The organism is Steroidobacter gossypii (assembly GCF_016801985.1).
GTDB classification, from domain to species: domain Bacteria; phylum Pseudomonadota; class Gammaproteobacteria; order Steroidobacterales; family Steroidobacteraceae; genus Steroidobacter; species Steroidobacter gossypii.
Genome location: NZ_JAEVLS010000003.1, coordinates 1 through 115,343 on the forward strand (window position 1 = coordinate 1; position 115,343 = coordinate 115,343).

At 61.3% G+C, this 115,343-nt stretch carries 97 protein-coding genes, 7 tRNA genes and 4 pseudogenes (1 of these 108 running past the window's edge); 75 read left to right on the forward strand and 33 right to left on the reverse strand.

All coding sequences use genetic code 11. From position 1 onward, the window contains the following. Window positions 1-1,724 (forward strand): amino acid adenylation domain-containing protein (locus JM946_RS13970; protein ID WP_203167920.1); only part of this gene is annotated, 1,724 nt, incomplete at its 5' end. Continuing rightward, window positions 1,721-2,950, forward strand: a pseudogene (locus JM946_RS13975) (condensation domain-containing protein); the annotation flags it as partial. The gene JM946_RS13970 and the pseudogene JM946_RS13975, both read left to right, overlap by 4 nt. 189 nt (window positions 2,951-3,139) lie before the next feature. Here JM946_RS13975 and JM946_RS30390 read toward each other — a convergent pair. Continuing rightward, window positions 3,140-4,660 carry an MATE family efflux transporter gene (locus tag JM946_RS30390; protein ID WP_230979724.1) on the reverse strand — a complete coding sequence of 507 codons (1,521 nt, stop codon included), beginning with the start codon at window positions 4,658-4,660 and terminating at the stop codon, window positions 3,140-3,142. A gap of 220 nt (window positions 4,661-4,880) precedes the next feature. On the opposite strand from JM946_RS30390, the gene JM946_RS13980 reads away from it, so the two are divergent. From JM946_RS13980 to JM946_RS13995, 4 genes are all read left to right on the forward strand, one after another. Then, window positions 4,881-5,204 (forward strand): hypothetical protein, encoded by a 324-nt coding sequence (locus JM946_RS13980; protein ID WP_203167922.1) that lies wholly within the window; start codon window positions 4,881-4,883, stop codon window positions 5,202-5,204. Between the two features lie 625 nt (window positions 5,205-5,829). Next, window positions 5,830-7,701, forward strand: a complete 1,872-nt coding sequence (locus JM946_RS13985; protein WP_218042853.1) for an IPT/TIG domain-containing protein — start codon at window positions 5,830-5,832, stop codon at window positions 7,699-7,701. Window positions 7,702-7,730: 29 nt separating this feature from the next. After that, window positions 7,731-8,558: a hypothetical protein gene (locus JM946_RS13990; RefSeq protein WP_203167924.1), complete on the forward strand. Its 828-nt coding sequence runs from the start codon at window positions 7,731-7,733 to the stop codon at window positions 8,556-8,558. 209 nt (window positions 8,559-8,767) lie between these two features. Continuing rightward, a complete protein-coding gene (locus JM946_RS13995) occupies window positions 8,768-10,024 on the forward strand; it encodes a DEAD/DEAH box helicase (protein ID WP_230979725.1) in 1,257 nt (418 codons plus the stop codon). 2 nt (window positions 10,025-10,026) lie between these two features. Here JM946_RS13995 and JM946_RS14000 read toward each other — a convergent pair whose 3' ends face one another. After that, window positions 10,027-11,181 (reverse strand): DEAD/DEAH box helicase, encoded by a 1,155-nt coding sequence (locus JM946_RS14000; protein ID WP_203167926.1) that lies wholly within the window; start codon window positions 11,179-11,181, stop codon window positions 10,027-10,029. Between the two features lie 390 nt (window positions 11,182-11,571). Here JM946_RS14000 and JM946_RS14005 point away from each other — a divergent pair, with 390 nt between their 5' ends. The 7 genes from JM946_RS14005 (at window position 11,572) to JM946_RS14035 (ending at window position 22,665) form a co-directional block, all read left to right on the forward strand. Beyond that, window positions 11,572-12,096, forward strand: coding sequence for an RNA polymerase sigma factor (locus tag JM946_RS14005; protein ID WP_203167927.1), 525 nt, complete (start codon window positions 11,572-11,574; stop codon window positions 12,094-12,096). After that, complete coding sequence (locus JM946_RS14010) at window positions 12,093-13,232, forward strand: FecR family protein (RefSeq protein WP_203167928.1); 1,140 nt, start codon at window positions 12,093-12,095, stop codon at window positions 13,230-13,232. Before JM946_RS14005 ends, JM946_RS14010 begins: the two co-directional genes overlap by 4 nt. A gap of 105 nt (window positions 13,233-13,337) precedes the next feature. Further along, window positions 13,338-16,259: a TonB-dependent receptor gene (locus JM946_RS14015; RefSeq protein ID WP_203167929.1), complete on the forward strand. Its 2,922-nt coding sequence runs from the start codon at window positions 13,338-13,340 to the stop codon at window positions 16,257-16,259. Window positions 16,260-16,450: 191 nt separating this feature from the next. Then, window positions 16,451-16,975, forward strand: coding sequence for an RNA polymerase sigma factor (locus tag JM946_RS14020; RefSeq protein ID WP_269141008.1), 525 nt, complete (start codon window positions 16,451-16,453; stop codon window positions 16,973-16,975). Beyond that, on the forward strand, window positions 16,972-18,030 hold the full coding sequence (locus tag JM946_RS14025; protein WP_203167931.1) for a FecR family protein: 1,059 nt from the start codon (window positions 16,972-16,974) through the stop codon (window positions 18,028-18,030). Before JM946_RS14020 ends, JM946_RS14025 begins: the two co-directional genes overlap by 4 nt. 124 nt (window positions 18,031-18,154) lie before the next feature. Next, window positions 18,155-21,199, forward strand: a complete 3,045-nt coding sequence (locus tag JM946_RS14030; protein ID WP_203167932.1) for a TonB-dependent receptor — start codon at window positions 18,155-18,157, stop codon at window positions 21,197-21,199. Between the two features lie 71 nt (window positions 21,200-21,270). Beyond that, the gene (locus tag JM946_RS14035; protein WP_203167933.1) at window positions 21,271-22,665 is read left to right on the forward strand and encodes a CehA/McbA family metallohydrolase domain-containing protein; all 1,395 of its coding nucleotides are present in this window, start codon (window positions 21,271-21,273) and stop codon (window positions 22,663-22,665) included. Between the two features lie 60 nt (window positions 22,666-22,725). Here JM946_RS14035 and JM946_RS14040 read toward each other — a convergent pair whose 3' ends face one another. From JM946_RS14040 to JM946_RS14055, 4 genes are all read right to left on the reverse strand, one after another. Then, entirely contained in the window at window positions 22,726-25,683 is a 2,958-nt protein-coding gene (locus JM946_RS14040; RefSeq protein WP_203167934.1) for a TonB-dependent receptor, read from the reverse strand. An 87-nt stretch (window positions 25,684-25,770) separates the two neighbouring features. Further along, window positions 25,771-26,769 carry a FecR family protein gene (locus JM946_RS14045; RefSeq protein ID WP_203167935.1) on the reverse strand — a complete coding sequence of 333 codons (999 nt, stop codon included), beginning with the start codon at window positions 26,767-26,769 and terminating at the stop codon, window positions 25,771-25,773. Next, on the reverse strand, window positions 26,766-27,293 hold the full coding sequence (locus tag JM946_RS14050) for an RNA polymerase sigma factor (RefSeq protein WP_203167936.1): 528 nt from the start codon (window positions 27,291-27,293) through the stop codon (window positions 26,766-26,768). Before JM946_RS14050 ends, JM946_RS14045 begins: the two co-directional genes overlap by 4 nt. Before the next feature lie 169 nt (window positions 27,294-27,462). Beyond that, window positions 27,463-28,077 (reverse strand): glutathione S-transferase, encoded by a 615-nt coding sequence (locus JM946_RS14055; protein WP_203167937.1) that lies wholly within the window; start codon window positions 28,075-28,077, stop codon window positions 27,463-27,465. A 220-nt stretch (window positions 28,078-28,297) separates the two neighbouring features. On the opposite strand from JM946_RS14055, the gene JM946_RS14060 reads away from it, so the two are divergent. The 5 genes from JM946_RS14060 (at window position 28,298) to JM946_RS14075 (ending at window position 35,089) form a co-directional block, all read left to right on the forward strand. Then, window positions 28,298-30,712 (forward strand): TonB-dependent receptor, encoded by a 2,415-nt coding sequence (locus JM946_RS14060; RefSeq protein ID WP_203167938.1) that lies wholly within the window; start codon window positions 28,298-28,300, stop codon window positions 30,710-30,712. 34 nt (window positions 30,713-30,746) lie between these two features. Then, window positions 30,747-31,412, forward strand: coding sequence for a response regulator transcription factor (locus tag JM946_RS14065; RefSeq protein WP_203167939.1), 666 nt, complete (start codon window positions 30,747-30,749; stop codon window positions 31,410-31,412). Between the two features lie 10 nt (window positions 31,413-31,422). After that, the gene (locus tag JM946_RS14070; RefSeq protein ID WP_203167940.1) at window positions 31,423-32,778 is read left to right on the forward strand and encodes a sensor histidine kinase; all 1,356 of its coding nucleotides are present in this window, start codon (window positions 31,423-31,425) and stop codon (window positions 32,776-32,778) included. A 398-nt stretch (window positions 32,779-33,176) separates the two neighbouring features. After that, on the forward strand, window positions 33,177-33,329 hold the full coding sequence (locus JM946_RS30015; RefSeq protein WP_218042854.1) for a hypothetical protein: 153 nt from the start codon (window positions 33,177-33,179) through the stop codon (window positions 33,327-33,329). A gap of 323 nt (window positions 33,330-33,652) precedes the next feature. Then, window positions 33,653-35,089 (forward strand): family 43 glycosylhydrolase, encoded by a 1,437-nt coding sequence (locus tag JM946_RS14075; RefSeq protein WP_203167941.1) that lies wholly within the window; start codon window positions 33,653-33,655, stop codon window positions 35,087-35,089. A gap of 464 nt (window positions 35,090-35,553) precedes the next feature. On the opposite strand, the gene JM946_RS14080 is transcribed toward JM946_RS14075, so the two are convergent. From JM946_RS14080 to JM946_RS14115, 8 genes are all read right to left on the reverse strand, one after another. Continuing rightward, window positions 35,554-35,796: a hypothetical protein gene (locus JM946_RS14080; protein WP_203167942.1), complete on the reverse strand. Its 243-nt coding sequence runs from the start codon at window positions 35,794-35,796 to the stop codon at window positions 35,554-35,556. Window positions 35,797-35,880: 84 nt separating this feature from the next. Continuing rightward, complete coding sequence (locus tag JM946_RS14085) at window positions 35,881-36,243, reverse strand: retropepsin-like aspartic protease (protein ID WP_203167943.1); 363 nt, start codon at window positions 36,241-36,243, stop codon at window positions 35,881-35,883. Then, on the reverse strand, window positions 36,171-36,452 hold the full coding sequence (locus tag JM946_RS14090) for a hypothetical protein (protein WP_203167944.1): 282 nt from the start codon (window positions 36,450-36,452) through the stop codon (window positions 36,171-36,173). The genes JM946_RS14085 and JM946_RS14090 overlap by 73 nt, the downstream gene beginning before the upstream one ends. Window positions 36,453-36,730: 278 nt before the next feature. After that, window positions 36,731-36,806 (reverse strand) — tRNA-Lys (locus tag JM946_RS14095). A 58-nt stretch (window positions 36,807-36,864) separates the two neighbouring features. Then, window positions 36,865-36,940, reverse strand: a tRNA-His gene (locus JM946_RS14100). A gap of 130 nt (window positions 36,941-37,070) precedes the next feature. After that, window positions 37,071-37,147: transfer RNA gene (locus tag JM946_RS14105), tRNA-Arg, on the reverse strand. Window positions 37,148-37,216: 69 nt separating this feature from the next. Further along, window positions 37,217-37,293 (reverse strand) — tRNA-Pro (locus JM946_RS14110). A gap of 172 nt (window positions 37,294-37,465) precedes the next feature. Further along, entirely contained in the window at window positions 37,466-38,215 is a 750-nt protein-coding gene (locus JM946_RS14115; protein WP_203167945.1) for a sulfite exporter TauE/SafE family protein, read from the reverse strand. 521 nt (window positions 38,216-38,736) lie between these two features. Between JM946_RS14115 and JM946_RS14120 the strand changes: the two genes are divergently transcribed. The 12 genes from JM946_RS14120 to JM946_RS14175 all read left to right on the forward strand — a co-directional run bounded on the left by JM946_RS14120 (window position 38,737) and on the right by JM946_RS14175 (window position 49,230). After that, window positions 38,737-39,243, forward strand: a complete 507-nt coding sequence (locus JM946_RS14120; RefSeq protein ID WP_203167946.1) for a PadR family transcriptional regulator — start codon at window positions 38,737-38,739, stop codon at window positions 39,241-39,243. Further along, window positions 39,236-40,030, forward strand: a complete 795-nt coding sequence (locus tag JM946_RS14125; protein WP_203167947.1) for a siderophore-interacting protein — start codon at window positions 39,236-39,238, stop codon at window positions 40,028-40,030. Before JM946_RS14120 ends, JM946_RS14125 begins: the two co-directional genes overlap by 8 nt. Window positions 40,031-40,141: 111 nt before the next feature. Then, window positions 40,142-40,372, forward strand: a complete 231-nt coding sequence (locus tag JM946_RS14130) for a hypothetical protein (protein WP_203167948.1) — start codon at window positions 40,142-40,144, stop codon at window positions 40,370-40,372. Window positions 40,373-40,575: 203 nt separating this feature from the next. Beyond that, on the forward strand, window positions 40,576-41,466 hold the full coding sequence (locus JM946_RS14135; RefSeq protein WP_203167949.1) for a dienelactone hydrolase family protein: 891 nt from the start codon (window positions 40,576-40,578) through the stop codon (window positions 41,464-41,466). Between the two features lie 445 nt (window positions 41,467-41,911). Beyond that, a tRNA-Leu gene (locus JM946_RS14140) sits at window positions 41,912-41,996 on the forward strand. Between the two features lie 49 nt (window positions 41,997-42,045). Continuing rightward, a complete protein-coding gene (gene tig / locus JM946_RS14145) occupies window positions 42,046-43,338 on the forward strand; it encodes a trigger factor (RefSeq protein WP_203167950.1) in 1,293 nt (430 codons plus the stop codon). Between the two features lie 123 nt (window positions 43,339-43,461). Continuing rightward, complete coding sequence (gene clpP / locus JM946_RS14150) at window positions 43,462-44,088, forward strand: ATP-dependent Clp endopeptidase proteolytic subunit ClpP (protein ID WP_203167951.1); 627 nt, start codon at window positions 43,462-43,464, stop codon at window positions 44,086-44,088. A gap of 331 nt (window positions 44,089-44,419) precedes the next feature. Then, a complete protein-coding gene (gene clpX / locus JM946_RS14155) occupies window positions 44,420-45,736 on the forward strand; it encodes an ATP-dependent Clp protease ATP-binding subunit ClpX (RefSeq protein WP_116811091.1) in 1,317 nt (438 codons plus the stop codon). Window positions 45,737-46,013: 277 nt separating this feature from the next. Next, on the forward strand, window positions 46,014-48,461 hold the full coding sequence (gene lon, locus JM946_RS14160; RefSeq protein ID WP_407700548.1) for an endopeptidase La: 2,448 nt from the start codon (window positions 46,014-46,016) through the stop codon (window positions 48,459-48,461). Between the two features lie 192 nt (window positions 48,462-48,653). Beyond that, a complete protein-coding gene (locus tag JM946_RS14165) occupies window positions 48,654-48,926 on the forward strand; it encodes an HU family DNA-binding protein (RefSeq protein WP_203167952.1) in 273 nt (90 codons plus the stop codon). Between the two features lie 99 nt (window positions 48,927-49,025). Then, window positions 49,026-49,100: transfer RNA gene (locus tag JM946_RS14170), tRNA-Val, on the forward strand. A gap of 53 nt (window positions 49,101-49,153) precedes the next feature. Next, window positions 49,154-49,230: transfer RNA gene (locus JM946_RS14175), tRNA-Asp, on the forward strand. A gap of 245 nt (window positions 49,231-49,475) precedes the next feature. Here the strand turns inward: JM946_RS14175 and JM946_RS31660 are convergent. Next, window positions 49,476-49,985 (reverse strand): annotated as a pseudogene (locus JM946_RS31660) (tyrosine-type recombinase/integrase); the annotation flags it as partial. Between JM946_RS31660 and JM946_RS30400 the strand changes: the two are divergent. Further along, a complete protein-coding gene (locus JM946_RS30400) occupies window positions 49,911-50,297 on the forward strand; it encodes a hypothetical protein (protein WP_230979729.1) in 387 nt (128 codons plus the stop codon). The pseudogene JM946_RS31660 and the gene JM946_RS30400 sit on opposite strands and share 75 nt — an antisense overlap. Window positions 50,298-50,351: 54 nt before the next feature. Here JM946_RS30400 and JM946_RS31665 read toward each other — a convergent pair. From JM946_RS31665 to JM946_RS14205, 5 genes and pseudogenes are all read right to left on the reverse strand, one after another. Further along, a pseudogene (locus JM946_RS31665) lies at window positions 50,352-50,546 on the reverse strand (Arm DNA-binding domain-containing protein); the annotation flags it as partial. A gap of 73 nt (window positions 50,547-50,619) precedes the next feature. Further along, entirely contained in the window at window positions 50,620-50,844 is a 225-nt protein-coding gene (locus tag JM946_RS14190; protein WP_203168634.1) for a hypothetical protein, read from the reverse strand. A 243-nt stretch (window positions 50,845-51,087) separates the two neighbouring features. After that, window positions 51,088-51,510, reverse strand: coding sequence for an NYN domain-containing protein (locus JM946_RS14195; RefSeq protein WP_218042855.1), 423 nt, complete (start codon window positions 51,508-51,510; stop codon window positions 51,088-51,090). An 89-nt stretch (window positions 51,511-51,599) separates the two neighbouring features. Next, window positions 51,600-51,896: a hypothetical protein gene (locus tag JM946_RS14200; RefSeq protein ID WP_203167954.1), complete on the reverse strand. Its 297-nt coding sequence runs from the start codon at window positions 51,894-51,896 to the stop codon at window positions 51,600-51,602. Between the two features lie 56 nt (window positions 51,897-51,952). Beyond that, the gene (locus JM946_RS14205; protein WP_203167955.1) at window positions 51,953-52,318 is read right to left on the reverse strand and encodes a hypothetical protein; all 366 of its coding nucleotides are present in this window, start codon (window positions 52,316-52,318) and stop codon (window positions 51,953-51,955) included. 165 nt (window positions 52,319-52,483) lie between these two features. On the opposite strand from JM946_RS14205, the gene JM946_RS14210 reads away from it, so the two are divergent. Beyond that, window positions 52,484-52,837, forward strand: a complete 354-nt coding sequence (locus tag JM946_RS14210) for a MarR family transcriptional regulator (RefSeq protein ID WP_203167956.1) — start codon at window positions 52,484-52,486, stop codon at window positions 52,835-52,837. Between the two features lie 78 nt (window positions 52,838-52,915). Here the strand turns inward: JM946_RS14210 and JM946_RS14215 are convergent, their stop codons facing one another. Both JM946_RS14215 and JM946_RS14220 read right to left on the reverse strand, forming a co-directional pair. After that, window positions 52,916-53,914: a relaxase/mobilization nuclease domain-containing protein gene (locus tag JM946_RS14215; protein ID WP_203167957.1), complete on the reverse strand. Its 999-nt coding sequence runs from the start codon at window positions 53,912-53,914 to the stop codon at window positions 52,916-52,918. After that, a complete protein-coding gene (locus JM946_RS14220) occupies window positions 53,895-54,440 on the reverse strand; it encodes a plasmid mobilization protein (protein WP_203167958.1) in 546 nt (181 codons plus the stop codon). Before JM946_RS14220 ends, JM946_RS14215 begins: the two co-directional genes overlap by 20 nt. 453 nt (window positions 54,441-54,893) lie before the next feature. Between JM946_RS14220 and JM946_RS14225 the strand changes: the two genes are divergently transcribed. The 22 genes from JM946_RS14225 (at window position 54,894) to JM946_RS14330 (ending at window position 79,496) form a co-directional block, all read left to right on the forward strand. Next, window positions 54,894-55,298, forward strand: a complete 405-nt coding sequence (locus tag JM946_RS14225) for a hypothetical protein (RefSeq protein WP_203167959.1) — start codon at window positions 54,894-54,896, stop codon at window positions 55,296-55,298. 46 nt (window positions 55,299-55,344) lie between these two features. Continuing rightward, window positions 55,345-56,184, forward strand: coding sequence for a DNA adenine methylase (locus JM946_RS14230; protein ID WP_230979730.1), 840 nt, complete (start codon window positions 55,345-55,347; stop codon window positions 56,182-56,184). A gap of 2 nt (window positions 56,185-56,186) precedes the next feature. Continuing rightward, window positions 56,187-57,368, forward strand: a complete 1,182-nt coding sequence (locus JM946_RS14235) for a metallophosphoesterase family protein (RefSeq protein WP_203167961.1) — start codon at window positions 56,187-56,189, stop codon at window positions 57,366-57,368. Beyond that, window positions 57,365-59,224 (forward strand): ORC-CDC6 family AAA ATPase, encoded by a 1,860-nt coding sequence (locus JM946_RS14240; RefSeq protein WP_203167962.1) that lies wholly within the window; start codon window positions 57,365-57,367, stop codon window positions 59,222-59,224. The genes JM946_RS14235 and JM946_RS14240 overlap by 4 nt, the downstream gene beginning before the upstream one ends. A gap of 2 nt (window positions 59,225-59,226) precedes the next feature. Beyond that, window positions 59,227-60,177 carry a hypothetical protein gene (locus tag JM946_RS14245; protein ID WP_203167963.1) on the forward strand — a complete coding sequence of 317 codons (951 nt, stop codon included), beginning with the start codon at window positions 59,227-59,229 and terminating at the stop codon, window positions 60,175-60,177. Window positions 60,178-61,194: 1,017 nt separating this feature from the next. Further along, the gene (locus tag JM946_RS14250; RefSeq protein ID WP_203167964.1) at window positions 61,195-61,518 is read left to right on the forward strand and encodes an ArsR/SmtB family transcription factor; all 324 of its coding nucleotides are present in this window, start codon (window positions 61,195-61,197) and stop codon (window positions 61,516-61,518) included. 260 nt (window positions 61,519-61,778) lie between these two features. Then, window positions 61,779-62,507 (forward strand): arsenical resistance protein ArsH, encoded by a 729-nt coding sequence (arsH, locus tag JM946_RS14255; protein WP_407700549.1) that lies wholly within the window; start codon window positions 61,779-61,781, stop codon window positions 62,505-62,507. 107 nt (window positions 62,508-62,614) lie between these two features. After that, window positions 62,615-63,733, forward strand: a complete 1,119-nt coding sequence (gene soxC, locus JM946_RS14260; protein ID WP_230979750.1) for a sulfite dehydrogenase — start codon at window positions 62,615-62,617, stop codon at window positions 63,731-63,733. A gap of 34 nt (window positions 63,734-63,767) precedes the next feature. Continuing rightward, window positions 63,768-64,283 carry a c-type cytochrome gene (locus tag JM946_RS14265; protein ID WP_203167966.1) on the forward strand — a complete coding sequence of 172 codons (516 nt, stop codon included), beginning with the start codon at window positions 63,768-63,770 and terminating at the stop codon, window positions 64,281-64,283. A 144-nt stretch (window positions 64,284-64,427) separates the two neighbouring features. After that, window positions 64,428-64,772, forward strand: a complete 345-nt coding sequence (locus tag JM946_RS14270) for an ArsR/SmtB family transcription factor (RefSeq protein WP_203167967.1) — start codon at window positions 64,428-64,430, stop codon at window positions 64,770-64,772. Window positions 64,773-64,919: 147 nt separating this feature from the next. After that, window positions 64,920-65,423 (forward strand): arsenate reductase ArsC, encoded by a 504-nt coding sequence (locus JM946_RS14275; RefSeq protein WP_203167968.1) that lies wholly within the window; start codon window positions 64,920-64,922, stop codon window positions 65,421-65,423. A 68-nt stretch (window positions 65,424-65,491) separates the two neighbouring features. After that, window positions 65,492-66,607: an ACR3 family arsenite efflux transporter gene (gene arsB / locus JM946_RS14280; protein ID WP_203167969.1), complete on the forward strand. Its 1,116-nt coding sequence runs from the start codon at window positions 65,492-65,494 to the stop codon at window positions 66,605-66,607. A gap of 259 nt (window positions 66,608-66,866) precedes the next feature. Next, entirely contained in the window at window positions 66,867-67,196 is a 330-nt protein-coding gene (locus tag JM946_RS14285; RefSeq protein ID WP_203167970.1) for a DUF2607 family protein, read from the forward strand. A gap of 169 nt (window positions 67,197-67,365) precedes the next feature. Then, window positions 67,366-68,577, forward strand: a complete 1,212-nt coding sequence (gene zigA / locus JM946_RS14290; RefSeq protein WP_203168613.1) for a zinc metallochaperone GTPase ZigA — start codon at window positions 67,366-67,368, stop codon at window positions 68,575-68,577. A 63-nt stretch (window positions 68,578-68,640) separates the two neighbouring features. Further along, the gene (locus tag JM946_RS14295) at window positions 68,641-70,743 is read left to right on the forward strand and encodes a TonB-dependent siderophore receptor (protein ID WP_203167971.1); all 2,103 of its coding nucleotides are present in this window, start codon (window positions 68,641-68,643) and stop codon (window positions 70,741-70,743) included. Next, a complete protein-coding gene (locus JM946_RS14300; RefSeq protein WP_203167972.1) occupies window positions 70,740-71,711 on the forward strand; it encodes a DUF5829 family protein in 972 nt (323 codons plus the stop codon). Before JM946_RS14295 ends, JM946_RS14300 begins: the two co-directional genes overlap by 4 nt. An 8-nt stretch (window positions 71,712-71,719) precedes the next feature. Continuing rightward, window positions 71,720-73,909, forward strand: a complete 2,190-nt coding sequence (locus JM946_RS14305; RefSeq protein WP_203167973.1) for a TonB-dependent receptor — start codon at window positions 71,720-71,722, stop codon at window positions 73,907-73,909. A gap of 92 nt (window positions 73,910-74,001) precedes the next feature. Beyond that, the gene (locus JM946_RS14310; RefSeq protein ID WP_203167974.1) at window positions 74,002-74,706 is read left to right on the forward strand and encodes an ABC transporter ATP-binding protein; all 705 of its coding nucleotides are present in this window, start codon (window positions 74,002-74,004) and stop codon (window positions 74,704-74,706) included. Beyond that, a complete protein-coding gene (locus JM946_RS14315) occupies window positions 74,703-76,118 on the forward strand; it encodes an ABC transporter permease (protein WP_203167975.1) in 1,416 nt (471 codons plus the stop codon). Before JM946_RS14310 ends, JM946_RS14315 begins: the two co-directional genes overlap by 4 nt. Further along, complete coding sequence (locus JM946_RS14320) at window positions 76,115-77,479, forward strand: DUF3526 domain-containing protein (protein WP_203167976.1); 1,365 nt, start codon at window positions 76,115-76,117, stop codon at window positions 77,477-77,479. The genes JM946_RS14315 and JM946_RS14320 overlap by 4 nt, the downstream gene beginning before the upstream one ends. Before the next feature lie 203 nt (window positions 77,480-77,682). Beyond that, complete coding sequence (locus JM946_RS31265; protein ID WP_218042857.1) at window positions 77,683-78,924, forward strand: ATP-binding protein; 1,242 nt, start codon at window positions 77,683-77,685, stop codon at window positions 78,922-78,924. Continuing rightward, on the forward strand, window positions 78,921-79,496 hold the full coding sequence (locus JM946_RS14330; RefSeq protein WP_203167978.1) for a response regulator transcription factor: 576 nt from the start codon (window positions 78,921-78,923) through the stop codon (window positions 79,494-79,496). Before JM946_RS31265 ends, JM946_RS14330 begins: the two co-directional genes overlap by 4 nt. Before the next feature lie 69 nt (window positions 79,497-79,565). Here the strand turns inward: JM946_RS14330 and JM946_RS14335 are convergent, their stop codons facing one another. From JM946_RS14335 to JM946_RS14345, 3 genes are all read right to left on the reverse strand, one after another. After that, window positions 79,566-80,057: a copper chaperone PCu(A)C gene (locus JM946_RS14335; protein ID WP_203167979.1), complete on the reverse strand. Its 492-nt coding sequence runs from the start codon at window positions 80,055-80,057 to the stop codon at window positions 79,566-79,568. A gap of 102 nt (window positions 80,058-80,159) precedes the next feature. Further along, entirely contained in the window at window positions 80,160-81,545 is a 1,386-nt protein-coding gene (locus tag JM946_RS14340; protein ID WP_203167980.1) for a PepSY-associated TM helix domain-containing protein, read from the reverse strand. A gap of 39 nt (window positions 81,546-81,584) precedes the next feature. After that, window positions 81,585-83,729 (reverse strand): TonB-dependent receptor, encoded by a 2,145-nt coding sequence (locus JM946_RS14345; protein ID WP_203167981.1) that lies wholly within the window; start codon window positions 83,727-83,729, stop codon window positions 81,585-81,587. Between the two features lie 310 nt (window positions 83,730-84,039). Between JM946_RS14345 and JM946_RS14350 the strand changes: the two genes are divergently transcribed. Both JM946_RS14350 and JM946_RS14355 read left to right on the forward strand, forming a co-directional pair. Then, the gene (locus JM946_RS14350) at window positions 84,040-85,911 is read left to right on the forward strand and encodes a COG3904 family protein (RefSeq protein WP_203167982.1); all 1,872 of its coding nucleotides are present in this window, start codon (window positions 84,040-84,042) and stop codon (window positions 85,909-85,911) included. Further along, on the forward strand, window positions 85,835-86,944 hold the full coding sequence (locus JM946_RS14355; RefSeq protein ID WP_203167983.1) for a ribonuclease E inhibitor RraB: 1,110 nt from the start codon (window positions 85,835-85,837) through the stop codon (window positions 86,942-86,944). The genes JM946_RS14350 and JM946_RS14355 overlap by 77 nt, the downstream gene beginning before the upstream one ends. Here JM946_RS14355 and JM946_RS14360 read toward each other — a convergent pair. Next, window positions 86,913-87,644, reverse strand: coding sequence for a phosphatase PAP2 family protein (locus JM946_RS14360; RefSeq protein WP_203167984.1), 732 nt, complete (start codon window positions 87,642-87,644; stop codon window positions 86,913-86,915). The genes JM946_RS14355 and JM946_RS14360 overlap by 32 nt on opposite strands. A gap of 31 nt (window positions 87,645-87,675) precedes the next feature. On the opposite strand from JM946_RS14360, the gene JM946_RS30020 reads away from it, so the two are divergent. Next, window positions 87,676-87,846: a hypothetical protein gene (locus JM946_RS30020; protein WP_218042859.1), complete on the forward strand. Its 171-nt coding sequence runs from the start codon at window positions 87,676-87,678 to the stop codon at window positions 87,844-87,846. Window positions 87,847-88,094: 248 nt separating this feature from the next. Here the strand turns inward: JM946_RS30020 and JM946_RS14365 are convergent, their stop codons facing one another. The 3 genes from JM946_RS14365 to JM946_RS14375 are packed head-to-tail and all read right to left on the reverse strand — an operon-like array spanning window position 88,095 to window position 90,609. Continuing rightward, the gene (locus tag JM946_RS14365; RefSeq protein WP_203167985.1) at window positions 88,095-88,205 is read right to left on the reverse strand and encodes a DUF2474 family protein; all 111 of its coding nucleotides are present in this window, start codon (window positions 88,203-88,205) and stop codon (window positions 88,095-88,097) included. 2 nt (window positions 88,206-88,207) lie between these two features. Then, a complete protein-coding gene (cydB, locus tag JM946_RS14370; protein WP_407700555.1) occupies window positions 88,208-89,203 on the reverse strand; it encodes a cytochrome d ubiquinol oxidase subunit II in 996 nt (331 codons plus the stop codon). Next, entirely contained in the window at window positions 89,203-90,609 is a 1,407-nt protein-coding gene (locus JM946_RS14375) for a cytochrome ubiquinol oxidase subunit I (protein ID WP_203167987.1), read from the reverse strand. The genes cydB and JM946_RS14375 overlap by 1 nt, the downstream gene beginning before the upstream one ends. Window positions 90,610-90,850: 241 nt before the next feature. Between JM946_RS14375 and JM946_RS31670 the strand changes: the two are divergent. From JM946_RS31670 to JM946_RS14420, 9 genes and pseudogenes are all read left to right on the forward strand, one after another. Continuing rightward, a pseudogene (locus tag JM946_RS31670) lies at window positions 90,851-90,946 on the forward strand (ArsR family transcriptional regulator); the annotation flags it as partial. A gap of 50 nt (window positions 90,947-90,996) precedes the next feature. Further along, window positions 90,997-91,746: an MBL fold metallo-hydrolase gene (locus JM946_RS14385; protein WP_203167989.1), complete on the forward strand. Its 750-nt coding sequence runs from the start codon at window positions 90,997-90,999 to the stop codon at window positions 91,744-91,746. A 512-nt stretch (window positions 91,747-92,258) separates the two neighbouring features. After that, the gene (gene kdpF, locus JM946_RS14390; RefSeq protein WP_203167990.1) at window positions 92,259-92,351 is read left to right on the forward strand and encodes a K(+)-transporting ATPase subunit F; all 93 of its coding nucleotides are present in this window, start codon (window positions 92,259-92,261) and stop codon (window positions 92,349-92,351) included. Next, window positions 92,348-94,087 carry a potassium-transporting ATPase subunit KdpA gene (gene kdpA, locus JM946_RS14395; protein WP_203167991.1) on the forward strand — a complete coding sequence of 580 codons (1,740 nt, stop codon included), beginning with the start codon at window positions 92,348-92,350 and terminating at the stop codon, window positions 94,085-94,087. The genes kdpF and kdpA overlap by 4 nt, the downstream gene beginning before the upstream one ends. A 27-nt stretch (window positions 94,088-94,114) precedes the next feature. Further along, entirely contained in the window at window positions 94,115-96,175 is a 2,061-nt protein-coding gene (gene kdpB, locus JM946_RS14400; protein ID WP_203167992.1) for a potassium-transporting ATPase subunit KdpB, read from the forward strand. 27 nt (window positions 96,176-96,202) lie between these two features. Beyond that, a complete protein-coding gene (kdpC, locus tag JM946_RS14405; protein ID WP_203167993.1) occupies window positions 96,203-96,778 on the forward strand; it encodes a potassium-transporting ATPase subunit KdpC in 576 nt (191 codons plus the stop codon). Next, window positions 96,775-99,471: a sensor histidine kinase gene (locus JM946_RS14410; RefSeq protein ID WP_203167994.1), complete on the forward strand. Its 2,697-nt coding sequence runs from the start codon at window positions 96,775-96,777 to the stop codon at window positions 99,469-99,471. Before kdpC ends, JM946_RS14410 begins: the two co-directional genes overlap by 4 nt. Beyond that, entirely contained in the window at window positions 99,468-100,166 is a 699-nt protein-coding gene (locus JM946_RS14415; protein ID WP_322110937.1) for a response regulator, read from the forward strand. The genes JM946_RS14410 and JM946_RS14415 overlap by 4 nt, the downstream gene beginning before the upstream one ends. A gap of 167 nt (window positions 100,167-100,333) precedes the next feature. Further along, a complete protein-coding gene (locus JM946_RS14420; protein WP_203167995.1) occupies window positions 100,334-101,245 on the forward strand; it encodes a phosphotransferase in 912 nt (303 codons plus the stop codon). Here the strand turns inward: JM946_RS14420 and JM946_RS31675 are convergent. Beyond that, on the reverse strand, window positions 101,220-101,813 hold the full coding sequence (locus tag JM946_RS31675) for a histidine phosphatase family protein (RefSeq protein ID WP_407700550.1): 594 nt from the start codon (window positions 101,811-101,813) through the stop codon (window positions 101,220-101,222). The genes JM946_RS14420 and JM946_RS31675 overlap by 26 nt on opposite strands. Here JM946_RS31675 and JM946_RS30415 point away from each other — a divergent pair. From JM946_RS30415 to JM946_RS14450, 5 genes are all read left to right on the forward strand, one after another. Then, window positions 101,727-102,257, forward strand: coding sequence for a hypothetical protein (locus tag JM946_RS30415; protein WP_230979734.1), 531 nt, complete (start codon window positions 101,727-101,729; stop codon window positions 102,255-102,257). The genes JM946_RS31675 and JM946_RS30415 overlap by 87 nt on opposite strands. Window positions 102,258-102,370: 113 nt before the next feature. Continuing rightward, on the forward strand, window positions 102,371-104,833 hold the full coding sequence (locus tag JM946_RS14435) for a vitamin K epoxide reductase family protein (RefSeq protein ID WP_203167998.1): 2,463 nt from the start codon (window positions 102,371-102,373) through the stop codon (window positions 104,831-104,833). 30 nt (window positions 104,834-104,863) lie between these two features. Continuing rightward, window positions 104,864-105,892 carry a sodium:calcium antiporter gene (locus JM946_RS31270; protein WP_203167999.1) on the forward strand — a complete coding sequence of 343 codons (1,029 nt, stop codon included), beginning with the start codon at window positions 104,864-104,866 and terminating at the stop codon, window positions 105,890-105,892. Window positions 105,893-106,052: 160 nt separating this feature from the next. Then, window positions 106,053-106,391, forward strand: coding sequence for an ArsR/SmtB family transcription factor (locus tag JM946_RS14445; protein ID WP_203168000.1), 339 nt, complete (start codon window positions 106,053-106,055; stop codon window positions 106,389-106,391). Further along, a complete protein-coding gene (locus JM946_RS14450; protein ID WP_203168001.1) occupies window positions 106,388-106,876 on the forward strand; it encodes an SRPBCC family protein in 489 nt (162 codons plus the stop codon). Before JM946_RS14445 ends, JM946_RS14450 begins: the two co-directional genes overlap by 4 nt. Before the next feature lie 75 nt (window positions 106,877-106,951). On the opposite strand, the gene JM946_RS14455 is transcribed toward JM946_RS14450, so the two are convergent. Then, window positions 106,952-107,554 carry a DUF4136 domain-containing protein gene (locus JM946_RS14455; RefSeq protein ID WP_203168002.1) on the reverse strand — a complete coding sequence of 201 codons (603 nt, stop codon included), beginning with the start codon at window positions 107,552-107,554 and terminating at the stop codon, window positions 106,952-106,954. A 282-nt stretch (window positions 107,555-107,836) separates the two neighbouring features. Here JM946_RS14455 and JM946_RS14460 point away from each other — a divergent pair, with 282 nt between their 5' ends. After that, entirely contained in the window at window positions 107,837-110,617 is a 2,781-nt protein-coding gene (locus JM946_RS14460; protein ID WP_203168003.1) for a DUF11 domain-containing protein, read from the forward strand. A 441-nt stretch (window positions 110,618-111,058) separates the two neighbouring features. Here JM946_RS14460 and JM946_RS14465 read toward each other — a convergent pair whose 3' ends face one another. Next, on the reverse strand, window positions 111,059-111,367 hold the full coding sequence (locus tag JM946_RS14465; RefSeq protein ID WP_218042863.1) for a hypothetical protein: 309 nt from the start codon (window positions 111,365-111,367) through the stop codon (window positions 111,059-111,061). Between the two features lie 497 nt (window positions 111,368-111,864). Between JM946_RS14465 and JM946_RS14470 the strand changes: the two genes are divergently transcribed. From JM946_RS14470 to JM946_RS14480, 3 genes are all read left to right on the forward strand, one after another. After that, complete coding sequence (locus JM946_RS14470) at window positions 111,865-112,056, forward strand: hypothetical protein (protein WP_203168005.1); 192 nt, start codon at window positions 111,865-111,867, stop codon at window positions 112,054-112,056. A gap of 62 nt (window positions 112,057-112,118) precedes the next feature. Continuing rightward, window positions 112,119-114,107 (forward strand): S9 family peptidase, encoded by a 1,989-nt coding sequence (locus JM946_RS14475; protein ID WP_203168006.1) that lies wholly within the window; start codon window positions 112,119-112,121, stop codon window positions 114,105-114,107. Window positions 114,108-114,190: 83 nt separating this feature from the next. Continuing rightward, window positions 114,191-114,838 (forward strand): YciE/YciF ferroxidase family protein, encoded by a 648-nt coding sequence (locus JM946_RS14480; protein ID WP_203168007.1) that lies wholly within the window; start codon window positions 114,191-114,193, stop codon window positions 114,836-114,838. A gap of 107 nt (window positions 114,839-114,945) precedes the next feature. Here the strand turns inward: JM946_RS14480 and JM946_RS14485 are convergent, their stop codons facing one another. Next, window positions 114,946-115,343: the 3' portion of a DUF2231 domain-containing protein gene (locus JM946_RS14485; protein WP_203168008.1), read on the reverse strand. 235 nt of this gene lie beyond the right edge of the window; 398 of the gene's 633 nt are visible here — the last part of the coding sequence; its start codon lies beyond the right edge, outside the window; its stop codon occupies window positions 114,946-114,948.

Genomic DNA, 115,343 nt, shown 5'->3' on the forward strand with positions numbered 1-115,343 from the left:
TCGAGCGCAGCCTGGAGATGGTGATCGGATTGCTGGGGATACTGAAGGCCGGTGGCGCCTATGTGCCATTGGATCCGAACTATCCGGCCGAACGGCTGCAGCACATGCTGGAGGATGCGGCGCCGCGCGTGGTGCTGACGCAGGAGGGGTTGCGCGCCATGCTGCCGGCCACCTCAGCGGAAGTGGTTGATATCGGCCCGACTCTGCAACACATATCAAATTACAGTGCACGCAATCCCATGAGCTCGGAGCTCGGATCGTCTGCATCGAACCTGGTGTACGTGATCTACACCTCCGGCTCGACCGGGCGGCCCAAAGGTACGGCCATGGCGCATAGCTCGATGGTGAATCTCATCGAATGGCATCGCGCTTTCTTTGCGGACGAGCCACGTTGCAAAGTCCTGCAGTTCGCGGCCCTCAGTTTTGATGTCGCTTTCCAGGAAATTTTCACGACGCTCTGTACAGGCGACGCCTTGATACTAGTCAATGAGCAGATCCGCCGAAATGTACGGGCACTTACGGAGGTTCTATGTCAACAGCAGGTGCGTAAGCTATTCGTGCCGCCATTGATGCTTCAGGCCATCGCCGAGCTTTTCACTAGCACGGGAATGGCGGCGCAGAGCCTTACGGATGTGATCACCGCAGGCGAGCAGCTTCGAATCACTGCGGAGATCGCGCGCCTGTTCGAGCATCTAGGGCATTGCCGATTGCACAATCATTATGGACCGACGGAATCGCACGTCGTAACAGCGCTGACCTTGAGCGGCGCACCAGGCCAATGGCCGGCCTTGCCGAGTATTGGCCGGCCCATCTTCAATACTCAATTGCATATACTGAATCAGCAGCTACAGCCTGTCCCAATCGGTGTTGCTGGCGAGCTGTACATCGCCGGAGCCAATGTAGCTCGCGGCTATCTTCGCCGTTCGGAATTGACGCATTCGCGTTTCATTGCGGATCCGTTCGGCTCGAACCCGTTTGCGCGCATGTATAGAACTGGGGATATGGGAAAATGGAATGAAGACGGAACGATTGAATACCTGGGTCGAAATGACGATCAAGTCAAGATTCGTGGATTCCGGGTCGAGCTAGGAGAAGTCGAGATCCAGCTGTCGCGACACGAGCAGGTTGCGCAGGCCGCAGCGATCGTACAAGAAGACGCTTCAGGAGGTAAGCGACTCGTGGCATACATTGTCCCAAAACATGCCATGGATGGTGTGAAAGACGAAGACATGCGCGCCCATTCAAAGTCCCTGCTCCCGGAGCACATGGTGCCCAGTGCATTCGTCATCATGGACGCGCTTCCCATGACCCCGAGTGGCAAGCTGAATCGTAGAGCTCTGCCGACGGCAGCGTTGAGCAGCTGTGATGTCGATCGTCATGAGCAGCCCCGAGGGCCCACAGAAGAGTTCATTGCCCGCATATGGCAGGATGTGCTGAAAGTCGAGCGACCAGGTCGGCATGAGAACTTCTTCCAGCTCGGCGGACACTCGCTGCTGGGAATGAAATCGGTAATGATGATTGAGCAACAGTTCCGTCTGAAACTTCCCGTCATCGCTGCATTCGAGTATCCCACAATTGCAGAGATGGGACGGCTAGTGGACGCCTTGCGTGGTGTAACTGACGAACCGCCGGAGGGCGATGACCTGGAGTTCGAACAAGGAACGATCTTTCCGCAGATCATTGATTCCGGTGCGCTAGCCGCGACTGCTATGGACAAGTCATGAGTTTCAATGAGAGCCATGCAAAGGAAGGAATCCGCACCCTTGACTACATTCGGAGCAAGGGTGTCATCCTCTGGACCAAGAACGGCCGGCTGCATTTCCGTGCGCCAAAAGGGGTGCTTACGCCGGACGATGTGGAGAGATTGCGGGATGCCAGCGGACAGATCATCGCTACACTCGAGCGCCTTTCCAAAGCCGCCGATGCCGATACGGAAATCCACCCGCGCGTTCGATTCGAGCGCGCACCGGTCAGCTTCTCGCAGCTGGCCTACTGGAACGTGGCGCAACTAGCGCGCCGGCCGAGCGTGCGGCACCTCGCTGCGGCAACCCGCTTGCAAGGCCAGCTCGATCTGGGCTTGTTGCATCAGAGCCTGGGCAGGATGATCCAGAGGCATGAAGCACTACGCACACGCGTGGTGGTGGTTGATGACATGCCGGTTCAGCACATTGATCGTGAGATCGAGTGCCAGATACGGATCATCGACCTTAGCGCTGCGCCTCGGGCGGATCAGGATCATCTCATAAAGAGTCGGGTTCACCAGCTCATGCTCGAGCCGGTGGATGTAACAAAAGGTCCGCTGTTTATCGTGGGCCTGCTGAAGCTTGCACGCGACGAACACGTGCTCGTAGTTGCCATGGAGCACCTGATTTCAGACGCTAAGTCAGTGGGCATTCTCATGCGGGACCTACTGGCGGCGTACGTCTGCCTCGCGAACCGAGAGGAGCCGGGGTTGCCGTCACTGCCGGTGCAGTTCGCTGATTACGCGACGTGGCTCCAGGATATTTACCGCCCTTGCATCGAGCGACGAGCAGAGGAGTGGACTCGACATCTGCATGGATGCCCGACTTTGGAGTTTCCGGAAGCCGATGCTGTCGATCCAAGTGCCGGTGGGTGGGGGGCCACACCAGTAGAGATTCCATTGCATATGAAGGAGCGATTACTGCAGTGGTCCCGGTCCAAGGGAACGACCGTGGTCATGGCAGTGCTTGTGGTTTATGTCGCTACATTATTATGCTGGTGTCGAGCAGAGCAAACGGTCGTTCGGTATCAGACGGACGGTAGGTTCAACTCCAAGGTGCAACACGCCATTGGCTATTTCGCCACAGTACTGTACCTCCGAGTCTGCGTTACCGATTCCACCAGTTTCTCTGAGTTGCTGAGCCGCGTTACGCGTGAGTATTGTGCGGCGCATGAGCATGCGGATTTCTCATACATCGACGCGCAACTACCTCGGCTCGAAAGTGCCAGCGCGCCAACGTTCAACTGGGTGCCGCAGAGCGCGAGCACCTTCAATGCAACGAGCCCGCTGATCTGCTCGCCCATTGAGTTTCCTGCGCCGGCGCTCGACGGTCCAAAAGACGAAAGAGACCCCGCTCTGCTTCTCTACGAAGGTCCGAGTGACATCTCCGGAAGTCTGCTATTTCCCAGGCACAGGTTCTCCGAGGCGTCGATGAGACAGTTCGTGCGCACCTTCATGCTCCTTCTTGGTGGGCTGCTCCGTGATGAAGATCGGCCGATCAGAGGTTTTCCGCTGCAATGACTCGCAACCCGTGGAGGTCGTCGATGATGGTTCCAATTCAGGGCTCGGGCCAGAGGTCGAGTCAGCAAAGCTCAGTCGCTTGCGTAACTCCATCCTCAATAGCGAGCAACTGACCACCCCTTGAAGCAGGGTTGCAGCAATAACCACATACCACACGTGCTCGATTTCTGAGCGCGGCTGCTCCGATAGCCAGATAGCCGGACCCGCTAGTGCAACCAGCCGGGCAGCAGAGCTTGCCAGTGCGGGTTTGGTATTCCCCAATCCTTGGAATGTCACGGCGCAGGTGTAGACCAAGGCTTGTACTATGAATGTGGCTGACATCAATCGTAGGAACTGCGTTGCAACGGCGATTGCGTCAGCGTCCGCATCGAACCATATGAGCATCGCTTCAGGTTGCCAATGCACAAGAAGAGTCGCGGCAACCATCAATGCAGAACCGATGATCGCCGCTGTTCGAAATGCTTCCCTGACTCGCGCGCCGTTTCTGGCCCCGAAGTTTTGTCCTACGATCGGCCCTGCGGCGAAGGCTATGGCCATGGCAGGCAGTAAGATGACCTGAAGTACGCGAGCGGCGATCCCGAAGCCCGCCTGAGCGCTGATTCCAAAATCGCGGATGGCATAGTAGATGATGGTGGTCGATAAGAACGTGAGCACAAGCTCAGTGCCAGCCGGTACGCCGATTCGCAGTATTCGCAGCCATTCACCGATACATGGGGTTAGATTCAAGCTGATGGCTGGGCCCTTTTTCCAATGGTGAGCGAATACGGCAAAGACCAGAACGCCGAGGGCAACGGAGATTGTGCTGGCCAGGCCGGCGCCCGCGACGCCCAGAGCCAGGCCTGTGATTCGACCGGCAATGAGTACCGGCGCCAGCGCAGCGTTTGCGACTACGCTGCAGGTGTAGATCAGCACTGCCGCGCTAACTTCGCCGGCGCCGCGAAGCGTCGAGCTGAACACGGTCATCGGGAACATCAGGGCAATACCGGGCGACAACCAGAGGATGAAGCTTTGCCCAGCCTCGATTGTCGCTGTGTCTTCCGTGATGGACTGTAAATACGGAGTAATGAGCACGTACAGCAGTGCGGCGGTGAGTGCTCCGAATATCAGCGACAGCAGGAGCGACTGATTGAAAATCTTGCTTGCGGCCTGCAGATCCTTTCGCCCTAGGGCCTGTGATATCAAGGCAAGCGTGCCAACACCAAGTGCTTGCGTCAGCGCCAATACGAGGAACATAACGTTGTTGGCGGCGCCTACCGCCGCGGTGGCTGCTACGCCGATCTGCGTGACGAAATATAAGTCGATGAGTTGATATGCGATCTGGGCGAGCATGCCTACTGCCGCTGGTGCGGCCATTACTAGAATCAGGCGGGTGATGCGGTCGCGTGTGAGATCCTTCATGCGCGAGATTCCGTCCGAGCAATGCCAGTGTCGGACTATCCGAGTGTTCAGGGTTCTCGGGCAGCAATCTGGGCCCGCTTCAAGAGGGTCAGGCTTTGTGGCGCGGGGTCAGAGTTAGATAAGTGGATTCTCCAGCATCATCCCTCAATGCTGAACAAGGCGAGGCAGAGGCCAAGCGCGCGTGCCGATTAGCGACCCCACTCGTGGCGAGCGGGTGCAAATGGCTCAAGCAAGCAGCGTGATCGCCGCAGCCCTTCGCCCCGTCACCGCGAGGCCATCACCGGGGCTCGAGGAACTGACGCAAATTCTCATGCTTGCTGGCGGGGACACGGCATCCGGCTCGCTTCCTTCGCTGCCATTGCACGGTCCATCACATATTAAAGTGATGGTCGATCTCTACGACCAAGAAGTGGCGATGGTTGAGCCCGTCCGCCCGGCGAAGCCGAGGAGATTCATTGGGGACTTCGTGGAGGCGAAATCTTCCTACTCGCGGCCGAAAAGCCAATTCACGGATTTCAAACGAGAGGGGTGGTGGGTCGTATAAGGCCCGAACCTATAACCAAGCAATTAGGAGCAAAACGCAACGGGATCGAACCTTGGACACTACTGCGGCGATGCGCGTGCGCCAGTTTCTAGAGAGAACGTGTGGACAATGCCGAAGAATGCCGCTCGACGTGCAACTCCACATGATGCTGGCTGCACCAACGAGCCGGCTGGGCTGGTCAAACTGTTGAGGGAGTCTGGCTTGCGAAACCGGAGACCGGAATTCAGCCGCGATACCAGATGACATAGGCGTTCTTGCCCGAGCAACCCTCGCTCCCGCACGCCGCGTGCTATAAAGTCCGCTCTCGCCGAAACGACATACAAATGGACTCGCCGGTGGCGGCAGGTTCGCGGCGAAGGCATAACGGAATAGCTGAGCGGGAGCCTTGAAAATGCGGGGTCATGCGCGCTGGTCGTCTCTGGCTGTCGGCGTTCTTTACGTTCTGTTGAGTGCTTGTGGGGGAGGCGGCGGGGGAAGCGGAGCAGGCGGAGGAGGCGGAGGTGGAGTAACGCCGCCACCTTCCTCAGGGAACCCGAACACGCCACCGCCATCGGGCGATCCGAACACCCCTGGTCAATCCGCAGGTTCATTCAGCGTTTCGAGCGAGTCGCTGAACTTCGTGTCCATGGAGGACGACGAATGGGGGCCGCTGCCCAGTCAGACGATCGGGCTGAACGTGACGGGCAGGGAGCGGAACGATGTTTATTATCAGGTGTTCGTCGATGGTCGCGTCGTCGACGCCTATCTGACTGTGGACGGATCGGTGGAGGTGAGGCCGATCTCGCCGTACCAGCTGGACCCCGGTCTGCATTCGGCGACCGTCACGATCCGGGCATGCGCGCAATCCGCGTGTATTCAGGAGCTCCAAGGCAGCCCGAAGACCGTCAACGTCACATATCAGCGGCGTGGCTTGAAAGTGTCGGTGTCGCCGCTGGAATTCACCGTGCGTAACGGTGCCACCCCGGTCGAGCGCACGCGCTCGTTCATCGTGACCGGTTATCCGGAGCAGACCTGGTTCCTCGATACGGCTCAGTCCTGGTTGACGCTGTCCCGTGCCAGCGGCAGCACGGCGGATCCAACGCCTGTCGACGTGTTGATCGACGACTCAGGAGGCCTGCTGAAGAATGGGCTTTACCACCCCACGCTGAGACTGGTCGGCGCGACCCAGACCAAGTACATCGCGGTCAATGTCAACATCGACCGAACCCAGGTCCACACCGTGGCGCCGTACCTGGGTGTGCTGTTCGAAGAGCGGGAGGTCATTGTCCGCGGCGCCAATTTCAATGCGGCCGACATCACCGGCGTGCAGTTTGGCGGCGTCGATGCGACTTCCTTCAACATCGTCAGCACCACCGAGATCCGTGCCACCACGCCAGGCTCGCTCGGCACTGGAAGTCACGCGATCACGCTGACCGGTAACGCAGCGTCGGCCCTTTCGGATGCAAACTTCAAAGTGGTAGCGCCCGCGCCGTATGCCTCGACTCACCTGCCGTTACCATCGGACGCAGCTACGAATGCGCAACCTATCGCGATTGCTTACGACGCGGTCGGTCAGCGCATTTTCGTCGCAGTAGATCAGCCAGAGGGCACGCCGGATTTCGTGGCCCGTTACACGTATCAACCGATCGGGGCCGGCTCGTGGGCGCGAGCGAATGGCTATACGAGTTTCAACGAGCTCAAGGCGATGACGTTCGCCCTCGACGGCGAATCCCTGTTGCTGAGCGAAGCCGGCGTCACCTGGTCGGGCACCGCTGGCACCAACTCGGGGATGGCGTTGTCGAATTTGAAGCTGGCAGGCGGCCGCTACGCGACCCTACACAGCGGCTGGACGGACAACTTCATCAATTCCATCGCCACGGCCAACGACGGCCGCGCAGTGCTGGTGTCCGCGGCAATCAGTGGCGGGCGGCGCCCCGTCTACCGCTACTCGAGCCTATCACCGATCACGGACGCGGCAGGGCATTGGAACTCGCCGTCACTCGAACAGGTCGTTCTCGGCACAGGATCGGAAGACGGTTGGTTCGACAACGGCGTGGCGGGCGCGGCTGGCGACGGCTCGCGTGTGCTCATCGCCAGCTCGGCGGCGGCTGCCGAGATGTATGAATACGATTCGGCGACGAGCACGATGCGCCGGATCGATCGAGTCATGCGGGCTGCCGCCATTCAGCTCGATCGAACGGGCAGCCGTATTCTCCTGAACAATACGCACGTGTACGACCGCGACTTCCAGCTGCTGGGCCAGCTGCCCGCGAACACGATCGCCGCGGTGTTCTCGCCGAGTCTGCCCCGCATCTATGCGTACGATACGACCGGACAGCTGTCGAGCTACGATCTCACCGGCACGTCCGTCACGCCGATACGAGCGTGGTCTCCCCTTGCCAGCGCCGGCGATCCTTCGCGACGGGTCGTCATGACCATCACTGCTGAAGGTTGGACGCTGCTCATCGCGGGCACCAACGGCGTGCTGGTCGAATACATTCCGGACAACGCGCGCTGAGCTCTCCAGCGCGCAGGCGTGGCGGGTTCATGAGCGAGAAGCTGCGGCATCGAACTGCGGCAGTTCCTCTGCTGCTGCTCGTAGCGACGCTGGGCGCATGTACCCGAGATGAGCCAGAAGATCTTTCCGACCGTATCGCACGTCAGACGCAACGGGATGCGGAGCTCGGCCAGATCCATCTGGATCCTGCAAGCTGTCCCGGAGGTGGCGATGGAATGTTGTACGTCGCCTTGGGCGAGGAGGTCGTTCGCGTTCCCAACTTCAGCGCTCCGACCATGCGCTCTCCGGTCTACTCGGGCGCCGATAAGCTGCCGATTCCCCCGATGCCCGAGGCACCCGAGGGTTGCAAAGAGCACCCTGCGCGGGCACAGGCACTTCATCTCTCGTTCTTAGTGGCGCAAAGCCAGGATCATGTGGCAGCGCCTTTGCAGGCGATCAGCCTGTTCCGGTCCGACGGGCGCCCACACATGCAGGAAGTCAACGCGGCCTCCTTCGACCGATGGCGCGGGCGACCTGAATGCACGAACTCGCCGTCCGGACTAACAATCTGCGGCGTGCGAGAAGAGGGCTTACCCGTAGCTACCGGCGCACAAGTTGCCGGTGGCGATGTTTCTGGTGGGCCGCGGTGGGTGGCCGCATGCGGCTACGGCACGGGATCCATCCTCGTCGATGACTGCCGGGTCTACTACCTGCTTCGCAAGGGCCTGCTAGTGAGGTATCTGTTCAACCAGCAGCGAGTGTCGCTGGAGCGCATGTACGAGCTGGACCCATCGATCCGCGAGTGGCTCAAGTCCATCGTGGTGGAAGATTATGCGTGGCCACGACCTGATCGAGATCGGCCGGTGTTTCATCCTTAAATGAATACCCATCGACTCGCTCTGGGCTTCAGCTCGCCGTGCCCGAACAGCGCCTACATCTCATGGGGCGAATCTTGCTTCCAGCAACTCTGGTGCGAACTGGCCCAACGTAGTACAGGCGTGCCGCCAACGTGCGATCATTGGGGCATGATCGAACTGCAAACTGACAGTGATCGAGCCGCTCGCGGAAGCGGGCGATGGGCGCGCACATGACTTTTGCTTCACTCCCGCTATCTCCGCAGCTCGTTCGCGCCGTGGAGGAGAGAAATTACACTGCTCCAACTGCCATTCAGAGTGCGGTGATCCCGGGCGTGCTCAACGGCCGGGACGTCTGGGCGTGCGCTCACACTGGCTCGGGCAAGACGGCTGCGTTTGCTCTGCCATTGCTGCATCGGCATCTGGCAACCCAGCGCGAAACGCCGAGGCGAATTCGTTCGCTGATTCTCGTGCCCACGCGCGAGCTGGCCGCGCAGATCGGTGCATCGATCGAAAGCTACGCGCGTTATCTGCCCGATGCGGTCAAAGTGGCGGTGGTGTTCGGCGGCGTATCCATCAATCCGCAGATGATGGCGTTGCGAGGCGGTGCCGACATGGTCGTTGCGACACCGGGTCGGCTGCTGGATCTGGTGGAGCACAACGCGTTGAGCCTGCAATCCGTGACGACGTTGGTGCTCGACGAGGCCGATCGGTTGCTGGACCTGGGGTTCACGGTCGAGCTTGCGCAGGTGTTGAGCTTGCTGCCGGAGCGCCGTCAGAATCTGCTGTTCTCCGCGACGTTCCCGCCTGCAGTCAACGAGCTTGCAGAGAAGCTGCTGCACGACCCGCTGCGAGTCGATGTTGCGTCCACGGCCGAGTCGGTGCCGGATATTACTCAGCGCGTGATCCAGGTAGACCCACCTCGCCGCACTCAGTTATTACTTCGCTTGATTCGAGAACATGGCTGGGCTCGCGTGCTTGTCTTCGTGGCCACCAAGTACTCGACCGAGCACGTAGCTGAGAAGTTGCGCCGGGCTGGAATTAAAGCCGCGGCGCTTCATGGCGAGCTCAGTCAGGGCACGCGAGCTCAGGCGCTGGCGGATTTCAAAGCGCAACGATTGCAGGTTCTCGTCGCAACCGACCTCGCTGCTCGCGGTATTGACATCACGCACTTGCCAGCGGTTGTGAACTACGACTTGCCACGTTCCACGGACGACTATGTTCACCGCATCGGCCGCACCGGCCGTGCCGGCCAATCGGGTGTTGCGGTGAGCTTCGTGAGCGCGAGCACGGAGCCGCATTTCAGATTGATCGAAAAGCGGCACCGAATGACTCTGGTGCGCGAGATCGTCCAGGGATTCGAGCCGATGGAAGCAGCGGCGCCCATCGCATCTTCGCCTGGCGCAGCAACCGGCGGGATCAAGGGCAAACGCAAGAGCAAGAAAGACAAGCAGCGAGAGCGTGGCGGTTCGAGCCAGGGTTCTCCATAGCGCTAGCGCCCGTCAGTCGCTGTACGTTCGCGACGCTGCATCTTGCCTTCGCGCATGCGTACCCACTGCAATTCAATGCTCAGCTCTTCCTCGTAGCGGCGAACCAACCTCGCCTCGATCTCGGTCATCAGCGAGACCGCGATCCCCTTCGCGCCAGCACGGCCAGTGCGTCCCACTCGGTGCAGATACGCCTGGCTCGAGGTGGGCACGTCGAAGTTGAAAATGTGCGTGACGCCTTTGATGTCCAGTCCGCGTGCCGCGATGTCGGAGGCGATCAACACCTGAATCTCCGCCTTGCGAAAACCATCCATCGCGCGCTTGCGATCCTCCTTGTCGAGCGCTGCGTTCAGGTCGGCGGCATGGATTTTATGGTGGGCCAGTTTGAGCGCGATCTTCTCGGCTACGTCGTTGCGGTGGACGAAAACGATGGCGCGCTCCGGTGCGAGCGCGTGCAATAGTTTGCGCAGCTCGTCCGGTTTATCACGCTCCTCACACACCAAGTAGAGATGCTCGATATCTTCGTTCACCGCGGCCGCGCCCGCCTGAAGCATCAACAACTCCGGCGCCCACTCCCTGGCGATCGCCGTGCTCTGCTGCTCGAGCGTCGCTGATGCAAATATCAGCTGCCGCGTGCGCGGCGCGGCCTGGATGATGGCGCGAACGGCAAGCAGGCTTTCTTCGCTCAGCAGCCGATCCGCCTCATTGATGACGATGCTGCGAACATGCTGGCCCTTGAGCTTGCCCCTGGCGAGCAACTCGGCGATGCGTCCCGGTGAACCGACCACCAAATGCGGTTTCTTTTTCAATTTCTCGATCTGCCGCTCGGTCGAGGTGCCGCCGATCAGCAGTAGCGAACGCACCGGCCAGCCGGCGTTCTGCGCCAGCTCGCCGCATTGACGATGGATCTGAATGGCCAGCTCATGCGTCGGCGCGACGATCACCGATTGAGTGGCGAGCTGCTTGGTATCGAGGCTACCGAAAATCGGCAGCAGATAGGCGAGCGTCTTGCCGGTGCCAGTTTCGGCGTGCAGGTACGCATCGCGTCCGGCCGACAACACCGGCAGCGCTGCGCTTTGAATGGGGGTGGGGCGGTCGATCTGCTGCTTGTCCAGCGCGGCGATCAGTTCGGGTGCTAGCTGCAGCTCGGCGAATGTCATGGATGAGAAGAGCTCCGCTGCGTGCTCTGGTACGCCCAGCTGCGGCACAAATGACTCGTACGAGCCAGGCGAACAGGGCGAGGTCAAATGAAGGCCGCAATTCTTGCATGACTGACTCTATGCGTCACGGCCTTTAGCGCTGGCGAAGCTGCGTGCAGGGCCTTGGCCTTCGCTGCCCGCAAGTCGACGGAAGTCGCGCAGGAAAGCGTCCTCCCTGAGCCGTCCTTGATCGTTCTCGACACGATGCCGACCATCATCCCCTAGAAGCGCAATCCGCGCTGCAGGCGATATTGGAAACGTCGGCGCTCTTGAATTTGCCGTACCCGAGTTGGCCGGGACACACTCTTATATAGGGACGGGCGTGACAGGACGGGCCCGCGGCGAGGACGCATGTCGGACAGACGGAGCTACTGGAACCGCATCCTTGGTGAACATGGGCCGGGCGTGACTGCGTTCATCCGACGCAGAGTGCGGCGCGCGGCGGATGCCTCCGATCTCACGCAGGAGCTTTATTTGCGCTTGCTCCGAGCGGATCGTGCCGAGCTCATTCGCAATCCCGAAGCCTATCTGTACACGGTTGCGGTCAACCTTGTGCGCGAACAGGCAGTGCTCGATCGCCGCTGGAGGCACACTGTCGACGCCGTCGATCCGCCCGGCGATCCGGCGCTCGTCGACTTTCGCACTCCCGAGGAGCAGGTCGATCTGCAAGCCAGGCTGGCGCAGGCCGCCGAGTTGATCGACGAGTTGCCTGCGAAGTGCCAGGCAGTATTGATCCTGCAGTATCGCGACGGCCTGTCATACGAAGAGATCGCGTCGCGGCTCGGCGTCACGACTCATGCAGTCAAGAAGTATGTGGTGCAAGGGCTGGCGCAGTGTCGCGATCGCCTGCGCCGCTCTAAGGGTGGTGCGCGATGAGCCCTCGCCAGGATCCAGTGCGTGCTTGGATCGCGACACAAGCCCAGACGTGGTTCGTGCTTCACCGCGAAGGTCAACTGACGGCTGCGCAACGCCAGCAATTCGTAGATTGGCTTTGCGAGTCACCCGCGCACGCGCAGGAGTATGTGGCGCTGATCGGCTTCATGCAGGATGTACAGCATGTCGCTGCACAGAACACCACTGATGCTGACGTACTCATCGCACGCGCACGTGCCGAAGTCGACGTCGATAACGTGCAGCCCATGTTTGCAGCGGTGGGTAGTCATGCAGCGGACCGATCACCGCCGCGGCGGATAAGGACACCTGTATGGGTAGCTGTTGCAGCCACCGTGGCCTCGGTCATTGTGCTGCTTGCGGGAGGGTGGTGGTTTCATGAGCGCAATCACTATCAAACTGCGCACGCCGAGCAACGATCCTGGCGCATGCCGGATGGATCGACGGTCCACCTGAACTCCAGTTCGGAGATTCGCGTGCGCTACGATGACAAGCAGCGGCGCGTGGACCTGGTGCGTGGCCAGGCCCTGTTCCAGGTTGCGAAGGACGCCCAGCGACCGTTCTCGGTCTATGCGGGCGATGCGGTCGCCAGAGCCGTCGGCACGGAGTTCGATGTTTATCGGCGCGCCGACCGAACACTCATCTCCGTACTCGAAGGACGGGTGGCGGTGTGGCGTTTGCCTGATGTATTCGAGCAAGCACGCCATGCGATGGATGCCGATGCAGGCAACAGCTCGCGTCAACCGATCGCACACCTCGACGCCGATCAGCAGGCCATGATCAGCGGCCATTCCGCCGAGGTATCGCAGCGAGACGGCAAGGTGCGAAAAACGGTCGCGTGGCTGCAGCGTCAGGTCGTGTTCGATCACGACTCGCTGGGCTCCGCCATCGAGGAATTCAATCGCTATGCCGAACGGCGCATCCGGGTCGAAGGTGCGGAGCTACGCAGCCTGCAGATCAGCGGCATCTTCAGCGCTTACGATGCCGAAGCGTTCCTGCGTTTTCTGGAGCGTCAACCCGACATCGACGTGCAGCGTGGCACCGAGGAGATCGTCGTCAGCGCGGCACCCCCAGAGAACTTGGAGAAGCGCGTAGAAAAGTCGTACCCGAATATCTGGTGAACGCCCCGTATTGTTCATTGGCGATGTATTGCACGACAGGGAGGGAGAAGAATGTGCCGAGCAGTTCGCCGGGTAGTGGCGCATATACTTGCCGCAGCTACCGTGATGGCATGCAGTCACATCGTTCTGGCTGCTGATACGCTCGAGCAGGTCGGCTCGCTGGTTACCGAGCCGATTCCGGCACAATCCATCGACCGGGCGCTGACGGAGTTTTCGCGTCAGACCGGACTGCAGATCGTCTATGTGTCCGGAATCGCCGATCGCGTGAAGTCCGCGGCGGTGCCTGGCGGGTTGCGTTCGGACGAGGCGTTGCGTCGGCTGCTGGCTGATACCGGCCTCTATTTCGAGTTCCTCGACCATAGAACCATTACGATTCTGTCGAGCAATAAAACCACTTTGCGGCCGTCGCGTTCCGCTACACAGGGAGCGCTCGGGCGAAGGGACGTTGGATATATCAGGCTTGCGCAGGCTGATCCAACCCCCGAGGCTCGCACGCCCAGTCAGCGCAGCTTGCAGCAAACCGAAACTACAGAAGGCGGCGGTTCCCTCGAAGAAGTGTTCGTTACCGGTATTCGCGGCAGTCTTCGTGAGTCATTGCAAACGAAGCGCGAAGCCACAGCCGTGCTCGACGTCATCACCTCCGAGGACATCGGCAAGTTCCCGGACAAGAACGTCGCGGACTCGTTGCAGCGTATTCCCGGCATTTCCGTCGACCGCATCTGGGGCGAGGGGCGCGATATCTTCGTACGTGGCACCGACAGCACCATGAATCGCACGGTGATGAACGGGCAAAGCGTCGCGTCCGCGTACTGGTGGGCGAACGACAATCCGAGTCGCGGTTTCAACTATGACATCCTGGCCTCGGAATTGGTCGCAGGTTTGGAGGTGCACAAGAGTCCCGAAGCCGATCTGGATGAAGGCAGCATCGGCGGCCTCGTCAATGTTCGCACACGCCGCCCGATGGAGTTGGCGCCGTTCACCCTGCAACTCTCGGGTGAAGCGCAGTACAGCGAACTTCCCGACGAGATCGATCCGCAGTTCTCTGGCCTCGTGAGCTGGCGGAACGAGAGCGGCACGTTTGGAGCGCTGGCGTCCGTGAGCTATCAGGCACGCAATGTGAGACGAGACGGACTCGAAGCCTTCCCGGACAACACGCTGTTCGACATCACCGATCAGAACGGCGCCGTGACCGAGGACGTTTACGTGGTATGGGGCGGCGGATCGGCCATCTTTCAGCAGGACCGCGAGCGCCTCACAGCTAACGCGACGCTGCAGTTCCGGCCGACCGAGCGTTGGGACATCGCGCTCAACTTCGTCAACTCGGACATGGACATGGACAATCACAACCAGAACTATCTGTTCATGCCAGGCGGCTACAAGTTGCCGCAGGGGGCCACGGTGACCAATCCCCAGTTCGTGCCCACCAGCGATGGCAGGCACGCATTGATCGGCGGTACGTTGGAGGACAGCAGTACGCCGGGCGCGGCTATCGAGCCGATCTACCGCGAGGCATTCATCGAATCGCAAGTGATCGATCTGGACGCGACGTTCGCTGGAGAACGCTGGCGTGCCCACGGCCAGGTGGGCTACACGCAAGCTGAAGGCGGCAGCGATCGCGACCAGAACTACTGGTTCGAAGGCGATACGCGCGAGGTGATCAACCTGCGTCCGTCGGCCATCGAAGTATCCTATCCGGATCTGGACGCCACCGACGCGGCGGCATTGCACCTGGTCCCTGAAAACCTGCGCGACTGGGTGCGCAAGATGGAGGAGGAGGAGTTCTATGTGCAGGGCGATCTCAGCTTCGAGCTGGACGCAGGTTGGCTAAGAGCTCTGAAGACCGGAGTGAAGCTGCGTGACGACACCGTCGAGAACACTCGTCGCGTCGGGCGCGTGAGCTCCACCAATCCGAACCTCGCCCAGCTGTCTGCACTAACGATGGATGCGGTGTCGGGAGGCATTTCTCCCGAACTGCATGGTGAGGCCGGGACCGGCGGCTCGTTGCGTCGATATGCGTGGCTTGATGGTGCGGCGGCCATGCGCATCATCAACCCATTGCTCGATCTGCAGTACACCTTCGATCAGCTCGCGTACTACAAGATCAATGAGCAGATCGCGGCGGCCTATATCAAGGGCGATTTCGAAGCCGGCCGTTTGCGCGGCAATCTCGGCGTGCGAGCGGTTCGCACAGATCAGGACTCGACGGCATTCATCACCGGCACGCGCGGCACGGTGTCTCGTTCGTACACGGACTACTTGCCCAGCTTGAATGCGGTGTTCGAAGTCAACGATGATTTGTTGGTGCGAGGCGCTGTCTCTCGCGCCATGGCGCGCAATACTTTCCAAGATTTGAGCGCCAACATCACCATCGACGCGACCACCGGCAGCGCCAGTGCGGGCAATCCGCTGCTCGATCCCATCTACGCCGATCAACTCGAAGTCGGCGCAGAGTGGTACTTCGCCGATGCTTCGCTGATTTCTGCCACCTACTTCTGGAAGAGCCTCGATACGTTCATCTACAGGCGAACCGCAAGCGAGGTTATCGACGGCCGACCCTTGAATGTGACCCGGCCATTCAACAGCGACGACGGCGCCGATATTCAGGGCGTCGAGTTGCAATGGCAGCAGTCGTTCGGCGCCGGCTTCGGCATGCTGCTGAACTACACGTTCACCGACGCTAAGGTCGATCCGGTGCCCGGCCAGCCGAAGCTGAAGCTGCAGGGCAACTCCGAAGATCAGCTCAACGCGTCGGTGTACTTCGAGAACGACCGCTTCGGCGCCCGCCTGTCCTATAACTATCGCTCCGACGCGTACGGTGCACTGACCATGGGTTCGCAGATCGTTACCGATGCGTACAAGCAGCTCGACGCTACGGCGAATTGGAACCTCACTCGCGACGTCTCGGTGTTCGTCTCCGCCGTCAATCTCACCAACGAGGTGATCTTCCAGCGCACCGACGACGGTATTCCCATCGGCTTCTACGAGAACGGTCCGCGCTACAGTGTGGGGGCTCGGGTGAAGTTCTGACCGTACCGCCGAGGTCAATGCGAACAGTCGCCTCGAATGGATCGCGGCGCTCGATAAGCTCGAGGCGCTGTTTCAAGACTGCGTTGCTTGCGGCCGCGTGATGTTCAATTCGAAACCCAACCGCTTGCACCGTCACCATAGCGTCATAGATTGAGCTTACCCTGCCGCGCTCCTCACGGCGGGGCGGCATATTGGTCGAACGGACAAAACGAAGACTGCTTCGGGTGCTCGCGGAACACGGGACAGTGCTGCACGGTTTCTTCGTGCGTCGTGGAGCGAACCATGAGGCCGAGGATCTGGTGCAGGAAACCTACTTGCGCCTGCTACGCGCACACCAACGCCAGGCCGGCGCGATCGCCAATCCCGAGGCGTATCTCTTCACGGTCGCACTGAATCTCGCGCGCGAACAGGCAGTACGTCGGCGTCGGTCGCCGCTTCCAATCGAGGAGCTCGAGAACCTCACGGCGCTGCTCGCCACAGAGGAAAGCGTCGAGGACGTTGCGGAGCGCGCACAGCGGCGGCAACACTTGCAGGCGCTGCTGGGCAGTCTGCCGGAGCGCACCCGCGCGGTGCTGGTCATGCAGTACCGCGACGGGCTGAGTTACAAACAGATCGCTGAACGACTGAACATATCGCCGCACATGGTCAAGAAGCACGTCGTGCGTGGACTGTCCGTTTGCCGGCGAGCGCTGGTCGATGCCGCGGAGGGGGAATGAGCGAGGCCAAGCGAAAGTCAGCGTGCATCACGCAAGAAGCAGCGAATTGGCACGCCCTGCAGCGCCAAGAAGATTGGAGCCGGACACAGCAGGCGCGGTTCATGGATTGGCTGGTGGCTTCGCCGGAGCATCTGCGCGAATACCTAGCCATTAGCAGAATAGCGGGAGAACTGGGCGAGACCATGCGCGGGATGGCGATCGACCTTGACGCACTGATTGGCGGTGATTTGACACGCTCGGCACCTGACAACGTAGTCGCATTGCCCTTCGCGCGGTCTCTTGCCCGATCGAAAGAGCCGCCTCGCCACCGAACACGCCTCCTGCGAATCGCGGCCGCAGCGGCCATCCTTCTGAGCTTGAGTGTCGGGATGTATCTATCGTGGCCGCAGTCCGGTCACTATGTCGCCGAACACGGCGCGCCACGCACTTTCGAGTTACCAGACGGCACCGTCGTGCATCTGAATGCCGAGAGCGCGTTGTCCATGCGCTTTACTTTGCTCGGCCGCCGGATCGAATTGGCGCGTGGCCAAGCCAGTTTCATCGTGGCCCACGACCGTCGCCCCCTTGCGGTTCATGCGGCCGGCCTGCAGATACGAGACATCGGAACGACGTTCGATGTTTCTCTCCAACGCGAGCAGGCGCGAATCAGCGTGAGCGAAGGTCGCGTGCGGATCGTCAGTGACTCCGGCGAAGGTCGGCGCGTGGCCGACGTTCGCGCGGGGCAGAGTGCCCAAGTCGACTATCTCGATCATTCCATCAGTGTGAGCCATGACGATGTCGAGACGATGACGGCTTGGTGGCAGGGACGCATCGTGTTCCGCGACGAGCCGCTGCGCGACGTGGCCGACCGGTTCAACCGCATGAACGCCGTTCGCTTGTACGTGCAAGATGCGGCGGCGGGGGCACTGCGCCTGACGGGCAACCTGAGCGCGCACGATCTGGATTCGTTGCGCGCCTTCCTCGAGGCGCAACCCACGCTGGAGACGTTCGTGACGGAACATGCGATCCAGGTCAGGACCCGCACCGTTCAGCCCGCTAGCACGCGGCGCCAGTAAGCTGTCAAAAAAAATTCATCGAAACAGGGGTGCCCGATTTCCACTCGGCGCCGTCGTAGTCGAGTCGCGTGCGAACGAAACGTTCCGCAACGCCCATAACTGGCCAACTCAACTGGATCCTACGATGCGTCGACTTCTGTTTCTTTCGATAGCCCTTACCTTGCAGGCCGCCGCTGCTACTGCCACCGCGCAGGAGGCCAGCATCGCCACCGAGGCGATCCCTTCGCAGCCGCTCGACCGGGCGCTCAATTCGTTGTCGCGACAGACCGGACTGCAGTTCGTCTACACCACACAGGTCACTGGGAATCCGCAAACACAGGCCATTCCCGCGGGCCTGCCGCCCGAAGAAGGATTGAGGCAAATGCTCAGCGGCACCGGGCTGCGCTATCGCTATCTCAACAGCACCACCGTGACCATCGAGGCCGAGACGGCGTCGAGCGCTCCGGCCAAAGCGCCGGCGGCAAGCCAGGCACTGGCGCAAACCGCAGCAGCTTCCCCGCGCGCGGAAGTCACCTCCGAAGAGATCGAGACCATAGAGGTGGTCGGAACCTACAGCCGCAGCCTCGAACAGGCGGTGGACATCAAGCGAGCGAAGATTGAATTCTCCGACTCGATCGTCGCAACCGACGTGGCCGACTTTCCGGAACAGAACCTCGCCGAGGCGTTGCAACGCATGCCCGGCGTGGCCATCGAACGCAACAAGGGCCTGGGCAGCAAAGTCAACGTGCGTGGTCTGCCGTCCGAGTACACCTATGTCTCCATCAACGACCTGGCGACCGCCTCCGGCAGCAGCGGCCGCGAAGTTGAGTTCGACATCTTCGCGTCGGAGATCATTCAGCGTGTGACAGTGCAGAAGTCGCCGAGCGCGGCCGATGAGGAAGGCGGCATCGCTGGCTCGGTGCAGATTTCCACTGCCCGCCCGTTCGACTACGACCGCGGCAGGCTGGTTGTTTCCGCTGAAGGCGCATACAACTCCATCTCCGAGGAAACCGATCCCAAGTTCTCGTTCCTCGCCAGCGACACCTGGGGCGACTTCGGCGCGCTGGTCTCCTTCTCCAGGGCGGAGCGCACCAACCGAACCGACTCGACCTCCGGCATCAACTTCCGCCCGATGTCGCGCTTCCTCGGTGCGTCGGGGTCGAGGGGAACCCAGGCGGCCGATGTCCTGGCGCGCGATGCCGGTGTGATCATCCGTGACCGCACCGATACGGACGAGACCAACCTGATTGTGTTTCAGGATAAGGTCGGCGACCGCGTCTATCTCAACGACCAGGAAAAGTGGGGCGCCACCGCATCGCTGCAGTACAAGCCCGGCGACCGCTTCAGCCTGACGTTCGACGCCATGCTCGCGGGCTTCGATACCACCGAAGACGAGTACGATGCAGCCGCGTACTCCGCCTCGAGCCGCAGCACGCTGGAGACCATCCACGAGTACGACGCCACCACGCTGTCCGAATATGGCATGGTCGTGCTGCGTGATGTTTCCTATACCGCCACCCAGCACGAGTTCCTGAGCAAGGAGCGTATTAACGAGACCGACTACGGTCAGTACAGCATGGCGCTCGACTGGAGCGGAGACACCTGGGCCGCCCATGCAATGCTCGGTTACTCCGGCGCGGAGAAAACGCTGGATTATTCCAACCTGAAGCACGTGGCCTATGCGCCGTCGCGCACACGCTGGGCGGGCAATAGCGGCGAAACGGTGCCCAGCGCCAGCCCGAACACAATCGACATGTATAACGCACCGGAGCGGTACCTGTTCGAAGCTTATGAGACCACGCTGGAGCAGGTGACCGACGACAAGTACGCCGCGCAACTCGACTTCGAAAAAGCGCTCGACCTGGCGTTCATGCCCGCGCTGCGCACGGTGCAGGTCGGTGCGCGCTACACCGATAAGTCAAAGGAGCGCAATTACGGCGAGCTCAAGATCACTGGGCCGAGCGCCGGCGATACCTCGTGGGTAAACACCCGCACTCTGGCCGACAGCCCGCTACAGTGGATCAGTGACATTGCGCCCGGCGGCGACTACCGCATGAAGGATCTGAATTGGATGCAGGTCTCCAACGAGTACGCCCGGGGTGCGTTCCGCTATCCCGGCTTCGCCACGCCGTTCGAGGACGGCCAGTACTATCGCGTCGACGAGGAAGTGAGCAGCCTGTACGCAATGGCCGATATGGCCTTCGATCTCGGCAGCGTGCCGGTTACGGTGAATGCAGGTGCGCGCTACGTCGACACGGCCGTGCTGTCTTTTGGTTACCACCAGGTGCAGAACGCGGATGGCAGCACCGGGTATACCGATTCGCCGGTTTCCAGGAAAGGCCGCTACGATGACATCCTGCCAAGCATGAACTTGAGCGCCGAACTGCTCGATGGGCTACTGCTGCGCGCAGCCGCATCGGAGACGCTGATCCGCCCGGCGCTGACCGACATCGCGTACCGACGCACCGCGAGCTGGAATTCGTTTCGCTTCACCGACGGCAATCCCGACCTGCAGCCCACCTACGCCAAGCAATGGGAAATCGGCCTCGAGAAATATCTCGATCACGGCGGCTTGCTGGCGGTGTCGTATTTCCACAAGAAGATCGACGGCGTGGTGGTGAACTCCCTCACCGGGGTGGTCGAGAACGTGCCGGTGTATAACGCGAACGGTACGCTCAACGGCAACTACGACTTCGACGTCTACCAGCCGGTGAATGCCGACGGTTCCTATGAAGTCGACGGCATCGAATTGATTGCGCAGGTGCCGCTGGAGTTGTTGCACAGCTCGCTACAAGGCTTCGGCATCAATGCCAACTACACCATGCTCGACAGTTCGCTGGCCGGCGAATCGGATCTCGGCATCAGCACGCCCATGCCCGGCCTCGCCGAAAAGACTTACAACCTCACCGTGTACTACGACAATGACCGATTCGACGCGCGCGTGGCCTATAACCACAAGGACGAGTACGTCGAGTCGATCGGCTACAACATGTATCCGATCTGGCGTGAGGCCTATGGTCAGCTGGACGTCTCCATCGGCTACCGCGTGATCGAGAACGTCAAGGTCAGCCTGAGGGGCATCAACATGACGGACGAGGTCACCAGCGGCTACACCATGGACCCGTCGTTCCCGACGATGTACGAGCGCTCCGGTCGTCGCATCAGCCTGGACGTGCGCTCCACTTTCTGATCCCGTGCCTTGCTTTGGCGTGGCGGTCCCTCGACCGCCACGGCCACTGCGTTCGAAGACGAAGGAAGATCATGTTTCGTTTGCTGCTGCTCCTGCCTATCGTGGTTCTCTTGACATTGCCGGGCACGACTTGCGCCGCCGGCCGCGACGACGCTCGCCGCTGGCTCGCGGGCGACCATCATGTGCACAGCGAATGGAGCGTTGGCTGGGACAAGGGAACATCACCGCCCACGCCGATTCGTGGCGGCGACTCGCCCTACACACGTTCACACAATGCGCGGCAGGCATTGGCCAATGGCTTGAGCTGGATCGTGCACACTGACCACGGCGGCCCGGGTCATTCCTTGGTGACACGAGACCATGCCTGGCCCGCTTTGTTGCAGGCGAGGCGAGAGGTGCCGGACTTGATCCAGTTCAACGGCATGGAGTTCGACGTGCCCGGCGGTGAGCACGCCTCGCTGATCATCGCTCCGGGACCGCATGAGCGCGACGAGTTGGTCACGATCGAACGCGAGTACAACCGCCGCGAGCCGCTGGAACCGGACAGCCGCGAAGATGGGCAACTGATGCTCGCCGCCTTGGCGCACATGCGGGCGCTGCCAGCGCCGCCGGTGGTGTTCATCAATCATCCCTCCCGAACCGCCACAGGCGTCAACCGCTGGGGTGAGGTAGATCCGGCGGAACTGCGCGCTTGGCATGGAGCCGCGCCACGTGTGCTGGTGGGCATGGAAGGCGCTCCCGGGCACCAGGCCGCTGCAGACCATCGCGGACTTTATCGACACGTCGACGCACCCACGTTCGGCGGCTTCGATCAAATGACCGCCCGCGTCGGCGGCGTGTGGGACACGATGTTGGCGGAGGGCCGGCGGTTCTGGATCACGGCCACCTCGGACTCGCATATGAACCTCCGCCAAGGCGGGCGTGACTTCGATCCCGGACAGTACAGCAAGACCTACGTGTGGGCTCGGCACGAGGCCGAGGACATCCTCGATGGAATGCGCGAAGGAAGAATGTTTGCAGTGACGGGCGACCTGATCGATGCGCTGGAGCTCACGATACGTGCGACCGACGATGCGGAAAAAGCTGTCACCATGGGCGGTACGCTGGTGCTTCCGGCGAAAGCCAGGATGCGCGTGGAGCTGAGAGTTCGCCAGAGCGCGCAGCCAAACGCCAATGGCGAACGACCGGTGTTGGATCACATCGACCTGATCGTTGGCCAAACGCCTGGCGACGATCAAGGCGGACCGCAGATGGAAGTTAAGCGCTTCGGCCCGGACGAATGGAAAAGCGAGGGACAATGGCGAGTCGTGTCGTGGGAGCTCGCGATACCGCAGCATGGCGGGTTCGTGCGCGCTCGTGGTACGAACACATCGGAAACAGAGCCCTTGGCGGATGCACGCGGCGAGGATCCCTGGCGGGACCTGTGGTTCTACTCAAACCCGGTGTTCATCGAGGTGGCGCACTGAGTGAGCGCGATTCGCTGGCTGCACCGCTGCAGCCAGCGAAACATCGCCTGTCGAAGTCGCTCAGTACTTCGCGCGCATGCCGAGCATCAGCGTGCGGCCATAACGGGTGTACCCGGAGAACCAGTCGTCGCGAACGAACTGCAGCTGTGCTTCGTCGGTGACGTTGATGCCCTGGGCGAACACCGTGATCTGCTCGTTCAACCGATACGACAAGTCGACATCGAGAGAACCGAACGCTTTGTCGTTCGCGGAGCCGAGCCCGTTGGTGCCGACTTCCTGCAGCACATCGTCTTGCCAGCTGTAACTGAGCCGGGCGGCGAACGCTGCATGCTCGTAGAACGCAGTGATGTTGAAGCTGTTTTTTGCCACGTTCTCCAGGTCGTCCTTGATCACCCTGGCGCCGTCGTAGTAAGTCGCTTCGGTATCCGTGTGCGTGTAGTTGGCTAGCACGCCCAGGCCATCGAAAGGCGCGGGGAGGAACTTCAGCATCTGCTGATATGCGATCTCGACGCCGGTGACACTTGCATCTCCGCCATTGACGGGCGCGGTCAGCACGTACGTCGTGCCATCGATCACGAGGTTCGAGCGCTGACGCGTCATGAAAGTGGTGATGTCCTTGTAGAACACGCCGCCGAGCAGCGCGCTGCCGGGTGCGAAGTACCATTCCACGGTGGCGTCGTATTGCCAGGCCTCGAACGGCTTCAATTGCGGATTGCCGCCCACGGCTTCGAAGATGGTGCCGGACGAATTCAACGTCAGGCGCGGCGCCAGGTCGGCCAGCGAGGGGCGTGTGATGACCTTGGCCGCGGCGAAATGCGTCTGTACGTCATCGGACCAATCCCACGCCAGATTCAACGACGGCAGGATATCGGTGTACTCGCGATCGAAGCTCACCGGCAACGCACGAGTGCCATCGTCGGCATGGCCGGCCGATGTTTGCTCGGTGCGCGCCACACGGACACCGAAGTTGCCGCGCAGGGGCTTGCCGAGCAAATTCGATTCCAGGTTGCTCATCGCGTAAGCGGACGCGATGTCTTCGTCCACGCGATACGAATTGCGCAAATCGCCACGTGACAACGGCGCATTCAGCTCCGCCAGATTGATCTGAGTAGCGAAGGCGCTCGGATTGGGCATGACCCAGCTGCGGGGCAGCGAGCCGGCGGCATCGCGGAGAAAATTCCCCTCGGGGAACGGTTCGAAGAACGAGGCATCGAAGGACCTGCCCTGCACACCTCGGGTGAAGTTGTAGTCCCGGCGATCGTAGTCCCGGAAGCGCGTGCGGTACTTAGCCCCGAACTGCAGCTCGCTCAGCGCGGCGAAGTCGATCGGGCGCCGGGCGTCGAGCTGGAAGGCGAGTTCTTCGTCGGTGGACTCGACGTCGCGCCACTCGACACGACGCCCCGGCAGCAAACCCGGATTGTTCAGATCGGCGTCCAGAAAGCTCACGCTGGGAACGACATCGCCGCCCTGGTCGTCGAGCTGGGGAAAATCGAACGTGACTCGACCCACTGGCCCGAGCAGGCGCGTGCGCGTGATCGGGGTGGGGGTGTCGCTTTCAGCGTGTGCATAAACCGCGTCGGCGTCGAGTGTCCAATCTCCGAGCCGATATTCCGCGTTCAGGCCGACCATGATGTTGTCGTGTCTCAGGTCGGACACTTCGCGGCCGATCTGGCTGGTACCCTCTGCCGTGGCTGCGCGCAGCACGCCATCGGTGATCACGGCGGACCCCGGCACGATGGTGGACAGATCGAAACCCGCCGAATACGTCAGCTCGTCGTAGTGATCCTTGAGCTGGGTGTAGAACAGGTCGAGGTTCACGTCCAGGTCCTCGCTCGGTTGCCATTGGAGCGCGCCGTTCACGCCGATGCGCTCGCGATCCTCACGTTCCAGCGTCGGGCGCGTCGCGGTTGGTACGAGGACGGAACCCGTGTCGGCGGCGCCGTCGCCGTCCGTATCCACTCCGGCCGACTCATCGGTCCACGTCACGCCCGTGATGCGGTCCTGACGCAACGTGCGCTCGTCGTACACCGCGGACACGAGCAGGCCGAAGTTCGCATCGTCATTGATCCAGCTGGCGAGACCCGATACACGCGGGTCGATGGTATCGGCCAGTTCGGGAGAGCTTGCCACCGCCGAGCCTGCAACCGTGGAGCGTTCGAGGCTCAATGGACGGAATGTGCGCACGTTGACAATACCTCCGATCGCGCCTTCATCGAGCGCCGCGGTGGGACTCTTGGCCACCTCGACGCTCGCCACCAGCTCGGAGGGCAGCGTGTCGAAACGGAATTGACGGCCGCTTTGGCCGCTATCCCGGACGTTCTCGTTCACCGCGGCGCCCCGGCCGTTGACATTCACGATCTGGAAGCTGGGCCCGAGGCCCCGAACGCGCACGAACAAGCCTTCGCCGCGATCCCGAGTGATCGAGACACCCGGCACTCGCTGCAGAGCTTCGGCGAGATTCTGCGTGGGGAACTTGCCAATGTCCTCGGCCGAAATCACGTCGATGACGTTGCTGGCCTGACGCTTCTCATCGAGCGCGCGCGCGAGGCTGTCAGCGAAGCCGGCGCTGACGACGATTTCTTCGATCGGCTCCGATTGTTCAACGGCAGGTTGTCGATAGACCTGCACAGGCGCCGCGGCGCTGGTACGGATGTTGGGACGCGTGGCGGCGGGATTCTCGCGGGCTTGCTGCACCAAAGCCGTGTCGCCGGCCAACGTGAAGCTCAGGCCGGAGCCGTCCAGCAGCCGCGTCAGCGCTTCGTCAGCCGTGAAGGATCCGGACAAAGCCGCGGAGCGCTTGCCAGTGATCAACGCCGGATCCACCACGACCTGAATGTCCGTAGCGCGCGAGAACGCCGACAAGGCCGCGCCGAGATCGCTCGCCGGAATAGACAATCGCAGTTCGACGGTGGCGTGCGACGATTGCGCATGCGCCGGCGCTATGGCAACGGCCGCGGCGGCGATGGGAGCCAGTAAAGCCGTTTGAGTCGTCCCCAGGGAAATTCCAAATCGGGTCATTGCGAAGTCCACTCTCAGGCGCGTGCGCGCGTTGTGGGAAGCAAGACGGCGCAGCCGCTGCATTCCGGACAGGGACTTTTGTGAACTTTATGTTGCGGCGGGATGCCGGCTGACGTGCAGGCCGGCCTCCGAGCGCGTCACGCTGAATCCATGAATGATGGCAAGTTTGCGCAGGAGCGCTTCGGGATCGTTCAGGCGAAAACGACCGGCAATGCGCTTGTTGGTCAGTGCGGGCTCGACGCTCACCGTCACGTTGTGACGACGGCCGAGTCGTTCCGCCAGACCACCGAGTGTCACGCCGTCGGTTTGCAACCAACCGCTGCGCCAGTCACCTCCGTTCACATCGAAAGGTTTGACCGGGGACAGGACACTGTCGTTGAGATCGGCTTTCTCGCCGGCCACCAGATCGATCGCGCTCGCGAACCAGCCATTGGGACCGAAAGCGACGCGGCCATGATGAACCGCAATCTCCAGTCCATCGCGTGTCTGACTGAGATCGAACGCCGTGCCGCGAACCTGCACGCGCCCGTCCTCGGTTTCCACAATGAACGGTCGGTCGGCATCACGAGCCACGGTGAAGAACACTTCGCCCTGCTGCATGCGAACGGCGCGGCGAGCGGCACCCAGGCGCACCAGCAAAGACGTGCCACCACTCAGTTCGAGTCTCGATCCGTCGGCTAGCACGACTGTGCGTGTCTCTCCGGAACGCGTGACCACGAGGGTTTGCGGCGTCAAGGCCAGGTTGAGCCAAGGCCACGCCAGGCAGACGAGTAACGACAGCAGTCCGATGGCAGCAGCCAGGCCAGGTAGCCGCACGACGCTGGGTAGTCTGCGCGTGACTGATGTCTCTGCAGTCGGGTTGCTGGCGCTTTCCTGCAGGGCCGCCACGAGCGCCGGATCCATGATCATCCGGGACATCGCATCGAAAGCCGCCCGACGGCGTGGATCGTCGGCGAGCCAACCCTCAAGAGCCAGCTTCTCCTCGGCTGACACATTGTCGCTGTTCATGCGAGCGCACCAAGTCGCGGCTTCGGTGACGAGCTCGGGCGGCATGCCATTGGTATCGTGCTTGTAGGTGCCGCTCATTCGTGCGCGCTTCCCGTGGCGTGGGAGTTTGCAGACGGCTCGTGACCAGCATCATGCTTCGATATTTCTTGGTGCAGCCACTCCAGCGCACGCACCACATGCTTCTCCACGGCTGCATGGCTCAGTCCGAGGCTGGCCGCTATTTCGGAATAGCTTTCACCGCGCAGACGACGCCGAATGAAAACTTCACGGCGTAGCGGGGGCATGGCCGCCAGCGCCTGGCCGAAAGCATCGATGCGCTGGCGATGAATGCTGACTTGTTCCTGGGGAGGCCGATCGCACACTAGGTCCTCCGTCAACGGCTGAACGTCACTGCGATTCAATGAGCGAAAATGATCTCGCACCAGGTTAGTGGCGATACGGAACCCCAGCGCTTTGGTGTCCAGCACGGTCTGAACGCGCGCGTAGGCCAGCAATCGCGTGAGCGTCTCCTGCACGAGATCTTCACTGATCCACGGATCACGGACCCGCTTGAGGATGAAGTGATAGAGGCTGCTGCGGTGAACGGCTAGATCGGCCGGCATGACGAGGCGGTTTGTCTGGAGATCCGCAGCGTTCTCTATGATTGGTGTGACCGTTTGATGACAAAGCGCGAGATTCTGGTGACGGAGGAGCAGCTGATGGGCGTCCGGAAGAGTAGGGGCGACACCATGCGGCAGCAGGAGAGCATCTGACAGTTATTGCTCTCTCGATTCAGCCTGCCGGTCGCATGATCCGTACGAATCGAGGGGAGTTCACGATCATCGCCAGCCAGCGCGCTGTGTTGGGCAGCGGCAGATTGGCGAACCAGTCCAGATCGACTGCGGAGAACTGACGGACGAATGGGACGATCGCCATGTCCGCCAGTGCCGCTCGATTCCCGAACAGGTACCTTGAGGACTGAAGTCGCGACTCCAGCCGGTGCAGGCTGATCACGGCTTCGCGTCGGCTGAGCTCTCGATCCGCGTCAACGAATCGATTCGGATACTTGTATCGATCGAGATGGCCCTTGAAGTGTTCATCGAAATGGCGGATCAGCGAGCTCATAGCTGCGAAATCGTCCAGCTCCGGAGCCAACCATTGCTCGGGGTCGTTACGGCTCAGAGCCCAGAGCATGATGTCGAGGCTTTCGTCGATCACCGTTCCGTTGGTGTCGATCAGGACTGGCACAGTGCCTTTCGGCGACGCACGTAACATGGCGGCTGGCTTGTTGCGTAACGCGACTTCTACTACTTCAAAGGCTTGGGCACTTACGTCAAGTGCCAGCCGCGCCCGCATGGCATAGGGGCAGCGCCGAAATGAGTACAGGATGGGGAGCTGCGCCTGCATGGGGCGCGAGTATACCCGGCGGCTCGGTAGCTGATGCAGTGCCAACAAACGACATCAGGGGTTTAGCTAAGCCCGTTGAGCGAGTCTGTCTTCCCAGATGCCCTCAATCACCAGTCACTATCTTTGTTACCGGCAAGTTCCGCGCCGGCCGCAAGTTTCGCGACAGACTCGATTGCTAGCTTGGCTTCCGATGAACTTCAAGTGTCCGAGGAAACCCGCCATGCCGCAGAGATTCTTGCCGCTAGTCGCTCTTACTTTCTGTGCTTCAGTCTCGCTTGCGGCGCAGGCCCAACAGGCCGCGGCGGGCGGCGTTCGCGGACGCGTCGTGGATTCGGTGACTGGACGGGCGGTGCCCATGGCCACTGTACACCTCATGCGCAATCAGCGGGTTCAGGGCACGGTTGAAGCCGATAGCGCCGGAGAGTTTTCGTTCGATCAGGTGCCGGAAGGCGTGTACTCGGTCGAGGTGGAAGAGCAGGGCTACGTGAAAGCCGTGCAGGCGGACGTACGAGTCGTGCTTCGCAGAGTGGCTGCCGTCGAATTCGCGCTGGTGCGCGGGAGCGATGAGATGCTTGCCGAAGTGGTTGTCTCGGCGCGCGCGACAGCTGGGGATCCGCGGGCGACGCCGAACACCGTGCAGCTGGAGCGTGAAGAGATACGACGCAATCCCGGCAGCGCGGGCGACGTGTTCCGAGCGCTCGACGTTCTGCCGGGCGTCGTCTCTACGGGTGAGTTCTCGAGCTTCACCGTGCGCGGCAACGGGCCGCGGGACAACCTGATCCTGATCGATGGCATTCCTTTCGATAAGGTTGCGCATTTCGATGAGTCGTTCGGGGAGCAGGAAGCCGTGGATGGCGGCGGACGATATTCCATCTTCGCGCCGAACATCATCGGCAGCGCCAGGTTTTCTCCGGGCGGCTGGCGGGCGGCCGAGGGCGGCAGGAATGGTTCGTTGCTGGAGTTGCAGATCGCGGACGGCAATCCCGTGAGCTCCACGGCGGGCGCACGCGTCGACATTATTGGAGTGGAGGCGGACTACGACGGGCCGAGCTACGTGGCCGATAACACGAGCTTGCTGCTTTCGGCGCGTCAGTTCGATTTCAGCAACTTGTTCGAAGCGATAGATGAGAAGGACATCGGCACGCAGCGCCTGACCGATTTCATCGTTAAGTCCGTCACCGACCTGAACGACGATCATCGCCTCGAACTGCTGGCCATTCACGCAGGCGAGGATTCCAAGCGAACGGTCGAGAATGCGCTCGAGTCCGAAAACTTCGAGGACGTGGGGCTCGAGGACTCGAAGCAGGACAGCACATTGTTTGGCGTGACGTGGCGGTGGTCTCCCGGCGAGGTCGCACAGTTTCGCAATACGTTCTATTACCGCAACAGCGATACGACAGGCACGGAGGGCGAGGCATATCCGGATCTCGCGGGTCCCGACCCGACACCTGCGACGACGCCGGTGCGCGAGAATATTCTGCGCATCAAGGAGCGTGAAACAGAGATCGGCTGGCGCAGCGATTTCAGTACGTTGCTCGGCTCGGATGGACTCTTTTCGGCCGGCGCGCGGGTCGCTCGCGTGGATCTCGACTTCGACCGTCGTCTCTCCGGCGACTGGACACGGTATGTGTACGAACAGTCGGACTTTCGCCCCGACCCGGCACAACATTACATCGTGCTCACGCCCGAGGAATACGACTCGACGTTGAGCGCAGCGGAGACGCAGATCGCCGCGTATGCCGACTACGCCTGGACGCTCGGCGATTTCACATGGACGCCCGGAATGCGCTACGAGCGCGATGGGTTTTCCGGAAAGTCCGTCGTCGCCCCGCGCCTGCTGTTGAGCTGGCAACCCGATGCGGTCACCCGAGTGTGGACCGGAGGTGGCGTGTACTATCAAGCGCCGCGTTATCTTGATATCGCGGCCGATCCATCCAATCTCGATCTGAAGAGCGAGCGCTCCACGCAGTGGGTGCTGGGCTATTCCCGGCACCTGCGCGATGATCTGCGTTTTTCGGCCGAAGGGTACTATCAGAAGCTCGACGATCTGATCGTGTTCGACGATCGGACCACGAACGCCGCAGCCAACATCGGCGAGGGGTCCGCGACGGGTGTGGATCTGATGCTTGCCAAGCGCATGAGCCGAGGCTGGAGCGCTTCGGCGACCTATTCCTACTCGCGCGCCCGCCGCGATGACAAGCTCGGCGAAGGCGAATATGCGTCGGATTGGGATCGGCCGCATGCGTTCGGTATCGTCGGCGTCTGGCAGGCGAGCGATCGATGGACATTCTCGGCGAAATGGAAATATGCTTCGGGCCGGCCCACCGATGCGTTCGTCGTACACAGCGACGTCTTGGGTGGCGCAGGCCCCGTGCGGTACTCGAAGGAGCTGACGCGCACCAACGCCGAGCGTCTGCCTGCCTATCATTCGCTGAGTCTGCGCGCCGACTACCAGCGCCGCTTCGGCCCGCTGAGCCTGGTTGCTTACCTGGACATCCTGAACGTCTACGGTCGCGAGAACGCCAACGGTTATGAATGGGACGAACGTCGCGGCGTCAACATCATCGAAGGACTCGATGAGGCGCTGCCCACCATCGGACTCAGGTTCGAATACTCCTGGACGCCCGGCGAATGAGCCGAGCGCCGAGTCTGTCCATTGAGATCGGCCAGTGCGATTGCTCATCATCGAAGATAACCAACGTCTCTGTCAGGCCGTCGCGGAGAGCATGCGGGCGCAAGGATTCGCAGTTGATACAGCGGCCTCGGCGACCGAGGGACTGCGGATCTGGCGAGCGGCCGACTACGATGCCGCCGTGCTCGATCTCATGCTCCCGGACGGCACCGGCCTCGGCGCGCTGAAAGAGATGCGCGACCGAGGAAACATGACACCCGTGCTGATTCTCACCGCGTTAGGTTCGATCGAGGATCGCGTGCGCGGTCTGGATTGTGGCGCGGACGACTATCTCGTCAAACCCTTCGCGATGCAGGAGCTCATCGCTCGGCTGCGCGCGCTGTTGCGGCGTCCGGGCGCGGCATTGGGTCGCATGCTGACGCTCGGTAGCGTGAAGCTCGATACGTCCGCACGCATCGCCACTGTCGCCGAGACGCAGCTCGATCTAACACGCTCGGAGCTGATTGTGCTCGAAGCGCTGCTGCGCAATCAGGGACGCGTCATCTCGAAGGAGCGGCTTGCCGAATGCCTGTACGATTTCGAGCAGGAGCGCAGCGCGAATTCGGTGGAGACGCACGTGCACAGGTTGCGCAAGAAGCTCGCAGCCGCGGGCGCTGATGTGTCGCTCCGGACTTTGCGCGGTCTGGGCTATCTTGCCTCCTGATCGCGGCTCGATGCGTGCCCCGTCTCTACTTCGAGCACTCGTCGTTCGACTGACCATCGTGGTCGGGCTGGCGCTGGCCGGTAGCTATGTGTTGTTGTATTCCGAATTTCGCGACGGGCTGATGGGTCTGGAAGGCCAGAGCATTGCCATCCAGGTGCAGGACCTGCGAGCGTCGATCGTGTCGGGAACGTGCCCACCGCGTCTCGAGTTGCCACCGTCCCTGCAAGAGTTCTACGCACAACCGGATACATTAAACGGTTATCAATTGCTGAGCGCGGATGGCACGGTGCTGCAGTCGGGCGGTTTCTCTGCTCCTTTTTTGCCACTGCCAGCCGCTAAAAGCGCTGGGCAGGTCATCATGCAGCGGGAATCGGATGCGTCGTCGGGCAACAGCATCATGGCTGCCGCGCTCGAACTCGATGATCCTCACGGCCGATATTGGGTGCGTGTGGTGCGGAATCTCGAGGATGCGGAGAGCCTGGTCGCCCAGCTCATGCTCGGCGCGTTGGACGAGCTGTATTGGCCGATTGCCCTGCTGCTGATCGCCGTGGTCAGCGTTGTGGTCGTGACGGTGCTGTCATCGCTTCGCTCCTTGCGTGCCGTCTCGCATCAGGCCTCGATGTTGTCGCTACATCGTTTGGACGAGCGGTTGCATGCCAAAAACCTTCCTCGGGAGCTCGTTCCGCTGGTTCAGGCAGTCAACGCCTCGCTCGATCGGCTCGAAGCGGACTATCGCGTGCAGAGGGAATTTACCGCCAACGCGGCGCATGAGCTGCGTACCCCGCTTGCGACGTTGCGAGCACGGCTCGAATCCCGCTTTTCGGCGCAGCAGCTGGGCGATGTTGCGTTCGAGATCGACCAGCTCGCGCGGCTCGTCGAGCAGCTGCTCTGCCTTGCGCGCCTCGATTCGCAGGAACAGTTTCAGTTTGCCGCGTTCGACGCTCATGCCGTTGCGCTGGACGTGGCTCGGGAGCTGGCGCCTGTTGCTCTCGAATCGGAGCACTACGTGACCGCCACGACGCCCGACGCTTCCGTGCCCGCGCACGGGAATGCAACACTGACGCGCCTGGTCTTTCGCAATCTGATCGAGAACGCGATTCAGTACACCCCGGCCGGCACGTCGATCACGCTGTCCGCTGATTCTGGGGCTGTGATCATTGCCGATGATGGGCCCGGAATCGCTGCGCATGCCGCTGCGTCCCTGTTTGAGCGGTTCCGCCGCGGTCCCAATGCCTCAGGCCCCGGCGCGGGCTTGGGGCTCGCAATCGCGAAGTGCATCATGGAGCGGCAAGGCGGACGCCTGTCGCTCGACGCGAATGCGGCCCGCGGGGCGCGTTTCGTGATGGAGTTTCCCGAGCCTATGTAAGTCACGCGTTGCTCGGCGCGCACGGGTCAGTCGATCGATGCTCAGGCGGAGGTTGGATTGGTACACTTTCCCGGCGCAGAGGCCATTCGACGGAGCCTCGACGAATTACGGCTGCGTGGCGATCGAGCCGTCGCATACACAGGCATCATAAAAAGCAAAAGTCACAGATATCACGTACGAGCCGGATTCCGTACGACGATTCGATCGAGTAATCAAATGGTTGGCGAGTGATCTCTTTGTTCGCCCTTCACGAGCGCAGAGGTAGAGCATCTGATGCGTCGTTACTTGGTTGAATCCACAAATCTTCGGGTTGAGGAGCGTGATCCTCTTATGGGATTTATAGTGAGATCTATAAAGCGCCTGCATTTCGCATCAGCGCCGCGCGTAAGTCGCAACGAATGGCAGAAGAGAATCCTGTGTGGGGTCGGGAGCGGATTCCGAACGAGCTGCTACTGAAGATCGGTCATCGAGTGTCGCCGCGCACGGTGGCGAAGTACATGCCACGACCGGTGGCTCGGGCGAGGCCAGCGCTGGTCGACCTTCCTTCGTAACCACGCGCGGGGTGTTATCGCCTGCGATTTCCTTGTAGCGGTGACGAGCACGTTCCGAGTGCTGTACGTGCTCGTTGTCATCGAACACGCATGAACGCAATGTTCAATGAACGGCTGGACCTGATCGACCCCTAGTTGGCTCACGCAAGTGGCGACTGTGTCGGAACGCACGTACGTCCCATCGTCGCGTGCGTTTCAAGCCGACGCCGCCGTTCATCGGGATGATCTTTGTCGTCTCGCAATACTCAGACAAATATTTGACAACGGCGGCGCCAAGGTGGAGAGTCACTCCAGCTACGGAGCCTAAGGACGGGGATTCCGCTATGAAATGGCAAGCTCTCATCTGCAGCATGGTGCTCAGTGTGGGCACGTTCTTCGCCAACGCCGCTGCTGCCATCACGTTGACCGGCAACATCAATTCGCACGACCCGGCCGGCCTGATCAAGGAGGGCGGCACTTACTATCATTTCACCACGGGCGCCGGCATCTGGTACTCGTATTCGACAAACCTGACGCACTGGACAGCTGGCCCTGCCACCGTGTTCCCCAGCGGCCAATGGCCCAGTTGGATCAACTCCGCGGTCCCCGGTTTCGCCGGCCAGTTCTGGGCACCCGATGTGATCTATATGAACGGGTACTACTATTTGTACTACTCGGCCTCCACCTTCGGTTCTTCGCGCTCCGCCATCGGCGTGACCCGCACCGCTTCGCTGACGAGCCCAAATTGGCAGGATCAGGGTGTGGTGGTGCAGTCCAATGGCTCCAGCAACGCCATCAACGCCATCGATCCGGCGCTGTTCACCGATACGAATGGCAACGTGTACCTGTCGTATGGCTCTTGGTTTGGCGGCATCGCCGTCGTGCAGATCAACAAGTCCACCGGCAAAATCGTCAGTGGAGCCACGCCGACGAAGATTGCCGGCGGAAACGGCGCCGACTGGGAAGCGCCTTACATCGTCAAAGCAGGCAATTACTATTATCTGTTCGTGAACCGCGGCAGCTGCTGCCAAGGCATGAATAGCACCTATCGCATTGTCGTTGGCCGCGCGACCAGCATTACCGGCCCGTACCTCAACCAGAGCGGCGGCAATTTAAACAGCACCGACGGCACCACTGTGCTCGCCACTTCCGGCAAGTACATCGGTCCCGGCCACTTCGGCCTGCTGCGGGAAGGAAGCTGCAACTACGTCTCTACGCACTACTACGATGGCAGCAATAACGGCAACCCCAAGCTCGACATCCTCAGTCTCACTTTTTCCAACGGCTGGCCGACGCTGACCCGTAACTTCACGGTGGGCGCGTGCGCGACTGGCACGGGTCCGATCGCCGACGGTACCTACAGGTTGACCAACAAGAACTCGAACCTTTCCTGGGATTCCTGGGGCTGCAGCGGTAACGCGGGCGAGGCGGTAGCCCAGGGCGCCTACAACAGCTACAACTGCCAGAAGTGGCATCTCAGCAGTGACAGCAGCGGCACGTATCGGATCAAGAGCCACATCAATAATAACAGCGCGGAGACTACCGGCTGCGCCCAGTATGCGGGAGCGCTACTCCAGCTCGGGGCCTACTCGGGAGCGGCATGCGAGCGATTCATTCTCATGCCGACAGGAGACGGGGACGGTAGCTACTACATCGCGCTTGCTGGCGGTGGCAGGCGTGTCGGCGTACCGCAGTTCTCGGGCAGCGGGCAGCAGCTGCAGTTGCAGGATCCGGCCAGTGACCTCTGGCAGAAGTGGTTCATCGTCGCGGTCTCTCCCTGATGAGCGGGAATCAATTGCCGGGAACATGAGCTGGTTGTCGTTGGACCGGCTTCGCCCCGAGGGTCGTTTCGCTCGTTGAAGCACCGATTCGCTAGCAATCGAGCAGGTTATTCGGACCGTACGCGCACCTGCTGCGCGGATTGCGACGCAATCTTCGGCCGGTTTGGACGAGTCCACCCGCGGCTCCGGGTGTCGCGTTAACGCGCGTCGGACAGGGGCTGCAGTGCCGCGGCAATCTTCGATGTGGATGCGACGCCTCGCGTTCGAATTTTCCGCTCACGCCCGTGCGCCTGGGATGGAGGGATCGGATGCATGGATCTCGGCGCGCTCCGGCGCTTCGATCCGGACCGCTGGCGACCCTAGGCGCCGACCTGCATCGTGGTCGACTACGCCATCCAGGCGCCCGCAGGCCCGAGCCCGAGAACCCGCAAGCGATGGTGGGTTGAGCAACGTGTCCGTGAGATTTAGGCTGGTTGCGAGCTCTGCGAGCCGCGAGAGAGATACACCACGCGCTCAACGGCGGTGATGCGCTTGACCAAAAAGGAGTTCAGCTTGTAGCGCTGGTAGCCGGCCGTCAGCGCATCTTGATAGGAGTCGAAAGTTCCCCCGAGATCGTCGCCCTTGATGAGCACGAACTTCCCTTGTTGCGCGAGCAATTCCGGCAAGCGTCGGTTGTAAGTGGCGATCTCTTGTTCGAGGTCACACATGGCAGCGCTCCTATCCATGGTAGACCCCACGGCATGACCTCTGTGCCGACAATATTCGCAATTCAGGGTTGGGCCCTGAGCCTGTCAGTAGGCGAGACTGAACAGGTTGATCGGGCCGTTGTAAACGAAGATTGCCTTATCCAGCACGTCCCGACCGATGAGCCCGTGGATTCCCTGGCTGGTTAGATGCGATTCGAGAACCGGGATGGCAGGGATGATCCACGCCGGACTGTCCGCGGACGGGCCGGGGATGATCAACATCACGTCGTATTGTTTGCAATCCACCGGCGCTCCCGCTGTCGATGACGTGTGGCATGGCACCGTTCCGGTGGTCGCCAGGCCGAGTGGGGCAAGCAAGGTGGGATCGATGACAGTTACAGAGGCGCCGGTATCGACGAGAAAATTCCCAATGGCGGGCGGGGGTACTTCGGCGCCTTCATCTTGCAATGTTTGCTGACGCGGCCGACCGCGGTGATCTGCTTGACCAGAAAGGAGTTCAGTTTAAAGCGCTGGTAGCCAGCCGTCGGCGCATCTTGATACGATTCGAACGTTCCCGCGACCTCGTCTCCCTTGATGAGCACGAACTTTCCTTGCTGCCCGAGCAAATCCGGTAACTGTCGCTTGTAAGTTGCGATCTCTTGTTTGAGGTCGTTCATGGTGGCCCTCCTGGGTGTGACCATGCGAATTCGTGGTATCAGGTTACACCACGAAGTGGCGACAACGTAACGAGATCCACGTAAAACCGCGATCCATGGTCTCAGCGCCCACAGAATTCACGGTTCAGGGGGCGGGCCCCCGAGAGGGATTCAAGGCGAGGGTCGTCGATCAGGTCCGCAGCTGAAAATGTCGGACGCTTCAGTCGAGCGATAGGGATCGAAATAGTTAATTCGTAGTCGCCGCGAAGCTTATGTCGCGGAACTCGACAGGCGAGAAGTGGTGGGCCGTATAGGACTCGAACCTATAACCAACTGATTAAGAGTCAGCTGCTCTACCAATTGAGCTAACAGCCCACGATCTTTCAAATCGTGCGCGGCGTCCAAGGCCGTTGCGGCCAGCGCCGTCTGAATTTGGGGTGGACGATGGGACTCGAACCCACGACGGCCGGAATCACAATCCGGGGCTCTACCAACTGAGCTACGTCCACCATTGTCCACCACTCGACGTGGTTTTCCGCCTTGCCGAGCCCTGCGAGGGGCCCCGTGCTTGGCGGGGCGCAGAGTATATACGAACTCTCCGCGAACGCTAGAAGTTCGAGCACATCGAGCCGCGGAGATTGGCGCGCCCGGAGGGACTCGAACCCCCGACCACCGGCTTAGAAGGCCGATGCTCTATCCAGCTGAGCTACGGGCGCGTCGCGTCAGGCCGATTCCCACAGCCAGCTGGCCGGTGAGGCCGATCCGCGAAGCCAGCGGGAAGGTGATGGTCGGGGCAGCAGGATTCGAACCTGCGACCCTCTGCTCCCAAAGCAGATGCGCTACCAGACTGCGCCATGCCCCGACGGGACGCGCATGTTACCAGCTTGCTGTCCGGGTGCTACTGAAAACGCTGGCAACCGCCCTAAATGACTGAATGAGAACGAAAATAGATCGGTGCCGGGCGTGGCGTGATGGCCCGGTCGCAGGGCAAGGGGGCACATTTATAGGTGTTGGGGCACGAATGTCAGGCGGGTTCAGCTCGCAGCCTTGTAGAGCAACTGCACGCCGACGACGATCATGAGCACGTAGATGATCGTGATAAAGCGCTCCGCGTTGACGCGCCGAACGAGCCACACACCGAGCAAGGTGGATGCGATCGCAAGCGGTGTCAGTACCGCCGCAGCCAGCAGATTCTCGTGGGTGAATTGGCCGAGCGCGAGATACGCGGGGATCTTGAAGATGTTGATGGCGGCGAAAAAGATCGCAGTCGTGCCGACCAGCACTTGCGGCGACAGGTTCTTCGGCAGCACCCACATCTGAAACGGCGGCTGACCGGCGTGGGCGACCTGCGATGTGAATCCTGAAGCAATGCCGAGAGCGACGCCCAACGCGCGGGGCGCATCGCGAGACACCGGAACGCGGCCGCCGCGCGAGATCCAAAGTCGATAGCACGCAAACACAATCGAGATCGCGCCGAGCGTCGCGAGTACAGCGGTTGCAGAGACTTCGGCGGCGAGCAGGTACGCGGCGACGATGCCGATCACGGCGGAAGGAATCATCAGCGTCAGGATCTCGCGATCCCAATTCTTTCGAAACGCCCACACGCCTACGGCGTCCTGCACGACCAGCACGGGTAACAGGATGGCCGCGGCTTGCACGGGAGAAATCCGCAGCGCGAGCAAGGGCATGGCGATGGCGCCGACGCCAGCAAATCCGCCTTTAGCCAGGCCGAGCAGGATCACGGCGGGTATCGCGAGCAAATAAAACGTGGGGTCGGTCAGCATTCAGCAGTCGCGTGCGAGCGCGTGCGGCTCGGCGAGTGTTGGTTCAGTAGCAGGGAAGACAACGGTGCCCGATTCGGAGTGACCGGCAGCGCGATATTGCCACAAGCGGCCCGAAGCGCAGCGCCCCGACGGCGGCCGATGACGCGAGGACAGATAGCAATCCCGTCAGTCGCAGCCCGGATCCAACGACGCCCACGTCTCGCTCGCTCTCGACCAAGTGCCGCCCGGCAAACGCGAACAAAATGGGCTCATCGACGACGGGTGCGAGTCCATTCAGCGCCGGCGCCAGCGCCAGGGCCCAGCACCCAGGGCCCAGGGGCCGAGGGCCTACGCCCTGGTCGTGTGTTGAAAGATGTATCGAACCGATATATCGTTCGTAGCGCACTAAAGAGTACTCAAAGGCTAAGCACATGTTCCACAGGATGTTTCGGGGCCACTTGAGCCACGGGCTCGGGAGGCATCACCACTGCGGCGGACGCGGAGGCGGCCATTCGTTTCGGGGGATGTTCGGTGGCGGCCCCATGGGCCGCGGTGGTTTCGGTCGGGGCGGCGGGGGCGGCGGACGCAGGTTCGGGCCCGGCGATCTGCGGCTGATCTTGCTGTCGATGATAGAAGAGAAGCAGCGCCACGGTTACGAGCTGATCAAGGATCTGGAACAGAAGTTCGGCGGCGCTTATGCGCCCAGCCCGGGTTCGGTGTACCCGACGCTGACCCTGCTGGAAGAGCTCGGGCACATCCGTTCATCCACGAGCGAAGGCAACAAGCGCCTGTTCGAGATCACCGAGGAAGGTCGGCGCTATCTGCGCGAGAACGAAGCGATGCTGACCAGCGTGCGCAAGCGTATGGAAATGGCAGCACGCGCGGCGACCGGCGACATGCCGCCGGATGATGTGCTGCATGCGATGCACACGCTCAAAGCGTCGCTGCTGTTTCATCGCGGCGGTTGGAGCGATGAAGAGATCGAGCGCGTACGCAGGATCATCGAGACGGCCGCCGAAGAAATATCACAGGGTTCGAGCAATGACTGACGTTCCAAACATCACTCGCGTGCGCCACGAACTGCGCTTGAGGCGAGCCACCGTTGCGAAGGTCGAGACAATCGCGCCGCAGATAAAGCGCATCACGCTTCAGAGCGAGGAATTGCGCGGGTTCACGTCACTCGGGTTCGACGATCACGTGAAACTGTTCTTTCCCACGGCGGACGGCCGGTTGAATCTTTCCTTGCCGGGCACCGAGGGCGCAGGCGAAAAGATCATGCGCGATTTCACACCGCGCCGATTCGATGCCGAGAAGGGCGAGCTCGTGATCGACTTCTTCATTCATGAAGACGGGCCGGCGACGACTTGGGCGGTCAACGCCGGGCCGGGCAGTGTGCTCGGTGTGGGCGGGCCACGTGGTTCCTCGATCATCTCGACCGACGGAATCGGACTGCATCTGCTCATTGGTGACGAGACCGCATTGCCTGCGATCGCTCGTCGGTTGGAGGAATTGCCCGCAAACACTTGTGCGATGGTCGTCGCCGAAGTCGCGCCAGGGTTTGAGTTGCACATGTCGAGCCGCGCCAATCTGCAGATCGTGTGGGTGCCGCGAAATCAATCCGCTCAGGCGGGGGCAGGGGAGGGATTGATCGGAGCGCTCAACGATCTGCCCATCGTGAAGGAAGGCTGTTTTGCCTGGGCCGCCACCGAGACGCAGGCAGCGCGCGCGATTCGGCGCTACCTGATGGAGAAGCGTGGGTTCGACAAGCGCTGGGTGAAGGCCGCAGGCTACTGGCAACGGGGCGCGGTGGGATCCCACGTCGTTGTCGAGGACTGACCCCTGTCGGTGAATGCAAGGGCTGTGACCGGAATGAAACCGCCACGCGACTGATCGGATAACCTCGCGGCGGGTAAACTCCGAGGGACTTCTTCGCCGAAGGCCACCCGTATGCAGCTGCTTTCTCAAACGACTGCACCCCGCGAGTCTCGCAGCGTCGTACCCATGGACGGGTATGTACATAAATTCCGGCTGGAAGCCTGCGAGGAAGCCGCCGCCGAACGCCGTCCGCAATTGGAGGCGACACCCACCGTGAGCGTCGGCTCGCTGCTCGGCAAGTTGGCCCTCTCGGCGCTTGCCTTGCTGGGAATTGCGGCCGCAGGGGCGCGTGCGTTGATCTGATCGGGCAACCCGCCGGTCGTCGGGCAGTTCTGCCAATCGTCATCAGGAACTGATCATCTTTTCGCTCGGCGTCGTCGTTCGCTGCGAGAAAAATGCGCGGGCGGCAGCCCGAGCTGGAACTGTGCTATAGATCGTCGCCCGCGCCCCTCGCGGATGGAACGTCGGCGTTCTCGAGTTCGCATCACAGGCACCCAGAAGGCAATATGAGCAACAACGAAGCACAACGATTCCCTCCGGAAGTATTCAAGCTCTTCGACAAGTACGTGCATGGCGCGATCTCGCGTCGCGAATTCATCGATCGCGCTTCAGCGTATGCCGTTGTGGGCATGAGTGGCGCGGCCATTCTCGATGCGCTCAATCCCAAGTTCGCCGAAGCCCAGCAGGTTGCGCCAACGGATGCGCGAATCAAAGGCGAGTACGTGGAGATTCCTGCGCCGGGGTATGGAAAGTTGCGTGGCTATCTCGTGAAGCCTGCGACGGCGAAGGGCAAGTTGCCGACCGTTCTGGTGGTGCACGAGAACCGCGGACTGAATCCTCACATTGAGGACGTGGCTCGACGTGTGGCATTAGAGAACTTCATTGCCTTCGCGCCGGATGCGTTGTTTCCTCTCGGTGGCTATCCTGGCGATGAAGATAAGGCGCGCGAGCTGTTCCAGAAATTGGATCAGGCTAAGACGCGCGAAGATTTCATCGCGGCGGTTTCATATCTGAAGGAACTGCCCGAGGGCACTGGGAAGGTCGGCGTCGTGGGCTTCTGCTATGGCGGCGGCGTGGCCAACTTTCTCGCCGCTCGCGTGCCGGATCTCGCGGCAGCGGTACCCTTCTACGGGAGTCCACCGGCGGTGGAGGAGGCTGGCAAGATCAAGGCGCCGCTGCTTCTGCAGTTTGCCGAAACGGATGAGCGGATCAATGCAGCGTGGCCGGCGTCGGAAGCTGCGTTGAAGGAGGCGGGTGTGAAGTATCAAGCGTACATCTATCCCGGCACTCAGCACGGCTTCAACAACGACACGACGCCGAGATATAACAAAGAGGCGGCTGCGCTGGCGTGGAAGCGAACGATCGATTTCTTCAAGGAGAACTTGCGAGCGTCGTAGCTCATCTCATAACGCCTCCGTTGTTTGATGATGATCGCGACGCCTGCTAGGAGTGCGGGTATCGCGGCGATGGCCGACGCCTCGCCAGACAGCTACGATCGGCGACGACCGGGGCGGACTATGCCCTCCCGGCGAAGCGGATCAACATGGACGTTGACCCATAGCGCTACACGGACGTAGAAGCAGCCCGCGAGCGACGGCGACGCGCCGCGAGTGCAGCGGCGCCGGGGGACATAGTCCGCCCCGGGCGCCGCGAGCACCGACGCCAATGCCACATAGGCTCCAATCCCACCCGAAACCTCCCAAAAAGGTCACGGAACCGCCGTTTATCGTCGTTCTCGAATGCCCAGGGCTGCTCGGGTATACTCCGCGGCCCCGCGAGGGAGGCCGGCAATTCCAGTCCCTAAACTCATATATATGTGTGGGGGGCAGGGCTGGGGGACCCGCGAAAGTGGCGGAACTGGTAGACGCGCTGGATTTAGGTTCCAGTGGGTAACCCCGTGAGGGTTCGAGTCCCTCCTTTCGCACCATCGCGCAGGGCAGACATTACTCATTCGTGACTTGAGGCAGGTTTCGACCATGCAGGTTTCAGTTGAATCGACCGGGGCCCTGGAGCGCCGGATGGAAGTGCAGGTTCCGGCCGAGCGCGTCGAAAAGGCCGTCGACGAGCGGCTGCAGCGCATGAGCCGCACCGTGCGTCTGAAGGGCTTCCGCCCCGGCAAAGTGCCGGTCAAGGTGGTGCGCCAGCAGTTCGGCCAGCAGGTCCGCCAGGAAGTGCTGGGCGACGTCATGCAGAGCACGTTCAACGAAGCCGTCGTGCAGGAAAAACTGACACCAGCCGGCGGCCCGCGCATCGAGCCGATCAACCTGGAGCAGGGCTCGGACCTCAAATACCGCGCCATTTTCGAGGTGCTGCCGCAGATCGAGGTGAAGGGCGTGGAGAGCCTGAGCGTCGAGCGTCCTGCCGCCACCGTCAGTACCGGCGATGTGGACGCGATGATTCAGAACCTGCGCGAACAGCGGCCGACCTATCAGGTCGTGGAGCGCGAAGCGCGCGACACGGACCGAGTCACCATCGATTTCGAAGGCACCATCGACGGCACGCCGTTCGAAGGTGGTAAGGCGGAAAACTACGCGATCGATCTCGGCGCCGGGCGCATGCTGGCCGATTTCGAAGCCGGGCTGCGCGGCGCGAAGGCCGGCGACAAGAAGGACATCGAACTGACCTTCCCCGAGAACTACGCCGCCAACCTGGCCGGCAAACAGGCCAAATTCGCCATCACCGTGCACAAGGTCGAAGAGCGCCAGCTGCCCGAGCTGGATGACGAGTTCGCCAAGGTGTACGGCGTGGAAGAGGGCGGCATCGAGCGCCTGCGCAGCGAAGTGCAAGAAAACATGGAGCGCGAGCTGGGCGAGGCCATCAAGGCGCGCGTCAAGAAGCAGATCCTCGACGGCCTGCTGGCCGCCAATCCGATCGAGCTGCCCAAGTCCATGGTGGACGCCCAGGTGCGCGAACTGCAGCTCGACGCAGCCCGTCGTATGGGTGCTCGCGACGCCTCGCAGGTGCCGCCGCCGGAAGGGTTCCAGGACACCGCCCGCCGTCGAGTGGCGCTGTCGCTGTTGATCGGCGAGATCATTCGCACGGCTAACATCCAGGTCGATCAGGCCCAGGTGCAGACGCGCTTCGAAGAGCTGGCCGCGCAGTATCCGGACCAGGCTCAGGCCATGCAGCAGTTCCGCGCCAACCCGCAATTCCGTCGACAGATGGAAGCGGCGGTGCTGGAAGATCAAGTGATCGACTGGCTCACGCAGCGCGCCCAGGTCAGCGACAAGCCGTCGACTTTCAAGGAAATCATGAATTTCGGCGCCTGACACCGGTAATCGGGCGAGCGGGCGCGGGTGTCGGGGTTTGCTAGTGCGAGAGCACTTGCCTCTTCTAAACTAGCCCCCACACACATCGCCCACTCCTGAAATCTTCGAGATCAGCACTCACAGATGGCCACCATGAATCTAGTCCCGATGGTCGTCGAGCAGACCGCTCGCGGCGAACGCGCATACGACATCTACTCGCGGCTGCTGAAAGAACGCGTGATCTTCATCGTGGGCCCGATCGAGGACCACATGGCCAACCTGGTGGTGGCGCAGCTGCTGTTCCTGGAATCGGAGAATCCGGACAAAGACATTTCGTTGTATATCAATTCGCCGGGCGGCTCGGTGTCCGCCGGCCTGTCGATCTACGACACCATGCAGTTCATCAAGCCGGACGTGAGCACCATGTGCGTGGGCCAGGCGGCCAGCATGGGCGCGGTGCTGCTGGCGGGCGGCGCCAAGGGCAAGCGCTACGCTCTGCCGCACTCCCGGATGATGATTCACCAGCCGCTGGCGGGCTTTCAGGGCCAGGCCTCGGACATCGACATCCACGCCCGCGAAGTGTTGGAAACTCGCGAGCGTCTGAACCGTATCTTGTCCAAGCACACCGGCCAGACGGTCGAGCGCATCAGCAAGGACACCGATCGCGACAACTTCATGGGCGGCGAGGCGGCGGTGGAATACGGTTTGATCGACCGCGTGATGGAAAAGCGGGGCGAGCCGGCGCTGGCGGCGGCAGCCAACAGCCGCTGAACTCAAGCCTGCTGGCGAGGCCCATTGAAGGACCTCGCGCACGACCTCATGAAGGTCTGCGTATCCGGGCTCGAGCCACTGTCTCAAGCCCTTGGGGCGAGTAGGGTTTTCCCTGCCGCTGCGACCAGGGGCCGAGCCTGCAAAAACGCCCAAAAGGGCGTCTTTGCAGGCGGACGGCGGTGCGTGCTATATAGCCCGGACGCAATAGTGTCGCGACCGTGACGCGATTTCGTAACACGCCGGGGCGGCCCCAAAGGATCCACAAGGTTCGGCGGGGACTTGATGAGCAACTGTGAAGTGGTTGATTCGCCTTGGCTTTCGAGGGTAATGCATGTCCGACGATTCCCGCGGCAAACACGACGACGGCAAGCTCCTGTATTGCTCCTTCTGCGGCAAGAGCCAACACGAAGTGCGCAAGCTCATCGCCGGCCCGTCCGTGTTCGTCTGCGACGAGTGCGTGGAGCTCTGTAACGACATCATTCGTGAAGAGCTCGAAGAACGCGCCGAGCGCACGCGCGACAAACTGCCGCGCCCCCATGAGATCAAAAAGGTCCTGGACGAGTATGTGATCGGTCAGCCGCGCGCCAAGAAGGTGCTGTCGGTCGCCGTCTACAATCACTACAAACGTCTGCAGACCAAGACTTCCGAGGCCCGCGCCAAGGACGAAGTCGAGCTCGCCAAGAGCAACATCCTGCTGATCGGCCCGACCGGCTGCGGCAAGACGTTGCTGGCCGAGACCCTGGCGCGGCTGCTGAATGTTCCGTTCACCATCGCGGACGCCACCACGCTGACCGAAGCGGGTTACGTCGGCGAGGACGTCGAGAACATCATCCAGAAGCTGCTGCAAAAGTGCGACTACGACGTCGAGAAGGCGCAGACCGGTATCGTCTACATCGACGAAATCGACAAGATCTCGCGCAAGTCCGACAACCCGTCGATCACGCGCGATGTGTCCGGCGAGGGCGTGCAGCAGGCGCTGCTGAAGCTCATCGAAGGCACGATCGCCTCGGTGCCGCCGCAGGGCGGCCGCAAACATCCGCAGCAGGAATTCCTGCAGGTGGACACCAGCAACATTCTGTTCATTTGCGGTGGCGCGTTCGCGGGTCTGGAAAAGATCATCATGAACCGCACGCAAAAGACCGGCATCGGCTTCACCGCCGATGTGCGTCAGACCAGCGAGCGTCCGCACGGCTCGGACGTGTTCCACGATGTGGAGCCCGAGGATCTGATCAAGTTCGGCCTGATCCCGGAATTCGTCGGCCGCCTGCCGGTGGTCGCGACCCTGGACGAGCTGGACGAAGCGGCGCTGGTGTCGATCCTGCTCGAGCCCAAGAACGCGCTCAGCAAGCAGTATCGCAAGCTGTTCGACATGGAAGGCGTGGAGCTGGAGTTCCGTACCGACGCGCTCAAGGCAGTGGCGAAAAAGGCCATGCAGCGTAAGACCGGCGCGCGCGGCCTGCGCACCATTCTCGAGAATGTGTTGCTCGAAACCATGTATGAATTGCCGTCGCTGCGGAACGTTCAGAAAGTGGTGGTCGACGAGCAGGTCATCCTCGGAGAGAGCAAGCCGTATGTGCTGTACGGCAACGCCGACGATGGTCGTCTCGCGGCGGTCGAAGAACGCCGTCCCACCGGCAGCGATCACTGAACGAGTTCAAGCTTGCGACTCACCCGTTCGTCGAGGAGCGGGTGAGTCTTTCCGTCCCCGGGCGCTCGTTTTTCCGAGCAATCAGACCTTCCCTGCAATTCGCGTTCGACGCGACACGCATCCGCTCACAGATTTTTGCGACATCGGAAAACCCGAGCGCATTTGCGTGGCACAGAACTAGCAGGGCTGCGTTGCTTCCGGTATTTTCGAACGCGACCTCAATTTCGTTTTCTCGGCGTCGGCGCAGCCTGCCGGCGCATCACACAAGGTACTGCGCGTGAGCACCGACATTCCAGAAGCTCCCGAATCCGACAAGACGCCGCCGGCAGCGTTGCCTGTGCTGCCGTTGCGCGATGTCGTCGTCTATCCGCACATGGTCATTCCGCTGTTCGTGGGCCGCGAGAAATCCATTCTCGCGCTCGATCAGGCGATGCGTTCCGGCAAGCAAATCCTGCTGGTCGCGCAGAAGCAGGCGGACGTCGACGATCCGAGCGCGCAGGATCTGTATCGGCTCGGCACGGTCGCGACCATCCTGCAGCTGTTGAAACTGCCCGACGGCACGGTGAAGGTGCTGGTCGAAGGCGCCGAGCGCGCCAAGATCGAGAAGCTGGTCACAGGCGCGTATTTCTCGGCCGACATCAGCGCGTTCAAAGACGTCGAGAACTACGACGAGCGCGAGATGGACGTGCTCGCCCGCTCGGTCACCTCGCAGTTCGAACAGTATGTGAAGTTGAACCGCAAGGTGCCGCCTGAAGTGCTGACCGCGCTTGCAGGGATCGAACAGCCGGGCCGCCTCGCGGACAACGTCGCCGCGCACATGTCGCTCAAGCTCGACGCCAAGCAGAAAGTTCTCGAGATCCAGGACGTGCGCAAGCGTCTCGAGCACATCCTGGCGCTGATCGAAGGCGAGATGGATGTGCTGCAGATCGAGAAGCGCATCCGCGGCCGCGTCAAGCAGCAGATGGAGAAGAGCCAGCGCGAGTACTACCTGAATGAGCAGATGAAGGCCATTCAGAAAGAACTCGGCGAGATCGAGGATGCGCCGAACGAGCTTGCCGAGCTCGAGCAGCGCATCCAGAAGGCGGGCATGCCGAAGGAAGCGCGCGACAAGGCGATGAGCGAGCTCAACAAGTTGAAGCTCATGTCGCCAATGTCCGCCGAAGCCACGGTGGTGCGCAACTACGTCGACTGGCTGGTGAAGGCGCCTTGGAAAAAGAAGACCAAGGTCCACAACGACATCAATCTCGCCGAGAAGGTGCTCGACGAAGATCACTACGGCCTGGAGAAGGTGAAGGAGCGCATCGTCGAATACCTCGCCGTCCAGCAGCGCGTGAAAACCCTCAAGGGTCCGATCCTGTGCCTGGTCGGTCCGCCGGGCGTGGGTAAGACGTCGCTCGGTCAGTCGATCGCGCGTTCCACCAATCGCAAGTTCGTGCGCATGTCACTCGGTGGCGTGCGCGATGAAGCCGAGATTCGCGGCCACCGCCGTACGTACATCGGCTCCATGCCCGGCAAGATCATCCAGAACATGGTCAAGACCGGCGTGCACAATCCGCTGTTCCTGCTGGACGAGATCGACAAGATGGCCATGGACTTCCGTGGCGATCCGTCGTCCGCGCTGCTCGAAGTGCTGGATCCGGAGCAGAACTCGACGTTCAACGATCACTATCTGGAAGTGGACTTCGACCTGTCGGAAGTGATGTTCGTGTGTACCGCGAACAGCCTGAACATTCCGGCGCCGCTGCTGGATCGCATGGAAGTGATTCGTCTGCCCGGTTACACCGAGGATGAGAAGAGCGCCATCGCGCAGCGCTATCTGATTCCGAAGCAGATGAAGCAGAACGGCCTGAAGGACAACGAGCTGAAGGTGTCCGAAAGCACCGTGCTCGACGTGATTCGTTACTACACGCGCGAGGCCGGCGTTCGTAACCTCGAGCGTGAAGTCTCCAAGATGTGTCGCAAGGCGGTGAAGCAGCTTCTCACCAAGGGCGAACCCGACCACATCACGATCACGCCGAAGAACCTGTCGAAGTATCTGGGCGTGCGCCGCTTCCGTTACGGCCGCGCCGAAGAGCAGGATCACATCGGGCAGGTCACGGGCCTGGCGTGGACCGAAGTCGGCGGCGAGCTGCTGACCATCGAGTCGGCGGTCGTGGCGGGCAAGGGCAAGCTCACGCACACCGGCCAGCTCGGCGAAGTGATGCAGGAATCCATCCAGGCCGCGATGACCGTCGTGCGCAGCCGGGCCGCCGTGCTTGGTCTCGATCCAGACTTCTACCAGAAGGTGGACGTGCACATTCACGTGCCCGAAGGCGCGACGCCGAAGGACGGCCCGAGCGCGGGTATCGGCATGTGCACGGCGCTGGTGTCGGCGCTGACCAAGGTGCCGGTGCGCTCCGATGTCGCCATGACGGGCGAAATCACCCTGCGCGGCCAGGTGCTGCCGATCGGCGGCTTAAAGGAAAAATTACTCGCCGCGCATCGCGGCGGCATCCGCACGGTGCTGATCCCGGACGACAACACAAAGGACCTGGCGGAGATCCCCCAGAACATCAAGGACAGCCTGGAGATCAAACCGGTCAAATGGATCGACGAAGTGTTGCAGGTAGCACTCAAGCACATGCCGGCGCCTACGCCAGTCGCTGCCGAGCCGTCGCGCGGCAATGACAAACCGCGGGCGAGGCGCGTCGCCAAGCGCGCCAACAAACAGGTCCGAGCCCACTGATTGGGTGCGGAATCGGTCCGGAGCTGCTGCGAAAAGGGCGGTTCCGGGCTGGATCGCCCGGACAGCGCGCTTGATTCAACTGACACATCCGCGGCGGTGCGCTTTCTTTCTCCGCCGCTCACTGCTATAACGCCGCCCCGTTCCTGACGCACTGGTCCGGAGCGAGGCTGTTTACAAGAAGGAAACCCGGATATGAACAAAGCGGAACTGATCGACGCCGTGAGCACCAAGACGGGCCTGCAGAAGGCCGAGGCCACGCGTGCCGTCGATGCGGTTTTCGACGCGGTCACTGAGGCCCTGAAGGGTGGCGACTCCGTATCGCTGCTGGGCTTCGGCACGTTCGTGGTGAAGGCTCGCGCCGCCCGTGCCGGTCGCAATCCGCGCACCGGTGAGACGATTGAGATCGCCGCCACAAAAGTTCCTGGTTTCAAAGCTGGCAAGGCGCTGAAGGATGCTGTAAATTAGCGCGCCTTCGAAACGGGGGGCGTAAAACCCCTCGCTCGTTAGGGTACTGCCAAGGTACTGTTTGAGCGTAGGTTCACGAATACTTCCCAAGTAATCGTCGGGTGCTTAGCTCAGCGGTAGAGCGTCGCCCTTACAAGGCGAATGTCGTGGGTTCGATCCCCTCAGCACCCACCACTCTGTTGTGACATCAGAGTGCCTGCAGTTCGAAGTCACAAAGGTTCCAGCGCGGAGCGGTAGTTCAGCTGGTTAGAATACCGGCCTGTCACGCCGGGGGTCGCGGGTTCGAGTCCCGTCCGCTCCGCCAGTCCTTTGTGAGTACTTACGCCAACTTAGGCGTCCCCAGCCATCTTCTGGTGGCAAATCAGTGGCAAATTCTGGGGACGCGAGGGAACGAAGCCCGTCGTGGCTCGCCGCCGGGTAGACCGGCTCCGGTGATCGTTCCATCGCTTGCTTGATCCGTTCGACGTCGGCGTCTGTTGCGCCCTTCGTCCATGCGGCGTACGTGCTCAGCATCGTCTGTACGCTGTGACCATCCTCCTGCGCCACGAGCAGCACATTCGCGCCGATCATCAAGCGCCAGCTGATGTATGAGTGGCGCGCGTTATAGGGCTCGCGGTAGCGAAGCTTTCTTGACTCCAGCACATAGCGCCAACGGTCGTAGGGATAGGAGAGGTTCACGATCGGCGCGCCGTCCTCCTGGAAGAAAACGCGCTCGTGCTGAATCTTGCCCGCCTGCGCGAGCGCGGTTCGCAGTTCCAGTTGCCGCTTCAAAACCTGCAGCGCGCGTCCACACAGTGCGATGTCCCGATCCTCGCGGGTCTTGGTGCGGTCCTTCTCCTTGCCGAGCACGATGGCCTTGTTGATCGCGATAGTCCCCTTGGTGGTGTCGCAGTCGTGAACGGTCAAGGCGATCTGCTCTGACTGCCGTAGGCCGGTGAAGAAACGAAACTCCTCGTAGTTGCCGTGCGCCGCGCCGAACTCCGCGTGAGACGCCGCGATGATTTTCTCTCCCTCTTCGATCGTGAAGGGGTCGATCGGCGGGCGATCCTTCTTCGTGATCCGAAGCGTATCGAGCCCCGTGGCCGGGTTGTGGTTGCGCGGGTGGTCTTTGTATCCAAACTCGAAGGCGCATCGCAGGGCGCTGACGATGTTGTTGTATGTCTTCTTCTTGCGTGTGTGAGCGGCCGCGATGGCGGAGAGGCGGGAGTAGGTGACCTCCTCGAAGACATCCTCTCCAATGGCGGGGCTCCACACCGAGTTCAGAATCCTTCGGTATCCGTTGACCGTCGAGAACGCGAGACTGTTCATCTCGACCAGCATGTCGCAGTGAGCGAGGAATCCATCAAACACTTCTCTACAGGTCCGGCCTGAGCTGTTCGGGGCAATCGCCTTGAGTTCGTCACGGAGCTTGTAGTCTGGAAATTCGTCGACGAAGCGGAAGGTGCCCGCGTCGATTCGCGCCTTGATGCCCTTGAGCCGTTCGCGCGCCCGTCGCAAGTTCGTTTCGGTCGGCGCTATTGGCAATGTCGGGCGATATCGCTTGCCGTCGAAGACAAAGGTGAACTCGATGCGATCGCTCCCTTTGGCTCGAACGCCTCCACTCAAAGATCTTCTACCCATCCTCTGTAACCTCGCTGCTCACTGATTCCGGGATCGCGGAAAGCGCCTCCAATAAACAAATGACGCATGCGGCTCATCGGCCTTCAATCCATTTCTCATAGCCCTGAACATCGATACAAATGCGTCCGTCGGGGGCTCGCCTCCAAACCTTTCCTTCCGGCCAATCACCTCGTTCGATCTTTCGCTCCATGGCCTTGACTGTATAGCCTGTCAGGGATTGCGCGAGCGAAAGCAAAACGTAACGAGCTGGCGCGATGGCCACTGATCTCTTCTGGCTGTCGATGTTTGTGCTGTCCATGTCACCCTCGAAGATTCCATTCGGGTTACGCGCGAGTCGAGTCGATCCCAGCTGCGGCATATGTCGCTGCTGAGACGTGGCTGTGACTCGTGTCAATTTCAGGCGCGTTGTCACGAATACGATTGTTGCTCGCCTCGGTGCAAATGTGAGGGGGGCGTTTCGCCGAATATTCGGCGAATTGAGCACTTGACAGTGCGGCCGAGATCTTGCCCAAGAAAAAAGCCGGCGAGATCGCACGAGGGGCTACGGCTCCGTGAAACGGCCGGTGTGGATGAACACTGAGCATGCTTTCACGAACGGTTCCGGGGGATTGTTCTCGCCGAAGCCGATGACCACCTTGCCCTTGGACAACAGCTTATGAACCAGCGGCGTGAAGTCACAATCGCTCGTGACCAAGGCAAAGCAATCGACGCGCTCCGTATACAGTAGATCCATGGCATCGATTGTCATGCACATATCGAGAGCGTTCTTGCCCTTCGTATAGGCGAACTGCTGGATCGGCTGAATGGCGAACGGATGCAGCTTGGGCTCCCAACCCATAGGCTTCTTCCAGTTCCCGTACGCCCGTCGGATATTGATCGTGCCCTGGCCCGCGAGTTCGTCGAGGATGCCACCGATGGCGTCGGGCCTTGCGTTCTCGCAGTCGATCAACAGGGCGATGTGCATATCGAGCGACCGGCGTTCTCGGTACGCGTCGAACCACACATCTACGTTTCGCCGGAACGAGGATGAGACTCGCATATCGCGCCTCGCATTCACGGCGGTGGATCGAGGGGAGGGGGTGCGGACGCCCTGATGCGCCTGAGGTTCTCCATGGTTTTTCCCAGCAGTTGCTCAGGGCGCATGCCGAGACCTTCGGCAAGCGAGATCAGCGTGCCGATCGTCGCGTGCCGTTCAGCGGCCAGGAGAAGCTGGAGGTACGAGCGGCTGAGGTGGCCTGACTTCGCGGCCTCCTTCCGTCCCACGCGGGATCGATGGATCTCCGCCACCAATGCGTCCGCGAATGCGCGCTTCACCGCGCGCACAAATGGCGATTCCGCTGACCGGGCCACGGTGCGGCTCCGCGTGGGATGAGGGCGGCCCGGAGGCCGCCCTCATCGACACGTGACTAGGCAGCGGAAACGCCGCCGGCAGAGCCACCGGCGCTGGGCGCGTCCTGCATGGACGCGTGAACCCGGATGAGGCCCTCGCGTGGGTGACTCGCCAGTTGGTCGTAGAATCCCCGCAAGTAGACCAAATCGAGTTGGTCCGTCGTCTCGTCGATCATCTGCCGAGCCAACTCGATCATGTCGCCGTACATGAACTGGTGCCCATCGGCGCACTGATCATTGTTGATCGACACCTTAGTGCACCCAAGGACGGTCAGGGCTGTTTGGAGGCGGGTCCGCTCTTGCTCGATGATGTCCCTCAACGAGGAAGGCGGATCAGAATTTAGATGTTTAGCCTCATCGGTCGTAGAATCGCGCTTAGCCATTGTCGGCCTCCAGTTAGGCTGATCGTGGTTAGGCGCTCGGTGGTGTTACCGCACTGCCGAGCGCCGCTTCTCGCTTCAAATACTCATAACGCTGTGATCTCTACTCTGCCCTTCGATGCGCTGGTCTCGACTTTGCCTCGCCTGGGTCAGTAAACTCCGCCGCTGATGCGCAGACGTCTCACAGACGACGCCGACACGCGCCTTTATCTTTCGAGGTTTCTGCAAGCTGCTGCTCAATCGGATCTGACCGTGTACGGCGTGCCGCTGCTGCTTTACATCTCGGCACACCCTGGTGGACGGGTTCCGTACAGCGAAGCCCTGGCTGAGTTGGGACTCAATCGAGGGCAGATGGAGCGTGCCATCGCGGCACTGATCGATGCGAAGTTGATTGTCCGTGCGGACAGTCATGACGACGCTCGTCGAGTGGACCTACAGATAACCAGAACGGGCGAGGGCGTGATCGACAACCTAAACGACCGCGCAGAGCGCAAGAAAAATATGTTCGACAAACGAACATAAAAAGCGCTTGACAATTTTGTCCGGAATTCAGACATAAATTGACTATAGTCCTCCGATGGGTGGAGCGCAAGACGGGCATCAGCGAACTAACGGCTTATCTCTCCCTGACGGCTCACGGACTTGCTCTATCAGATCAGCCGCCAACCATTGCTTGTCCGTGCGCGGCGGGGGCATCTGATCCACGAATCTCGACACTCGATCGGCAAGCTGATGCCTTCCCTCGGCCGCGAGAAGATCGCGCACCGCATGCCACCCTCGCACGATCTCCCGCCTGGTTCGCTGTAGCCTCGCGGTGCCGGACTGATCGAGAGCGCCAGACCTTAGCTCGCGCACTACGTCGCGTACCCGCGTCGCCATGTGCGATGACTCGCCTCTCTGCGCGGCCCTGAAAATGGAATCCAGCTTTGACGTACGGCTTTGCCCGCGAACGCTGCGCGTCGTGGCGTTCGCCGCGACGCCTCGCCCTCGAAGTTGACGTGCGAACTCCGAGCGCCAATGCCGTAGCGTCTCCTTACTTATATTGAGCCGCACGCCCGCTTCACTGACCGCCTTCACGACGACATGCACGTGAGGATGGGGCTCGTCCGTGTGCAATACCATCGCGTACCGATGCTTGCGGCCGAACTCCTCGCGAGCGAAGTCGTGGACGGCCGCGAGGACCTTCTTGGGTGGCGTGCCCGCCGGCATGGAAAAGATGATCTTATGGACCAGCTTCGGCGGCTTCCGCCGATTGAAGGCGAACAAGTCCCGGTGCTTGCGATCCTCGTCCATATCCAAGTCCCAATCCCGGATGATCTGCTGACCTGCGTCCTTGCCAACCAACCGCTCGCCGTCGTCGGTCTCAATTTCCAGGTCGCCACGCCGGCCGATGTAATCGAAGTGCGCAGCCACGCCGCGGCTTGAGCTTGAGCCGCGGCCGCTGGTTACCTTGACCATCACTTCAGGGGTGCGCGAGACCGTCCGGCCGATCAGAGCGATCTGAGCGGGCGACAGATACATCCGCTTGCCCGACCCTGCACGGCCATGACTGCCGATGTCCAACCAGGGCTCGCCGCCATCAAGTCGAAACGTCTTCATCCCCAGTCCTCCATGAACGCGCATTGGCCTTGACCAAGTCCTTGGTGTGTTCGCGCAGCGCTTCGCACGCCTTCAGGATCGCGAGCAGATCCCTTCGGGTGGGTCCGCCTGCGCCTTGATGAGACAATCGCGTCAGCTGGTTGAGGTTGCGGCCGATGGCGCCGATCTCGGCGACCGACTGCTTGAGCGCCATCAGTTCGGCTTTGGGCAGCGGAGAGAGGTTTCGCAGGTGAGCGCGTACAAGAACAGATATATACGTCGCCACCGCCATCTGCCGAGACGCCGCCCGCTCAGCGAGCAGCAGCTTGTCGTCTGGATGCAGCCGGACACTCGTGCGCGATCCTCGCAACCGTCGCCCTGGCACATTCAGAACGTCGGCGTCGATCTCACCAGCGTCACGCATCGCCGAATCAACGAGCCACTTCAGCAACGCGGACTCGGTCATCTGCCGCCGTTCCGCGAGACTGCGGAAGCGAGTTTTCATCTCTGGCGAGACGCTCGCGGCGATGAGGTGCGCGGTACCCATGGGCCACAGTCTTAAAGAAAAGCGGCCGCAGTAATATCCTGCCTTTCGCTCAAAATTCGGCGAAAGTGGGCCTTGCTTTGGCCGAGAGTCAGGCGGTGGCCGATTTCCGACTCGGGATTTCATCCCCAGGCGGATGCTGGGGGAGCGAGCGCGGAATTCCAGCTTGGACGGGTCTTCGGCCAGCGAGCGCCAGGTCGATGTGCCCCCTCAGGGTAGGCCCGGACCGATACCCGTGCCGGCGCAGCCCTTTCCGATCGAAAGCCTCCCGGACCGGGACGTGGTGCAGTAGCGTGGGGATAGGCACGGCGTGGAGACGGACTTCTCATGTAGCCATGTCGCCGCGCTCGTAAATAGGGGGTGAGGCCGAAGCGTGACGGAGACCGTTGCATGTAGAATAGGGACAGGAGATCCTAGAGCATAAGTTCAATAGAATAACGATCATGGAGTCCGTCCATGGACAGCTGGGTTGAACTCTTCGGGGCCGTCACCGCGCTGCTGACGGCGCTGTCTCAGAAGAAGCAAGCGGACGAAGCGCACGTTGAGCAGACGCTCCAGGCTTTGAATTCGGCCTATTACGCCACAGAGGGCTACTTCGCTGCGCTCCAGGAGGGTGGCTTGCCGTCACAGGAACGGCAATTTCAAGTGGCGCAGAGCTGGGACAACGCGTCCCATATGGTTCGCCGCTATGATCAAAACCTCGCCAGCCGTCTGAGTCTGAAGAGTCGTTTTTGGCGGGAGGGAGCTGCATGGACGGAGGAACAGAGAGAGCAGGCCAATATCGGGCTTGCAGCGGTTCGGCGCGATGGTCGATTGCTTTTGATGCCAAAATTTCGCCGCAGTAAGAAGAAGTCTCGCTAATGCGGCTAGTCTATCTGCCACTAGCTGGTTGAGATCCCGTTCGACGATGACCGTTAGGCTAGTAGACCAGCGCAACCGCCATGCGGGTTGCGACGGAGCAAAGCCCATATTGAGGTGGGCGGGAAGCAAGCGCCTATTGCTTCCCAAGCTTCTTAGCCTCGCGCCGCGAGAGTACCGTAGGTATATCGAGCCGTTCTGCGGTTCGGCCTGCTTGTTCCTGGCTCTCAACCCGCCGAAATCCATTCTCGCGGACCTAAATCCGCATTTGATATCCACGTACAAGCAGGTGAAGTCGCGGCCTACCGATGTGGCGGAGGTAATGGCGTCGTGGAGCGCCACTCAGAAGGAGTATCTCCGGGTGCGCGGCGCATCCATGACGACCGCAGTCGAGAGGGCCGGCCGGTTCCTCTACCTTAATCGCTACTCGTTCAATGGTGTCTATCGCGAGAACCTCAAAGGTCAGTTCAATGTTCCGTTCGGCGGGGCACGCAAGAACGGTCAACTTGCGACTGTTAGCGAACTGATCGCCTTCTCGCGCGCCCTGGCTCACACGCGCCTAGTTTGTTCAGATTTTGAGGACGTTATTGCGGAGGCGAAAGCCGGCGATTTCCTCTACCTTGACCCGCCGTACCATTATGGAACAGCACGAAACAGGGGCGAGTACGGCTACGGCGCATTCTCGTCCGCTGACGTAGACAGGTTTGTGAGTTCAGTAGCAGCGGCCAGCAAGCGGGGCGCGCAAATACTGATCTCTTACAATCGCGCACACCAACTGAAGAAGGCTCTGAAGGGATGGGCGCTTGCCCATTGCTCGACAAGGCGAAGCATCGCTGGTTTTACACAATCAAGACGCGTAGTCCGCGAGTACTTGCTGCGAAATTACTAGGCATGACCTCTACCTTTCGATTGGCCGTACTTAGTGACCTCCATGCAGCGCCAAAGAGTGCCAACGCTGCTGCGACAGACGTTAAGCTGTTTACGGATCAAGAGCACATTGCTGCTACCGAACATCCGATCGGCGGATTGAAGGCACTGATTCAGAGGCTCGGGCTATCTGCAGATGCGGTCGTGTGCCCCGGAGACATGACAAACAAGGCGAACGCTCAAGCCCTGGTGTATGTTTGGAAAGAGCTTCACGAGATCAGTTCGCAGTTGGGCGCGAGCGGAATAGTGGCAACTGTCGGGAATCACGATGTCGATTCACGAGGCCACTCCCCTGATGGCTTTCCACGTGAGTCACTGATGAGGCTAGTGCCTCCCTTCCCCGCAACCGATCAGAGCTTGTCAGATCGATACTGGGCGCATGGGTTCTGCTTTCAGCAAGTGGGGTCGGCCCGCTTTCTTGTGATAAACACTTGTTGGTTGCATGAAGCTCGTGACGAACTTGAGCGCGGCGTCATAACAGACTATTCGTTAGAGCGGATCGAGAAGCACCTCACAACCTCGCCGAAATCATCCTTGAACATTGCGGTGTGCCACCATCATCCGCATGTCCATTCTGACCTAAAGCTAGGTGTGGACGATGTAATTCGTAATGGCCAGCGCTTCCTCAATATGCTGGCGGACAATGGGCAATGGATGGTCATCCACGGGCACAAGCACCATCCAAAGATTGAGTATGCGCAAGGTGAGTTTCGGCAGCCGATCGTTCTCGCTTCTGGAAGCTTTTCTGGAAGGCTCGAAGGTGACAACGCGTTAGTTTCAAAGAATTACTTTCACATTATCGACATTCAGCGCACAAGTCCAAGATTGGCCGGGCAAGTGCGCTCTTGGAACTGGATTCCGGGCTTAGGATGGGCGGAATATGCAAGCACTCCTCCGGGCTTTCCTTCCCGAGCTGGGTTCGGCAGTTCAACTGCTGTTGACAAGCTTGCTCAGGAAGTAGCGAGCATCATCGGATCGCGGGCAGCGATTCGATGGGAGGAGCTAACACAACAGCAGCCGGAGCTTGCGTTCCTGATGCCCAAACAACTCCGCGCTCTAATCTCCGACCTCAGGGATACTCATAACATTCATACAGTGTATGACGACCTTAATTATCCAAAGCAAATGGGGCCAGAGCTTTCATGAGCAGCGTTGAGCCCGAAGCCTTCTTTGATCAGTTTAATGCGAAATATCTCGAACCTGAGCAGGTGGCTGCGGGATACGTCTACTCCAAACATCTTGAAGACCTATGTGGTCACTACAACGCAGTACTTATCGGCCCCAGAGGAAGCGGAAAGACGACCCTCCTGAAAATGCTGCAACCGGCGGCCCTGGATGCATGGAAGGGACCGCGCGCCGACAAGTTTCGAAGCCGGATAAACTATAGCGGGGTTTTCATTGCTTCGGACATTAGCTGGTCGCGGCAGCTTCGAGCGCTCGGATACGGGAAGCTAAACGAGGATAATCACCGCACCCTGGTCCTAGCCTGCTTCACAACCCATGTGCTGCATGCAGTCCTAGAGACCATGGTTTCACGGACCAGCCAGTCAGCGAGTTTCAAGGCTGTTCGGATCTCTGGTCCTGAAGAAGAAGTCTTAGCCAAGCAGTTGCTGAGCGAACTTCAGCTTGCGGCGCCTCTTCCGACTTTGATCGCAGTCAAGCAGGCATTGCGCTCTCGCTTGTCCACGATACGGCAACTCGGGAACAGAGGCAGCCTGAAGAATCAAGTCGACTTTCAATCTGAACTGGCCGACCTGAGATTTCTTCATCTCGACTTCCTTGATCTTTGCTCCAACATATCGTCGCTATTCAACGATGCAGTCGGCGAGAAGGACGCTCGCTGGGCGCTTCTCTTCGACGAACTAGAAACCGCCCCAGATTGGATAGTTGATCAGCTGTTTACAGCGCTGCGAGTGTCGAACCCAAGAGTCTATTTAAAGCTTGCAATCAGCCCAGTCTCGGCAACCGCCTACCGCTCACTCATGTCCGTAGACGGCGCTGCCGATCGACATGACTACAAAAACATCCCTCTCTGGTACACTGACAAAGTTGATGCAAAGGGCTTCTGCGAAGACGTATGGCGGTCTTTGACATCCAAAGCGGGGCTGTCTGTCAGTGCTCGCGAAGCGCTCGGCCCTTCGGCGTTCGAGCCAGTATCTCCAGAGCAAGTAAGGCTGCGAAATCCGTATGCCGCTGGTGGGTATTGGCATCGCATTTTTCAATCACTTAGATCGAAGGACAGAACATTCGCAGCTTTCTTGCGTGCACGTAACATCGATCTCGATCGATTGGCTAACGCGGACCAACAAACTAAGGACGCGGTTCTGCGAAGAGCGGCGCCTATTGCGGCCGTTCGAAATTTCTATCTTCACGAGGATCGCCTGGGTAATGTCACAGCCAGGCAGCGCAAGACCACCGCTCTATACGCTGGGGCGGAATCCATATTCGCGGTTAGCGAAGGAAATCCGAGGTGGCTGATTGGTCTACTAACGCCGATGATCTCCTTCATGGTTGAGAATCGGACTAAGCGAGTTCCTCCTGCGGTGCAGGCAGAGCAGATCGATAATGCGGCCGATCGCTTACTCGCTCTTCTACGCACGATTCCAGTCCCCTCTGAGTTCGAGACCGATTCCGCGCTCGGCCTCAATAGAATCGTCGGAATGATCGGCGTGCAACTTCATAACGATCTGATGGACAAGAATTTTTCTCTTGATCCTCGACTTTCATTTGTTGTCGATAAGGCGGTGAAGAGTTCTACAGTTCAGCTACTCTCGTCGGGCATAAACAGAGGTGCGGTGATCCTCGTTGCGGGCACGCCGGCTCAATCTGTAGTTGGAGATATGCAAGGAGTGGTGCTAAGGCTCAGCTACTTGCTTGCAGCCAAATACGGCCTTCCCTTGCGCAAGGGAAAGGCTACTAACTTGTCTCTGTTGGTGGAAGGCCCGCCACCTCCCGCGCCTCCGCCGCCTCCGGAGCCGCAGCTTAAGCTCTCAGGTCTTTAATCATGCCGCTCAAAACTGCCAGCACTCAGCAGTTCGAGAACATCCCCGCAAGCGTCGATTTGTTGCTTTGTGCTTGCGGCTACGAGAGTCGAGCGATTCACGTCGCAAGCAGGGCTTCCACTCTCGCGAGGCGGAAGTTGGCATTTGGGTTCGACTCGCAGCACGAACTGTACTACGAACAGAACAAGGCATGGTTTCAGAGTCAAGGATTTGTTGTTCGGGACGTATCGGATACTGAGTTTGATTTACACATTCAACAAGCAATATCCGACGCGTGCGTGGCGACAGCAACACCGATGGTTGTCGTGGATGTCTCCTGCATGAACCGAGTCAGGCTCGCACACTTAGTGAACGCGTTGAATAGCTCGACGGCTAACGTCATCGACGTCATGTTTGCATATAACCTGGCTGAATACTCGGCGCCGTCACTCGATGAAGCGCCGACAAGCGTCGCCGAGCCAGTGATTCCAGAGTTTGCTGGATGGACTACTTATCCAGAGAGGCCGCCGGCGGCATTAATCGGGCTAGGTTACGAACAGAGCCGTGCCATTGGGATTGTCGATCACTTGGAGATAAACAATGCCGCTTGGGCCTTTATTCCGCGTGGCCCGATTGATGAGTATTCGACCAGCGTTGATACGGCGAACCAATCACTCTTCGATATGATTCACGTGGATGGCCGGAAGATTCTTTACGACGTCATGAATCCGGCATCGCTCTTTCGCGAGGTGAACTCGCTCGTGGAACTGCTCAAGCAAATCTACAATCCGATACTCATTCCGTTTGGCCCAAAGATCTTCGCGCTGGTCTCCCTACTCGTCGCCTCGCTGCACGGGGAGGTAGGGGTCTGGCGCGTAAGCAGCGGCACCATGGGAAAGGCTACAGAGCGAGCTGCATCTTCGTACACCACCGTGCTTCGGACAACATTTCAGAGGGATGCGGAAAGAACATAACCACACGGTCGAGGTTTCCCGATGCGAAGCTCCACACACGAGTCAACATTGCTCCCGAAATGGAGTCGACGTAACTCGCTTTACGTCTACGACCAACAGGCCGGTGGCAAAATGCTGCTCCTCCTTTCCAACCCGCTCAGGGAAATTCACTAGATTCGAAGTGGGGCCGACAAAATGGGGACAAGCGTTTTTTATTCGTTGCAAGTCTCTGAGAGAAACGGTGCTTTAGTTTCCCAGATCCAATCCATCGTTATCGGGCATGTTAGCCGTGCATCGAGCGCCTATTGAGCCAACCGGGAACGGCCCAGGACATCGGCCCGTCACGCTGTTGGCTCGACGGGTCCACAGCTTGGCATACTCCATCTTCGGCCGTTCTGAAAAGAACGCGCCTAGCAGAACGTGCAGGCTGCGGAGGACGAAGCGGGTGTATGCACACGACTCGTTCGGCATACCCCCGTCAAACTGCCATTCAAGAACAAGCCGCGGCGAGTCGCATTTGAAGCTGAGTCGAGTGCCACCAAGGAGCAACCTTGGTGGCAAATCTGGTGGCAAATCGGGGGAGAGTGGGGTGTCTGAGGGGATTTCGATCAGCGACGGATCAACAACTTATTGATCTACTTACGCCTCCGGCGGGTTCGAGTCCCGTCCGCTCCGCCAGTCCTTTGTGAGATTCTCAAGCCACTCGCGCGTCCTGCGCGGTGGCTCTGCTGGCAAACCCGCCAGCCAGTGCTCAGCTTGGCTTTCATCATTCCCCCCGATGATGCTCGACTGCATCGCTGCCGATCCGCCTGCAGGTCCGTTGGCAGCACTTCCTTCAACCACAGCGGACTGCTGCTGATATCGCTCGATGCTGAGCGTTCGACGCTCGGGTCGATCTTTGCTTCGCACGCGCAGACATAAGCGCACGCCGCTGGCCCATAACTTCCGCCGCAACCATTCAACTGCGATGTGCCTGCGTTGACGGCGGAGAACGCCTGGGATATTCTTAATTCGTCGAATTACGAATGAGTTGCTCGCTTGAGTTCCAATGCCGCGCAATGCAGGGCCCCGAAGCGATCCCCGTCCCGCCGCAAGCTGGATGAGGAGACGCTCGCGAGCTTGTGCAAGGCATTGGCGCATCCGGCACGCGTGAAATTGCTGAACTATCTTGCCGACTATGGCACCTGCTACTTCGGCAAGCTCACTGACATCTTGCCGCTGGCGCCCTCGACGATTTCTCAGCACGTGTCCGTGTTGAAGGAGGCTGGCCTGATCCTTGGATCTGACGACAACACGCGCACCTGCTATTGCGTCAATGCCGAGCGGTTAGATGAGTTGAAGGAATTGATCGCCGCGCTCTGATCCTTTGTTGCCGATATTCGTAATTCGACGAACTACGATGGAGTGGGATGATGACTCTCAACGGCTCTGATGTGCCCTTGCCCGCCAAGCGGGACAGCTCCTCGCCGGCTGCAGCTGCTCCATGTTGCGGCGGACCTGCCACCGCCAACAGTGGCGCATGCTGTGCAAAGGACGAGGAAGCGAAAGCTTCGGGAAGTCAGGGTTGCGGGTGTTCGTCGAGCGAAGCCAGCCCGGTAGCAACGGCAGGTTGCTGTACTGGCGTGGCCACTAAGCTTCCAAACATCGTGCGAGAGCACTTTCAAGTTCCAGATCTCTCGCGGTTGCAGCCACGACAAATGCAGCACGCTCCGCGACTCCTGGTGCTGTACGGGTCCACGCGCCAGCGCTCGTTCAGTCGCTTTCTTGCGGAGGAGGCGGGCCGATTGCTGGTGGCCTATGGAGCGGAGGTGCGCTTCTTCAACCCTTCCGGCTTGCCACTGCCCGACGACGCTCCCGACACTCATCCGAAGGTTCAGGAACTACGGCAGCTGGCAGACTGGTGCGAGGGCATGGTCTGGAGTTCTCCCGAGCGACATGGAGCGATGTCGGGAATCATGAAAGCACAGATCGATTGGATCCCTCTGAACTCCGGAGCCGTGCGTCCGACGCAAGGCAAGACGCTCGCTGTCATGCAGGTGTCAGGTGGATCTCAGTCCTTCAACGCGGTGAACCAGATGCGCGTGCTTGGTCGATGGATGCGCATGCTCACCATTCCAAATCAATCGTCGGTGCCGAAAGCATTCCAAGAATTCGATGAGCACGGCCGCATGAAGCCGTCCGCGCTGTACGAACGAGTTGTGGACGTTACCGAGGAGCTGATGAAGTTCACCTTGTTGACGAGGGGCGTTTCCAGTTATCTGGTCGACCGGTATAGCGAGCGCAAGGAGAGCGCTGCGGAGTTGGCAAAGCGTGTGCAGCTAAACCAGGCAGTCACGGGATTGGGGCGATGAAAACAGCAGTGGACAATATGCACGCCAAGCAACTCACAAGGCGCTCCTTCGTTGGAGCCGGTTCGATGGCAATCGCGGCGATCCCTGCGGCAGTCAGTGCAGAAGAAATGCGCACGCTGGGGGCAGCGAGGCGAGAGTACGGCGAAAGATCGCAGTTCGAGCGCTCCGCTCGCCTGTTTCCGCCTGCATCTTCTACGCCCATGACCGGAGCGAGTCGTTCGCCCCTTCAGGATCAGTTTGGAATCATTACGCCGTCAGCCCTGCATTTCGAGCGGCACCATTCCGGCGTACCCACCATCGATCCGGCAACCCACGAGCTTGCAATCCATGGGCTCGTGGAGCGACCTCAGCGATTCACGATGAGCTTGTTGAAACGGCTGCCATCGGTGTCCCGCATACATTTCATCGAGTGCGGCGGTAATGCGGGGCGCGAGCATCGGGGCAACTCTGGCGCCACGGTCCAGCAAAGTCATGGACTCGTCAGTTGCAGCGAATGGACCGGTGTTCGGCTGAGTACATTGCTTAGGGAGGTGGGCCTCAAACCCGCCGCTCGATGGGTCCTCGCCGAAGGAGCGGACGCGTCCCGACACGCTCGAAGCATTCCGCTGGCGAAAGCGCTGGAGGACGTTCTAGTCGCCTACGGACAGAATGGCGAAGCGCTTCGACCCGAGCAGGGCTATCCATTGCGGCTGCTGGTGCCGGGATGGGAAGGCAACGTCAGTGTCAAATGGCTGCATCGGCTGCACGTCATCGATCAACCCATGATGACGCGCGACGAAGCTGCGAGCTACACGGATCTGATGCCTGACGGCAAGGCTCGCGCTTTCAGCTTCGAAATGGAGTCCAACTCAGTGATCACGTCGCCGTCCGGCGGCCAGCAGGTCGAAGGCCGCGGTTGGCTGGAAATATCGGGTCTAGCGTGGTCTGGTCGCGGGCGCATCGAGCAAGTCGATGTCTCGACTGATGGCGGGCGCACGTGGCGACAAGCGGAGCTACAGGCACCAGTACTGAGCAAAGCCTTTACGCGGTTCCGCTTGCCGTGGCGCTGGGATGGGCAAGAAGCAGTGCTGGTCTCTCGATCCAGAGACGAGACCGGCTACGTCCAACCAACGCGGGAAGCAATCGTAGCTGCGCGCGGCATGAAGGAAGGGCCTGATGGCTTCAACCACTACAATGGAATGAAGCCTTGGAAGATCACCCGTGAAGGCATGGTGACCCATGTTTAGGGGACGCACGTTCCTGTTGTTCCTTGTGGCGACAGTGGCCGCCGCCGATCCAGCACCGCAATCGTCGATCGACGGTGCAATCCGATACGGCCTGGGCGAACCGTTGACCACCGATCAGATCGCGGCACTGAACATTTCCGTGCTGCCGAACGGCGAAGGACTGCCCGAGGGCAAAGGCTCAGCGCGGGAGGGTGCAACAGTTTATGCAACGCACTGCGCGGCCTGTCACGGGGATGAGGGTGAAGGGCGAGGTGATTTCGTCGCTCTGGTAGGTGGTCAGGGCACACTGTCATCGACTCAGCCCGTGCTCACGGTGGGCAGCTACTGGCCGACGGCGACCACCGCGTTCGATTACATCCGCCGAGCCATGCCGTACACCACTCCTGGTGTGCTCACCGCAGATGAAGTCTACGCGGTGACTGCCTGGATCCTGGAGAAGAATCAGATCATCGCCCCAGGAACTGTCCTAGATCGGCGCACGCTGCCAAAGGTGCGCATGCCGAACAAAGACGGGTTCCTGCCTGATCCGCGCCCCGACGTAGCCCGTTAGGGGCTGAAACATCAAGAGACCCCGTCCGAAGTTCCTGGCGTGCATGACCGGTGGCACGCCAGGCACGAAGATGACGATCCGGTTACGGCTTCATGGAAATCGCCGGGGTGGTTTCGTCAAAAACAATTCCATAGAATTGGAAGTATGAAATCCGACGATGCAGTCCTGGCACTCGGCGCTTTGGCGCAGGAGTCACGCCTTGCGGTATTTCGGCTGCTGGTCAAACGCGGGCCCGAAGGCTATTCCCCTGGCGATCTGATCGAGAAACTCGGCATTCCCGCCCCCACACTGTCGTTTCACCTGCGCGAGCTGCAGCGGGCCAAGCTGATTGGCGCGCGTCGGGAAGGTCGCTTTCTTTATTACAGCGCTAACTTTGACCGCATGAGGGGATTGATCGATTTCCTCACGGAGAAGTGCTGTAGCTTGTCCGACACTGAGTGCGACAGCGCGTGCGTTCCGATTCCGGTAGCGCGTCGGCGCCGCGCATGAGCGCGGGTCTGCTGACGACCACGGCCATGCGTTTTTCCGGGAACTCGGCTATCGGGTCGTTGCGCGATCGGAAGCACCTGCGGCGATGCAATCCACGACACAGTTCAGTGCGCTGTGTCCGTCCACAGCAATCTCGATGGTGAAGCCATGACTCAGCCCCGCTACAACGTGCTCTTTCTGTGCACTGGCAACTCGGCCCGGAGCATTCTTGCCGAAGTACTGATCAATCGCTGGGGCGCTGGAAGATTCGTCGGGTACAGCGCGGGCAGCTTCCCAAAGGGCGAGGTCAACCCCCTGACCCTCCGGTTTCTGCAGCAGGTTGGGCTGCCAACGGCTGGGCTGCGGAGTAAGAGCTGGGATGAGTTCGCGCGCCGGAACGCTCCGCCGCTCGATTTCGTATTCACGGTGTGTGATCAGGCAGCTGGCGAAGTCTGTCCAGTATGGCCCGGCCAGCCGATTACCGCGCATTGGGGAGTGCAGGACCCGGCGGCGGCCGAAGGCACAGATGACGAAAAGCTTGCGGTGTTCAACAAGGTCTTTCGCGAACTGGAGAGCCGCATCAAGATCTTCTGCAGCTTGCCGCTTGCATCACTCGATCGCGTCCGCACCAAGGAGCATGTGGACGAGATCGGCAGGAGCACCGCTGAGTGAATCCGACATCTGCCGCTTCCAATCCACTTCCCGAACGCCGCCATGAGTGATCGTCCCTGGTAAATCGTATGGCTGAAGCCATCACCCGCAAACTCTCATTTCTGGATCGGTACCTGACCCTCTGGATCTTCGTTGCGATGGCCGTCGGCCTCGCGATCGGCCATTGGTTCGAAGGTGCGCCCGCGCTCATTCAACGGTTCGACGCTGGCACGACCAATGTGCCGATCGCGATCGGGCTCATCCTCATGATGTATCCGCCGTTGGCGAAGGTTCGTTACGAGCTGCTGGGGCGGGTATTCGCCGACACGAAGATCGTGCGCCTTTCCCTTCTGCAAAACTGGCTCATCGGCCCTGCGCTGATGTTCGTGCTGGCGGTCATCTTCCTGCATGACTTTCCCGAGTACATGGCTGGCTTGATTCTCGTTGGCATCGCACGATGCATCGCGATGGTGCTCGTGTGGAACCAGCTTGCCAAGGGAAGCAGCGAGTACGGCGCCGCGCTCGTCGCGCTGAACAGCATCTTCCAGATCCTGACATTCAGCCTGTATGCCTGGGTTTTCATGACCGTGCTGCCGGACTGGCTTGGCCTGAGCGGCACGGCAGTCGACGTCAGCATGGGAGACATCTTCAAGAGTGTCCTGATCTACTTGGGCATCCCATTTGCCGCGGGATTCTTGAGCCGCCGCCTGTTGGTCGCATTGAAAGGAGAGGACTGGTATACGAGCATCTTCCTGCCGCGTGTTTCTCCGATCACGTTGATCGCGCTGTTGTTCACCATCGTCGTGATGTTTGCTCTGAAGGGCGATGCCATTGTCCAGATTCCGCTGGACGTGCTGCGGATCGCAGTGCCGCTGATGCTCTATTTCGCGCTGATGTTTTTACTCAGCTTCTTCATGGCTTACCGTCTTGGCGCCGACTATGAGCGCAGCGCCACCGTGGCGTTCACAGCCGCGGGAAACAATTTCGAACTCGCAATCGCCGTCGCGATTGCTGTGTTTGGCATAGGTTCAAAGGTGGCCTTTGCAGCAGTGATCGGCCCGTTGGTGGAGGTTCCTGCGTTGATCGGGCTCGTCCACCTGGCGCTGTATTTTCAACGGCGGTTCTATCACGGCGCGCCGCAAGCGCCCGCACCTGCTCCTTTGGTATCGTCCCAACCAAGTGAGGCGGGACCGGTTCGGGAATAGATCCCTGGAGGCAGGAGATTTCCGCCGGTCAATGCGCTAAGCGCTGCTCGAAGCCCGACTCTCAGCATCCCAGGCACAGCGCGGCCGCGAGCGCGAAGCTGAATCAGCGCTACAACCGGCGCGTGGCGAGCAGAAGCGGCAGGCGGCTCATGGTTGAACGAACCAGGATGCGAACGGGCGCACGGAATATTTGCTGTCGAGCGGGCACTGGCCGAGGCCCTGTGCGGCGTGGTAAGTTCTCCGCAACTCGACGCAACACATGCGCGCTATGCCAGGCGATCGTCAGCACTTCTTGCTACGGAATCGCCGCCTGAGAAATTGGGCGGCGATGTTCGCCGTGGTCGCGCTGGTCGCATGGGTGATCGAGTTTGCCACTCACCTGCACGTCGGCCACGAAGCTCAGGTCTCAGGACAGACCTCGCATTTCTGTGAGATGTGCGCGGGCTTTCAGGCCGGCGCCAGCGCAGCTGTATTGGCGCACACCATCCCCAAGTTGCAGCCGGAGCGGATTCAAGAAACTGCCGCTCTACCTCAGCCGCGGCTGCAGCTCATCTGTTCCTACCGTAGTCGCGCACCTCCCCACGCCTGATCCGGGCGGTATCGTGCTGAATTGCTGACGAGTCGCGCTGGCCACAGCGCGACTTAGGTTTGCTATTCGGCCGCATCCGCGTTCGCTCCATCAACCGAAGTTTTTCGAAACATCGAACCGTGCGCGCCATGGCGGCGCGCTCGTGGGTGAGGTCATGAACAAGGAATCCATCCGGCGCCTGCCGGTGACGGTGCTGTCCGGCTTTCTGGGCGCCGGCAAGACCACTTTGCTCAATCACGTCTTGCGCAATCGCGAAGGCCGGCGCGTCGCGGTCATCGTCAACGATATGAGCGAGATCAATATCGACGCTGTGCTCGTGCGCGATGGCGGCGCGGAGCTGTCGCGGACGGAGGAGAAGTTGGTGGAGTTCACCAACGGCTGCATCTGCTGCACCTTGCGCGACGACTTGCTTGCCGAAGTGCGACGCCTCGCCGAGGAGCAGAGGTTCGATTACCTGTTGATCGAATCCACCGGCATCTCCGAGCCCATGCCGGTCGCGGCGACGTTCGCGGTGCGCGATGAGCAAGGCAACAGCCTGTCGGACCTCGCCACCCTGGATACGCTGGTCACTGTGGTCGATGCTGCTTCACTGCTGAATGACTTCTCATCGAGCGACCTGTTGCGCGATCGCGGCGAGTCGTTGGGCGTGCAGGACGAGCGGGCGGTGGTAGACCTCATTACCGATCAGATCGAGTTCGCGAATGTGATCGTGTTGAACAAACTTGATCGCCTTGGGGCCGAGCAGAGGCGGCAGGCGCGCGCCCTGGTGCGCGCCCTGAACCCCACTGCCAACGTCATCGGCAGCGAATGGGGACGGGTGCCGCTCGGAGTGATCCTCAACACCGGCGCATTCGACTTCGAGAAGGCGCAAGCCGCGCCCGGCTGGGCGCGTGAACTGCGCGGCGAGCACACACCGGAATCCGAAGAGTACGGCATCAAGAATTTCGTGTATCGCGCCCGCCGGCCTTTTCATCCGCAGCGACTCATGGAGCTATTTCATAGCGATTGGCCCGGCGTCGTGCGCAGCAAGGGATTCTTCTGGCTCGCGACACGCATGGAATGGGTCGGAGAGGTGTCACAGGCCGGCGGCATGCTTCAGCACAAAGCCGTCGGCTTCTGGTGGGCGGTCGCGCCCGAGGCGGATCGTCAGCGGGCGCGCGAGTCGATCGAGGACTGGGATCCGAACTTTGGCGACCGGCGTCAGGAGATCGCGATCATCGGCATCGGCATGGACGAGGCGGCGCTGCGACGCCGGCTGGATGCGTGCCTGCTCACCGATGCCGAAATGGCCGAGGGCATTCGCGCGTGGCGGTCTTTGCCTGATCCATTCCCGGAATGGCGGGTGACGGAGTCTGACGCGGCGGATTCAGCAGTTCACTGATGTGCGAACGGCCTGTTGCGCCCTTGGGCGACCTATAACCATTACAAACATTGAGGAGAGAGGATGCGTCATGTCACGGCATGCGGGCTGATTGCGTTTGCGTCGGCTGCTCAGGCCCAAGAAAACATACCGCTGGAAGCTTCGGTCGACGAAGAGGTCGTTGTGCTCGGAACGCGTGAGCAGGGCTATCGTGCGACGGTCGCGCCCCTGACCAATAAGTCCGACACGTCCATCAAGGAGACGCCCTTCTCGGTTCAAGTCGTCACGCACGAGCTGATTCGCGACCGTGGCATCACCACCGTCGGTGAGGCGCTGCGCTACGTTCCAGGGTTCAGTCCGCAGGTGGGTTTCGGCGCATCGAACGACCGCTTCTACATTCGCGGTTTCATCACCCCCTACAATCTCAAGAACGGTTTGCGACGCTCCGCGTATGCGCCGGACGAACAGCTGCAGAATGTCGAGCAGGTCGAAGTCCTCAAGGGGCCGGCCTCCGCTCTCTATGGTCGTTTCGAACCGGGCGGCGCCGTCAATTTCGTCACCAAGAAACCGCTCGACACGCAATTCCTCGAGATCGGTGCGCTGTACGGTTCGTTCGACCAGCACCGGGTGATGCTGGATACCTCGATGCCACTAACGGATAGCCTGGGCGTGCGCGTCAATGCCTCGCACGACGAGCGCGACGGTTTTCGGGACTTCACCTTTACACGCGATACATTCATCGCGCCCGTCGTGCAATGGCGCGCGGGAGCCGATACCACAGTGACCCTGGAAGGCGAGTACGCGCACAAGCGGGGCTACTTCGATCGCGGTTTCGCCAACGATCCTTTGTTTCTGCAAGCGCCCCGCGAACGTCAGTTCGGCGAGCCCGACGCACTGTATGAGAACGATGGCGGCCTCGCCAGCCTGTTTGTCGATCACCGGTTTTCGTCGGCGCTGTCCGGCCGTGTCGCGTTCGGCTACTCGGACTTCACCAAAGATGCCTTCTACTACGCCTTCGGATTTCCGCCGGTCAACCGATCCGATCCCGACCGGCCGCTGATCAATCGTCGTCCCAGCCTGGCGTGGGATCGGCAACGCGATCTGACGGCTCAGGCGGAGTTGTACGCGCGCTTCACGAGCGGGACCCTCGAGCACAAGGCACTGATCGGTGTCGAGCGCAGTTATGACCATTGGCGTTTCGACGTGCTGAATACGCCGTTCGGGGTGAATCTTCCCATCGATTTTCACAACCCGGTCTACGGACAGCGAGCGACGCCGACCGTGCGCACATCCGACGGCGATTGGAACAGCGACACGGTGGCAGTCTATGTGCAGGACGAGGCGAAGCTCGGCCCGGTCCGTGTACTGGGCGGCCTGCGCTACGACTGGAACGAGCTCGAAAATCAAGATCACCTGGTTGGTGGATCGTCCGACACGACCGACCGCGGCGCGGCCAGTCCGCGCGTGGGTGTCACTTGGACGCCTCACGACGCCGTATCGATCTATGGCAGCTGGTCGCGTTCGTTCCGCGCTCAAGTCGACGTCGGACGCCTGCGTGACGGCATGTTGCCGAAGCCGCTGATCGGCGAAGCGTTCGAGGCGGGCGTTAAGACGAGCCTTCTGGGTGGGCGGCTGACACCGACTTTCGCGCTGTTCGACATCGAGCGCCGCAACGTCGCCGTTTCGGATCCAGAGGACTTCGACGTTGTGATTCAGATCGGTCGTTCCCGATCTCGCGGCGTCGAGCTCGAAGCGCCTGCCATCATCAGCCCGCAGTGGCGCGTCATCGCCAACTACACCTTTCTCGACACGGAAGTGCTGGAGGACAGCTTCGTCAGCCCGGGCGTGCAACTGGTGAACGCTCCGGAACATTCGGCGAGCCTGTGGACAACTTACGACCTGAGCGGAGCGCTCAAGGGCGCCAGCATCGGCCTGGGAGCGCAGCACATCGGCCGGCGCGCCGCCAATACGGACAACAGCATCGATCTGCCGGCCTATACGCGTGTGGACTTTAATCTGGCGTATGAATTCGATGCCGGCATGGGGCCGCTGCGCGCGCAGTTGAACGTTCTGAACCTGTTCGACGAGTTTTACTACGACAGCGGCGGCGCATTCATTCCGATGTATCCAGGTGCGCCGCGCACGGTGACCGGCAGTGTGACGTGGCGTTTTGGAGCCAGGAAATGACGCTGCTTGCACCACTGAGCAACTCCACGTCGGCAGGCACCGGACGTCCCGGCAGGACCGCTCGTCCGAGCTGGTTCGGCTGGCTGTGCATGATGGCCTTCGCAGTGTGCGAAGCGGAGCAATTGCCGCGCGACGCTGGAGCGCTCGAAGGCAAAGTCGGCCTGAACCATGTGTACGTGGTTCTGGATGAAGAAACATTTGCGGCCGCGCGCGATAGCGAAGTGTTGCTGAAGGAATTCGCGTCCGTCGACACGGGTCTGCCGACGTTCGCGCCGCCCCAGGCAGATAGTCAGCGGCTCTACATCAGGGGCAAGACGACCTATGTGGAGTTGCTCGGTCCACGCAACCCGTTCAACGAGCCGGTAGGGAAGGTTGGCCTTGCGTTGGGCGTGGACGCGCTGCCGCTGCTGGATGTGGTGCAAGCTGCATGGAGCGCAAGCCTCGGCGCCGCCGCTGACCGATACAACGTGGAATGGAAGAGGGCGACGCCGGCTCGGCCGTGGTACGAGGTCGTCCAGCATCGCAGCACGAGCGCCAATCCGCATCTCGTTGTGTGGGCGAGCGCTTACCGCTCTGAGTTTCTGCCATGGCTGTATCCGCAGCGGCCCGCACATGAAAACCGCGGCTCCCGCGCCGACTTCCTTGCTCCGCTTTTCCGGCCGGAGCGCCTGTTCCAGGACGTGACCGCGCTCACCATCGCCGTTCCGGAAGAGCTTCGCCAGCAGATCGCGCGACAGCTGCAGGCTGTGGGTTACCGACGCACCGAGCGAGGCGAAGGACTGGAGCTGCAAGGTGCCGGCTTGACGTTGACGCTGCTGGCCTCGAGCGCGCATCGGCAAGGCTTGCTGTCGATGACGGTGGCGATGAATCGGGAGGGCGCCGCGGATATCGCCTTGGGCGCTCGCTCTGCGATCGAGTTCGACACCCGTTCGGCGCTGTGGCGCTTCCGAAAGGAAACCTGGCAATGAGGGTCCCTGTGAAATCACCTGGGGCGAGCCATTCGGGCGCGCCGCGTTTTCGGGGCGCGCTCGGTTGGGTACTGCTGACGCCTTTTGCGGTACTCGCACAGAACGCCAACACGGTGGAGGAGGTGGTCGTCACGGGAACCAAGCGCGACGCCACGCTTCAGGACACCGACGTGTCCATGACGGTGCTGGATGAGGACGCTATCCAGCAGGCGCGCCTGCGCGACGTACGTCGCATCGATGATCTCGTGCCCAATGTGGCGTTCAACGAGAAAGGCCAGCTCGGCGGCATGTTCGTGACGATCCGCGGCGTGGAGTCAAATCCCTTCATCATCAACCGCGCGGCTGTTTATATCGACGGGATCCCCTTCAGGGAACTGAGCAATGCCGTACTCAATCAGGTCGAGTCGATCGAGGTACTGCGCGGACCGCAAGCGACACTGTATGGCGCCAATAGCGAATCGGGCGTGATCGTGGTGCGCACCAAGGCGCCGGGCGATGAGTCGCAGGCGCAGTTGCGACTGACGGCGACGGATTTTTCGTCCGGCTCGGGCCTGGAGACCGACGGGTTCCTGACCGGCCCGATCCTTGGCGATACTCTTTCGGGTTCACTGTCCTTCGTTGCCTCGAAAGAAGACGCGTTCACGAGAACCCTGACTTCATCCATCGGCGAACCGGGCGAGATCCGGGAAGGATTCCTGCAAGGGCGCATCCGCTGGACGCCGAACGATCGGCTGACGCTTTCGGCGTTGGCCTATTACCTGCAGACCGATGCGCCTGGAATGTTCAGCTACGAGTACCTCCCGAAAGATCTGGGGCTTTACAACGCCACTTACGCAAGCATGTTCAACGACGGGCGACGAGCGGACAAGTTCACTTCGCTCAACGACGCGCCCAAGCATCACGATGAACATGAGACGGTGCTCGGGGCCAGCCTCACGTATCTGCTGGATTCGGGAAAGATCGACGCCGCCGCGTCCTACCGCCGGGAGAGATCCGACTCGCGCGGATTGGATTTCGATCTGACCGCATCGCCCATCGTCGCCGGCGCGGAGAAAGATGGCGATGAGTTCTGGAACGCCGAACTGCGCTACTCCTCGCCGAGTGGCGAAATGTTCGAGTACATGTTCGGCGTCGCCGTCTACGACGAGTTCAAGAGCAACACCAAGGGATCGTTTCTCGGCGCGGGAAACCTTCGCTCCTACGCGTATGCGCCGTGGCAGGAAGCCGAAGGCAGGGACTACAGCGCGTTCGGTACGGCAACTTACGCGGTACCCAGCCTGCCGAAGCTGAAAGTCAGCGCCGGGTTGCGTTATGACCACGCCGAACGCAGCACGCTGCAAAGGGAGGGCACGCTCGATCTGGGTTTCGGCTCGGTGATTGCGTATCCGAACGCCGATCTGTCCGCTGATTTCGAAGTGGTTCTGCCCCGCATCGCCTTGCGCTATGAGGCGAGCGACGACCTGACGTGGTACGGCTCGATGGCGCAAGGTTGGGTGCCGGGCGGTTTCAACCTTGCGGCGGTCCAGGCGGGCTTCACCGATCCGAACATTCTGCTCTATGACAAGGAAACGCTGTGGAGCCGCGAGTTGGGCTTTCACTGGCGCCGCCCCGGTCTGCGCACCTCGGGCGCGGTGTTTTACATCACTTCGGACAATTGGCAGGACATTCAGGTCGCGAGCGACGCCAACGGGCGGCCGGTCTCTTCCGACTTCATCAGTTCCGACGCTTCGATCAGAAGTCGCGGCTTCGAGCTGGAGGGCCAATGGGATGTCACCGCCGAGCTGTCGTTGATTGCCCATGTTGGCTACGTGGACGCCAAGTACCTCGATCTGCAGGTCGACGACGCGACCAACGCACGAGGCAAGCGCGTTCAGTTCGTTCCCGAATACGACAGCTTGCTGGCCATGAGATATGCATGGCCGAGCGGCTATTACGTTCGGGCAGAAGCGACGGGCACCGGAGAGATGTCACTGGAAGCTCGCGGCCGCGCGGTACAGCCGGCGGTCGCAATGTTTGGTCTGCAAGTGGGCCTCGAGCGACAGCGATATTCGGTTCGCCTGTTCGGCGAAAACCTGAGCAACGAGCGGCGCATGAGCGGCCTGGCGGTCGAGAATCTCGCCTTCGGTACCGATGGCAACTTCTACGGCCCGCTGGACGCGCCACGTATCGTGGGCATCGAGATGGAAGCGAAGTTCTGATCTCGGATACAGCCAGTTCTTGTTGGCAGGCGCGCCGCGTCGATCGGCGTGGAAGAAAACAGCGGTCAAGACCCTTGAAGAGGAATTCATCGATGCTCGAATGTCAGCAACTGACCAAGCGCTTTGGCGAGCGCCTGGCGCTGGATGCCCTGGATCTGAGAGTCGGCGGCGGGGAGATTTTCTGCCTGCTCGGCGCGAACGGCGCCGGCAAGACCACCACCATCAACCTGATGCTGGGCTTTCACACGCCAACCTCCGGCACAGTGCGCGTTGGCGGTGTCGATCCGGCGGCCGATCCGCATGCGGCCCGGGCTTTGCTCGCTTACATCCCGGAGCAGGTGAACCTTTATCCGTTGCTCACGGGGCTGGAGAATCTCGAGTACTTCGTGCAGATCTCCAACGGCAGGCGGTACTCCCGGGACGATCTGATGGGCTACTTCACTCAGGCCGGCTTGTCCTCGGCCGACGCGGGACGACGCCTCGGCGAATATTCCAAAGGCATGCGCCAAAAGGTGGGCATTGCCGTCGCGCTCGCCAAGCAAGCGAAAGCCTTGCTGCTCGATGAGCCGCTGTCGGGGCTGGACCCGAAGGCGGCCAACGAGTTCTGCTCGCTGTTGATTGCGCTGAAGGAGCGAGGGACCGCCATTCTGCTCGCGACCCATGATCTGATGCGCGCCCGGGATATCGGCGCGAGAGTGGGCATCATGCGCGCTGGGCGGATGCTTGCTCAGCGAGACACGACCGAGTTGACGCACAACGAGCTGGAGCAGGTCTATCTGGACCTGATGCGCGCATGAACAACTGGATGCTCACGACACGCAGCGAGCTCCGGCAAATGCTTCGCGATGGCCGCGTTCGAGTCGCGTTGCTTACATTGCTTGCGTTGTTCGCCACCACGCTGGCGGTGGGCTCCGCTCAGCAGGCGCGCTATGACAGCAATGTTCGTGAGGCGGTCAAGGCCGATCGCAGCATCTGGGAACGGCAAGGCGCCCGCAATCCACATTCCGTGGCCCACTTCGGTCAGTATGCGTTCAAGCCCGCCGGCGCGATCAGCTTGTTCGATCCCGGCCTCACGCCATGGTTGGGCACGGCGTTGTGGATGGAGGCGCATTACCAAAACACCGCCGCGTACCGCGCCATCGACGACCAGGTGGCGCCGACCCTGATTTCAAACCTTTCGGCTGCCTTCGTCCTGCAGTATCTGGCGCCCTTGCTGCTGATCTTTCTGGGGTATGCGCTCATCGCTCGGGAACGCGAGCGCCACACGCTGAAGCTCGTGCTCGCCAATGGTGCTTCGCTGCGAGCGTGGGCGGGCGGCAAGTTCTTCTCTCTGCTGACCGTCGCGGCGGCGCTGTGGCTGCCGTCACTCGCGCTCGTTGCAATCGCCGACAGCTCGGATGAGAGGGCTCGTTCAGTGATGCTGGTGCTCGCGTATGCGGCGTATTTGATCATGCTGTGCGCTTTGACGTTGGCGGTCTCCGCCAAGGCACGCACCGCACGTAGTGCGCTGCTCGCACTGCTGTGTGGCTGGGTGGTGATGGCGCTGGTTATTCCCCGTGTCGCAGCTGTCGTTGCCGAACGGGCCGCGCCGAGCGCGGACGCCGGCCAGTTCTGGCGCGATGTGCGCGCAGCGTTGCGTCAGGGCGTCAGCGGCCACGACCCTGCCGATGCCCGCGAGAAGGCATTGCTGGAAAAGACACTGGCCGAGTACGGCGTGACTCGCGTCGAAGATCTTCCAGTCAGCTTCGCCGGCATCGCCTTGCAGGCGGGCGAAGAACACGGCAATGAGGTGTTCGACCATTTCTACACGCAATTGCGGGCAGCCGAAGAGCGGCAACGCACCGTACTGCGCCTCGCCTCGCTCGTGTCGCCTTGGATCGCACTTCGGGGACTGTCCTCGGGCATCGCCGGCACGGACGCCCAGCATCACTCCCACTATGTGCAGGCGGCGGAGAATTACCGCCGGGAGTTACAGCGCTATCTCAACGGGAACGTGACCCAGAACGCCAAGGGCAAGGATTCCGACTATCAGGCCGATGCGCTGACGTGGCGACAGACTCCGGTGTTTTCATATCGAACGCCGACGTTCCGCGAGTTGGGTGCTGACTACCTGCCGGATGCTTTATTGCTGTTGGCTTGGATCGTGCTGTCGATAGTCGCCCTGACCGTCGCTGTGCGTGGACTGGTTCGAGAAGGGGCGCTCGCATGAGTTCGGTGGCAAGGTTGGAAGTCGCGCAGCTGACGCGCAGTGGCTTGATCCGCAGCGTCCTTGCTGTGTTCGTGCTGCTGACCGCATTCGCCTTGTGGGTGGGCGTGCAGGAACAGCAGCGATGGACAAGCTCCTTCACGACGGCGCGAGCTGAAGCCGAGCGACTCAATGCTCGGGAGCAGGAGAACGTCCGGTTGCAGCGTCAGGAAAGCTTCAATCCACCGGGAGCGCCCGCCGGCCAATTCATGGATGCCAGTTTGCCGCCGGCGCCGGGCGTGATCGTCGCCGTGGGCGATGCCATGCAGCGGCCGGTGTCCGCGAGCATCAACTCCAACACCCGGGCAGATACGCTGTTCAAGAACACGGAGACGGGGAGTGCATTGTCCGCTGCGCTCGGCACGCTGGACCTCACCTGGGTCACGATCGTGCTGTTTCCATTGCTGGTGATTGCGTTGACGCACGATCTGCTCGCATCGGAACGTGATGCAGCTCGTCTCGGTCTGCTGCGCGCCCAGGCGGGGTCGTTGGGCCAGTTGATCGCGCGCCGCCTGGCAATCAGGGCTTGCCTGCCGTTGCTGATCATCACTGCAGGCGCCGTGGCGGCCGGATTTCTCGGCGCGAATATCGGCGTGATCGCTTCCTGGTGGCTCGTCGTGTGCTTGTATCTGGTGCTGTGGAGCGTGGTCGGTGCACTGGTAAGTGTTCGCGCCAGCACGGCTCAGTCCTCGGCTGCCATCTTGCTGCTGCTGTGGCTCGGCTTCGTCGTGCTGTTGCCGGCCCTGGTGACTCTCACGGTGGAGCGAATGGCGCCGGTGCCATCGAGGCTCAGCCAGGTCATCACAATGCGTGAGGTGCAACTCGGTTTGCAACAGCGAACATCGGAACTGCTGGATCGGTATCTCACGGATCACCCCGAGTTATCCGGTGCGAGCCGCAGCGGCTTCGCACGTTCCTCCTTCGTCGCGCACCGTGAAACGGAGGCACAGCTTGCGCCTGTCATGGCGCGGTACACGCAAGTGCGGCGTGAGCAGGGCGCATGGGCGGCTGCTCTGTCCTGGATCTCTCCGCCCATGCTGTTGTATTTGAGCCTGACACACGTGGCCGGCACGGACGGCACTCGCCACGAGACATTCGTCAACCAGGCAAACGAGTTCGCGGCGCGGTGGCGCGAGCAGCTTCGGGATCGGCTGTTCCTGGATCGAATGCTGTCGCCCGAGGAGGTCGCGTCGTTACCGAGATTCACGTTCGAGGAGCCGAGGAGTTTCGGTCGCGTGGGGGTGGCGATTGCTTACCTGATCGTATTGATCGGTGCGGCAGCGATATGGCTGTCGCGCACGCTCCGGGATTCACAACTTCGCTGACGCTTTGCTAGGACCGCGCGTCACCGGCGAACCGGTGCGGGAGGGGCACATCGGTTCGCCGACAACTAACAGGGCCCATTCGCGTCTTGGAGCAACTGCGGCGCCGGCCGCGATCACGGCGATTTGAGGGCATCGACCCGTCCCGGCAGGGTGCGACAACTTGTCGCACCCAGCACTTTGCCGCACTGGTTACATTACCAACCGTGGATAACCGGGCCTCACTCTCCTTTATCAGACTGCTGGCGAACCTGCGGTGGCTGGCGGTGGCTGGCCAAGCGGTGACTGTCCTGATCGTCACCGGCCCGCTGGGGGTGGAGTTGCCGGAGACGCCGCTCTGGGCGGGCATCGGCGCGCTGGCTTTGTTCAACGTCTATGCAACCTGGCGGGCGCGAGGAGCGGGGGAGGTGAGCGCCGCGGCGCTGTTCTCGCACATTCTGATCGATGTGTTGCTGCTGACCTGGATGGTGGCTTGGAGCGGGGGTGTCGAGAATCCATTTTCGTCGCTGTTCCTGTTGCCGATCGCGCTTTCGATTCTCGCCCTGCCGAGTCGCTGGGTCTGGGCAACGGCGGCGGCGAGCATGGCGGGATACTGCGCGTCAGCGCTGTTAGCCCGTGAGCTGCCGCATGTGCATGGCGTGTTCAGCGACGCTTTCAGCATCCACAAGGCCGGCATGATGGTGACCTTCGCCGTTTCTGTCGCGGTGGTTTTGATTTTCTTCACGCGCATCGCGGCTGCTTGGAGAAAAAGCGAGCGCGAAGTCGCGCGGCTGCGGGAGCAGTTCACTCGCAACGAGGGCATCATTGCGTTGGCGACGCATGCCGCCTCGGTGGCGCATGAGCTGAACACACCCCTGGGAACGTTGACGCTGATGGTGGAGGATCTCGCGAGCGAGGCCACGACGGATGCGCAACGCGAAGAGTACACAACGATGAGGTCGCTGCTCCTGGTATGTCGCGATCGCGTCCGAGAGCTGGCGACGCCGGCCGAGGCGGGCCGGTTCGGAACGCCTGCATCGAGTGTCGATCTCGAGCGGGTGATCGAGCGTTGGCTGCTGATCCGGCCCGTGGTCGATCTGCGTCGCACGGGCTCGACCGCGGGGCTGGAACGGGTCGATCCCGCCATCGGCCACCTGGTACTGGCGCTGCTCAACAACGCGGCGGATGCCGGCGAGCAGGCGGGCTCGAACCGTGTCGATCTGCATGTGGAAGTGGAGCGGCGGGCGCTGCGGGTATCGATCAGGGACTACGGCGTCGGCTTCGAGCACGCGCAACCCATGTTGCCGGCTACCTTGTTTCGCACCAACAAGCCAGGGGGCATGGGCATCGGGCTGGCGCTTTCGCATGCAACGGTGGAACGTTTGGGTGGAACCCTCTCCATGCAGGCAGCCTCGGATGGCCCAGGCGTGGTTGTGTCCTTCGAGCTGCCTGCGGTGCTCGAGGCATGAATAAGGAAGCAACTGGCGTCGCCGGTTCCGGTCTGCTCGTCGATGACGATGAGTTATATCTGCGTACGCTACAGCGTTCCTTGCAGAAGCGCGGCTTCGAGGCGGTGCTGGCGACCAGCGTGGCCGATGCGGTCGCGGCCGCGCAGAAACATCGCCCGGCGTTCGCACTGATCGACCTGCGATTGGGCAAAGACTCCGGCCTCGTTCTGATCGAACCGCTCAAAGCGGTGCGCGAAGACATGAGGATTCTGCTAGTGACGGGCTATGCGAGCATCGCCACTGCAGTCGAAGCGATCAAACGGGGCGCCGACAACTATCTGACAAAGCCTGTGACCGGGGAAGCCATCGTGCGCGCGCTGAACGATGAGCCTGAAACCGAGTCCGCGCCGGAGAGTACCATGGTGCCGCTGGCCCGCGTGGAGTGGGAGCACATTCAGCAGGCGTTGAGCGAAACACAAGGAAATATCTCGGCCGCGGCGCGCCTGCTGGGCATGCATCGCCGCTCTCTTCAACGCAAGCTTGCCAAGCGGCCGGGGCCCGAACGCAAACCGGGCGGCGAGTGCGTCGGATAGCATCGAAGCTGCTGGGGCGACTGCCTGCCGCAGCACCCGGGCCTTCGGCAGCGACTGCAATCAGAAGCTCTAATGCTGGTGCGAAAGTCCAACAGCGTCCGTGCCCGGTGCGCCTTGCGCCCCGATCGCCGCGACTGGGACGTTGATCGACAGTGGCTGCGCCTTGGCGAAGATAAGTGTCGCCGGTACGGACTCACCCTCCCGCAAGGGTTGCTTGAGCTCGACCAACATGACGTGCAGCCCTCCGGGTTGCAGCTTGACGATATCGCGTGCCGGAATATCCAGGCCCTCCGCAGCGCGCATTTGCATGCGATCGTCGGCATGCGTGGTGTTGTGAAGTTCGGCCCGGCTGGATACTGGCGTTTCGACGCGCAATAGCTTGTCCGCGCTGCCCCGGTTCTCTATGTCGAAATACATCGCACCAACGGTGGCGCCGGGCGGCGTGGCTCGCGCCCAGGCGCTTGCGACCTGCAAAGGTGTTTCATGCTGATCGCCGGTGCAGGCCAAGAGTGACAGCGGCGCGCCTAGAGCGAGCAAACAACGAGCGAGAAGATTGCACATCTGCGGTTCAGGGTATCGTTCGACTTTGAATAGAGCACGTGGCAGTGTTGCAGCGGGGCAGGCGAATCTTGCTTTGATGCGACTGGCTGCTGAGGTCGTGCGCTAGGGCGCCAGTCCCAGCCAGTCACGTACCGGCGTGATTCGCCTGAGCACGAATCGCTCGATGAGAAACAAACAAAGCGCCGTCACTCCGAGGGCCGGGAAGAGCAACCCGAGTACGATGAGCAAGGCGGTCACACTCCACACGACGCCCCCCGATCGGAGCGGCTCTGGTGCGCCGAGCCCGGTCCTGCGGCGCTTGAGCCACATGATGGGGCCGGTGACCGACAGCAGGGCGCCACCGAGCGCGGCGAGCAGCATCAACAGCTGATTCGGAACGCCGAAATAGTTCCCCATGTGCAGCTGCACGCCCCATTCGACTGACTTCGCGCCAATGCCGTAGTCAGCGAAACTCACATCATTCAGCACAGCGCCGGTGTACTGATCGAGATGAATCGTGCGCTGACCCTCGGGGCGGTCAGGATAGGTGTATCCGGTGAACACGTCGTGTTCGTCGCGCGGATATATCAACCGATATCCGGTCGTGAGTCCCTGTTCAGCGAAGCTGCGCGCGGCCTGTCCGACGTCGATCTGCATGTGACCTGCGTGCTGAGAATGTGGGGCCGGCGCCTGCTCCAGTGTCCAGGGAATGCCAGGCGTGGTCTCGACAAGCGTTCTTTGGGGCGCCGCTGACGCCGTGGCGCTGTGATCGACGTGCGCTCGGTACGACTCGGGATAGCCGATGCCGGCGTTGGCCATCATGCGATTCAGATTGCCGCCCCATTCGGTGGCCCAGGGCAGTCCCGTGAGGATGAGAAACAGCAGCAGGCCGGACGCCCAAACGCCACCCACCGCGTGAATCTCGCGCCAGAACAGCCGGCCCTTGCGAAGCCGCGGAATGAACACGCCAGAAACTTTGTTCGACGTGCGCGGCCACCACAAGTACAGGCCGGTAATGATCAGCACGATGGCCCAGCAGGCGGCGATCTCGACCACCAGGTCGCCATTCGGCCCGAGCAGCAGCGTGCCGTGCATGCGGTCGGCGAATCCGACCAGCGTGTTCTCATATACAAACGAGCCCAACGCCTTGCCGGAGACCGGATCGACATAGACACGAAAAGGCCGACCTTCCTGCGGTGTGAGGAATACGATCGCGGTCCGATTCGGCGCGCTGGGTAAATCGACACGCGTCGGCTTCGAACCTGGAAACGCCTGCAGCGCTCCTTGCACGAGGCGTTCGGGCGGCAGGTGTTGCCCCGCTTCAGGCGCGAACCGCCATGCGGGATGAGCAAGATCCTCGATCTCGGTCCCGAACAGATAGATTGCGCCCGTGAGCGACAGGATCAGCACGAACGGCGCCACGATCAATCCGGCATAGAAATGCAAACGAAAGATCGTTCGGTGCAGGCGAGCCTGGTTTTCGGCTTGGGTGCTCTGTGAGGTGGTCATCGAAGACGAGTCCGGTAACTCAAGGATGACGAAGCGTCTTCAGAAAGACTTGGCGAGCGACACTTCGACGCTGCGCGGCTCACCGAGGAACACCAGGCCGGAGGCATAGCCGGACCAGTCGGCGTACAGCTCATCGGTAAGATTTCGGCCGCGCAATGTGATGATGCCTAGCGGCGCGCGCCAGGAAATTGCGGCGTCGAGCACCGTGAAGCCGTCGACACGCACGTCGTTCGCGTTGGAAGTAAAGAAGTCGCCATTGTGGCGCACGATGCCGGTGAAGGTGAGCGGCAGATCACCCGGTGCGTAGCTGACGACGATATCCACCAGCTTCTCCGGCACGTTCTGAGGCCGATTGCCAGAGCGGTTCGCGCCGCCGGCCTCTATCAACTCCTCGAACTCGGCATTCAACAGCGTGCCGCTCAGCTCGAGGCTGATCTCCTCGGTGGCCATGAGCGTGAGCGACACCTCGCCGCCTTCAGAAATCTGCCTGCCGCCTTGAATGGTTAAGGCCGGATTCGTCGGGTCGCGAGTGAGGATATCGTCCTGCGTGATACGGAATATCGATGCCGTCAGCTGCAGGCGATTGTTGTCCAGCGAAGTTTTGATGCCGACTTCGTACGACTCGCCCGTCGATACTTTGAACGATGCATTCGTCGCGCTCAAGAACAGCAGACCGCTGACGGGCAGGGCGGCCCCGGTGAATTGCGCGAACAGCTGTGTTTCCGGGCGCACGCTGTACACGGTGCCGACGCGCCAGGTGACGGGGTCATAGTCCTGTCCATAAGCGGAAGCAGCGCCCGAGGTGGCATCGAGAACTCGACGATCCAGCTCGAACTCATCCAGGCGCACGCCAGCCACGAGCAGCCAGTCCGAAGTGAGATTGTAGGCATCTTCGGCAAAGAAGGATCGTGCCTTCACATCGGCGGTCACGTCCTGGCGCGTGGCAAAGTTTGTTGGCGTATCCGGGAGAAAGCGTCCGCGCGCAGGGGAGAATGGGTCGACAGCGCCGGCCGAGCCGAAACGGCGCACGGTGAAGAAGTCGGTCTCGCCGACCTCCACTCCGGCGGTGAAGCGATTGCGATGGCCGAACATGGTGCCGTCGAATGCAACGTGCACACGCTCGTTCCAGTACTCATGGTCGTGCGTGATCAGCGAGGCGCCCCGGTTGATCAATCCACTGGCTGCATTGAACGTGTACTCGTCGGCGTCCCGCCAGCGACGGTCGGCTTGGTAGTAACTGGAATCGCTGACAATGCGCCACTTGTCCGTGAGTCGATATTCCGCCCGAGCGCGCAGCCACGTCGTCTCGGAGCCCATGTCCCCGTCCTCGACATTGAAATTCAAGTCGCGCATGGATTCATCGAGGACCAGGCCGCTGCTGCCCGAGACGAGATCGGAAGGATTGTGAGCGACCGCAGCCGACACGAGCGGCGTCCCGTAGTAGGCCGTGTCGAAGTCGTCCTCGAGGCGGTCCACCGAGAATGTGATCGACAGGTCTTCACTGGGTTGGAGCAGGACGGCGATGGTACCTGCGATTGTTTCTGAATCAGTATCGTTCACCCAGCCTGCCGACCGTGAGTACCACACGTCGCCGCGCAAGGCGACTTGCTCGCCGATGGGTAAGTTGAGATCACCGGCCAATCGTCCCGTCTCCTGGCTGCCGTAGCTCGCGAAGAGCTCGCCGTGCACTCCATCCAAATTCGGGCGGCGAGGAACGAAGTTGATCGCGCCCGCCAGGGCGCCTTCGCCGGAGGTTACCGACGCCGGTCCCTTGATCACTTCGACGCGCTCGAAGGTCCATGAGTCCCAGTTACGCATGCCCACATCCGAATTCGCCATGCGCACGCCGTCGTAAAGGTAGTTGATGGCGCGATGAAAGCCGCGCATCGATGCGGCTCCGACCGAGCCAGGCAAGTTGCCCGAGTTCAGGCCCGGCGCGGCATTCATGGCCTCCAACGTGGTTCGCACGCCTTGCACGTGGAAGTCCTGCTGAGTCACCGCATCGACGATGGCGGGAAGCTCACGGTTGCTCAACGCCAATCGACCGGCGATCTCCGATTTCGTGTCGAGAATGCGCTCGCCGGTGACGACGACCGTCGCCTCGCTGTCCTGGGCGAAAGTAGGCGTGGGCGCCAGGGCGAAGGTGGTCGCAGCGGCGAGTACTCGATGAGCATTGATTCTCATGACCGGAAGGTTCTCTCGGCGCGCCAGGCAGGCATGTCGAAGACCATGGCGACTCCAGGCAGTGGCGTGAGCGTCTCAGGATTTGCGTTGATTATCCGACGCCCGAGGGCGGACCGCCTGCGACAGAATGTCGCAGACCACCGGCGTGGGTGGGTTCGTACTGATGGGGCAAGTCAGGCGGATGCTGGCGAACAGAGAAGGTGCAGTGACGTTTCTGCAGAAACGTGCGCACTCTCTAGGCAACGACTCATGGCGCGGGATATAACTGCCGCCGCGCCATCATAGAGATCGAACCGGCCGCTACAAGAATATGAACAAGTTCGTCGGCTACATGAATATCGTTCTTCTGACGGTCACCCTGATCGCGTTGGTCGTAGGCAGCATCCAGTTCGAGCAGCGCGAGTTGCTGGTTGGCATGGTGATGATGCTGGTGCCGCTCGCGCTGACCATGTTCGCGATGGAGCCACAGCCACGATGCCTGCACGCCGCGATCATAGCGAACGCGGTCGTGATTGGCTCGATCGTGTGGGGAGCAGGTGCATCGCCCGCGCTGGTTCCATTCCTGATCAACATGGCGGCCCTGGTGCGGGTATGGATTCGCGTCAAAGATCAGCAAGGCGAGCAGTATCGGCCTGACAGCACCGAGGTCGCTGCCGAGCTGATGTACGAAGATCCGGCCGAGAATTACTTCGTGCGCCACTGGCGAGGACAGTTGACCCTGCCGGTGTCCTACTGGGTCAACAATTGGGGAGCCACGGCGCTGCTCTGGGGGCTGCTCGTTGCAGCCAACAAGTTCCTCCCGGAAGTTTCGTTACGCATGCAGTCCTCCGCCGTCTTGGCCTTGCACGGCCTGATACTGATCGTCGGGGCCTGGTGCGCCGTCGGCGTGTGGCGCTCTTCGAAGTTCCACGCTGCGCGTGGCGGAGCTCGCGTATGGGCGGGGGCAGCGCAGTTCCTGGTCGTGCTCGGCGCTATCGGCACGGTAAGCAACTTTTTTCTCTACAACCTGCCGCAGATCCAGGAGCACTGGCTGATCGCCCGCGACCGCGATCCACTCGGTCACATCGAAACACAGCTCACCCGCGATCGGCGAGGCTTGGTCCTGAGCGGCAACCTGGGTGCAGGCTCGGCTGACAAGATTCGCGCCGTGCTCGATCAGGAGCCGGACGTTGAGACGCTGGTGTTGGAAACGCCCGGAGGTCGGGTTGGCGAGGCGGCGCTGATTGCCAGGTTGGTGCGCGAGCGCAAGTTGAAAACTTATGTCGAAGGTCGCTGCGAAAGTGCCTGCACCGTGATCCTTATCGCCGGTGTGGACCGTGCCGTGACCGCCAGTGCGGTCATCGGCTTTCACCGCGCTTCCTTTCCGGGCATGAGTGCGTCGCTGGACAAGGCGATGACCGATGACCTGATCGAACAGTATCGAGCCGCAGGCCTGCCCGAAGACTTCCTCGCGCAAGTGCGTGACACGCGGGCGGATGACATGTGGTACCCGACGCGAGAGGAACTGCTCGGGGCACACGCAATCGATCGCGTCTCTTCCGGCGGCGAGATCAACCGGGCTTCCAAGTACGATAACAAGGCTTACCTGGAATTCGAGTATGCCGGTGACCCGATCATGGGATTGATCAACGATCATTTTGCAGGCGCAGTCAAAGCGGCCGCCGCTGCGGCTTGGCAGGAACGCGAGCAAGGCGCGAGCGACGCAGCGATGTGGGCCGCCGCCAGAAAAGTCATCCTGGGCTACTACCAGAAGCTGCTCCGCACTGCGGACGAGCCGAGCATACGCTCGTACCTGCAGATCCGTCTCGATCAGTTGCGAGCCGCCCGGCAGGTGAGCGATGAAGCATGCGCACTACAGGCCGGCTCGAGCCTCGATATTTCGGAGGCCCTGTCTGCCGAGTTGTACGAACGCGAGCTGACTTGGGTACGAGCCTCGCTAGGCCGGATGGATCAAGCGCCGTCGCGCCCTCCGAATGCATCCGAGTTCAACGGCCTGATGCTGCGGCTGGAAGAGCGGCTCGGATCGGACGTCGTTGCAATGGCCAGAAATCCGGCGGCACATGCCGGATCGCCGCAGCAACTGTGCGCGGCGAGCCTACGATTCTATGAAGCTGTTCGAGCGTTGCCTCAATCCGAGCGCGTCCTCGCCGCGCGTGGCTTGTTTCAAGGCGTGGCGGAATAGTTCAGAGGTGATCATGGCTCGTAGGTTCGGTTGCAAATGGGTGCTGGCGTTGCTGTCGCTGGCGATGGGCGGCGCAGGCTGGGCGGCTGGAGGCACGTATGAAGAAGCAGATCCTTTCAATGAGATGAGGCGTTTCGAGCGCTTCGAGCATCTCGGCGGGGATCTCACCCAGGAGCAGGACGTGGAGTTCATTTTCCGCTTCTCGGATCGTGTCGAGGCCCGCGCGGAGAACGCGCAGCGGTTCGCCAACAGACTCAGGTTCAGGGGCTACCCCAAAGCGGAGGCCCAGCCTTGTGCCCGTGAGGAGGCCTGCTGGCTCGTGATCGCGCCGAAGCGGATGCGCCTCGACCTTAAAAAGAACATCGCATTGAGCAAGGAACTGGATCAACTGGCCGCCGACGACTACGGCCGCTACGACGGCTGGGACTGCGCTCTGTTCAAGCGCGAGGACGAGCGATTCATCGACTCCATGGTCGCCGAATCGAACAAGGTTCCGTCGTTGGGCACCTGGCTGATGAGTTTGGATCAAGTCCTTGCACTCCAGTGCGCCAAGATGCGCCAGAGCCTGACCTCACAGGGCGATGCAGCCGATGCAACCGGTCAGCGCGCCCATGCCATCGAGGCGCGCAGCGTGATCGATCTGGTGTGTACTTGTGCCCCGGAGGGTGTGAAGAGCTTGCGTCAGACGCTCCCACCTATGGAGTTGGCAGCGTCGATCAGCGAGGCCGAGGTTACGCAATCCTATTTCATGCCGAAGGTCATGCAACCATGCACGGGCAAAATGGTCCGCCAGCTGTACCTGGAGGAATGCTCGACGCTCGCCGCCAACAATAAGCTCAACGCCGAGACCTACTGCGGTTGCATGCAGCGGCTCCTCGACGAAACCTCCGCAGCCGACCTGATGCAACTCGGTCTGATCGCTGCGGACTACCTGCCCAAAGCGGCTCAGGCGCAGAAGCATGGCATTCAGCCGCCCGATGCGCCCCCACTCTATACAAAGTTCATGGCCAGCGAGGCGGCGTGCCGGCACTAGGGTGGGCCTCAGAATCCCACAAGCACGCCTGGAAGACAAAGCTGTACAGCGACAGTGCGACCGTCCACACGATCATGGCGCTCCACATATCGTGCGACATGAAATGCGCGCCACGGGATTGCTGAGCGAGGCCGAAGGTCAACCCCAATGCCACAGCGGAGGCCAAGGCGATGCTTGCGGCCCGAGCGCTACGTTCGCGCAGCATGAAATATAGGGCCAGCAGGGAATAGCCGGAGCTGGCATGCGCCGCTGGAAAGCAACGTCCGTGCCCCAGGCCGACCGGGCGATGTTCGAACAGATGCAGGTAGGGGAATGCGCCGCCGAATTCTGCAAGTTCCCGGGGGCAGCTTACGTTGGTCAGCGCCTTCAGCAATCCCACGAGACCCACCGACAGCACCACCGATACGAAGAAATAGAGCGCCGGCCTGCGCGCCGCTCGCCATTGCGGCGCAAGCCAGGTGGCCGCCCACAGTGACAAGGCGAGCGCTGCGATGGTTCGAATGAGCCACGCGCCGTCGCGATGAATGAGCTCGTTGGTCCACCAGCTGGTCGCGCCGATCCATCGCGAGCGGCTCTCATCGAAGAACAAGGCGTGGGCGATGGCGAGGTCAGCGGTGCTGACAGCGAACAACGGGGCCAGGATTGCAAACAGCGCCAGCGGCGTTCTCAAGTGCCGCCAGTAGAACGTTGCATTCGACATCTCAGAATGACTTCCGGGTTCCAATCAACACTTGCAGGGCGTCGATGTCGTGGTCGCAATCCCGTGGCATCGCCAATCGATGTGCAGCACGTTGCCGAGACCTGAGCGGGCGCTGCCCAATCCCAATCCCAATCCCAATCCCAATCCCAATCCCAATCCCAATCCCAATCCCAATCCGCGCCGGCCTGCAACGCGCCGTTGAAAATGAATGCGTCGCGGGTCGAGCCGAAGACGATGGGGGATTCGCGAACTGCCGGCGCTCAGCAGGTGAGACGCTTCGCTGCGGCTGAATCAATCGGCGCAACTGCCGGGCGCATGTTCAGAGGTCCGGGTTCAACTGGCTCCTCGTATGGGCCGCGGGACAGGCGGTGTGGGTCGGCAGTTCTACCGCTCGTCAGTGCTGACGCACAGATGCAGCGGGGCCCGATCCGCGAGCCGGAACGTCGCCGACTACGCCAGTACCCATCGGAGCACGTACGCGATGAGACCGAGCGCTGCGACGCTCGCCAGCCAGATCGCGACAAACCACGCCAGGCGCTTACGAAACGAATCGGGAGACATGCTTAGTGATAACCGGCTTCATCGACCTTACCGCGGAACACCCAGTAAGCCCAAGACGTGTAGGCGAGGATCAGCGGCAGCAGCACACCGGTGCCGATGAGCAGGAAGATCTGGCTGCGCTCGGGCGCCGCGGCCTCCCAGATCGTGATGCGCCCAGGAACGACGTCCGGCCAGATGGAGATCATCAGTCCGATTAGGCTCAGGGCGAACAGGACCAAACTCATCGCGAAGGGCAGCCAATCGCGACGGCCGCGCAGCGCTCGCCACAGAACGAATCCAGTGAGCGCCACCAGCAGCGGCATCTGCGCACTGGCGAGCACGCCCGGCCAGGCAAACCAACGCTCGTAGTACTTGCCTTCCAGAAACGGCGTCGCCGCGCTCACGGCCGCGATTGCGAGCAACATTGCGATCGTCAGTGGACGTGCCAGCCGGCGCACGTGGCTTTGTAACGGCCCCGTGGTTTTCCAGATCAGCCAGCCAGTGCCCAGCAGGGCGTAACCGACGATCAGGCTGATGCCCGTCAGCAGGCTGAAGCCAGTGAGCCAGTCCCACCACCCGCCTGCGTAGGCCCGGCCTTCGACGTGAATGCCCTGTAACAATGCGCCGAGCGTGATTCCCTGCATCATCGCCGCCACGACCGAGCCGACGCAGAAGGCGATGTCCCAGATGCGACGATGCGCTGGATCGCGCCAGCGAAACTCGAAAGCCACGCCGCGAAATATCAATCCCAGCAGCATGCCGATCAGCGGAGCGTACAGCGCCGGCAGCACGATCGCATACGCGAGCGGGAACGCGGCCAGCAAGCCGCCGCCGCCCAGCACCAGCCAGGTTTCATTGCCGTCCCACACCGGTGCGATGCTGTTCATCGCCATGTCGCGCTCGGTGCCGACCCGAAACAGCGGAAACAGGATGCCGATGCCCAGATCGAAACCATCCATCACAACGTAGGCGGCGATCGCGAAAATGATGATAGCGGCCCACACGACGGTCAGATCCATCATGGCCGTTCTCCTTCTACCGCTGGCGCCGGTGTGATGCCGGCGGTGCGCACCGGGCCTTGGGTCGGCTCGGCGGTTTCGTGCCGCTGCGGTGGCTTCGCCATCAGCCGGAGGATGTACCAGACGCCCGCGCCGAACACGCAGAAGTAGACAACTATGAACGCGAGCAAAGATGTCGCAACCGCCGGCGCATCCAGCGGCGCCGAGGCTTCCGCGGTTTGCAGCAGACCGTGGATGACCCAGGGTTGCCGACCCACTTCAGTGGTGATCCACCCGGCGATCACCGCGACGAATCCCGAGGGCCCCAACGCCACCGCCGTCCGATGTAACGCACGCCACGAATACAGCGTGCCGCGGAGTCTGGCGACGAGGCTCCACGCACCAACTGCGAGCATCGCCACTCCCATCGCGACCATGATGCGAAAGGTCCAGAAGACGATCTCCACGGGCGGTTCGAGATCGTCGGGAATGGTATCGAGGCCGGCCAGCGGCGCATTCGCATCATGCTTGAGAATCAACGAGGACGCCTTGGGAATCTGCACGGCGTAGTCGACCCGTTTGGCTTCGCTGTCGGGAATTCCGAACAGGATCAGCGGCGCGCCCTCAGGATGGCTGTCATAGTGACCTTCCATCGCCATGATTTTCGCCGGCTGATGCTCCATCGTATTCAGGCCGTGCAGATCTCCGAGCAAGATCTGGACGGGCGCGACCAGGGCCGCCATCCACATCGCCATCGAGAACATCTTGCGCGCCCCGAGATTGCCTTGGTCCTTGAGCAGATGCCATGCGCCCACTGCCCCGACGACCATCGCGGTGGTGAGATAGGCCGCGGTCACCGTGTGCGTGAGGCGATACGGGAAGCTCGGGTTGAAAATGATTGCCCACCAGCTCGGCCCCGGCACGAACTGCCCGTTGGCGGCGATCTCATAGCCGGCGGGCGTGTGCATCCAGCTGTTCACCGAAAGGATCCAGAACGCGGAGATGCACGTCCCCAGCGCGACCATGCAAGTGGCCGCGAAATGCAGGCGAGGTCCCACCTTGTTGATGCCGAACAGCATCACGCCGAGAAAGCCGGCTTCCAGAAAGAAGGCGGTCAATACTTCGTAGGCCATCAATGGCCCGATCACAGGCCCGGCCCTATCGGAGAACACCGACCAGTTGGTGCCGAATTGATAGGACATGACGATGCCCGACACCACGCCCATCGCGAACGTGAGTGCGAAGATCTTCAGCCAGTAGCGGTACAGATTTGCATAGACGCCGCGGCCGGTCTTCAGCCACGACGCCTCCAGCACCATCAGGTAGCTGGCCAGGCCGATGGTGAACGCCGGAAAGATGAAATGAAAGCTGACGGTGAATGCGAACTGCAGGCGGGCGAGCAGCAGGGCATCGAAGCTTTCGAACATCGTCAGCTCCTTGAACGATCAACTCCGGCGTTAGCCTATCGCTAATCCGGATGCTACTCCATTGCCGAAGACCGCTCGGTGCTTGCGTGAGGTTGGCTCGTTTTCAGGGCTTGTGTGTAATGTTGGCGTCCGCTAATTTAGAAATGGCTAATATATCCGTCGAGCTTCGTGCCACTCTCGTATGAATTGTCCTGCCCGGTCGAAGCGTTGCGTCGCCCGTCAACGGCCGGACCCCACCGTCATGCAGCCTCTTGTGGGCTTGAGCCAGTCGGCGCTCTCCCAGCATCTGGCCACCTTGCGCGAGATGGAACGGGTAACCACGCGGCGCGAGTCGCAGGGCGAAGCAGCACGTTGCGACGAAGCCAATAACATATCGAGAAGCCAGTCATGATCTTCCGCCAGCTGTTCGAGCCGGTTTCCTCCACCTACACGTATCTGCTTGCGTGCCCGCAGAGCCGAGCGGCGGTGCTGATCGATCCTGTGATGCCGGCATGGCAGCGCGATCTGCGAATCGTGAACGAGCTGGGTTTGAAACTCGTGATGACGATCGATACCCACATCCATGCCGATCACATCACCTCTGCAGCGATCCTCAAGCGGGAGGCGGGCAGCCGCATCGCTATCGCCGCCCTGGACGCGCTCGACTGCACGGATGTTGGCCTGCGTGAAGGCGTGCCGGTGCAGGTTGGCGGAATTCGACTCGACCCTCTGCATACACCGGGGCACACGGACAATCACTTCTCCATCCTCGCCGGCGATCGTGTGTTCACGGGCGATGCGCTGTTGATCGATGGCTGCGGTCGCACGGATTTCCAAGGTGGCGATCCGCGCGCCCTTTACGCGAGCGTCCGTGGAAAGTTGTTCAATCTTCCGTCTGAAACACTCGTGTACCCGGGCCATGACTATCAGGGGCGGTGGGTCTCCAGTATCGCGCAGGAGAAACAGCGCAATCCGCGCCTGGGCGGGGAGCGCTCGATGGAGGATTTCGTGCAGTTGATGCAGAACCTCGATCTGCCTTACCCGAAGTTCATCGATTACGCGCTGCCAGGCAACCGCCAGTGCGGCAGGTGCCCGGACGATCTGCCGGAGGACTTGCAACAGTATTGCCGGCAGATGCAGCCAAGCGTGCAAGGTTGAGTCACTGGACCGGCTGGTCGTAACGGCGCAGCAGCTCCGGCTCGCAGGTCAGGCTGTTGGGGAGCGCTGGCTCGCTGACGCCATTGCCGCAAGCCATGGTGAGCCTCTCTTCGCTTCGAAAAGCCGAAGCTGATTCGGGTGGAAACGCCACGTCTCGAGTCAACCGGTGCGCCAACTGTTTGAACGGGAATCTAGCGCGACAGCTGTGAGCGTGGCGTGAGTTTTCGGGTGGGCCGCGACTCTCAGCCGCCGGAGCGCGCAGGCCGGACACCGCCAGCGAACAGCAAAAAAACTCACGCGGTTTTGTCTGCTCCGACGCCGCTGTATTTGTCAGGATATTCCATCGAATGGCAGGCCGGACAGCAAGCACCGCCGGGCACTGCGCGAAATTCATGCTGATCTGAATCATCGAGGACTGCACCGATGGAAGCGATCGTCGTCCTGACCACTTTGTTGCTCGTGCTGCTGACCTGGCTGCTTTACAAACTTGCTGCATGGCTGGAGCCGCGCAAATGAACCTCATCAGCTGGATCGGCCTGGTGCTGGCCGTCGTGCTGGGGGTGTACCTGCTGGTGGCGTTGCTGTTTCCGGAAAAATTTCAATGACCGCGCTCGGCTTGTTGCAAATCGCCTTGTATGTGCTGGTGCTGGTCGCGCTGGCGAAACCCCTCGGCGCGTTCATGGCCAGGGTCTATCAGGGCGAGCGCACGTTCCTGTCGCCGATCTTCGCTCCCGTGGAGCGCATCATCTATAAGTGCTCTGGCGTCGATGCGCGCAGCGAGACGGACTGGAAGCGCTACGCGGCGGCGGTGCTGCTGGTGAACTTCATCGGCTTTCTGTTTGTGTACCTGCTGCAACGTTTCCAGCACGTGCTACCGTTGAATCCGCAGGGCATGGCGGCGGTAACGCCAGATTCGTCGTTCAACACCGCAGTGAGCTTCGCCACGAATACCAACTGGCAAGGCTATGGCGGCGAAGCGACGATGAGCTATCTCACGCAGATGCTCGGCCTCGGCGCGCAGAATTTTCTATCCGCCGCGTCCGGCTTGGCCGTGCTCGTCGCGCTCATCCGCGGTCTGGCGCGACGTCAGGCGGGTCAGATCGGCAACTTCTATGTCGATTTCACGCGCGGCACGCTTTATATCCTGCTGCCGCTCTGCGTGGTTCTGTCGATCCTTTTGATGTCACAAGGCGTGGCGCAGAGTTTCTCGGCGAACAAAACTGTCGAACTGCTCGATCCGGTCACGACAGCGGAGCAAGTGAGCCAGCAGACCATTCCGCTCGGACCCGCCGCGAGTCAGATCGCCATCAAACAACTCGGCACCAACGGCGGTGGGTTCTTCAATGTGAACTCCGCGCATCCCCTGGAGAATCCCACGCCGCTGTCGAACTTTCTGGAGCTGCTGGCGATCCTGCTGATTCCAGCCGCACTGTGCTACACGTTCGGCAGGATGGTGGGCGATCCGCGGCAGGGTCGGGCGATCATGATCGCAATGCTCGTTATCTTCGTGCCGCTGACGTTCGCAGTCTATCTGGCCGAGCAATCGGGTAACCCCCGCCTGGACGCTCTGCAGGTCGACCAAGCCGCGTCCGCGACGCACTCCGGCGGCAACATGGAAGGCAAAGAAGTTCGCTTTGGGATCGCACACTCGGCGCTTTGGGCGGCGGCGACCACCGCCGCATCGAACGGCTCGGTCAACTCGATGCATGACTCGTACACGCCGCTCGGCGGGCTCGTGCCGATGTGGCTCATGCAGCTTGGCGAAGTGGTGTTCGGCGGCGTCGGCAGCGGGCTGTACGGGATGCTGATGTTTGCGATGCTCGCGGTGTTCATCGGCGGGCTGATGGTCGGACGCACCCCGGAGTATCTCGGCAAGAAGATCGAATCATACGAGATCAAGATGGCCTGCCTGGTCATTCTGATTCCGCCCGTGATCGTGCTCGTCGGCACGGCGATCGCGAGTGTCACTCCGGCCGCCGTCGCGAGCGTCGCGAACCCGGGCGTACACGGCTTCTCGGAAATCCTGTACGCATTCTCCTCGGCAGGTAACAACAACGGCAGCGCTTTCGCCGGCCTGTCCGCGAATACTCCTTTCTACAACTTCGCCCTGGGTATCGCGATGTGGACTTCACGGTTCTGGTTGATGATTCCGGTGCTCGCGCTCGCAGGAAGCCTCGCGGCGAAGCAGACGACCGCTGTGACGGCAGGCACGCTCCCGACGCACACACCGCTCTTTATCACGATGCTGGTCGGTGTCGTGCTGATGGTTGGCGCGCTGACCTTCGTTCCGGCGCTCGCGCTCGGGCCGATCGTCGAGCACCTCATGATGATCGGGCAGTAAGCGGCTCTCCTGGCAAGGATCACAAACATGGTGACACCGTACGTTACCGGCAGTGTCGTTCGCCGCGCGATCGTGGAATCGCTTCGAAAGCTCGATCCGCGCGTGCAGGTCCGCAATCCCGTGATGTTCGTGGTCTTCATCGGCAGCCTGTTCACGACGGTGATTGGCATCGGCGCCTTGTTCGGCAATTTTCAAAGCGAAGGATCGCCGGCATTCATCCTGTCCGTGGCGGCCTGGCTGTGGTTGACCGTGCTGTTCGCGAACTTCGCCGAAGCTGTCGCCGAGGGACGTGGTAAAGCCCAGGCCGCGACGTTGCGGTCGATGCGACGGCGCGTGCACGCCAAAAAACTGCTCAACGACAAGCCGGGTGACTATCACACGGTCGAGGCTGGATCGCTCGAGCGCGGCGATCTGGTGCTCGTCGAAGCGGGCGACGTCATTCCGGCGGATGGCGAGATCGTCCAAGGCGTCGCGTCGGTGAATGAAAGCGCGGTGACCGGCGAATCGGCGCCTGTGCTGCGCGAGGCCGGCGGCGACTTCTCCTCCGTGACCGGGGGTACCCAAGTACTGTCGGACCGCATCGTCGTGCGTGTGACCAGCAAAGAAGGTGAAGGCTTCCTTGATCGAATGATCGCGATGGTCGAAGGCGCAAAGCGCGGGCGCACGCCGAACGAGATCGCGCTATCGATCCTGCTCGCGATGATGACGCTGATGTTCCTGCTGGCGACGGCCACCCTCGCGCCATTCTCGCAGTTCGCGGTGGACGCCGCGGGTGAAGGGTCCGTCGTCACTCTGACGATCCTGATTGCGTTGCTGGTCTGCTTGATTCCGACGACCATCGGCGGGTTGCTTTCGGCGATCGGCATTGCCGGGATGGATCGGATGGTGCGAGCGAACGTGATCGCGACCTCGGGGCGCGCGGTCGAGGCTGCCGGCGACGTGGATGTGCTGTTGCTGGATAAGACCGGCACGATCACGCTGGGCGATCGCCAGGCATTCGCGTTCCTCCCTGCGCCGGGCGTGACTGAGCAGGAGCTTGCCGATGCGGCCCAACTGGCGTCGTTGTCGGACGAGACGCCGGAGGGTCGTTCCATCGTTGTGCTGGCGAAGCAGAAGTTCCAGCTTCGAGGTCGCGATCTGGCGGGCACGATCCATCGCTTTCATAAGTTCTCCGCGCACACGCGCATGAGCGGCGTCGATCTTGAAGGGCGGTGTTTGCGCAAGGGCGCGGCCGACGCCATCCGAAGATTCATCCAAGAGCAGGGCGGCGCCTGGCCGGGCAAGATCAGCGAGAGCGTCGAGAAGATCGCACGCACCGGAGCGACGCCGATCGTGGTCGCCGACGGCCGCAAGGTGCTGGGCGTGCTCGAATTGCGCGACATCGTCAAAGGCGGCATCCGTGAGCGCTTCGCCGAACTGCGGCAGATGGGAATCAAGACCATCATGGTCACAGGCGACAATCGCCTGACGGCCGCGGCCATCGCGGCGGAGGCGGGCGTCGATGACTTTCTCGCCGAAGCGACCCCGGAAAAGAAACTCGAGCTGATTCGAAAGAACCAAGCCGAAGGGCGCCTGGTGGCCATGTGCGGCGACGGCACCAACGATGCGCCGGCGCTTGCGCAGGCAGACGTCGCGGTCGTCATGAACACCGGCACGCAGGCCGCAAAAGAGGCCGGCAATATGATCGATCTCGACTCGAATCCGACCAAACTGATCGAGGTCGTCGACGTTGGTAAACAAATGCTGGTGACGCGCGGTGCGCTGACCACGTTTTCGATCGCCAACGACATATCGAAGTACTTCGCGATCATTCCAGCGGCGTTCGCGGCCACCTATCCGGCGTTGGATGCGCTCAACATCATGCGGCTCGAGACTCCGCAGAGCGCGATGCTATCGGCGGTGATCTTCAATGCCCTGGTCATACCGATGCTGGTGCCGCTGGCCTTGCGAGGAGTAAAAACCCGGGCCACGTCCGCGGCGCTGTTGTTGCGGAGAAATCTGTCGATCTACGGGCTCGGCGGCATCCTGGCGCCGTTTGTGGGCATCAAGCTCATCGATCTGTTCCTTGCAGCGCTCGGCGCTGCATGACGCAACCGACGCCCTTGGAGAATCGTAATGAGCGAGCTACGTCCAGCTTTGACCGTGTTTGTCCTGCTGACACTCCTAACCGGGGTCGTCTATCCAGCCGCGATCACGAGCGTCGGGCAGTTGGCCTTCAACAGTCAGGTGAACGGTAGCCAGATTCAGCAGGGCGAGCGCGTGGTGGGCTCCCGACTGCTCGGTCAGCCGTTCACCAGCCCGAAGTATTTCTGGAGCAGGCCTTCCGCGACGGCGCCGCAACCGTACAATGGCGCCGTGTCGAGCGGCTCGAACCAAGGTCCGACCAACCCAGCACTGCAGAGCGCTGTGAGCGATCGTATCGCAGCGCTGCGCGGAGTCGATCCAGGCAATGACGCGCCCGTGCCTGTCGATCTCGTCACGGCCTCCGCTAGCGGTCTCGATCCGCACATCTCTCCTGCGGCCGCCGAGTATCAGGTGGCTCGGGTCGCGCGGCATAGAAACGCCAGCGAGCATGAGATTCGCAGACTCGTGCAACAGGCAACGCAGGGGCGCACGCTCGGCATCCTGGGCGAGCCGCGCGTCAACGTGCTCGAGTTGAACCTGTTGCTGGATGCTCAGCTTGGCCGATGATCGAAACACGCCCCGATCCCGATCAACTCCTGGCCTCCCTCAAGGCGGAGGAGGCAAGAGCGCGGCGTGGCAAACTGCGCATCTTCTTCGGCGCGAGCGCCGGGGTCGGCAAGACGTACTCGATGCTCGAAGCGGCGCGTGGCGTGCGTGCGAGCGGCGGCGATATCGCGATTGGATATATCGAGCCGCACGGGCGCGTGGAGACCGAGCGCTTGCTCGAAGGACTCGAGCAACTGCCGACGGTGGCAGTCCACTATCGAGGCACGACAAGGCGCGAGTTCAATCTCGACGCGGGACTGAGACGGCGGCCGGCGATTCTGGTCGTCGATGAGCTGGCGCACTCCAATCTCATCGAAGGCGATCCGCCGCCGCGTCACGCCAAGCGCTGGCAGGATATCGAGGAACTGCTCGACCAGGGGGTCAACGTCTGGACCACGGTCAACGTTCAGCACATCGAGAGTCTGAACGATCTGGTCGCGCAGATCACCGGCGTGCGCCAGCTGGAAACGATTCCCGATCGGATCTTCGATGAGGCCGACGAGATCGAGCTCATCGATCTGCCGCCGGAGGATTTGATCGCGCGGCTCAAGGCGGGCAAGGTCTATGTGCCCGAGCAGGCGGCCACCGCGATCGAGCGATTCTTCCGCAAGTCGAATCTGATCGCTCTGCGCGAGCTGGCGTTGCGGCGTGTGGCCGATCGAGTGGATGCCGCCGCGCGCGCGTCGGCGTTGTCCGATCGCACCTCGCGTGCCTGGATGGCGCGAGATCGCGTGCTGGTGGCGATCGGGCCGGACGAGCAGGCGGAGCAGGTGGTGCGGGCCGGCAAGCGCATCGCGGATGGCTTCGATGCGCTGTGGACCGTTATCTATGTCGAGACGCCGAAGCTGCTGAGTCTGTCCACCGCCGAGCGAAATCGCCGGATCGACTTGCTGCGTCTGGCGGAGTCGTTGGGCGCAGAAACCGTCACCCTCGACGGCCCCTCGGCGGCTCAAGCTCTGCTTGAGTACGCGCGCACCCGAAAAGCGACGCGTCTGGTGGTTGGGGCTCCGAAACGCAGGGGATGGCGAGGCTGGTTGTGCCGTTCGACGACGTATGAACTCGTCGGTCGGGCGCGTGGCTTCGACGTGATCGCCATTGGCGCTCCTGACGAGGAGCGGACTGCCGAGCAAACCGCAGAAGTTTCTCGGCCCGAGGTCGCCGTGCCGGTTCACTGGAATCGTTATGCGTGGGCGCTGACGACCAGTGCCATAGCCACCGTCATCGCCTTCGCGATGTTTCCATACTTCGAGCTGGCAAACATCGTTATGGCTTACGTGCTTGCTTCCACCATTGCCGCGGTTCGCTTTGGCCGGGGCCCGGCGGTGGTGGCAGCCGTGATGAATGTCATCGCGTTCGACTTTTGTTTCGTGCCGCCACGGTTCACTTTCTCGGTGGCCGATGCTCAATACATCGTCACGTTTACGGTGATGCTCATTGTGGCGGTGACTATTGCCAACTTGATGGCGAGCGTGCGGCAGCAGACGCGAGTGGCCGGCGCGCGGGAGCGGCGAACCGCTTCTCTCTATGCGATGAGCCGGGAGCTCGCCGCGACTCGGGGCGTTTCCAGTATGGCGCGCGTTGCGGTTCGGCACGTCACCGAAGTGTTCGATTGCAAAGCCGTCGTACTTCTGCCAGATGACAAGGGCAGGTTGCATCATCCGAATGAAGCGCCGGTCACGCGCTCGTTCACGAGTGCGGATCTGTCGATTGCGCAATGGGTGATGGACCACGGCAAACGCGCTGGCCTGGGCTCGGACACACTGCCGGCGGCGCCCGCGCTCTATGTTCCCCTGAGCAACGAGCGTCAACGTCTCGGAGTGCTAGCCGTTCTGCCCGAAAACCGCCGCCGTATTCTGTTGCCGGAGCAGCGTCACTTGCTGGAAACCTTCGCCGGCCAGCTAGGGCTCGCCATGGAGCGGGCGCAGCTTGCCGAGGCGGCCGAAACCTCTCGCGTGGCGGCTGAAACCGAGAGTCTGCGGAATACCCTGTTGGCGTCGATCTCGCACGATCTGCGCACACCACTGGCAGTGATCGCAGGCGCGGGCAGTACGCTTGCGCAGCGCGGACGAGAGCTCGATGAGGCATCCAGAAATATCCTGGCGCGCTCGATCGAAACCAAGGCGCAGGAGATGTCGGATGTCGTCTCCAACGTGCTCGATCTGATGCGCTTCGAGTCCGGACAGATCGTCCTGCGACGCGAGTGGGAAACATTGGACGATCTGGTGGGGGCAGCGCTTGCTCGTACCGAGGAGCGAATGCGTCGGCATGCCGTCGATATCGGCCTGCCATCCGATCTGCCGCCGCTGCATGTGGATGCGACCTTGATCGTTCAGGTGTTGGTCAATTTGCTCGATAACATCGCGAAGTACACTCCGTCGCAGACTCGCGTGTACATTTCGGCGCAGCTGCAGGGCGCTTTTATACGCGTCACGGTCGAGGACGACGGGCCGGGTTTGCCGCCGACGGAACGCGATCGGTTGTTCGAAAAATTTCAGCGCGGCGAGGATGAAAGCGCCGTAGTCGGCGCCGGCCTCGGGCTGGCGATTTGCCGCACTATCGTGCGCGCTCACGGTGGAGAGATCGTGGCGGACGATCGGCCGGGCGGGGGCGCACGATTTCAGTTCACGCTGCCGATCGAGGAGCCGACATCGTGACTCAAGCCATGCACCGAATCCTGGTCATCGAAGATGACCCCGCGATCAGGGGGGTTGTGCGCGTGCTGTTGGCCGCCGAGCAGTATCGAGTCATCGAAGCCGCTACCAGCGCGCGAGCGTTGATCGAGGCGCGCAGTCACCGGCCCGATCTGTTGCTGGTCGATCTGGGGCTGCCGGATGGCGACGGCATCAAGGTGATTCAGAGCGTTCGCGAGTGGTCCCTGGTTCCCATCCTTGTGTTGTCGGCGCGAGCGATGGAGGCCCAGAAAGTCGCAGCGCTCGATGCGGGGGCGGACGATTACGTCACCAAACCGTTCAGCGCGCCGGAATTGCTGGCGCGAGTGCGGGCGGCGCTGAGACGCAACGCGCGCACGGCGGAGCAAACGCCGGTGCTGCAGTTTGGCGAGATCAGAGTCGATCTCGGCCGGCGCGAAGCGAAGTCGCCGGGCGCAGAAGTTCATCTCACGCCACTGGAGTATCGAGTGCTCGAATCGCTGGCTCGGCACGCTGGGATGATCGTCACCGCGCAGCAGTTGATCCGGGAGGTCTGGGGGCCGGATCGAGCCGACGACACTCGCAACCTGCGTGTGTGTCTGAAAAACCTGCGCCAGAAGCTGGAACCCGATCCCGCAAGGCCCCAACACATCGTGACCGAAACCGGGCTTGGCTATCGGCTGCGGGTGGGCGAGTTCTAGCTGGAGCGCAGCGCACGTGCAGGGTTGAATCGCGAATGCGATCCCTTCACGATGCTCCGGTGAACCTCGATTCCAAAACTGTACAAAGTGTTCTCGCTGTCCTGGAAGGTAGAGGGAAGCTGGACGGAACAGAGCTGCACATTGAACGCAGACGGATCCACGGAGGAATGGAAGCTCGCTGCGTTGAGCGCATCATCGCGCGTTACCGGGACGGCGCTGGTCGAGACAAACGGGTGAGCTTCGTCGCCAAGCAGCTGCAAGGCGCTTTGGTTCGTGAAGCGTACGTGTACGAGGCCTTGCGCGATAACGGGATGTGTAACATCTCCCCGCATGCCTACGTCATCGACCATCTGCAGCGCAAGGAGGCTCTGCTGCTACTTGAAGACGTGCCACGCTCGTGCACATGGCCGTGGCGAGATCCGGCGGCTGCTCGATCTGTGCTTCAGCGCCTTGCTCAACTTCACCTCGCAGGTCCAAAGATCCCTACCGAGGAGTGGGACTATGAATCCGAGCTGCAGCGCTCGGCGCTCGCGACGCTCGACCTGCTCGATATCATGCGTCGCTCGCGCGATGGCTCTTCTCTGGTCAAGCGAAGCATCCGGCCGCTGAATCGATTGATCGGCTCGCTGCCCGCACGACGTGCAGCGCTGCTCCAGTATCCGCCGTATCACAACACCACGATCCATGGCGACGTGCACTCCGGCAATGTCATCCTGCGCCGTCGCCGTGGTCAGAGCGAGCCTGTTTTCATCGATTGGGGACGCGCGCGCTGTGGATCCGCACTCGAAGATGTGAGCTCCTGGCTCCAGTCGCTCGGCTACTGGGAGCCGGAGGCTCGAAGGCGTCACGATAGTTTGCTGCGCGACTATTTGCGCGCACGCGCAGCGGAGGACTCGTTGCCCAGCGACCTTCGGGCAGCGTACTGGATGGCTGGTGCATCGAACGCGCTCGCCGGCGCGTTGAGGTATCACTGCTGGTGCGCAATGAATGCGACCACGATTCGCGCGCGCGCCGCCGGTGCGCACGCGGCGGAGGGCTGGTTGCGAGTGATCGTCAGGGCCGATGCTCTTTCCGCATGACGGATCCTGCATGGAGGTGAGTTCGATCGTCGAATCTCAACAGCGTTGCGCATCGGTTGTGCCAGCCGATCACGGTCATCGATGCCGGGCCGGGTCTGAAAGATTCCCAGCGCGCCGGATTCAAACAATGGATGTGCCCGAGGATCTGGGAGATCACTCCTGCATGGGTCACGACAGCGACGCACTGAGTATTGTGCCGGCCAGCGATCTGGGCGATGCCGTTCAAGCTCCGGGCGCGAAATTCCGAATAGCTCTCGCCTCCGGGCCAGCGGAAATCTGGATCCTGCTGCGTAAGGTTTCTCTCCCAATGCTCGCGGTATCTGTGCCGTACATCATCCAACAGCTCGCCTTCCAGCTCGCCGCAGCTGATTTCCTTGAGCATGGCCGAATAAGTGACTGGCAGACCGGTGTGCTTCTCGATCTCGGTTGCTGTGTCCGCGGCTCGCCGCAAGGGACTTGAATAGAGTGCTGCGAGATTCTCGTGTCGCAGCCTTCGAGCCAGCAGCGCTGCCTGCGCTCTGCCTGCCTGGCTGAGTTCTACGTCATACCACCCGCTCAGACGCTGCAAGGGCTCCTCGTGCCCTTCAGTTTGAGCATGTCGGAGCAGCAAAAGAGTAGTGCCCACGATCGGCATTTCATCGAGCAGCAGCTATCGCTGTGCGGGCGTCAGCGATCGTCAGCAATCCGGCTACATCTGTATTCCGGGCGTGTGAGATTTGCCGATCCGAGTGAGCGTCGCGCCCATGCAGTCGAAACAACCACGCGCCGCCTGAGGCTGGCCTGCGCCGGCGCCTCAAAATATCAACGCAAGGATGCCGATGACGACGAGCAAGCCAATCAGGGAAAGGATGCCGACAGTGCTGGCGAGAAATTTGAACATGATGCCTGGCTCCACGCGCGGGATACCTGCATGACGATCGGTGGGGCCACCATGTTCCAGCGCTATGCACTCTCTGCAGCGTGCTGGCGGCGCACGGCCAATAGCTGCTCATCGGCTCCGATACTGCTCTGATTTTGTAGCTTCCGCATTCGGACTGCATTGAAACCATCAAGTCCTGGAAACGTTGTGGGCGTGTATCCGAGCTCGCGTGGGCCGGTTCACCAAGCGCGGAGGGCCTGCAGATCATGTCTTTTCAGCCTATCGTCCTGATCACGGGCGCCGCAGGTGACATCGGTGCGGCACTGATTGCAGCATTGCGCAGTCGGTACACGGTCGTGGGGCTCGATCGGCAAGGCAAGACCGCCGAATGTGAGCTGATCGAAGTCGATCTGACTAGCGATGATTCTGTGCGGCAGGCCTTCGATGAGTTTCGAAGACGCTTCGGAGAGCGGATCACCTCGGTGATTCATCTGGCCGCGTATTTCGATTTCAGCGGAGAAGAACATCCGCTGTATTCGAAGGTGAACGTGGAGGGAACGCATCGGCTGCTGCGCGAACTGCGCAACTTCCAGGTGGAGCGGCTGCTCTATCCGGGGACCATGCTGGTGCATGAGCCCGCGCGTGCCGGCGAGCGCATCGACGAAACCGCGCCGATCGCGCCAAAGTGGGCCTACCCAAAATCCAAGGCCGCGGCGGAGGATGTGATCCGCAGCGAGCACGGCAATATTCCAATTGCGCTGCTTCACCTGGCCGGACTCTACGACGATGAGACCGTCGTGCCGACGCTGGCTCACCAGATCGCTCGCATCTACGAGCGGGACTTGCAGAGCCATCTGTATTCGGGAAGCACCGCTGCGGGGCAATCGTGCGTGCACAAGGAGGACATGACCGAGGCATTCGTGCGCGCAATCGAGCGTCGCGGCCAGCTTCCACCGGAGCTGACGCTTCTGGTCGGCGAGGAGGAAGCGCCCAGCTATGACGAGCTGCAGGACACATTGGGTCGACTGATTCATGGCGCGGACGAGTGGGCAACGATATCGGTGCCGAAGTGGGCCGCGAAAGCGGGTGCGGGCCTGCAGGTCGCCGCCGAACCATTGATTCCCGACTCGATCGACCGTGGTGAGAAGCCGTTCATGCGTCCGTTCATGATGGACCTGGCGCAGGACCACTACGAGCTCGACACGAGCCTTGCGCGCAAGCTGTTGGGTTGGCGACCGAAACATCGGCTCATCGATACACTGCCGAGCATCGTTGCATCTTTGAAGCGCGACCCGGTGCGCTGGTATCGCATCAACGGTCTCACGCCGCCCGAGTGGCTCGAAACCGTGCAGGAAAAGGCACGGCATCCGGAGGTCCTGCGGCGCCGCTACGAAACGGAATTTCGCCGTGAGTACCACCGATATCGCTGGGCGCACTTCAGCAACCTGGCGCTGGCCGCCTGGTTGATCGTCTCACCGCCGATTCTCGACTATGCGCGAACTCCGTTGGCCTGGAGCGATGCACTGAGTGGAGTGGCGCTGCTGGTGCTGGCGAGTTTGTCCCTGTCGTGGCGTTTCGGGTGGGCGCGCTGGGCGAGCGCGGCGCTGGGCACCTGGATCATGTTCGCGCCGCTGGTCTTCTGGAGTGACAATGCGGCCGCCTATTTGAACGATACGCTCGTAGGAATGCTCGTCTTCGGTTTCGCCGTGGCGACACGTCCACCGCCCGGTGTGAATCCGGTCGCGGCCCTCACCGGCCCGACGATTCCGCCCGGCTGGGAGTACTCGCCCTCGGGATGGTTCCAGCGGCTGCCGATCATCCTGCTGGCGTGGGTGGGATTTCATATATCCCGCTATCTCACCGCGTATCAGCTGGGACACATCGACAACGTATGGGAGCCGTTTTTCGCCGGTGGTCCGGATCCGCAGAACGGCACGGAGGAGATCATTACCTCGAGTTTGTCTAAGGCGTGGCCGGTTCCCGACGCGGGCGTCGGCGCCTTGACCTATGCACTGGAGATCCTCACCGGCGTCATCGGCTCCGCTCGCCGCTGGCGCACGATGCCGTGGCTGGTCATCCTGTTCGGAATCATGATCGTTCCTCTGGGTGTTGTATCGATCACTTTCATCATCGTCCAACCCATTCTCATCGGCACCTGGTGCACCCTGTGCCTGATCGCCGCGGCGGCCATGCTCCTGCAGATCCCCTATTCACTCGACGAGATCGTCGCCACAGCGCAGTTCCTGATCCGCCGCAAGCGCGCCGGGCAGAGCGTACTGCGCGTCTTCTTTGTCGGCGACACGGACGAAGGCGAGCTGGACAAACGCGATGAGGACGACTTCGAGCGCAAGCCGGGCAAGCTCGCGAAGGAAATGGTGAGCGGCGGTGTGAGCACGCCGTGGAATCTGATCGCGAGCATCCTGGTAGGAGTGTGGTTGATGTGCACTCGCCTGACCGTCGGCGCCGAGGGCGTTCTTGCGAACGCCGATCATTTGATCGGCGCGCTTGCGATCACCGTCGCCATCACCGCATTCGCCGAGGTGGGCCGAGCCGTGCGCTATGTCAATGTGCTGTTCGGAGTTGCGCTGCTGATCGTGCCGTTCGTTTATGGCGCCAGCACACCGGTGATGCTGTCCGAAGTGGTATGTGGATTGTTGCTGATTCTGCTCAGCTTGCCGCGTGGTGCGATCCGGGGCCAGTACGGGAGCTGGAATCGGCGAATCGTTTGATCTGCGGAACGAGCAACTGAAGAGTCCTGAGTGAGCTTCGAAGATCTTCCAGTCTGGGGCAACGCCGCCATATTCGCGGCCGCTGCGGTGGTCGTATGGTTCGCGGGCGTCCGGCTCGCGCGTTGCGCCGATGAAATCTCGGAGCGCACCGGGTGGGGGCGTGAATTTCTTGGCATTCTGCTGCTCGGCGGAGTCACATCGCTGCCGGAGCTTGCGGTGGGGACAACGGCAACGCTTCGAGGCGTGCCGGCGCTGTCGGTCAGCGATGTGCTCGGTAGTGCCGCGGTGAACCTTGTGATCCTCTCGGTCGCCGATGCGGTAAGCGGACGTCGGGCGCTCACGTCGGTGCAGGGATCGCCGGGACTCATGCTGCAGGGAGTGCTTGGTGTACTGTTGATGAGCATCGCCACGCTGCCAACGATCGCGGGCGACCGACTGTGGCTCGGCGCTGGGATTTCCAGTTGGCTGATGGTAGCGGTGTATCTGGCGTCGATTCGCTTGATCGCGCGCACGAACGCCCCGCGTGCGTGGCAAGCCACAAGCACCGAGAAACGAGGTGCTGAATCGAAAGGCCGCTATGCGCAGATATCCACGCGCAAGCTGGTCATGATCACGGTGGTTGCGGGCGGCCTGATACTGGGCGCCGGATACCTGTTGGCGCGCACCGGTGAGTCACTCGCCGCACAGACCGGGTTGGGTACGAGCTTTTTCGGCGCCGTGCTGCTCGCCTTCGCCACGTCGCTGCCGGAGTGGAGCACCGTGCTTGCCGCCATGCGCATGAGGCGCTACGAAATGGCGATCGCCGACATCTTCGGCACGAATCTGTTCAATGTCACCATTATCGCAATCGTCGACTTCATGCATCCCGGCGGGCCGGTCCTGCTGGAGACGGGCGCGTTCGCTGCGTTCGGCGCGTTCCTGGCGGCCGCGTTGACCATTCTGTTCATCGTTGGGATGTTGGAACGCCGGGATCGCACTGTGCTCCGCATGGGGTGGGACTCCTTCGCTGTACTGCTGGGCTATATCGGCGGACTGGTGGTGTTACGTGGGCTCAGCTGATGTTTCGCGAGCCGGTTCTGTCTGCGATCGAATCCAAGCGTTCCAGAGATTGACGTGGGCGCAGGTGCGTCGACGTTGATCGGCGATCCGATAGAGGTGTTGACAGTTGTTAGGGTAAGTGCATACTTACCGTTAGTGACGTCTTACTAAGGTACCAAAGATGGTGGCTTCCTCGGCCAAAATGGCCGCGCTCGGTGATGCGACGCGGCGGCGGATTTTGGAGCTATTGGCTGAAACGCCAGCCTCCGTCATCGAGCTCAGCGAGCAGATGCCGGTGTCGCGACCGGCAGTGTCGCAACACTTGAAAGTGCTGAGCGAGGCGGGCCTGGTCATCCATCGCGTGGAGGGTACGCGTCACTTGTATCAAGCCGATCCGGATGGGCTCGCCGAGCTTCGTAAGTATCTCGATTCCCTGTGGGAGACCGCACTGGGGCAATTTCAGGCTGATGCGCAGCGAGCCGGAGCTGCACGTCGAACCGTCAAGAGGAAACGAAAATGAACCTCGCAATCGCCGCCGATCCTTCCTTACTCGTTCGCAAGACCATTCGCGTGGCTGTATCGCGCGACGACGCATACGATATCTTCGTTCGACGCTTCGGGCAATGGTGGCCGCTCACCACCCATCACATAGGTGTAAAAGCGGCGGAGACGGCTGTCATCGAACCCAAAGTTGGCGGTCGTTGGTTCGAGCGCGCCACTGACGGTACCGAGTGCGACTGGGGCAAGGTGAAGGTGTGGGATCCGCCAGCACGTTTCATCCTGGCCTGGAGCATCACCGCAGATTGGCAGTACGACGCCGAGCTCGACACCGAGGTGGAGGTTCGATTCATTTCGGAAGGCGAAGCAACTACGCGAGTAGAGGTCGAGCATCGCAAGCTCGAAGCCTACGGCGAGCGCGCTGGCATGATGCATGGAATCTTCGATTCCGAGAATGGCTGGAGCGGGCTGCTGCAGGCATATGCGCGTGCGGTGACGGAAGCGTAGCAATCGCAGAACTTCAAGCTCGATGAGGGGCATTCGTCCAGGCAGATCCACTGGGCAATGCCCCCGAGCTCATAACTAGCGCGTGGTTGTATCCACCGAACCTGCCTTGCCAGGGAAGCGCGCGAACAGCTGTGCGACTGCGCTGGCGATCGCATCGCGAGGATTATCCATATCCTGCTCGGTCAAACGACCTTCCGCCACGCCCTCCCAGATCAGCTGGCGCTTCTTCGCGTCCACGACGTCGATATTCGCGGTGCCGATCGGATAGGTTACCGTGTCGATATCCCGCCCATACATCGGCCAGGCATCGTACAGCCCGTAGCGATATCCATAGTAGCCGAATCCAACCGATCCGCCGGGCCGGGAGCGCACTTCGGTACGTTCTCGAACGTTCGCGTAGAAGTTCACCAGCAGGCTCGGATTCGCATCGACGTAGCGGTAGCCGCGCATCTCCATCTGCTCCTTCACGGCCGCTTTGAAATAGTCGGTGACGATGGTCGAGTAGCCCCCGCGATCGGTGCCAGTCTGTTCGGGGAAGCCGAAAGTGCTGTAGCTGGACAGGTTCGCATCGGGCGCCATGTCGACGCGAATGTCCGCCGTCCGCTGGGTGGCGCAGCCGGCGCACAGCAGGACAATTAGCACGCAGCCGGCGCTTGCTCTTGAAATCAGATGCATCATGGATTGTCCTCCTTCATCACCCAGTCCCTTGCGATCGCTCACGCGCATCGTTGGACGAACGGTCGGTTCCGCAACGTTCGCCGCATGAATTGGTTCCTGTGCGGTGGCGGTCGGGGGGTAGGTGATTTTGCACGCGACGCCGAACGATGACGCACACTCTTGCTTGCTGACGGTCCGTGCGATCTGCTATCAAGGGCGTCACAATCTCCGGCTGCCCGAGAACGGCAAGAAAAATCTCAGCGGGCGCTGCGCGGAACCGGGGAGCGCGCAAACGGAATTCTTATGCAATCGATCCGGTTGGGATTCTGGGTGCTGTTGTTGTTGGCAGGAGAAGCCGCACACGGCGGGATCAACAGTTGGTCGGCACGCGGACCGTTCGGCGGCCCCGTCTACCAGCTCGCCGTTCATCCTTCGCAGCCGAATCTCGCCTTCGCCGTAGCGAACTCCGGGCTTTACAGAACGACCGACGGCGGCGACACCTGGAGCCGGCTGGTGCAGCTCACGCCTTTTTTCGCCAATTACGGCGCGGTGCAGTTCGATCCGGCCAATCCGAACCGGATTTACGCCATCGCTCGGGACTCGGGTCTGTGGCGATCGACCGATGGCGGCGACACATTCGTGAACATCAGCCCCTTGCTCACATCGGATCCCAGCAACTACGCAGTCGGCCTCGCGATTTCCGCCGATGGCAACACTATCTATTACTCCACCAGCGGGCAGCAGTTGTTCCGTAGCACCGATGGCGGCGCGAGCTTTTCCGAGCGCCCCAGGATGCCGGCGCCGGGCCACAAGCTGGTCGTGGATCCAGCCAACAGCTTGCGGGTCTATGCCGGGCGCTGGAACAACGCGCTGATGAGATCCGAGGATGGCGGCAATACCTGGATCGACCTGGCGCCGACCCGCGGCGTTGCTGACTTCGCGGTGACGCCCGGCTCGCCCAACATCCTGTGGGTGAACGGGACCGATGGCCTGTATCGCAAGCCGGATGATGGCTCTGCGTGGCCGTCGAGCCCACTGTTCCCGGGGTACACCGTGCATTCGGATCCAGCCGTGCCATCGGTTCTGTACGCCAGCCCGACCAACGGCGTTGGCTTCGTGCGCCGCTACTCGGCGGGCAGCTGGACAACGCTCAGCACCCTGCCGGCCCTTTTGAATACCGTCGCCATCGCGGCCAGCAACACTCAGTCGGTGCTTGCGGGCACGGGGGCAGGGGTGTTTCGAAGCGACAATGGCGGCGCTACCTGGGCGCGCTCGGACGACGGGCTTGATGCAAATTATGTGCGTCACCTGGCTACCGGTGCCGGCCGCGTCTATGCATCGACGGAACATGTCGAGATCGGCATCGGCGATGCGGACGAGGGCACATTGCAACGTTCTAGAGTGGCCGGTCCCATGGAGCCGGATCTGGCGATCAGCGCGGTCGGCGCGCATCCCACGGATCCAAACGTCATCCTGGCCGGCACCCACACTGGCGTGTACTACTCCTTCAACGGCGGCGCTTCGTGGAACCCGGGCCAGGCCACGCTTGTGCCGACCCGAATCGATGCATTCGCATTCGATCCGCAGAGTCCACAGAACATTTATCTGGCCCTGTCTCCGCAAGGAACTTCCGAAGCGATCATCCAGCGCAGCACCGACGGCGGCGCCACGTTCACACCGGTGGGTGGGGCTGGCCTGAACGACGTCCAGGCCACGCGCCTGCTCGTCGATCCGGAAGATCCCTCACGAATGCTGCTCGCCTCGGTCAATGTAGAGGGCAACAACGACGGCGTGTTCCGCTCGGTGGACGCCGGTGTCACCTGGAACAGAGTCCTGGCCAGTGAGGGCGGCTTCGACATTGCAATCAACCCCGCCAATTCCAGTCGCATGTATGCGCTGTCCGCCGGGGCTGTGCATGTCAGCGATAACGGCGGAGCCAGCTTCGCGCCGCTGCCTTCGTTCATGAACTATCGTTACGGTAGCCCGTACTCCATGGTGCTGGACCCTGTGATGCCCGATGTCGTGTATGTGCTCGGCACGAATTTCGAGTCGGCGATCCCCGCCGAATTCCCCGTGATGCGCTCTGTGGATGCGGGCATCTCGTGGGAGCGCATGCCCAGCGCTCCCGACTTTCAGTGGTTGCCGACCAGGGTCGCAATCAATGCCGCCGCGCCGACCACGGTGCTCGTCGCCACAGGCGCCGTCGGCGTGCTGTCCTTTGACATCGCACCGGACCTGGAAGTCAGGATCCTCGATCATGCCGACAATCGCGGCAGCGGCGCTCCGAACCACTTCGACGTGCGCGTTCATAACAACGGTCCACTGGCGGCAACCGGAGTCGCCCTGGATATCCACGCGCCGGACGGAGCGAGCGATGTATCGGCGGAATTGCCCGGCGGCACGTGCACAACCACTGCGGCCAGGGTGCAGTGTTCGCTGCCATTCGTGAAACTAACATCCGATGCAACGGCGCGAGTCAGCTACACATTGCCAGCAGCGGCCGAGTTGAATGTTCGAGCAACTGTGACTGCACGCGAGCGCGACACCGTCGCTACCAATAACACGGCCACCGGGGTGGAGACCGCGCCCCGGCTGATCGATCTCATCGTCACGGGCAGTTCGTCGGCGGCGACGGTCAGTACGAACTCGGCATTCGCGCTTACTTTCCAGGTGCGCAACGCCGGGCCGGACGTTTCGTCGAGCACGCGCTTGTCGATCGGCCTGGAGGGTGGCATCACCATCACGAGCGTCACGCCTTCTCGATGCAGCGCATCGGGTGCGACCGTGACTTGTGACTTCGGCGCCAAAGCGAGCGGTGAGAGCGCATCTGTCACTGTGAATGCGACCGCGGCAGCTGCTGGAACACTGCTCGCCACCGCAGCAGCCATCCATGCATCCGATGCAGTAGATGCGAATGCAGCGAATGACAGCGCCTCGGTGCAGGTCACGTCCCGATCGCCGGGCTCTGGTGGTGGTGGCGGCGGTGGCGGAGGCGGAGGCATGTCACTTCATTTCGTGCTCTGCCTTGCTTTGCTGGCCTTGACGGCGCGTCGCCCAGGAAGGTCGTGTGAGTTTCGCTGGTAGGGACGCCGGGATGGCTGATCTCCGGTAAATGATCGTTGCATCGAATCGATTTGCCAGCTGATCGAATGCCAGAGGGGACGGCGCCGGCGATGACGGTTCTTCGGAAAACTCTTGGCGCGCTCGTGGTCAACGCCGCCATCACATTGGCTTTATCATACTTCGTTCGAGCAGTGATGATCACGCCACATGTCGCGGTATGGGACTATGTTGTGTTGATCGCGGCCAGCCTCACTCATTTCATCTACCTGAGAGGAGAGAACATCGAAGATCGGCCTCGCTGCTTGCAGTCTTCTGCTTAACGCCATAGTCATCTTTGTGGTGGCGTTTAGCATCTTTGGTGACGCTCCATAGCCTGGAAACGCAAGGCGGTCCTGTGGAGCTGAGCGTTTTCTCTCCAAGGCGGCAACGCTGGAGAACCCAGAGAATGACGAGCATTGCGAGTCAGCGCTCCCCGCTCGACGTGTAGATCGCACGCTCGATCTTCCCAGACGGTTCACAACGAGCTCGATAGCCGTTTCCGAGGGGCTCCACGCTGACCTGGTCTTCGGCGACGAATTCGAAGCGCAGGACGACGAGGTTCTCGCGGAAAACGTACGCGCCGTCTTTCTCCTTTCGTGCGATGCCTTGGATCTCACACCTGTGGCGCTCGCGCGCGAACGTGAGCAGGTGGAAGCACATTAGATTCGTATCCCGGGCGGCAATGGTAAGAACGTCCGTTGCCGCGACCATCTTCGGGGAGCTGAGCACCATTCCGCCAGGTGTGACGATCGTATGGGTTGGATCGTCCAGAGGAGCGACCGTGGCAATCTGGTGCAAACGACTATAACGAAGGGGCGACGCGCCAGGAGAAGTTGGACAAGAACTGCCGAGCGGGGAGTCTTGAGCGATTGCGGTAGCAAGCACAAGACACATCCCGAGGCATGTGAGCACGCCCGCGCGGTGGTGATCCGGCGACGACCAACCAGAGTTCAGCATAAGGGGTTCAGCATAGGGGGTTCAGTGGATTCCACAGCGGCTCGCTCTTGCCGTGCAAGCGACCTTGAAATGCGGTGTCTCAGAATGGTCAGTGACGAACCATTCGGCTCCCGCGGCGAGGCGCCAATTCGATAATAAACAAGTGATAGATATGGACATCATCAAATGATAGGCGCAGAACATTGCTGGTCGGGTGCGGAACCGAATCATGTGGCTTGCGTTCCACACCCGCCGTGAGCAATGTCGCTCGCCTTTTCCGAGTGGAGAGAATCATGACCGAGCAGAACCGTAACGAGCAGAACCGTAACGAGCAGAACCGCAACGAACAGAATCGCAACGAACAGAACCGTAACGAACAGAACCGCAACGAGCAGAACCGTAACGAACAGAATCGCAACGAACAGAATCGCAACGAACAGAATCGCAACGAACAGAACCGAAACGAGCAGCGCCAGGAGCGTTGATCGGGCGCATGTGAACAGGAACGTTGCAGCCGCCGGGCTTGCCGGCGGCTCGAGGCGGCAGGATGAAGAAGTTCGAGCCCGAGGATCTGAATCATTATCAAACCATCGATGCACTCGCCGTGACCGCCGACGGTGAGTTCATTGCGTGCCGAATAAAATCCGTCGATTCGCAGGCCGACTCTTACCAGTCGAAGATCTGGCTGTTTCGCACCGACGGCTCGGAAGGCAGGCAGTACACCTTCGGTAGCAGTTACGACGATTTTCCTTCGTGGTCGCCGGACTGTACGCAGCTGGCGTTTCAGTCCGATCGCGCGGATCAGCAGCCGCAGATCTATCTGATCTCACGCGCTGGGGGCGAGGCTCGACAGCTGAGTCATTTCGAACAAGGCGTGGTGTCGATGGCCTGGTGCCCGGACGGTACGCGGTTGCTCGCATTGTGTCCCGTGAAGGTTGATCCAGAGCGCCGTGGCGAGCGCGGCAGCGGCGAAGGCCCCAAGAAGGACGCGCCGGAGTTAGTGTGGCGATTGCCGTACAAGACCGACGGGATCGGCTACACGCTGGGACGTGAGATCCATCTATTCATCATCGATGTCCGCACCGGTGAGTGCCGCCAGATCACCGATGGGCCATATGACGTACGCGGCGCATGCTGGTCGCCGGACGGTAAGCAGATCGCGTATTGCAGAACGCGCAACGAGCGGGCCGCCCATTGCACGGATCTATGGAGCGTGGCTGCGGATGGGAGCAACGAACGTCAGCTGACGCACGACATCGCTGTCGTGCAGTTTCCGAAGTGGTCCCCCGATGGCCGCTGGATTGTATTCTCCGGTAGCGAGGACGAGGGTGACGCGCAGGTGCGTCTCTGGCTGCTCGATGTTCGCGCGGGCCGCGCGGCGGCGCTTGGACAGGACTCGATCGAGGTCGTATCGGGCGACGGCGTCCGGTGGTCGCCCGATTCGGCGGATGTCACATTTGTTCTCGCACGCAACGGGCGGCAGGTCGGGGCGAAGGTTTCGGTACCCCGAGGCGATCTGAGCGAACTGATTGCGGAGGACACGCACATTGGCGAGTTCGTGTGGGTGCGCGATCAGATGGTGTATACGGCCGAAAGCGCCGCTGCGCCGGCCGAACTATTCATACGCCGCGGCGGCGAGCAAAGCTCACGCCAGTTGAGCCATGCGAATCCGTGGTGGTCGGAGCGCGCCGCGCATCGCATGCAGCTTCGTAAATTCATGGTGCCCGATGGAGAAGGCGGCGAAGAACAGATCGAGGGGTGGTTGCTTTTGCCGGCCGATGCGCAGCAGCCCGTCCCACTGCTCGTGGACGTACACGGCGGACCGGCGAGTTACGCGCTCTTGTCCTATATGTGGCATCCGCATTGGTCGGTGCTGTGCTCGCGAGGTTGGGCGGTGCTGGCACTGAATCCGGTGGGGTCGAGCAGCTATGGTCGCGAGTTCGCGAGCCGTTTGCGGGGGCACTGGGGTACTCGTGATCTGGATCAGCAAATCGCGGCCGCCAAAGTCTTGCAGGAAGAGGGTGTATGCGACGCTCGTGTGGCCATCTCCGGCAAGTCCTACGGAGGGTACATGGCCGCTTGGGCGATAGGTCATACCGACCTGTTTCGCGCGGCGATCGTCATCGCGCCGGTCACGAATCTGGAGACACACTACAGCACCTCGGATAGCGGCTACTACGCCGATCCGTATTCGATGTACGGCGAGCCGTTTATCGAACGAGAGAAGACACGGCGTTTGTCCCCGATGCAACACGTCGAGCACGCCCGCACTCCGACGCTGATATTGCAGGGCAAGGACGATGAGCGATGTCCGCGGGGCCAGGCGGAGGATTTATTTGTGACGTTGCTTCGCAGCGGGGAGACGCCCGCGGAGATGGTGCTCTATCCCGGTGGAACGCATCACTTTTTCGAAGAGGGTCGGCCGTCGCATCGGATCGATGCAGTGGTGCGGCTGGTGGGTTGGCTGGACAAATGGATCGATGTGCCCCTCGAGAGTGCTGGAAGCAACGACAGCAAGCGTAGCGATCGTCAATAGACGGGAACGTTCCCGATACGCGAGCCATTGCGATAGGCGTCCGGTCGGACGTGCACATTTCACGTTGTTTGTTGGAGGTATCGATGGCTACGAAGCAGAAATCGGCGGGGCGATCGCAGCGGCGTTCGCAATCGAAGAAGGATTCTCTCGGCGGCAGTGACCTGTTGATGCTGGAACTGCAGGAGATCTATAGCGCAGAGAGCCAGCTGGCGCGGGTCATGCCGCGCGTGATCAAGGCGGCGGAAGCCGAGGGATTGCAGCAGATGTTGGAGCAGCGCATGGAGCAGGGCGCGCAGCTCATCGAAGATCTGGAAGCCGCGTTCGAGGAGATGGAGGCGAGTCCCGGGCGCAAGAAGAATGTCGCGGCCGAGGGTCTGATCAACGATCTGCGCGAGCACATCCAGGAAATCGAAGCTGGGCCCGCGCTCGACGCGGTGTTGATCGCCGGAATCCAGAAGACCGAGCACTATTGTATCGCCGCTTGGGGTACTTCCCGCGCGTTGGCGAAGGCAATGGGAATCGAGTCTGTCGTTGAGTCCATGGAGCGCGCGCTCAAGGAAGGCAAGGAGCTCGATGAACAGCTCACGCAGCTCGCCGAGCAGGAGATCACGCCAGCCCTGATGGCCGATGAGGATGCCGAGGACGCGGCCGAGGAGGAAGAATCCGAGGGCGAGCAAGCATCCAGTCGCTCTCGCCGCGGATCAGGATCGGAGCGTCGCGCTCCTCATTGATCTTTGTGTCTCTAGCCGGCTCCCATGATATGGCCACTTATCGTGGGAGCCGCGCCATCGGCTGAGGGAGCGTGTATTAAATCCCGCAAGCACCTATAGGCGGAGCGCTAGTGGCTCGCGCTGGGACTCGCACTCCGGGGATGAGATAGCGGCGGTTCGCTATCTTGATCGTGGCCGTGCGATGCCGGGTACTGAACTTCCTGTTCGACGCGAGTCGGGTGCGGTCTACCAACCTGCCCGCGAACGTTCCTGGCTGCCTTACGCGCCGTCTTGCCGAACGCACCTGGTCGGATTTCCGGGGAGGCGTCAACGTCGACTCCGTCGGGTTCGACACCGACCCGATGCGAGTAAACCATTTTTCCTCCCAGGTATGCGGTGTAGCCCATCGTGGCAACGCCCGCCAATCCCAACAGCCAATAAACGGCGCCGACTCGTTCGCGACTCATGCGTGCTATCGCCATTGCGCTCGTCAGCGCGACCAGGCCCGTGTTCAAGTTACGATGGG

Excerpts from the sequence above, each read along its gene's own strand:
- JM946_RS30390 (WP_230979724.1), bottom strand. The coding sequence starts at position 4,660 with ATGAAGGATCTCACACGCGACCGCATCACCCGCCTGATTCTAGTAATG.
- JM946_RS13980 (WP_203167922.1), top strand. The coding sequence starts at position 4,881 with ATGGCTCAAGCAAGCAGCGTGATCGCCGCAGCCCTTCGCCCCGTCACC.
- JM946_RS13985 (WP_218042853.1), top strand. The coding sequence starts at position 5,830 with ATGGAGGACGACGAATGGGGGCCGCTGCCCAGTCAGACGATCGGGCTG.
- JM946_RS13990 (WP_203167924.1), top strand. The coding sequence starts at position 7,731 with ATGAGCGAGAAGCTGCGGCATCGAACTGCGGCAGTTCCTCTGCTGCTG.
- JM946_RS13995 (WP_230979725.1), top strand. The coding sequence starts at position 8,768 with ATGACTTTTGCTTCACTCCCGCTATCTCCGCAGCTCGTTCGCGCCGTG.
- JM946_RS14000 (WP_203167926.1), bottom strand. The coding sequence starts at position 11,181 with ATGACATTCGCCGAGCTGCAGCTAGCACCCGAACTGATCGCCGCGCTG.
- JM946_RS14005 (WP_203167927.1), top strand. The coding sequence starts at position 11,572 with ATGTCGGACAGACGGAGCTACTGGAACCGCATCCTTGGTGAACATGGG.
- JM946_RS14010 (WP_203167928.1), top strand. The coding sequence starts at position 12,093 with ATGAGCCCTCGCCAGGATCCAGTGCGTGCTTGGATCGCGACACAAGCC.
- JM946_RS14015 (WP_203167929.1), top strand. The coding sequence starts at position 13,338 with ATGGCATGCAGTCACATCGTTCTGGCTGCTGATACGCTCGAGCAGGTC.
- JM946_RS14025 (WP_203167931.1), top strand. The coding sequence starts at position 16,972 with ATGAGCGAGGCCAAGCGAAAGTCAGCGTGCATCACGCAAGAAGCAGCG.
- JM946_RS14030 (WP_203167932.1), top strand. The coding sequence starts at position 18,155 with ATGCGTCGACTTCTGTTTCTTTCGATAGCCCTTACCTTGCAGGCCGCC.
- JM946_RS14035 (WP_203167933.1), top strand. The coding sequence starts at position 21,271 with ATGTTTCGTTTGCTGCTGCTCCTGCCTATCGTGGTTCTCTTGACATTG.
- JM946_RS14040 (WP_203167934.1), bottom strand. The coding sequence starts at position 25,683 with ATGACCCGATTTGGAATTTCCCTGGGGACGACTCAAACGGCTTTACTG.
- JM946_RS14045 (WP_203167935.1), bottom strand. The coding sequence starts at position 26,769 with ATGAGCGGCACCTACAAGCACGATACCAATGGCATGCCGCCCGAGCTC.
- JM946_RS14050 (WP_203167936.1), bottom strand. The coding sequence starts at position 27,293 with ATGCCGGCCGATCTAGCCGTTCACCGCAGCAGCCTCTATCACTTCATC.
- JM946_RS14055 (WP_203167937.1), bottom strand. The coding sequence starts at position 28,077 with ATGCAGGCGCAGCTCCCCATCCTGTACTCATTTCGGCGCTGCCCCTAT.
- JM946_RS14060 (WP_203167938.1), top strand. The coding sequence starts at position 28,298 with ATGCCGCAGAGATTCTTGCCGCTAGTCGCTCTTACTTTCTGTGCTTCA.
- JM946_RS14070 (WP_203167940.1), top strand. The coding sequence starts at position 31,423 with ATGCGTGCCCCGTCTCTACTTCGAGCACTCGTCGTTCGACTGACCATC.
- JM946_RS30015 (WP_218042854.1), top strand. The coding sequence starts at position 33,177 with ATGGCAGAAGAGAATCCTGTGTGGGGTCGGGAGCGGATTCCGAACGAG.
- JM946_RS14075 (WP_203167941.1), top strand. The coding sequence starts at position 33,653 with ATGAAATGGCAAGCTCTCATCTGCAGCATGGTGCTCAGTGTGGGCACG.
- JM946_RS14080 (WP_203167942.1), bottom strand. The coding sequence starts at position 35,796 with ATGTGTGACCTCGAACAAGAGATCGCCACTTACAACCGACGCTTGCCG.
- JM946_RS14090 (WP_203167944.1), bottom strand. The coding sequence starts at position 36,452 with ATGAACGACCTCAAACAAGAGATCGCAACTTACAAGCGACAGTTACCG.
- JM946_RS14115 (WP_203167945.1), bottom strand. The coding sequence starts at position 38,215 with ATGCTGACCGACCCCACGTTTTATTTGCTCGCGATACCCGCCGTGATC.
- JM946_RS14120 (WP_203167946.1), top strand. The coding sequence starts at position 38,737 with ATGGGCCGCGGTGGTTTCGGTCGGGGCGGCGGGGGCGGCGGACGCAGG.
- JM946_RS14125 (WP_203167947.1), top strand. The coding sequence starts at position 39,236 with ATGACTGACGTTCCAAACATCACTCGCGTGCGCCACGAACTGCGCTTG.
- JM946_RS14130 (WP_203167948.1), top strand. The coding sequence starts at position 40,142 with ATGCAGCTGCTTTCTCAAACGACTGCACCCCGCGAGTCTCGCAGCGTC.
- JM946_RS14135 (WP_203167949.1), top strand. The coding sequence starts at position 40,576 with ATGAGCAACAACGAAGCACAACGATTCCCTCCGGAAGTATTCAAGCTC.
- tig (WP_203167950.1), top strand. The coding sequence starts at position 42,046 with ATGCAGGTTTCAGTTGAATCGACCGGGGCCCTGGAGCGCCGGATGGAA.
- clpP (WP_203167951.1), top strand. The coding sequence starts at position 43,462 with ATGGCCACCATGAATCTAGTCCCGATGGTCGTCGAGCAGACCGCTCGC.
- clpX (WP_116811091.1), top strand. The coding sequence starts at position 44,420 with ATGTCCGACGATTCCCGCGGCAAACACGACGACGGCAAGCTCCTGTAT.
- JM946_RS14165 (WP_203167952.1), top strand. The coding sequence starts at position 48,654 with ATGAACAAAGCGGAACTGATCGACGCCGTGAGCACCAAGACGGGCCTG.
- JM946_RS14190 (WP_203168634.1), bottom strand. The coding sequence starts at position 50,844 with ATGGACAGCACAAACATCGACAGCCAGAAGAGATCAGTGGCCATCGCG.
- JM946_RS14195 (WP_218042855.1), bottom strand. The coding sequence starts at position 51,510 with ATGCACATCGCCCTGTTGATCGACTGCGAGAACGCAAGGCCCGACGCC.
- JM946_RS14205 (WP_203167955.1), bottom strand. The coding sequence starts at position 52,318 with ATGGCTAAGCGCGATTCTACGACCGATGAGGCTAAACATCTAAATTCT.
- JM946_RS14210 (WP_203167956.1), top strand. The coding sequence starts at position 52,484 with ATGCGCAGACGTCTCACAGACGACGCCGACACGCGCCTTTATCTTTCG.
- JM946_RS14215 (WP_203167957.1), bottom strand. The coding sequence starts at position 53,914 with ATGAAGACGTTTCGACTTGATGGCGGCGAGCCCTGGTTGGACATCGGC.
- JM946_RS14220 (WP_203167958.1), bottom strand. The coding sequence starts at position 54,440 with ATGGGTACCGCGCACCTCATCGCCGCGAGCGTCTCGCCAGAGATGAAA.
- JM946_RS14225 (WP_203167959.1), top strand. The coding sequence starts at position 54,894 with ATGGACAGCTGGGTTGAACTCTTCGGGGCCGTCACCGCGCTGCTGACG.
- JM946_RS14230 (WP_230979730.1), top strand. The coding sequence starts at position 55,345 with ATGACCGTTAGGCTAGTAGACCAGCGCAACCGCCATGCGGGTTGCGAC.
- JM946_RS14235 (WP_203167961.1), top strand. The coding sequence starts at position 56,187 with ATGACCTCTACCTTTCGATTGGCCGTACTTAGTGACCTCCATGCAGCG.
- JM946_RS14240 (WP_203167962.1), top strand. The coding sequence starts at position 57,365 with ATGAGCAGCGTTGAGCCCGAAGCCTTCTTTGATCAGTTTAATGCGAAA.
- JM946_RS14245 (WP_203167963.1), top strand. The coding sequence starts at position 59,227 with ATGCCGCTCAAAACTGCCAGCACTCAGCAGTTCGAGAACATCCCCGCA.
- soxC (WP_230979750.1), top strand. The coding sequence starts at position 62,615 with ATGCGCACGCTGGGGGCAGCGAGGCGAGAGTACGGCGAAAGATCGCAG.
- JM946_RS14270 (WP_203167967.1), top strand. The coding sequence starts at position 64,428 with ATGAAATCCGACGATGCAGTCCTGGCACTCGGCGCTTTGGCGCAGGAG.
- JM946_RS14275 (WP_203167968.1), top strand. The coding sequence starts at position 64,920 with ATGACTCAGCCCCGCTACAACGTGCTCTTTCTGTGCACTGGCAACTCG.
- arsB (WP_203167969.1), top strand. The coding sequence starts at position 65,492 with ATGGCTGAAGCCATCACCCGCAAACTCTCATTTCTGGATCGGTACCTG.
- JM946_RS14285 (WP_203167970.1), top strand. The coding sequence starts at position 66,867 with ATGCGCGCTATGCCAGGCGATCGTCAGCACTTCTTGCTACGGAATCGC.
- JM946_RS14295 (WP_203167971.1), top strand. The coding sequence starts at position 68,641 with ATGCGTCATGTCACGGCATGCGGGCTGATTGCGTTTGCGTCGGCTGCT.
- JM946_RS14300 (WP_203167972.1), top strand. The coding sequence starts at position 70,740 with ATGACGCTGCTTGCACCACTGAGCAACTCCACGTCGGCAGGCACCGGA.
- JM946_RS14310 (WP_203167974.1), top strand. The coding sequence starts at position 74,002 with ATGCTCGAATGTCAGCAACTGACCAAGCGCTTTGGCGAGCGCCTGGCG.
- JM946_RS14315 (WP_203167975.1), top strand. The coding sequence starts at position 74,703 with ATGAACAACTGGATGCTCACGACACGCAGCGAGCTCCGGCAAATGCTT.
- JM946_RS14320 (WP_203167976.1), top strand. The coding sequence starts at position 76,115 with ATGAGTTCGGTGGCAAGGTTGGAAGTCGCGCAGCTGACGCGCAGTGGC.
- JM946_RS14330 (WP_203167978.1), top strand. The coding sequence starts at position 78,921 with ATGAATAAGGAAGCAACTGGCGTCGCCGGTTCCGGTCTGCTCGTCGAT.
- JM946_RS14335 (WP_203167979.1), bottom strand. The coding sequence starts at position 80,057 with ATGTGCAATCTTCTCGCTCGTTGTTTGCTCGCTCTAGGCGCGCCGCTG.
- JM946_RS14340 (WP_203167980.1), bottom strand. The coding sequence starts at position 81,545 with ATGACCACCTCACAGAGCACCCAAGCCGAAAACCAGGCTCGCCTGCAC.
- JM946_RS14345 (WP_203167981.1), bottom strand. The coding sequence starts at position 83,729 with ATGAGAATCAATGCTCATCGAGTACTCGCCGCTGCGACCACCTTCGCC.
- JM946_RS14350 (WP_203167982.1), top strand. The coding sequence starts at position 84,040 with ATGAACAAGTTCGTCGGCTACATGAATATCGTTCTTCTGACGGTCACC.
- JM946_RS14355 (WP_203167983.1), top strand. The coding sequence starts at position 85,835 with ATGAAGCTGTTCGAGCGTTGCCTCAATCCGAGCGCGTCCTCGCCGCGC.
- JM946_RS14360 (WP_203167984.1), bottom strand. The coding sequence starts at position 87,644 with ATGTCGAATGCAACGTTCTACTGGCGGCACTTGAGAACGCCGCTGGCG.
- JM946_RS14365 (WP_203167985.1), bottom strand. The coding sequence starts at position 88,205 with ATGTCTCCCGATTCGTTTCGTAAGCGCCTGGCGTGGTTTGTCGCGATC.
- cydB (WP_407700555.1), bottom strand. The coding sequence starts at position 89,203 with ATGGATCTGACCGTCGTGTGGGCCGCTATCATCATTTTCGCGATCGCC.
- JM946_RS14375 (WP_203167987.1), bottom strand. The coding sequence starts at position 90,609 with ATGTTCGAAAGCTTCGATGCCCTGCTGCTCGCCCGCCTGCAGTTCGCA.
- JM946_RS14385 (WP_203167989.1), top strand. The coding sequence starts at position 90,997 with ATGATCTTCCGCCAGCTGTTCGAGCCGGTTTCCTCCACCTACACGTAT.
- kdpF (WP_203167990.1), top strand. The coding sequence starts at position 92,259 with ATGAACCTCATCAGCTGGATCGGCCTGGTGCTGGCCGTCGTGCTGGGG.
- kdpA (WP_203167991.1), top strand. The coding sequence starts at position 92,348 with ATGACCGCGCTCGGCTTGTTGCAAATCGCCTTGTATGTGCTGGTGCTG.
- kdpB (WP_203167992.1), top strand. The coding sequence starts at position 94,115 with ATGGTGACACCGTACGTTACCGGCAGTGTCGTTCGCCGCGCGATCGTG.
- kdpC (WP_203167993.1), top strand. The coding sequence starts at position 96,203 with ATGAGCGAGCTACGTCCAGCTTTGACCGTGTTTGTCCTGCTGACACTC.
- JM946_RS14410 (WP_203167994.1), top strand. The coding sequence starts at position 96,775 with ATGATCGAAACACGCCCCGATCCCGATCAACTCCTGGCCTCCCTCAAG.
- JM946_RS14420 (WP_203167995.1), top strand. The coding sequence starts at position 100,334 with ATGGAAGCTCGCTGCGTTGAGCGCATCATCGCGCGTTACCGGGACGGC.
- JM946_RS14435 (WP_203167998.1), top strand. The coding sequence starts at position 102,371 with ATGTCTTTTCAGCCTATCGTCCTGATCACGGGCGCCGCAGGTGACATC.
- JM946_RS14445 (WP_203168000.1), top strand. The coding sequence starts at position 106,053 with ATGGTGGCTTCCTCGGCCAAAATGGCCGCGCTCGGTGATGCGACGCGG.
- JM946_RS14450 (WP_203168001.1), top strand. The coding sequence starts at position 106,388 with ATGAACCTCGCAATCGCCGCCGATCCTTCCTTACTCGTTCGCAAGACC.
- JM946_RS14455 (WP_203168002.1), bottom strand. The coding sequence starts at position 107,554 with ATGATGCATCTGATTTCAAGAGCAAGCGCCGGCTGCGTGCTAATTGTC.
- JM946_RS14460 (WP_203168003.1), top strand. The coding sequence starts at position 107,837 with ATGCAATCGATCCGGTTGGGATTCTGGGTGCTGTTGTTGTTGGCAGGA.
- JM946_RS14465 (WP_218042863.1), bottom strand. The coding sequence starts at position 111,367 with ATGGTGCTCAGCTCCCCGAAGATGGTCGCGGCAACGGACGTTCTTACC.
- JM946_RS14470 (WP_203168005.1), top strand. The coding sequence starts at position 111,865 with ATGACCGAGCAGAACCGTAACGAGCAGAACCGTAACGAGCAGAACCGC.
- JM946_RS14475 (WP_203168006.1), top strand. The coding sequence starts at position 112,119 with ATGAAGAAGTTCGAGCCCGAGGATCTGAATCATTATCAAACCATCGAT.
- JM946_RS14480 (WP_203168007.1), top strand. The coding sequence starts at position 114,191 with ATGGCTACGAAGCAGAAATCGGCGGGGCGATCGCAGCGGCGTTCGCAA.